Annotated in this window: 85 protein-coding genes and 1 tRNA gene (1 of these 86 running past the window's edge); 31 read left to right on the top strand and 55 right to left on the bottom strand. The window is 39.9% G+C overall.

The window, feature by feature from the left end:
* Window positions 1–747: 747 nt before the first annotated feature.
* Window positions 748–1,617 (bottom strand): AraC family transcriptional regulator, encoded by an 870-nt coding sequence (locus LY11_RS06485; protein WP_111632904.1) that lies wholly within the window; start codon window positions 1,615–1,617, stop codon window positions 748–750.
* Between the two features lie 85 nt (window positions 1,618–1,702).
* Here LY11_RS06485 and LY11_RS06480 point away from each other — a divergent pair, with 85 nt between their 5' ends.
* A complete protein-coding gene (locus tag LY11_RS06480; RefSeq protein WP_111632903.1) occupies window positions 1,703–3,139 on the top strand; it encodes an MFS transporter in 1,437 nt (478 codons plus the stop codon).
* Between the two features lie 3 nt (window positions 3,140–3,142).
* A complete protein-coding gene (locus tag LY11_RS06475; RefSeq protein WP_111632902.1) occupies window positions 3,143–3,532 on the top strand; it encodes a hypothetical protein in 390 nt (129 codons plus the stop codon).
* Window positions 3,533–3,542: 10 nt separating this feature from the next.
* Here the strand turns inward: LY11_RS06475 and LY11_RS06470 are convergent, their stop codons facing one another.
* The 4 genes from LY11_RS06470 to LY11_RS06455 all read right to left on the bottom strand — a co-directional run bounded on the left by LY11_RS06470 (window position 3,543) and on the right by LY11_RS06455 (window position 13,252).
* Window positions 3,543–5,852, bottom strand: a complete 2,310-nt coding sequence (locus LY11_RS06470; protein ID WP_111632901.1) for a Tex family protein — start codon at window positions 5,850–5,852, stop codon at window positions 3,543–3,545.
* A gap of 145 nt (window positions 5,853–5,997) precedes the next feature.
* Window positions 5,998–6,984, bottom strand: a complete 987-nt coding sequence (locus LY11_RS06465) for a pyruvate dehydrogenase complex E1 component subunit beta (RefSeq protein WP_111632900.1) — start codon at window positions 6,982–6,984, stop codon at window positions 5,998–6,000.
* Between the two features lie 105 nt (window positions 6,985–7,089).
* A complete protein-coding gene (locus LY11_RS06460) occupies window positions 7,090–9,999 on the bottom strand; it encodes a PD-(D/E)XK nuclease family protein (RefSeq protein WP_111632899.1) in 2,910 nt (969 codons plus the stop codon).
* 16 nt (window positions 10,000–10,015) lie between these two features.
* Window positions 10,016–13,252, bottom strand: coding sequence for a UvrD-helicase domain-containing protein (locus LY11_RS06455; RefSeq protein WP_111632898.1), 3,237 nt, complete (start codon window positions 13,250–13,252; stop codon window positions 10,016–10,018).
* 95 nt (window positions 13,253–13,347) lie between these two features.
* Here LY11_RS06455 and LY11_RS06450 point away from each other — a divergent pair, with 95 nt between their 5' ends.
* Entirely contained in the window at window positions 13,348–13,878 is a 531-nt protein-coding gene (locus LY11_RS06450; protein ID WP_111632897.1) for a thioredoxin family protein, read from the top strand.
* 1 nt (window position 13,879) lies between these two features.
* On the opposite strand, the gene LY11_RS06445 is transcribed toward LY11_RS06450, so the two are convergent.
* Window positions 13,880–14,320 carry an RrF2 family transcriptional regulator gene (locus LY11_RS06445; RefSeq protein ID WP_111632896.1) on the bottom strand — a complete coding sequence of 147 codons (441 nt, stop codon included), beginning with the start codon at window positions 14,318–14,320 and terminating at the stop codon, window positions 13,880–13,882.
* Between the two features lie 211 nt (window positions 14,321–14,531).
* Here LY11_RS06445 and hmpA point away from each other — a divergent pair, with 211 nt between their 5' ends.
* Entirely contained in the window at window positions 14,532–15,746 is a 1,215-nt protein-coding gene (hmpA, locus tag LY11_RS06440) for an NO-inducible flavohemoprotein (protein ID WP_245952627.1), read from the top strand.
* A 68-nt stretch (window positions 15,747–15,814) separates the two neighbouring features.
* On the opposite strand, the gene LY11_RS06435 is transcribed toward hmpA, so the two are convergent.
* Window positions 15,815–17,518 (bottom strand): glycoside hydrolase family 3 protein, encoded by a 1,704-nt coding sequence (locus LY11_RS06435; protein ID WP_111632895.1) that lies wholly within the window; start codon window positions 17,516–17,518, stop codon window positions 15,815–15,817.
* Window positions 17,519–17,842: 324 nt separating this feature from the next.
* On the opposite strand from LY11_RS06435, the gene LY11_RS06430 reads away from it, so the two are divergent.
* Window positions 17,843–18,454, top strand: coding sequence for a porin family protein (locus tag LY11_RS06430; RefSeq protein WP_111632894.1), 612 nt, complete (start codon window positions 17,843–17,845; stop codon window positions 18,452–18,454).
* A gap of 59 nt (window positions 18,455–18,513) precedes the next feature.
* Here LY11_RS06430 and LY11_RS06425 read toward each other — a convergent pair whose 3' ends face one another.
* From LY11_RS06425 to LY11_RS06400, 6 genes are all read right to left on the bottom strand, one after another.
* On the bottom strand, window positions 18,514–19,824 hold the full coding sequence (locus LY11_RS06425) for a carbohydrate porin (RefSeq protein WP_111632893.1): 1,311 nt from the start codon (window positions 19,822–19,824) through the stop codon (window positions 18,514–18,516).
* Window positions 19,825–19,946: 122 nt separating this feature from the next.
* The gene (locus tag LY11_RS06420; protein WP_111632892.1) at window positions 19,947–20,534 is read right to left on the bottom strand and encodes a LutC/YkgG family protein; all 588 of its coding nucleotides are present in this window, start codon (window positions 20,532–20,534) and stop codon (window positions 19,947–19,949) included.
* 2 nt (window positions 20,535–20,536) lie between these two features.
* The gene (locus LY11_RS06415; protein ID WP_111632891.1) at window positions 20,537–21,910 is read right to left on the bottom strand and encodes a lactate utilization protein B; all 1,374 of its coding nucleotides are present in this window, start codon (window positions 21,908–21,910) and stop codon (window positions 20,537–20,539) included.
* A gap of 9 nt (window positions 21,911–21,919) precedes the next feature.
* Window positions 21,920–22,657 (bottom strand): (Fe-S)-binding protein, encoded by a 738-nt coding sequence (locus LY11_RS06410; RefSeq protein WP_111632890.1) that lies wholly within the window; start codon window positions 22,655–22,657, stop codon window positions 21,920–21,922.
* 192 nt (window positions 22,658–22,849) lie between these two features.
* Window positions 22,850–23,434: a TMEM175 family protein gene (locus LY11_RS06405; RefSeq protein WP_111632889.1), complete on the bottom strand. Its 585-nt coding sequence runs from the start codon at window positions 23,432–23,434 to the stop codon at window positions 22,850–22,852.
* A gap of 68 nt (window positions 23,435–23,502) precedes the next feature.
* A complete protein-coding gene (locus LY11_RS06400) occupies window positions 23,503–24,462 on the bottom strand; it encodes a quinone oxidoreductase family protein (RefSeq protein WP_111632888.1) in 960 nt (319 codons plus the stop codon).
* 156 nt (window positions 24,463–24,618) lie between these two features.
* Here LY11_RS06400 and LY11_RS06395 point away from each other — a divergent pair, with 156 nt between their 5' ends.
* The 5 genes from LY11_RS06395 to LY11_RS06375 are packed head-to-tail and all read left to right on the top strand — an operon-like array spanning window position 24,619 to window position 29,718.
* Entirely contained in the window at window positions 24,619–25,368 is a 750-nt protein-coding gene (locus LY11_RS06395) for a LytR/AlgR family response regulator transcription factor (protein ID WP_111632887.1), read from the top strand.
* Window positions 25,369–25,378: 10 nt separating this feature from the next.
* The gene (locus LY11_RS06390; protein ID WP_111632886.1) at window positions 25,379–26,464 is read left to right on the top strand and encodes a histidine kinase; all 1,086 of its coding nucleotides are present in this window, start codon (window positions 25,379–25,381) and stop codon (window positions 26,462–26,464) included.
* A 3-nt stretch (window positions 26,465–26,467) separates the two neighbouring features.
* Complete coding sequence (locus LY11_RS06385) at window positions 26,468–27,547, top strand: sensor histidine kinase (protein ID WP_111632885.1); 1,080 nt, start codon at window positions 26,468–26,470, stop codon at window positions 27,545–27,547.
* Between the two features lie 17 nt (window positions 27,548–27,564).
* Window positions 27,565–28,644, top strand: a complete 1,080-nt coding sequence (locus LY11_RS06380; protein ID WP_111632884.1) for a sensor histidine kinase — start codon at window positions 27,565–27,567, stop codon at window positions 28,642–28,644.
* Window positions 28,645–28,647: 3 nt separating this feature from the next.
* Window positions 28,648–29,718 (top strand): sensor histidine kinase, encoded by a 1,071-nt coding sequence (locus LY11_RS06375; RefSeq protein WP_111632883.1) that lies wholly within the window; start codon window positions 28,648–28,650, stop codon window positions 29,716–29,718.
* A gap of 126 nt (window positions 29,719–29,844) precedes the next feature.
* Here the strand turns inward: LY11_RS06375 and LY11_RS06370 are convergent.
* From LY11_RS06370 to LY11_RS06360, 3 genes are all read right to left on the bottom strand, one after another.
* A tRNA-Ser gene (locus tag LY11_RS06370) sits at window positions 29,845–29,932 on the bottom strand.
* Window positions 29,933–29,999: 67 nt separating this feature from the next.
* Window positions 30,000–31,430 (bottom strand): pyruvate kinase, encoded by a 1,431-nt coding sequence (gene pyk / locus LY11_RS06365; protein ID WP_111632882.1) that lies wholly within the window; start codon window positions 31,428–31,430, stop codon window positions 30,000–30,002.
* Window positions 31,431–31,568: 138 nt separating this feature from the next.
* The gene (locus LY11_RS06360) at window positions 31,569–31,988 is read right to left on the bottom strand and encodes an IPExxxVDY family protein (protein ID WP_068404929.1); all 420 of its coding nucleotides are present in this window, start codon (window positions 31,986–31,988) and stop codon (window positions 31,569–31,571) included.
* 165 nt (window positions 31,989–32,153) lie between these two features.
* Here LY11_RS06360 and LY11_RS06355 point away from each other — a divergent pair, with 165 nt between their 5' ends.
* The 3 genes from LY11_RS06355 to rnc are packed head-to-tail and all read left to right on the top strand — an operon-like array spanning window position 32,154 to window position 34,434.
* Window positions 32,154–32,390, top strand: coding sequence for an acyl carrier protein (locus tag LY11_RS06355; RefSeq protein ID WP_008508386.1), 237 nt, complete (start codon window positions 32,154–32,156; stop codon window positions 32,388–32,390).
* 29 nt (window positions 32,391–32,419) lie between these two features.
* The gene (gene fabF, locus LY11_RS06350; protein WP_111632881.1) at window positions 32,420–33,673 is read left to right on the top strand and encodes a beta-ketoacyl-ACP synthase II; all 1,254 of its coding nucleotides are present in this window, start codon (window positions 32,420–32,422) and stop codon (window positions 33,671–33,673) included.
* Window positions 33,674–33,705: 32 nt separating this feature from the next.
* Window positions 33,706–34,434: a ribonuclease III gene (rnc, locus tag LY11_RS06345; RefSeq protein ID WP_211321500.1), complete on the top strand. Its 729-nt coding sequence runs from the start codon at window positions 33,706–33,708 to the stop codon at window positions 34,432–34,434.
* Window positions 34,435–34,446: 12 nt separating this feature from the next.
* Here rnc and LY11_RS06340 read toward each other — a convergent pair whose 3' ends face one another.
* Complete coding sequence (locus LY11_RS06340; protein WP_245952625.1) at window positions 34,447–35,181, bottom strand: hypothetical protein; 735 nt, start codon at window positions 35,179–35,181, stop codon at window positions 34,447–34,449.
* Window positions 35,182–35,344: 163 nt separating this feature from the next.
* On the opposite strand from LY11_RS06340, the gene LY11_RS06335 reads away from it, so the two are divergent.
* Genes LY11_RS06335 through nadD form a run of 3 tightly spaced genes read left to right on the top strand, consistent with a single transcriptional unit; the run spans window position 35,345 to window position 37,396 of the window.
* Entirely contained in the window at window positions 35,345–36,208 is an 864-nt protein-coding gene (locus tag LY11_RS06335; protein WP_111632879.1) for a YicC/YloC family endoribonuclease, read from the top strand.
* A 24-nt stretch (window positions 36,209–36,232) separates the two neighbouring features.
* Entirely contained in the window at window positions 36,233–36,802 is a 570-nt protein-coding gene (gmk, locus tag LY11_RS06330; protein WP_111632878.1) for a guanylate kinase, read from the top strand.
* An 18-nt stretch (window positions 36,803–36,820) separates the two neighbouring features.
* Window positions 36,821–37,396: a nicotinate (nicotinamide) nucleotide adenylyltransferase gene (nadD, locus tag LY11_RS06325; RefSeq protein ID WP_111632877.1), complete on the top strand. Its 576-nt coding sequence runs from the start codon at window positions 36,821–36,823 to the stop codon at window positions 37,394–37,396.
* 8 nt (window positions 37,397–37,404) lie between these two features.
* Here the strand turns inward: nadD and LY11_RS06320 are convergent, their stop codons facing one another.
* Window positions 37,405–38,112, bottom strand: coding sequence for an SAM-dependent methyltransferase (locus LY11_RS06320; protein WP_111632876.1), 708 nt, complete (start codon window positions 38,110–38,112; stop codon window positions 37,405–37,407).
* 361 nt (window positions 38,113–38,473) lie between these two features.
* On the opposite strand from LY11_RS06320, the gene LY11_RS26500 reads away from it, so the two are divergent.
* From LY11_RS26500 to LY11_RS26670, 3 genes are all read left to right on the top strand, one after another.
* Window positions 38,474–40,147, top strand: a complete 1,674-nt coding sequence (locus LY11_RS26500) for a DUF6600 domain-containing protein (RefSeq protein ID WP_146610805.1) — start codon at window positions 38,474–38,476, stop codon at window positions 40,145–40,147.
* Window positions 40,148–40,242: 95 nt separating this feature from the next.
* Window positions 40,243–41,823, top strand: a complete 1,581-nt coding sequence (locus LY11_RS06310; RefSeq protein WP_111632875.1) for a peptide chain release factor 3 — start codon at window positions 40,243–40,245, stop codon at window positions 41,821–41,823.
* Window positions 41,824–42,046: 223 nt separating this feature from the next.
* Window positions 42,047–42,214: a hypothetical protein gene (locus LY11_RS26670; RefSeq protein WP_170132640.1), complete on the top strand. Its 168-nt coding sequence runs from the start codon at window positions 42,047–42,049 to the stop codon at window positions 42,212–42,214.
* A gap of 66 nt (window positions 42,215–42,280) precedes the next feature.
* Here LY11_RS26670 and LY11_RS06305 read toward each other — a convergent pair whose 3' ends face one another.
* The 12 genes from LY11_RS06305 to LY11_RS06250 all read right to left on the bottom strand — a co-directional run bounded on the left by LY11_RS06305 (window position 42,281) and on the right by LY11_RS06250 (window position 54,571).
* The gene (locus LY11_RS06305) at window positions 42,281–43,534 is read right to left on the bottom strand and encodes a pyridoxal phosphate-dependent aminotransferase (RefSeq protein ID WP_111632874.1); all 1,254 of its coding nucleotides are present in this window, start codon (window positions 43,532–43,534) and stop codon (window positions 42,281–42,283) included.
* 26 nt (window positions 43,535–43,560) lie between these two features.
* Window positions 43,561–44,892: an argininosuccinate lyase gene (gene argH, locus LY11_RS06300; RefSeq protein WP_111632873.1), complete on the bottom strand. Its 1,332-nt coding sequence runs from the start codon at window positions 44,890–44,892 to the stop codon at window positions 43,561–43,563.
* 41 nt (window positions 44,893–44,933) lie between these two features.
* Window positions 44,934–46,001 (bottom strand): M20 family metallo-hydrolase, encoded by a 1,068-nt coding sequence (locus tag LY11_RS06295; protein WP_111632872.1) that lies wholly within the window; start codon window positions 45,999–46,001, stop codon window positions 44,934–44,936.
* 3 nt (window positions 46,002–46,004) lie between these two features.
* On the bottom strand, window positions 46,005–46,823 hold the full coding sequence (proC, locus tag LY11_RS06290; RefSeq protein ID WP_111632871.1) for a pyrroline-5-carboxylate reductase: 819 nt from the start codon (window positions 46,821–46,823) through the stop codon (window positions 46,005–46,007).
* A 1-nt stretch (window position 46,824) separates the two neighbouring features.
* Window positions 46,825–47,613 carry an acetylglutamate kinase gene (gene argB, locus LY11_RS06285; RefSeq protein WP_111632870.1) on the bottom strand — a complete coding sequence of 263 codons (789 nt, stop codon included), beginning with the start codon at window positions 47,611–47,613 and terminating at the stop codon, window positions 46,825–46,827.
* Between the two features lie 3 nt (window positions 47,614–47,616).
* Complete coding sequence (locus LY11_RS06280) at window positions 47,617–48,576, bottom strand: alpha/beta fold hydrolase (RefSeq protein ID WP_111632869.1); 960 nt, start codon at window positions 48,574–48,576, stop codon at window positions 47,617–47,619.
* A gap of 69 nt (window positions 48,577–48,645) precedes the next feature.
* Window positions 48,646–49,611, bottom strand: coding sequence for a Rossmann-fold NAD(P)-binding domain-containing protein (locus LY11_RS06275; RefSeq protein WP_111632868.1), 966 nt, complete (start codon window positions 49,609–49,611; stop codon window positions 48,646–48,648).
* Window positions 49,608–50,741, bottom strand: coding sequence for an aspartate aminotransferase family protein (locus LY11_RS06270; RefSeq protein ID WP_111632867.1), 1,134 nt, complete (start codon window positions 50,739–50,741; stop codon window positions 49,608–49,610). Before LY11_RS06270 ends, LY11_RS06275 begins: the two co-directional genes overlap by 4 nt.
* 93 nt (window positions 50,742–50,834) lie before the next feature.
* The gene (argC, locus tag LY11_RS06265) at window positions 50,835–51,806 is read right to left on the bottom strand and encodes an N-acetyl-gamma-glutamyl-phosphate reductase (protein ID WP_111632866.1); all 972 of its coding nucleotides are present in this window, start codon (window positions 51,804–51,806) and stop codon (window positions 50,835–50,837) included.
* Window positions 51,796–52,989, bottom strand: a complete 1,194-nt coding sequence (gene argG / locus LY11_RS06260) for an argininosuccinate synthase (protein WP_111632865.1) — start codon at window positions 52,987–52,989, stop codon at window positions 51,796–51,798. The genes argC and argG overlap by 11 nt, the downstream gene beginning before the upstream one ends.
* Before the next feature lie 82 nt (window positions 52,990–53,071).
* Window positions 53,072–53,779 (bottom strand): GNAT family N-acetyltransferase, encoded by a 708-nt coding sequence (locus LY11_RS06255; protein WP_111632864.1) that lies wholly within the window; start codon window positions 53,777–53,779, stop codon window positions 53,072–53,074.
* A gap of 357 nt (window positions 53,780–54,136) precedes the next feature.
* On the bottom strand, window positions 54,137–54,571 hold the full coding sequence (locus LY11_RS06250; RefSeq protein WP_111632863.1) for a hypothetical protein: 435 nt from the start codon (window positions 54,569–54,571) through the stop codon (window positions 54,137–54,139).
* Window positions 54,572–54,732: 161 nt separating this feature from the next.
* Between LY11_RS06250 and LY11_RS06245 the strand changes: the two genes are divergently transcribed.
* The 4 genes from LY11_RS06245 (at window position 54,733) to LY11_RS06230 (ending at window position 58,186) form a co-directional block, all read left to right on the top strand.
* Complete coding sequence (locus LY11_RS06245) at window positions 54,733–55,887, top strand: M28 family metallopeptidase (RefSeq protein ID WP_111632862.1); 1,155 nt, start codon at window positions 54,733–54,735, stop codon at window positions 55,885–55,887.
* A gap of 118 nt (window positions 55,888–56,005) precedes the next feature.
* The gene (gene namA, locus LY11_RS06240; protein ID WP_111632861.1) at window positions 56,006–57,082 is read left to right on the top strand and encodes an NADPH dehydrogenase NamA; all 1,077 of its coding nucleotides are present in this window, start codon (window positions 56,006–56,008) and stop codon (window positions 57,080–57,082) included.
* Between the two features lie 102 nt (window positions 57,083–57,184).
* Window positions 57,185–57,490, top strand: coding sequence for a YbaB/EbfC family nucleoid-associated protein (locus LY11_RS06235; RefSeq protein WP_111632860.1), 306 nt, complete (start codon window positions 57,185–57,187; stop codon window positions 57,488–57,490).
* Between the two features lie 18 nt (window positions 57,491–57,508).
* The gene (locus LY11_RS06230) at window positions 57,509–58,186 is read left to right on the top strand and encodes a metal-dependent hydrolase (protein WP_111632859.1); all 678 of its coding nucleotides are present in this window, start codon (window positions 57,509–57,511) and stop codon (window positions 58,184–58,186) included.
* A gap of 97 nt (window positions 58,187–58,283) precedes the next feature.
* On the opposite strand, the gene polA is transcribed toward LY11_RS06230, so the two are convergent.
* The 6 genes from polA to trmB all read right to left on the bottom strand — a co-directional run bounded on the left by polA (window position 58,284) and on the right by trmB (window position 63,836).
* On the bottom strand, window positions 58,284–61,097 hold the full coding sequence (gene polA, locus LY11_RS06225) for a DNA polymerase I (RefSeq protein ID WP_111632858.1): 2,814 nt from the start codon (window positions 61,095–61,097) through the stop codon (window positions 58,284–58,286).
* A gap of 108 nt (window positions 61,098–61,205) precedes the next feature.
* Entirely contained in the window at window positions 61,206–61,901 is a 696-nt protein-coding gene (locus LY11_RS06220) for a CPBP family glutamic-type intramembrane protease (RefSeq protein ID WP_111632857.1), read from the bottom strand.
* Complete coding sequence (locus LY11_RS06215; protein ID WP_111632856.1) at window positions 61,902–62,465, bottom strand: DNA-3-methyladenine glycosylase I; 564 nt, start codon at window positions 62,463–62,465, stop codon at window positions 61,902–61,904. It abuts the gene before it with no gap.
* Window positions 62,466–62,471: 6 nt separating this feature from the next.
* Window positions 62,472–62,813 (bottom strand): carboxymuconolactone decarboxylase family protein, encoded by a 342-nt coding sequence (locus LY11_RS06210; RefSeq protein ID WP_041882030.1) that lies wholly within the window; start codon window positions 62,811–62,813, stop codon window positions 62,472–62,474.
* 46 nt (window positions 62,814–62,859) lie between these two features.
* The gene (locus LY11_RS06205; protein ID WP_111632855.1) at window positions 62,860–63,186 is read right to left on the bottom strand and encodes an MGMT family protein; all 327 of its coding nucleotides are present in this window, start codon (window positions 63,184–63,186) and stop codon (window positions 62,860–62,862) included.
* Window positions 63,186–63,836 (bottom strand): tRNA (guanosine(46)-N7)-methyltransferase TrmB, encoded by a 651-nt coding sequence (gene trmB / locus LY11_RS06200; protein WP_111632854.1) that lies wholly within the window; start codon window positions 63,834–63,836, stop codon window positions 63,186–63,188. Before trmB ends, LY11_RS06205 begins: the two co-directional genes overlap by 1 nt.
* Window positions 63,837–63,954: 118 nt before the next feature.
* Between trmB and fcl the strand changes: the two genes are divergently transcribed.
* Complete coding sequence (gene fcl, locus LY11_RS06195; RefSeq protein ID WP_111632853.1) at window positions 63,955–64,884, top strand: GDP-L-fucose synthase; 930 nt, start codon at window positions 63,955–63,957, stop codon at window positions 64,882–64,884.
* A gap of 67 nt (window positions 64,885–64,951) precedes the next feature.
* Window positions 64,952–65,884: a hydrogen peroxide-inducible genes activator gene (locus LY11_RS06190; protein ID WP_111632852.1), complete on the top strand. Its 933-nt coding sequence runs from the start codon at window positions 64,952–64,954 to the stop codon at window positions 65,882–65,884.
* Window positions 65,885–65,935: 51 nt separating this feature from the next.
* Here the strand turns inward: LY11_RS06190 and LY11_RS06185 are convergent, their stop codons facing one another.
* The 4 genes from LY11_RS06185 to LY11_RS06170 all read right to left on the bottom strand — a co-directional run bounded on the left by LY11_RS06185 (window position 65,936) and on the right by LY11_RS06170 (window position 69,038).
* Entirely contained in the window at window positions 65,936–67,399 is a 1,464-nt protein-coding gene (locus tag LY11_RS06185; RefSeq protein WP_111632851.1) for a serine hydrolase domain-containing protein, read from the bottom strand.
* 138 nt (window positions 67,400–67,537) lie between these two features.
* On the bottom strand, window positions 67,538–68,143 hold the full coding sequence (locus tag LY11_RS06180; RefSeq protein WP_068404867.1) for a superoxide dismutase: 606 nt from the start codon (window positions 68,141–68,143) through the stop codon (window positions 67,538–67,540).
* Between the two features lie 80 nt (window positions 68,144–68,223).
* A complete protein-coding gene (locus LY11_RS06175; RefSeq protein ID WP_111632850.1) occupies window positions 68,224–68,697 on the bottom strand; it encodes a nucleoside deaminase in 474 nt (157 codons plus the stop codon).
* A 5-nt stretch (window positions 68,698–68,702) separates the two neighbouring features.
* Window positions 68,703–69,038, bottom strand: coding sequence for a tRNA-binding protein (locus LY11_RS06170; RefSeq protein ID WP_111632849.1), 336 nt, complete (start codon window positions 69,036–69,038; stop codon window positions 68,703–68,705).
* A gap of 90 nt (window positions 69,039–69,128) precedes the next feature.
* Here LY11_RS06170 and LY11_RS06165 point away from each other — a divergent pair, with 90 nt between their 5' ends.
* Both LY11_RS06165 and LY11_RS06160 read left to right on the top strand, forming a co-directional pair.
* Window positions 69,129–70,316: a class I SAM-dependent rRNA methyltransferase gene (locus LY11_RS06165; protein ID WP_111632848.1), complete on the top strand. Its 1,188-nt coding sequence runs from the start codon at window positions 69,129–69,131 to the stop codon at window positions 70,314–70,316.
* A gap of 83 nt (window positions 70,317–70,399) precedes the next feature.
* Window positions 70,400–71,311, top strand: coding sequence for a bestrophin family protein (locus LY11_RS06160; RefSeq protein ID WP_111632847.1), 912 nt, complete (start codon window positions 70,400–70,402; stop codon window positions 71,309–71,311).
* Window positions 71,312–71,314: 3 nt separating this feature from the next.
* On the opposite strand, the gene LY11_RS06155 is transcribed toward LY11_RS06160, so the two are convergent.
* From LY11_RS06155 to LY11_RS06135, 5 genes are all read right to left on the bottom strand, one after another.
* The gene (locus LY11_RS06155) at window positions 71,315–72,370 is read right to left on the bottom strand and encodes a nucleoid-associated protein (RefSeq protein WP_111632846.1); all 1,056 of its coding nucleotides are present in this window, start codon (window positions 72,368–72,370) and stop codon (window positions 71,315–71,317) included.
* Window positions 72,371–72,414: 44 nt separating this feature from the next.
* Complete coding sequence (locus LY11_RS06150; protein WP_068404853.1) at window positions 72,415–73,197, bottom strand: TerC family protein; 783 nt, start codon at window positions 73,195–73,197, stop codon at window positions 72,415–72,417.
* An 82-nt stretch (window positions 73,198–73,279) separates the two neighbouring features.
* Complete coding sequence (locus LY11_RS06145) at window positions 73,280–74,569, bottom strand: DUF4097 family beta strand repeat-containing protein (RefSeq protein ID WP_211321499.1); 1,290 nt, start codon at window positions 74,567–74,569, stop codon at window positions 73,280–73,282.
* Window positions 74,566–75,108: a hypothetical protein gene (locus LY11_RS06140; protein ID WP_111632845.1), complete on the bottom strand. Its 543-nt coding sequence runs from the start codon at window positions 75,106–75,108 to the stop codon at window positions 74,566–74,568. Before LY11_RS06140 ends, LY11_RS06145 begins: the two co-directional genes overlap by 4 nt.
* A complete protein-coding gene (locus LY11_RS06135) occupies window positions 75,098–75,655 on the bottom strand; it encodes an RNA polymerase sigma factor (protein WP_111632844.1) in 558 nt (185 codons plus the stop codon). The genes LY11_RS06140 and LY11_RS06135 overlap by 11 nt, the downstream gene beginning before the upstream one ends.
* A gap of 148 nt (window positions 75,656–75,803) precedes the next feature.
* Here LY11_RS06135 and aspS point away from each other — a divergent pair, with 148 nt between their 5' ends.
* Window positions 75,804–77,549: an aspartate--tRNA ligase gene (gene aspS / locus LY11_RS06130; RefSeq protein WP_111632843.1), complete on the top strand. Its 1,746-nt coding sequence runs from the start codon at window positions 75,804–75,806 to the stop codon at window positions 77,547–77,549.
* A 76-nt stretch (window positions 77,550–77,625) separates the two neighbouring features.
* On the opposite strand, the gene LY11_RS06125 is transcribed toward aspS, so the two are convergent.
* Window positions 77,626–78,699, bottom strand: coding sequence for a serine hydrolase domain-containing protein (locus LY11_RS06125; RefSeq protein ID WP_111632842.1), 1,074 nt, complete (start codon window positions 78,697–78,699; stop codon window positions 77,626–77,628).
* Between the two features lie 62 nt (window positions 78,700–78,761).
* Between LY11_RS06125 and LY11_RS06120 the strand changes: the two genes are divergently transcribed.
* A complete protein-coding gene (locus LY11_RS06120) occupies window positions 78,762–79,805 on the top strand; it encodes a serine hydrolase domain-containing protein (protein ID WP_111632841.1) in 1,044 nt (347 codons plus the stop codon).
* Window positions 79,806–79,822: 17 nt separating this feature from the next.
* Here the strand turns inward: LY11_RS06120 and LY11_RS06115 are convergent, their stop codons facing one another.
* The 8 genes from LY11_RS06115 to LY11_RS06085 all read right to left on the bottom strand — a co-directional run bounded on the left by LY11_RS06115 (window position 79,823) and on the right by LY11_RS06085 (window position 84,957).
* Window positions 79,823–80,350: a TlpA family protein disulfide reductase gene (locus LY11_RS06115; RefSeq protein WP_111632840.1), complete on the bottom strand. Its 528-nt coding sequence runs from the start codon at window positions 80,348–80,350 to the stop codon at window positions 79,823–79,825.
* A 63-nt stretch (window positions 80,351–80,413) separates the two neighbouring features.
* Window positions 80,414–80,575, bottom strand: a complete 162-nt coding sequence (locus LY11_RS26665; protein ID WP_170132639.1) for a hypothetical protein — start codon at window positions 80,573–80,575, stop codon at window positions 80,414–80,416.
* Between the two features lie 239 nt (window positions 80,576–80,814).
* Window positions 80,815–81,255, bottom strand: coding sequence for a hypothetical protein (locus tag LY11_RS06110; RefSeq protein ID WP_111632839.1), 441 nt, complete (start codon window positions 81,253–81,255; stop codon window positions 80,815–80,817).
* Window positions 81,239–81,619 carry a phage holin family protein gene (locus LY11_RS06105; RefSeq protein WP_111632838.1) on the bottom strand — a complete coding sequence of 127 codons (381 nt, stop codon included), beginning with the start codon at window positions 81,617–81,619 and terminating at the stop codon, window positions 81,239–81,241. Before LY11_RS06105 ends, LY11_RS06110 begins: the two co-directional genes overlap by 17 nt.
* Before the next feature lie 76 nt (window positions 81,620–81,695).
* Complete coding sequence (locus LY11_RS06100; protein ID WP_068404836.1) at window positions 81,696–81,962, bottom strand: YtxH domain-containing protein; 267 nt, start codon at window positions 81,960–81,962, stop codon at window positions 81,696–81,698.
* A gap of 216 nt (window positions 81,963–82,178) precedes the next feature.
* Complete coding sequence (locus LY11_RS06095; RefSeq protein ID WP_068404834.1) at window positions 82,179–83,585, bottom strand: sigma-54-dependent transcriptional regulator; 1,407 nt, start codon at window positions 83,583–83,585, stop codon at window positions 82,179–82,181.
* 167 nt (window positions 83,586–83,752) lie between these two features.
* The gene (locus LY11_RS06090; protein ID WP_111632837.1) at window positions 83,753–84,535 is read right to left on the bottom strand and encodes an enoyl-CoA hydratase/isomerase family protein; all 783 of its coding nucleotides are present in this window, start codon (window positions 84,533–84,535) and stop codon (window positions 83,753–83,755) included.
* A 2-nt stretch (window positions 84,536–84,537) separates the two neighbouring features.
* Window positions 84,538–84,957: a cobalamin B12-binding domain-containing protein gene (locus LY11_RS06085; protein WP_111632836.1), complete on the bottom strand. Its 420-nt coding sequence runs from the start codon at window positions 84,955–84,957 to the stop codon at window positions 84,538–84,540.
* A 79-nt stretch (window positions 84,958–85,036) separates the two neighbouring features.
* Between LY11_RS06085 and LY11_RS06080 the strand changes: the two genes are divergently transcribed.
* The gene (locus LY11_RS06080; protein WP_111632835.1) at window positions 85,037–86,698 is read left to right on the top strand and encodes a glutamine--tRNA ligase/YqeY domain fusion protein; all 1,662 of its coding nucleotides are present in this window, start codon (window positions 85,037–85,039) and stop codon (window positions 86,696–86,698) included.
* A 62-nt stretch (window positions 86,699–86,760) separates the two neighbouring features.
* On the opposite strand, the gene LY11_RS06075 is transcribed toward LY11_RS06080, so the two are convergent.
* The gene (locus LY11_RS06075; RefSeq protein ID WP_111632834.1) at window positions 86,761–87,591 is read right to left on the bottom strand and encodes an N-acetylmuramoyl-L-alanine amidase; all 831 of its coding nucleotides are present in this window, start codon (window positions 87,589–87,591) and stop codon (window positions 86,761–86,763) included.
* A gap of 116 nt (window positions 87,592–87,707) precedes the next feature.
* Between LY11_RS06075 and LY11_RS06070 the strand changes: the two genes are divergently transcribed.
* Window positions 87,708–88,602: the 5' portion of a dipeptidyl-peptidase 3 family protein gene (locus tag LY11_RS06070; protein ID WP_111632833.1), read on the top strand. Its footprint extends 797 nt past the window's final position; the window shows 895 of its 1,692 coding nt (coding positions 1–895); it begins with the start codon at window positions 87,708–87,710; the stop codon falls past the right edge of the window.

Raw genomic sequence — 88,602 nt, 5'->3', positions numbered from 1 at the left:
CAAGCCTGGCTTTAAAACACCACTATTATACTATATAACATCAGTAAAAACCCAAAACATGGCCTCGCCCTCAAGAACAGGTGTTGAGAAGGGGTTGAATAGTGCCTTGGAATGACCTTGGGATGAGGTTGGAATGAGGTTGGAATGACCTTGCAATGACCACAGTCATTCTAACCTCATTCCAAAGTCGTTTCAAGGTCGTTCTAATACACTACAGTGGCACTTCTCTTCTATAACTGTACTGGATTCGCTTGACCTGATCGGTTATTTCACTGATTTACTTTAATCAACCCATATCCCCCCCTGTCACCCCCGCTTCAGACTGCAGCAGAACCTAAGCAAAGACCCTGTTAAACAGCAATTTATACAGCCCACAAACAAGGACAAACAAGATCCGGTCCTTTTCAAAACACACCAAAACCCCTCTCAATATCTCCCTAACCTCCATTTAATAGCTTAATTCCTCTTTTTCTCCTTATACTATATATACATACGCTATAACTAAACCGCGATCTTTAAAATCCGTTATAACCACAATTACTTCCAAACCCTAACCCACCGCTAAAAAAGAAGAAAATTAATCCGAAGGAATGCCTCAGAATTGTGCTAAAATTGCAGGAAATGCCGATTGAAAAAGGAAAACAATTAGAAATACAGTACAAAATCCTTTATTAAAGGAAAATGCAACCGAACCTTACACGCTGTGCTGTGATCAGCAATCAGCAGGATTACAGAAAAATAGTGCTGCTAAATTTCAATAGCTTTATGTCTTCGCCTGTAAGCACCAGGTGTTAACCCTCTGTATTTCTTAAATATTCTGGATAAATGGCTCTCATCAGTAAAATTAAGCTCCTGGGCAATCTCTTTCAAGAGCATATTACTGTACACAAGACGTGTATCTATCAGCTTCAATTTATAATTAATCAAATATTCCTGAATGCTTTCCCCGGTACGCTTTTTAAAATACTCTCCCAAATAATTCACAGAAAGATGAAACTCATCCGCGATAACCTGCATTTTTAAACTTTCAGGTTCATAAATATGCTGCTGTAAATAAGCTATAATCTTCATTACCGCTGATTCACTGCCTCTCTCCAGCTTTTCATCAGACTCCGTCCGGATAATATTACGGGCAATTAAATTGATCAGAATAGAAACCGACTGACGAATAATTGCCAAAGAGCCAATTTCCTTTTGCTCATGTTCGCGTACAATGCCTTCCATTAACGCTAATCCAAACACTTCGTCCTGCTCATTTTTAAACAAACACCCTGCCTTAGCATGATAATTATGAAAGATATAACCGATTTTTTTCATCCAGTCGCAATAATCCAGCTGTCCGGCCTCAGCCTGAAGTTTAAAAAAAGAGACTTCTGAAAAACGGATATGTACAAAACGTGTCGGACTTTCTATGTTAAAAGCATGCGAATCTTCAGGAGCCAGAAAAAACAGCTTTCCACTTTGATACAAATAACTATTCCCATTTACAAGATGATTCCCCTTCCCCTGCTGAATATAGATCAGCTGAAAATAATTAAGCTGCTCCGTTCTGGTCATTCCGGATTCTCTTTCCAGAATAGAAATTTCAAAAAGCGCTCTTATATCTTGTGTAACCATCCTGCAAAGGTACAAGACAACCCTCTTAAAATACAATTCAACTCTTAACTACGCAGCCTTCCTTTGCAGGATAAAAAAATTACCCATGCAAAAAGCAGTTCAGGATACCTCATTAACTCAACAAACTTCCCCCTATACCCAAAGATGGCTCGCCTTATTTGTATTGCTCATGGGTGCATTTTTATCTCCGCTCGATTTTTTCATCGTCAATGTTGCCCTACCAGCTATTAAAGAAGCGCTCCATGCAACAGCAAGTCAATTACAATTTATCATTATAGCTTATGGAGCAACTTATGCCGTATTAGTAGTAACAGGGGGCAGACTCGGTGATATTTATGGAAGAAAGCGCATGTTTATAATCGGGATGCTTTTATTCACCAGTTCCTCTGCTATCTGCGGTTTTGCCCAAAATATCCAATTGTTAATTGGCGCAAGGATACTACAGGGATTAGCAGCTGCCCTGCTTGCCCCACAAGTTTTATCCTCCATCAGAATTATTTTTCCTGAAAATGAACAACCGAAAGCAATGGGTTTCTTTGGCGCAACTTTCGGTCTGGCTTCTATTGCTGGTCAGCTTTTAGGTGGTATACTCCTGGAAATTCACCCTTTTGGATTCACCTGGGAATCGGTTTTTATGCTCAATATCCCCATCGGATTACTAACTATCATCCTTGCTTTTTTCATTTTACCAGAAAACAAACCAGCAAAACAACCAAAACTTGATATTCCCGGGATATTTTTTCTTTCCCTTGCCTTGTTCTTAATCATCTATCCACTCATCAAAGGGAGAGAAGAAGGCTGGCCATTATGGATATTTTTATGTTTCGCAGCCGCAATTCCTGTATTAATTACATTTATTAAACTAGAAAAAAAGGCAGTCGCTAAAGGCAATGATCCTTTAATTGACCTGAATATGTTCCGCAACAAGCATTTCGTGACCGGAGCAATCATTATTTTCTTCTTTAACAGTACCGCAGCATTCTTTATGATCTATCCGTATTATTTACAAAATGGTCTTCATTGGAATGTTCTTTCTGCCGGATTAGCTGTACTGCCTTATGCAGCAGGATTTTTTATTGGCCCTTTAACCAGTGCAATGCTCACGAGAAAGCTAGGTTCATCGGTTGTATTACTCGCATTGGGACTATTATCAACAGGCTATACAATGGTGATTATAGCTACGATATGTTATCCTGCCCCCGGATTTTTACTCTATGCAGGCTTAATGATTGCCGGTATGGGACATGGCATTGTATTGCCGGCACTCGTCAGGATTACGCTTGCTCCTGTTACACCCGAGAAAGCCGGGATGGCAGCTGGCATAGTGAGTACTGCGATACAAATGGGCAGTGCAATTGGTGTCGCCGTTATCGGAACTATCTTTTTCTCCCTGTTCAATAAGGAATCCAGCACTCAATCTTTTAAAACAGCCTTCGCAATTGCGATAGGTTGTCTGCTCAGCATTTTCATCACCGCATTCTTTTTGACGATCAAACTTAACAAATTACCCGTAAAAAATTAAAATATGGATATTACACAATCAGCACAACAACAAGTTCACGATTTCAACCAGGCAATTACTTTATGGTTCACAGGAGAAACCCGCAGAGAAAATATAAATGAAGTACTGGGAAGGCTGCATCAGGACTTTATCATGGTAGCGCCAGACGGTTCTGTTAAAAAACAGGAGGACCTGGCCACCTGGTTACCCACAGTATTTGGCACCAAACCTGGATTTTCTGCTGTCGCAGATCAGTTCATCGTGAGCTATTCGGCAGACAATATGGCTATCATCGTATATCATGAAATGCAAAAAACCTCATCAGCAACAAATAACCGCAGATCTGGTGCCTTATTTATTGCTGATGAGGAGGGAAAAATAACATGGCGCCACTTACAGGAAACCTGGTTATAAAAACGCTATATTATTTAAATTTATTTTTCAAAGCTTCCAGCTTCGTTTGCAAATCACCTTCTGGTTGTGCCTTTGCTTGCTGAGGCTTTGGTCTGTTAGATTGAGGTCTGTTAGCCGGTTCAGCTCTGTTATTTTCAGGCTTTCTATGGGTAGCAGGCCGCTCCACTTTAGCACGTGCAGCAGGTTTAGGCGCATTTTCGCTTTTCATAGATAATGAAATACGTTTCCGTACCACGTCAATCTCTTTCACGGTCACTTCTACCTTCTGGCTAACTTTAACTACGTCATTCGGATTAGCCACAAATTTATCAGCTAACTGACTCGTATGTACTAAACCATCCTGATGTACACCTATATCCACAAAAGCACCGAAATTGGTAATGTTAGTTACGATACCCGACAACTTCATGCCCACCTTTAAATCATTGATTTCATTTACACCATCCGTGAAACTGAAGGCCTCAAAAGCTTCCCTGGGATCTCTTCCTGGCTTAGCCAATTCCTTCATGATGTCATTTAATGTAGGTAAACCCACATTTTCACTAATATATTGCGGCAATTTGATCTGTTTTTGAAGTTTTACATCTTTTAAAAGCTCATCTACAGAATGACCTAAATCTTTAGCCATCTGACTCACCAAAGCATAACGCTCCGGGTGGACACCACTTGCATCCAGTACCATAGCCGCATCCCTGATCCTTAAGAAACCTGCCGCCTGCTCATAGGCCTTATCTCCTAAACGCGGAACTTTCTTTAAACTCTCGCGGTTTTTGAACGCACCATGCTCATTTCTATAAGTCACAATGTTTTGAGCCAGCTGTGGCCCTAGTCCAGAAACGTAAGCTAAAACTTGCTTAGAAGCTGTGTTTAATTCTACACCTACTGCGTTGACACAGCTCATTACGGTATCATCCAGTGACTGCTGAAGCTTAGTCTGGTCTACATCATGCTGATACTGGCCAACTCCTATAGATTTAGGATCGATTTTAACCAGTTCCGCTAAAGGGTCCATTAATCTGCGGCCAATTGAAACAGCACCACGCACGGTAATATCCTGAGTTGGGAATTCTTCGCGGGCAACTTCTGATGCGGAATAAATAGAAGCACCATTTTCATTCACCATTACAATCAGAACACCTGGCAGGTTTAATCCTCTGATAAAAGTTTCAGTTTCTCTTCCTGCAGTACCATTTCCAATCGCAATAGCTTCTACTTCATGTTTAACACAAAGTTTTTGGATTGCATCCGCAGCATTTTTTATATTTCCTTGTCCGGTGTGCGGATAGATTGTTGTATTCTCTAATAATTTACCTTGTCTGTCCAGGCATACTACTTTGCAACCTGTACGGAAGCCCGGATCAATTGCCAATACATTTTTCTGACCCATTGGTGCAGCCAGTAATAATTGTCTCGCATTTTCAGCAAATACACGGATTGCTTCTTCATCAGCTTTTTGTTTAGCTAATAAACGAAGTTCTGTTTCCATAGCCGGGCCTAACAAACGTTTATAACAATCATGTAAAGCCAATTCTACTTGTTTAGCAGCAGCATTATCCCCTTGAATAACCTGTTTTTCTAAAATTGCAATCGCGCCATCCTCTTCAGGCATGGCTTCAACTTTTAAGATAGCTTCATTTTCTCCGCGTCTCATGGCTAAAACACGGTGAGAAGGTGCAGATTTTACAGACTCTTCCCACTCGAAATAATCCTTATATTTTATTCCCTCTTCTTCTTTCCCTTTAATCACGGAAGACTTCATGGTCGCTTTCTGCTGAAAATACTTCCGCATATCTGTACGGACTTCTGCGTTTTCATTGATCATTTCTGCAATAATATCCCTTGCACCTGCCAAAGCTTCCTCCGTATTCGCAACGCCAAGCTCTGTATTCAGATATTTAGCCGCTTCTTCGTCAGGATTTAATTTCCCCTGTTCAAAAATCAACAGAGCTAAAGGCTCCAAACCTTTACGTCTGGCTTCAGAAGCTCTTGTTTTCCTTTTTGGTTTGTAAGGCAGATAAATATCTTCAATCGTTGTGATATTTTCAGCCGCATTCAGCTGCGCTTCAAGCTCTGGTGTTAATTTACCCAGCGTAGTCAGTGCTTTCAGAATAGCTTCGCGTCTTTTGTCTAACTCACGTAGTTGCTGGAAACGGTCACGAACCGCAGCCACCTGTACCTCATCTAAGCTTCCGGTCACCTCTTTACGGTAACGGGAAATAAAAGGTACAGTCGCTCCTTCATCTAATAATTCAATAGTTGCAATAACCTGTTTTTCTGAGACTGCTAGTTCTGCAGCAATAATCTTTGAGTGATTATTCATGTTAAAATATTGGGTGATGTTTTAAGAAACAGCTTATCGGTAAGGCAGTTTCTGTGAATTTAAATTTCTTCCGGGTAAAGGTAAAAAACAAAAAATCCCGCATGGGGTTAGCCAGCGGGATTATATATCAACAGTTCTTAATAACTTATTTTGTTACGTACATTACTTCTTTCACTGCTTTAATTACACGTTCAGCGTTTGGTAAGCTGGCAGCGATTAAAGTTGGTGCATATGGTAATGGTACATCAGCACAAGTAATACGTAAAACTGGTGCATCTAAATGATCAAACGCATTTTTTTGTACGTTGAAAGCAATTTCAGAAGAAATTGAAGCCAATGGCCATGCTTCTTCTACAATTACCAGACGGTTTGTTTTCTTAACTGATTCAATGATTGCAGGATAATCGATAGGACGTACAGTACGTAAATCGATAACTTCAACACTGATTCCTTCTTTAGTTAATTCTTCTACAGCCGGATTAACAACACGTGTCAGCATTTTACCAAAAGTAACGATAGTTACATCAGTACCTTCTTTAACGATTCTTGCTTTTCCGATTGGCAGGTAATATTCCTCTTCAGGAACTTCACCTTTATCACCATACATCACCTCAGATTCCATGAAAATAACCGGATCCGGATCAATGATAGCTTGTTTTAATAAACCTTTAGCTTCGTAAGGAGTTGAAGGAATAACAACCTTCAAACCTGGACAGTTTGCATACCAGTTCTCAAAATTCTGAGAGTGTTGTGCACCTAACTGACCTGCATTACCTGTTGGGCCACGGAATACGATTGGAATAGAAAACTGACCACCGCTCATGGATAACATTTTTGCAGCTCCGTTTATAATCTGATCGATTGCAACCAGGGAGAAGTTGAATGTCATAAATTCTATGATTGGAATTAACCCATTCATTGCAGCACCAATACCGATACCGGTAAAACCAAGCTCAGCAATTGGCGTATCGATGATACGTTTGTCACCAAACTCATCAAGCATTCCCTGACTTACTTTGTATGCACCATTGTATTGCGCAACTTCTTCGCCCATTAAGAATACGTTTTCATTCTTACGCATTTCTTCGCTCAAAGCCTCACGCAAAGCTTCTCTAAATTGAATCTCTCTCATTGTATATTCAAATGTTAACTGCCGGCAAATATAACTATTGTAACGTAATAATAAAGTTTGTTTTAATTACATTACAAAGCGATTATTATTAGCGCTATTGTTGCCCTACTTGCCGCAAAGGGACAAATAAGGACAATATGTACAATTATCGGCTAGTGTAGTATGTATAAAAGGGATTTCCGGATTAAATAATTCCTCCAGTTTCTCCCGTAGCAGACGGCTAAAATCTTTTTTCAAGTCCACTAAATATTCGGCTTGCAGCTGTAATTTTTTACCTCTTCCTTCAGAAAAGCTAAACAATGTCCCTTCTTTTCTCATCTTGCGGATCAGGTATAAGTTAGGTTCCATGTCCGTTATCCCTCTGGACTGTTCATATACATAGGTGTAAAAAAGAGTTTGGATCAATGCCTTATTCTGCTTGTCAGTTTCCGCATCAAAAATCTCTTCCAGCGAACTATATTGAAGTTCATCACGCCCGGTTTTATAATCGACAACCCGTGTTACTCCATTTTTCTGATCCACCCTATCAATAATCCCATGTAAGGTAACCTGCCTTTCTACACCTGCAACATTGATTTTGAAATAGATCTCATCCTTACTCTCTAACCCTATGATAGAAAACGGAGCTTCTTTTTCATCATGGTCAAGAATTACATTCGCATATTCGGTCACAATTGCCAGCACTACCTGTTGCATTCCATTGGCTGAGAGTACCTGTTTTTCATCATCATACATCACTTTCACAAAGGCCAGCTCGGTTAAGCGGGGCAGATTTTTGCGATGGGCAACAATCCGCTCTTTAGTGATATAAGGAGTTTCTGCTTTCAATTCTTCGTAGAATTTTTCCAGCACAAAGTGAAGCATGGAGCCGATGTAGTTCGCTTCCAGGTTCTCAGATAGTTCTTTCGGCTCTTCTATTTTAGCGATATACTTATAAAAAAACTGCACCGGACAGTTCATATATGTGGTAATTGCTGTGGCAGAAATCCTTACCGAAGGGTCTTGCTGATCCAGGTAAAGGGTTAAACGGTTCAAAACGTCACCTTCTTTTTTAATCTGAACGGTGACCGGATGTTCTGTCGCTACGGATTGCGACTGGTCATAATAGGTAAAGCTATACCCGCTTTCAAACTCCAGCTGACGTAAAAACCTGCTCGGTTCTCCTGTTGTATTGTCATCTGCCTGCCCATTGTAAACCAGGCTTATCTTTCTTGAACGTTGCAGCAGCCTGTAAAACATATACGCCGAGATCGCATCCTGATTCTCAATAACCGGAAGCCCGTAAGCTCTTCTGATACTGTCAGGAATAAAACTTGGCGACGCACTTACCTGTGGCAAAATACCTTCATTTACGCCTAATATATAAACATGGTCAAAATCCAGGCTCCTGCTTTCCAGTAAACCCATCACCTGTACACCTTCTAAAGGTTCTCCGCTTAAAGGAACCGCAATTCCCTGTACTGCTTTTTGAATCAGTGACAAAACAAATGGCAGAGGTAAACGGGCAGCAAATTCTGCCAGGGTATCATGCAGACGGTTCAGCTCTTTGATCGTTGCAATAAATAAATCTACCTCGGTTTGTTTTAACGTCTTTTCTTCTACCTGCTGTGTTAAAACAGCTTTAAAAACCTCCTGAAGATTGACAATAGCCGAAGCCGCCGTATTTCTTTTGGTAAAAAATAGCTGGGCCAATTCTCCGGAACGCTGCAATAAAGGAATATCAACTTCAATTAACTGTTTGGCTAAAATTTCAAGTTGTAATGTATTTCTTATTTCTTGTGAAATACCGATCAGGGGATGTGATAAAAATGCCTCCACCTCTCTATGGTTGACGGTATCTTTTTTCCCACCTGCCAGCTGAGATTGTACAGAAAGCCATATATCTGCCAGTCCAAAGATGGAAGTCGCTAACAGTGGGTAACCCATCGTTACATTCAGGTCTACTGCAGTACGCTTCCCTTCTGCATCATAGTGCGTAGGTATAGTTTGTAAAACAGGCAATAATAAACTCTCATCCGCAAGGATTAAAGCTATTTTTCCTGCATTATCCGCAGCGTCCAGAATTGGGTAGTCTTCTTCCAGTTCCTGTTGCAAGATCTTTGCCTGTGCAGTCTGGCCTTGTGTTTTATAGACTTTAACTTCTTTCTGCACTGATCTGATCAGCGGCCTGCTTTGTCCAAGCGCATTGGGCAAGCCTAGTCTTTGAATATTTTTACGAAGGAATAATCCAGCTTCCTGCGTATCATCCTCCATGTAATAAGTATCGGTATCGAAATAAAAGAGCGCTTTCTCAGTCTCATTCCAGCGTTTAAAAATTACTGCTTCGGCATTGCTTAAGGCATTAAACCCGGCAAAGACTAACTTTCCTTTAGCAAAATCATCAATAAAACCTGGTTTATCTGCTGTACCATTCGCGAGTTTCCGGTAAACATGTGCCATCGAAGTCAGCCCTTTTGAAGCCAGCGCCTCATGAAAGCCCCGGTATAGTTTAGGCATCCTGCGCCACATCCGGATAAACTGCTCCTGGTGATTTTTCTGCTTTCCTGTAGAAAATGAAGTCCAGAATTGCTCCAGAAATTGCTGCTGCTCTAAGGTGAGGTGCTGAAAGTCTTTTTCAATGACCGCGATGTCTTCCAGTTCTTCAAATAACTGATCTGCATTTACCAGGTCATTGTCTATCTGGGCAAAATCACTTAATATAATTCTTGCAATAGGATAAAATACGTCAGGATTGATCTCCTTCGCGCCCTCTGCTTTTAGCAATTCATTGTATTGCTGATGCAATGTGAAGAACTGTGTAAAGCCATCAGCGATCAGTAAATCTGTTGATCGGGCAAAAAATTCCTGTATGGTATAAAACGACGGACTCCAGAAAGGTTTACCAATCGTATCCGCCAGATGATGCTGCAAATAGGGTACAGGTCGTTTATTGTTAAAGATCACAGCAGAATTGTGCAGCGTATTCCCTAACCTGTCCACTAAATCTTCTGCAACTTCTTTTAAAAATGCTTTCATGTTTTTAAACTGGCTGTTATACTAAAATCAATTCGCCAATCGTGGCATAAAATAAATAGGCACTTACTTTCGGATAACCCATTTCCTGTAAAAGATCACGGTAGCCATGTACTTGTTTGACGTGGTTACGGCTTTGTTTTTTAGTGAATTTATAGTCAATCACGATTACCTCTGTTTCTGTAAACAAGACCTTATCCGGACGGTAACTTTTACCCGTAATATCAATAATACTCTTTTCACTGACACTTTGTTTACTGTTCAGCAATAGATTTTGAAGCGCTTCATGTTCTAAAACAATCATGGCCTGCTTTCTGAAATCTGCGACTTCCTTTTCTTTAAAGAAGCCTTCTGTGAGCATCTGTGCCAAAACCTCATCTATATCATTGATAGCGGCTGCGCGGGCCAGTACTTCATGTAAAATACTTCCCTCCCTGCCTGCACTATCATTTAATAACATATCAATTTCTTTCTTTCTCAGGTCACTGTTAAAAACTTCGCTGAGCCTTCCTGACAATGGATATTCTTTCAGATCAATAATTTCGGGTCCCGGGTGTGCGGATGAATTTCCTGATACTTTTTTAACAACCTTTTCTTCTAAAAGGAATTGTCCTTCGGGGGTAACCTGATCTTCAAAGATCCGGATTAACAAGTCTCCGATCGTACTGATACTCTCAGATTTTTTGCCCAGACAACTCACGTATAAATATTCTTTGGTGCGCGTTGTGGCTACATAAAGCATATTTAAAGCATCCATATTGTTATATAGCAATTCTTCGTAGTAGGGAATGGCAACAGCCGATGCCCCTAAGGCTGAAGTATATTTGAGCGGGATACTTTGGAGCTGATGGTACGGGGTATTTGCAGCGGGCACCCAAAAGATACTATTGATCTTTCCATTGATGTCCCAATTACAAAAAGGGATCATCACTACTTTAAAGGCAAGACCTTTAGATTTATGGATCGTAATCACTTGTACAGCATCTGTGCTTTCTGAAGAAGGCAGGGTTTTTCTGCTCCCCTCTTCTTCCCAGTATTTCAAAAATGAGGTAATCCCTTTTTCTCCCTGGCGGCCAACGTTTCCTGCCAAATCTCTCAAAGCAAACAGATAAGGTAGATGATTTGCATATGCCGCTTCATTTAAGCCGTAAGCGGAGATCAGTTTTTCGAGTAATTCTGGTAGTGGTTGTTGCATCCAGCTGCGCCAGTGCATACATAAATCAGCGGGTAATACTCCGGTTAATTCTTCCAGCTGCTTGCTTTTCAGGTTAAATAAGGAAGCAGGGTCAAGGGTACGTTGTTGTAGCTGTGCATATAAACTGATACAATTTGCTTTATATAAGGCAGTATTGGAGGACATGCCTGCCATCACCATCAAAGTATCAATTAATATTTTCACTGCGGTATTGTTCTCAATGAGTAGTGCTTCTCCGGAAATTACATTGATGTTGTTCTCCATCAATATATCTACTACAGCAATCGCTTCTGAATTGGAGCGTACCAGTACGCAGGCATCACCCGCCTGGTAGCGCTTTTCTTCGATTAAAAGACGTTTAAGCGTTTCAACCATTTTACGAAGTGCTGCTGTCTTAAAGGTTGTTTTATTTAATGGGGCATCATTTTCATCTGTTTTTAAAACATTAAAATCAATAGTGCCTCCGTCTGCTGTTCTTGGGGTAAGTTTTTGTTCCGCTTCTGCATAAACATCGGTAATAATATGACTAAAGCCTTTGTCTTCCCACCATTCCTGAAGGTTCAGATTAGCCGCCTGTGCTTCTACTGTACTGTTGATGTTTTGCTGCATCAGTATGGGCAGTGCCTTAAACAGGATATTATTAAATTCAATGATGTTTTTGGTACTCCTGTAATTCTCTTCCAAACTGGAATCCGTTACATAAGTGCTGCCAATGTCTTTTTTAGCCTGCTGGTGAAGAATATTCCAGTCACCATTCCGCCATCTGTAAATGGATTGTTTCACGTCCCCCACTATCAAATGATCAATGAGTGCCCCGTTGGCTTCTGCCATTGCATTTTTTAACAGCGGCCTGAAATTCCCCCATTGATTGGCTGAGGTATCCTGAAACTCATCAAATAAGAAGTGACGGTAACGGCTGCCTGTTTTTTCCCAGATAAATGCAGGGTTGTCATCGTCATCACCGGTAATTCCTTTCAGCAGGTTTTGTGCATCACTGATGAGTAAACTTTCGCTTTCTTCCCGGTAGGTTTTCAACAGAATGGCCATTTCCTGCATCAGACGCAGATAATATAAATTTTTATTGAAAGCCTGTGCTAAGATATATTCAGGCAGTCCATTGGTATAAGCCTGATATAAATCGCGGATCACCGGATTCAGTATATCATATAATGAAATATCGCTTCCTGGTTTAAACCATTCTTCAGGTTCATCAATGAGTTTGCCTAAACTTTCTACTTTATCAAAGTCTTCATCTGCAATTTTCTTCAGGTTGTTTAGCGGAGATCTGGACTTCCCTTTTAACAAATCGGGGCTAACTCCTGAAGCTTCAAAAATGCTGAGGGCTTTTATAGAGAGCTGCTGAATGGTTTCTTCAAACAGCGTGATCTGTTTTTTAGTTGCTTTATGGTAATCTCCAAACAGCACATTCATATCTGTATGCTGCACCAGTTCCTGGATGGCATTGTCAAATGGCTGATAGCGTTCTTTAAATATTTCTCCGGCCAGATCTGTCAATTCAGTCCTGTAGTTCCAGCTGATATTATTGCCGATCCGGTCTAAGGCAAGGTCAATAATCCATTGCAGCAATTCGGGGTTGACATCCAGTTGTTCATCGAGTTTATCCGCCAGTTCGTTCTTGACCTTATCAAAGTTCATTTCCAGTTTATAACCGGAGTCAAGTCCTAGTTCAAAGGCAAAACCGCGGATCACCTTTTGTACGAAACCGTCAATTGTACTCACCGAAAAACGGCTGTAATCGTGAAGTATTTTCTTATAAATCCGGGCTGATTTCTCCTGTAAAGTGGCTGCATCTAAATCCGGATGTGCCTGCAAAACCAGGGTTCTGTAGTCTTCAACCTCCTGATCGCCGGTCGCAAAGCCTTTTAACACTTCCATGATACGGGTTTTCATCTCTTCGGTAGCCTTATTGGTAAAGGTCACTGCGAGAATCTCCCTGTATTTGGTTTCCCCAGATAGTAAGAGTGTTAGGTAGTGTGCCGTAAGGCTGAATGTTTTACCTGAGCCTGCCGAAGCTTGTAATATTTTAAGTGGTTGAGGCATGTGGTGAAGTTAGGACAAATTGTATACATTTAGAAAAGTTTAAAATTGGACTGCTGATTTTAAACTTCCTTTAAAATTATTAAAAACAACCAGACATGAAGAAACTATCACTGATTCTGTTAGCCACACTGGCAATTTCAACTGCAACATTTGCACAGACTACCAAAACTAAAGCACCAAAAGAAGAAGTAAAAATATATAATCCAGCAGCTGATGCCAAAGCTGATATTACTGCGGCGGTTGCCAGGGCTAAAGCAGCCAAAAAACATGTATTTATACAAGTTGGCGGAAACTGGTGTTCGTGGTGTATCGCTTTTCATCATTTAGTGGATAACACGCCTGCTTTGAAAACTTACCTGAACGATCATTATGAGACTGTACTGGTAAATTATAGTAAAGAGAATAAAAATGAAGCCATCATGGCTAGTTTGGGTTATCCCGGACGTTTCGGTTACCCGGTGTTTGTGATCCTTGATGGGGATGGAGAAATATTACATATCCAGAATTCTGGTTACCTGGAAGAAGGTAAAGGGCATAGTGTTAAAAAAGTAACTGAATTTCTTCAGGGATGGACTTACGAAGCATTAGATCCTGCAACCTATGCCAAAAAAGACGCTGCGCAGTAATTTATTTCTTTAGGGAGAGCATTCCATTCATGAGCTCAGCATTGAACTCTCCTATTTTTGTTTCATGCAGCATCAGGTGAATCTTGTTCCGAATATCCTTAAACTCATTATGCAGTGGACAAGGGTTGATTTCGGAACATTGTTTTAATCCCAGGCCGCAACCGTAAAAAATATCGTTTCCATCTACAGCGGCGACAATATCACTCAAGGGCCTCTCTAAAGAAGCACTATCAAGGTAAAACCCTCCATTCGGACCTTTTGTAGATTGCACAATCCCTCTGCGGCTTAAATCCTGTAAGATTTTTGCCAGGAAAGGTTCTGGTGAATCTATCCCCAATGCAATTTCTTTAATGCCTACCCTGCCGCTCTGCCCGGCTGTTCTGTGCGCAATGAAGAAGACTGATCTGATTGCATACTCACAAGTTTTTGAAAATATTCCCATCTCTGATTATAAAACAAAGATAGCAATAAATTAACCATAGAATGCGTGTAGTATTTCTTTTAAGAATCTCATCTTAAGCGTTAAAATAATAAAAGACATTTTAGTCTTTTATTATTTATTTACTATATTTGACCCATCAAACCATACCAGCATGCCTTAAAGAATGCAAAGCTGCACTATAATAAAGGATAAAAAGGTATTAATATATTTTATGATGACTGACGAACAAAAAAAACTGATCACAGCAACAGTACCAATTCTAAAAGAAAACGGCGTTTTATTGACCACACATTTCTACAAACGAATGTTTACGCATAATCCAGAGTTGAAAAATATTTTTAACATGGGAAATCAGCAAAGCGGGAAACAACAAACCGCATTGGCTATGGCTGTACTTGCTTATGCGGAAAATATAGCCAATCCTATGGTACTGCTGCCTGTAGTAGACCGCATTGGACATAAACATACCAGTTTAGATATTCGTCCTGAACATTATATGATTGTGGGTAACCACCTGATCGAGTCTATCAAAGAAGTTTTAGGTGATGCGGCCACACCTGAAATTATAGAGGCCTGGGGAATTGCTTATCTGCAATTAGCTAACCTGATGTCTGGTCATGAGGCTAAACTCTATGAACAGCAAACATTAAAAACGAATGGGTGGACAGGCTGGAGGCCATTTATATTGGGCAAGAAGGAAGCAGAGTCGGCAGAAATCACTTCTTTTTATCTATACCCAAGTGACGGCGGAAAAGTAACACCTCACCTCCCTGGTCAATATTTAAGTATCCGTACTTTTCTTAAATCCCTGAATTTAAACCAGGCCCGCCAATATAGCATTTCAAGTGCACCTAATGATGATTACTACCGTATTTCAGTAAAAAGAGAAAAAGGCCCGGATCTGGATGCTAACGGCTTAATCAGTAATTATCTTCACGATTCGGTAAATGAGGGAGACATTTTAGACCTGACCTCTCCTGCCGGTAATTTTGTACTCACAGAAAATCCAACGGCTCCGATTGTGCTGATCAGCGGAGGTGTGGGCCTGACACCGCTAATGAGTATGTTGCAAAGCCTGGTAGAACAAGATCACGAAAATCCGATTACATGGTTACATGGTTGCAGGAACAAATCCGTTCATGCTTTTAAAAATCATCTTGATCACATTACGGCCACAAAAAGCAATGTGAAACAGCATACGTTCTACAATATAGTGACTCCAGAAGATAAAGCGGATGGCATATTAGAAGGTTACCTGGATATTAACAGTATCCCGGAATTACACAATGACCCGGATACCAGTTATTTCATCTGCGGTCCATCGGCTTTTATCACCAAACAATATCAGGACCTTCAGGCAAAGGGCGTTGATAAGAAATTAATCTTTTTTGAAGAATTCGGACCTCAATTGCTGCAGATGAACTAAGCAGCTAAAAAACAGGGCATAAAAAAGGAGGCAATAAATTGCCTCCTTTTTTATTTCAGTTGCTGAACTTATAATCCAGCGTTAAACCTGAAGAAATTGTTGACTGTAACCGGCAGTTTTCCTGTAGCTACTTTTACATTTCCTATAACTTCAGCTGCAGCTTTCTGCATATAATCTTCTTTCTGATAGCCTACAACTAAAGATTTAGCATTTTCTATGCCCGGCAAACTGGCCAGGTTATACGGATTAGCAAATAATGCGAACACCGTATTCTTAGTGGCCATATCTCTGATCAGCATCTTTAAATCACCGCTCAGCTCCATGCCATTCCCCGGACGTAACCTGGTATCATGAATTCCAATAATCACCTGGTCAAAACCGGCCAATTGTTTCATCACCCCGGCAACTGCATTTGCATTTGCCGCTTTATCTAAATTAAAGAACATACAATTGGTATAAAATTTACCCAGCTCCCGTTGAAATACTGTTATATCAGGCGTACCCATACTTACAATAGCCGTTCTCTTGACCAGGCTCAACGATTTTATGCCCCCATCACCATTTAAAATAGTCATGGACGCATCAGCTAATTGCTGTAACAAAGTCAGGCTCTCTGCTCTGTTAACTTCAGTGGCAACGTTATGTGTATTTATGGTATCTCTTTGATAAACTCCTGACCAGTATTTAGCAATTAAGATCTTGCGAACACTTTCGTCAATCCTTTCCATACTGATCCTTCCGTCCCTCACTGCCTGACGCACCAGTTTAACTGCTCTTTTACTATTCTCAGAAAGTTCCAGAATATCATTTCCTGCAATAACTCCCATTACATCGGCTTCACCGTCTTTAAAATTCTTCACTACCCCTTTCATTTCCATGGCATCGGTAACAATCAATCCGCGGAAACCCAGTTCTCCTTTTAAAAGATCGGTAACAATAGGTTTTGATAAGGTGGAAGGTAGGTTGGGTGTTTTATCCAGCGAAGGGATATTCATATGTGCAATCATTACGCCCGCAGCACCTTCGCGGATCAGCTCTTTGAAAGGGTATATTTCCAGACTATCCAAACGGGCTTTCGTAAAATTAAGCTGAGGAAGGTCATAGTGTGAATCTACATCTGTATCTCCGTGTCCTGGAAAGTGTTTGAGCGTGACTAATAAACCACCGTCCTGCATTCCTTTGAGGTAAGCACCAGCTTTCACTGCTACATTATATTTGTTTTCACCAAAAGAACGGTAATTGATAATTGGATTTTTAGGATTGTTATTAATATCTACATCAGGCGAGAGATTCATTTGCATCCCTATTCTTTTATAATCTTTAGCAACTTCCAGCCCCATTTTATAAATCAGCTCTTTATCTTGTATAGCGCCGAGTGCCATTTGATAAGGATAAGAGATCGTACTATCCAGACGCATGCCCAATCCCCATTCTCCGTCAGAAGCAATTAATAAGGGGGTACGCGCCAGTGCCTGGTATTTATTAGTTAAGATAGCTTGTCTGCCGGGGCCGCCCTGAAAGAAAACCAATCCACCAATACGCTCTTTTTTGATCACGAGTCCGACAGAATCTTCAAAGGCTTGTCCTTTATTGGTATGCGCTCTCACAAAAAATAATTGCGCAATCTTATGACGTTTTTTTAATTTATGCAGCACAGAATCTACCCAATGGTTCGGGTCATCCAAACTCTGGATATAAGATTTCTTTTGTGCCTGAGCAGAAAAGATAAATAATAGCAGCACGATCAGTACGGGGAACTTTTTGTGAATCATGAATAATTGATATGGTTAATGAAACAAAGTTAATTAAAACCATCAAATCAATGTATCAGATTTGATACACAAGGAACGGTTTCAGTGCTGAAAGTCAATTTAAAAAACAGGAAACAAGCTACTGTATATCAATACTTAAGGGCAGTGTCAATTTTTTATATTCCTGAGATCTCTTAAACTGGCACATTTATTTCTATGCACACCGCGTTAATCACAAAATTAATAGATATAGAATATGAAACCATCATGATTTTTCAAATCACACAACGAAATGGAAATAAAATCATGATAGCTCCATAACCATTAAAAAATAAATACATACTCATGAAAAAGATCTTTATTTTGGCTATTGGCCTTTTTGTAGCTACAGCAGCAAGTGCACAGGATAGGATTAAATTTGGTGTTAAAGCCGGATTAAATCTATCAGACATTATCAAAGGCGATGGCAACAACAACTTCGACACCAAAGTAAAAACAGGTTTTAATGCAGGGGTAACTGTAGAAATCCCATTAATTGCGGGACTTGCTTTCACACCGGAAGTTTTGTATTCGCAAAAGGGTTACAAGTTAACTTCTTCACTTGGAGAGTTCAGACAAACAACAAGCTTTATTGATGTGCCTATTCTGGCTAGTTTCAGACTGGGAAGCAGTTTTAATATTGTTGCTGGTCCACAGGTTTCCTTCTTATTGTCTACTAAAAACAAGTTTGACAATGGCTTCGGAACTGTAGAACAAACCAATGTAGAGAATGATTCAGACAGGTTTAAGAAAAGTCTGGTTGGTGGTTTAATCGGTTTCAGATATGATGTCAATGATAAATTTGATATTCATGGACGTTACGCACTGGATTTCCAGAAAAACAATGAAAATGGGACTTCTTCTACACCAGAATTCAGGAATCAGGTATTCTCTGTTGGTGTAGGTATCAAATTTTAATATATCCATACCTATGGAAAATCAGCCCTGTCTTCTTTAATCAGAAGCAGGGCTTTTTGTTAAAATTCTACGTGCGCTCTTAAAGAGAAAACATGAACTGGCCCCCGGTCTTTATTATAGGCAGGGTGCAGGATAAACTGGTAATCGGGAGAAAGGAAGAATTTCTTCTGATAAACGTTCACCTTATAATAAGTTTCAGCAATCATTTCAGGGGCATAGTTTAATTTACCATCACCAATAATGAATCCATAACCTCCGTGAGCAAGATAATCTCTATGGTCTTTGGAAATTCCGTTACCTACAAAGGCAAGGCCGATTTCCGCGTCTTTTTGATTCCAGCTATCTCCTTTTAAAATCGCGCCCAAACTTACTGACCTGTCAATTTCTGTAAAAGCCCAGGTTTCAGTTTTTCCGTCATTATAGCTTGTTTTAGCAAAAACGCCTAGATTTGGATTGATGTTCTGTTCTATATTGATCCCAAATCCATATTTATTTCTTCCATAAGTGCGTGTTTCTGTAATATCAGGTGCGAGCGGGTCCTGTGCAACTGCTAACCGGTAATCTCCCATCTTTGCGGCATTGTCATAGCCTAGTACACGCAGCGTTCCTTTTTGTCCGCTAATCTGGTAGCGCTTTTCATATTCAAGCGTAAAAGCATGTGCTTTACCTATTTTTCCATCCCATATTGATCCATTAGCAGTAGTGGTAACCATTGTGGTTGCTAAACGTAATGCCCAGGTTGGCTGGCCGAGTTCGAATACAACCCCAAATACATAACCTCTTGTATTGGCCGGATAGTCCCATGCCCCGTTCGCCATTAGTGACCAGTTCATAAACTGCGATCTCGCATCATGGCTAAAAGCATTGTTATCAAAGAAGTCACTTAATCCAAATTTACCTGCGGTGATAGAGAAGTATTTCTTTTTGCGGTAACCGGCCAGCTGATTTGCATCATCGGCAATGGTATCGGTTTCTTTTCCCCAGCCAAAGGTTTGGACAAGGTAAGCTCTGGCAATATAAATAGCTGGTTCAGGAGAGCCAATTCTAAAGGTTTCCCCATTCGGAAATCCCGCCACTCCTACGGCCTGACTAAATCCTTTTCCACCAGACATTTCCGGATTGAAATAAGCTTCAGCTCCTTTCCATAACCTGGCCCCGCCAAATAAGGTCGTGGTCAAAGAAGTCGCTGTTTCATGAGCGGTAGAAAGACTGTTTGTACCGGAATATGGTGCACTAAATCCAGGTTTAGTCTGCGTAATTACAGTTTGCTGGAAATGGAAGTTGAATCTTTTTTTAAACAGGCTATCTGTTTGTGCGAAAGTTGGTGCCGCCAGTAAGATGGCTATACCCAGTATTATTATCTTCTTCATAGGATGAGCGCAAAGATATTAGAATACAATATTACTGAGATTAAAACCAGATTAAAGAAATTCTTTTTTAACAGGTTAACTGAAAGCTTGTTCCAGCCACTGAAAAATAAATTTACAAGCTGCTAAGCATAGATAAATATGGTCATACTTCTTGGGCCATGGGCTCCTAATATCAGGGATTGTTCTATGTCTGCGGTCTTGGATGGCCCTGCGATAAAAGTTCCGAAGTCATATTCAGCTTCTCCGATTTTCTGATAGGCGGTGTGCATATCGGGAACTATTGCCGAAAGAGGAACGACCATGACGATGTGCTGGGTTATAAAAGGTAAAACTCTGATCCCCATCTGGTCTTCTGTAAGCCAGAGTGCGGAGTTTTCTGCAACCCCGAGATTTGATTTAAAGATGGCTACATCCACATCTTCATAACTATGCGGATCTGAATCGAATTCAAAGGCAGGGATTCCGGCAGACACTAATTCTTTTATGGTAGAAACTATTCGTTTTTCGCCTGAAAACCGCGCCGTAATTAAAGGGTGTATGGCAGCAAATTCATCCACTAAATGTACTGTACTCCCTATTCCTTCGGCCATCGCCTTAAATTTAGCCTGCAGTTCAAGAATTTCTACACGCTCCAAAGGCATGGCGGCCGGAAGAGGAACTAATTCGGGTTGATTTTGTCTTAATGCGGCTAATATTTTATCTCTGCTCATCGCTATTTAACATTCTTTTTATACCATTCCCCGAATGATTCTTTTGGAACTTCAGGCATATCTCTTTGCTTGTACCAGGGGTTAAAGTGGTTATTCACTGCAAAGGGGATATATTTTAAAACCCATCGCCCTGCTTTCCCTGCTGTGCGGTAAACTCCGGGAGAAGAGAGTGTATAGTTCATGATTTTCATGCTCATCTTTTTAGCGGAAGTCGCATAACCTTCCTGAACGATAACCTGCCGCCATTTATAAAGTTGCTGATGTATGTCAATTTTAACCGGGCAAACATTGGTGCAGGAACCACATAAAGTAGAGGCAAAGGGTAAGTCGGCATATTTCTCCCGGTCCAGGTTAGGTGCCAGGATTGCACCAATAGGCCCCGAAATTGCATTGTGATAGCTGTGCCCGCCACTTCTTCTGTAAACCGGACAGGTATTCATGCAAGCGCCGCAACGGATACATTTTAAAGAGGCTCTGAAGTCCTCTCTTCCCATTTGAATGGTACGGCCGTTGTCAACCAGTACAAGGTGCATTTCCTGTCCTGCCCGTGGCTTTTTAAAATGACTGGAATAAGTGGTGATAGGCTGTCCGGTAGCACTTCTGGCGAGTAAGCGCAGAAATACACCTAAATGTTTACGTTTTGGGATAATTTTCTCAATCCCCATACAGGCAATATGAACGTCAGCGAGATGAGCACCCATATCCGCATTTCCTTCGTTAGTACAAACTACAAATTCACCGGTTTCTGCAATTGCAAAATTGACTCCTGTCAGTGCTGCTTTTCTGGTTAGAAAGGTTTCTCTTAAATGTACTCTTGCTGCTTCTGTAAGTATTTGCGGATCTGAGGTTCCGGCGGCTACGCCAAGATACTGATGGAATAAATCTCCAATTTCTTCTTTCTTTTTATGGATACAGGGTAAAACGATATGACTTGGCGGTTCTTTAGCGAGCTGAACAATGCGCTCTCCCAGATCAGAATCAATTACTTCCAATCCTTGTTTTTCTAAATATTCATTTAAATGGCATTCTTCGGTAAGCATGGATTTACTTTTCACCAGTTGCCGGATACCGTGTTTTTGCAGAATCTGATGTACGATCTGGTTATGTTCTTGTGCATCTGCTGCCCAATGTACAATAATGCCATTGGCCTTTGCTTTCTCTTCAAAGCTAACCAGGTATCCGGCAAGGTTAGACAAGGCATTGCTCTTAATCTGCGAGGCTTTTTCTCTCAGTACTTCCCATTCAGGAATACTGTTAGCCGATTTATCTCTTTTCTGCCTGATCCACCACAGGGTTTCATCGTGCCAGTTTACACGCTCTTCATCTTTATTAAATACTGCTGATAATTCAGGATGGGTTTTCGTTGGTGCACTCATAAGCTAATTCTATCCTGCATTTAATATTTCTGCAATATGCAGCACCTTCACTTTGCTATTTTCTCTTTTTAAAATTCCTTCCATGTGCATCAGACAGGACATATCGGCACCAGTAATATATTCTGCACCGTTCACCAGGTGATCTTTCACCCTGTCTTTCCCCATCTTTACGGATACGGCTTCTTCGACGACACAAAAAGTTCCGCCAAATCCACAGCATTCGTCTTCTCTTTTCAAATCGATGAGCTCCAGTCCTTCTACCTGCGCTAAAAGTTGCTGGGGTTTAGAAAAATAGGGTGCAACCAGTTCACTCATTTGTGTCAGCAATAGTCCTCTTTGGCCATGACAGCTTTGATGCAGGCCTACTTTATGGGGGAATTTTGCTTTGAGGTTTTTCACCTGAAGTATATCTACCAGGAATTCTACCAGTTCATAGACTTTAGTCCGTACTGCTGCTGCTTTTTCTTCAGACTTTTCCGTATGCAGGTGTTCTTTAACGTGTAAGACACAGCTTCCTGAGGGGGATACGATATAATCAAATTCCGCAAAATTGTCTACAAACAGCTGGTTACAATCCTGGGTCAGATGTTCAAATCCTGAATTGGCCATCGGTTGTCCGCAACAGGTTTGCCCGGTCGGATAGGTCACGTCTAAGCCTAGCTTTTTAAGCAGCTGATAGGTTGCAATACCCGCATTGGGATAAAACTGATCTACGTAACAGGGAATAAAAAGGCCTACTCTTTTCATAAAGCGAAATCATTGGAGCTTTGTAAATTTCATTTTCACTGGAAGCACAAGCTACGAAAATACGCTTAACGTACTGAGCTTCTATCTCTGATTTTGGCAAAACATACAGCTTTATTGCTATATCAAAAATAATAAACAAGTATACACCTTCCTGCCGGATTAACTGTACCGTACCATCTTGGTCTTCCCTGTTTACTGGTCTTGCGCCATACTTTTTTCAATGCGGGAGTCGGGTATGAACCAGATAATTGCAACCAATACATACAGGGAAAAACTGATCCATGGGTTAATCCACGACAAGGCGATAGCAGTCAGATATAATCCGACCGAAATCATCCCTTTAGATCCCCTCCCTATCGCTTTACTAAGGTTTGAATTCTCCCCTTCGTGGTTAATCAGGGAGTTTGACAAAATAGAATAGGCAAAGGCATTCATCACCAGCACAAATCCATAACATATGATGGGCCATTGGCTGAAATGGTTTTCACCCATCCAGGCAGTCACAAAAGGAATCAGCGACAGCCAGAATAATAAGTGCAGGTTAGCCCATAATATACGTCCGTTCACCGATTTTGCTGCCTGAAGCATATGGTGGTGGTTATTCCAGTAAATCCCTACGTAAACAAAACTCAGGATATAACTCATAAACACTGGTATGAGCGGAACTAATGCTTTGAGATCCTGTCCACCGTGGGGCACTTTCAGTTCCAGTACCATAATCGTAATAATGATGGCGATTACACCATCACTAAAAGCTTCCATTCTTCCTTTGTGCATTGTTATTTGATTAGTTTTTCAGTATAGATACTGATCTAATCTACACACATTGTTCCAATTTCCGGCGTTTATGGAATAAGGATTATTTTTCCTGTACTTTTCCTGCTTTCCAGGAAGTCGTGTGCGGCTTTCCCGTCTGCTAATTTAAAAGAAGCAGGTTCTGCTATCATAATTTGTTTTGTACTGATCCATTCAAACAGCTGCCCTGATCTTTTTACCCGCTCTTCTCTGGAAGTCAGGTAACTCCACAGATCTCCGCCAGTAAGTGTTTTAGAACCGTCCATCAGCATTCTTGGATCTACAAAAGCAGGATCTCCGCCGCTCATCCCGAAAAACACAACCTGACCGCAGTCTTTAGTTACGTTAAAGCTATCCTGAAGGGTACTTCCTACACTGTCATAAACAACATCTACGCCGCCGGCAGCAAATACAATTACTTGCTTTTTCCAGTTATCACTGTACAGGTAAACCTGGTCAGCACCATTTTGCAGGGCGATGGCTGCTTTTTCTTCTGAAGAAGTTAAACCAATGACCGTACCGCCCAGCAGTTTGGTGATTTGTGTCAGCAATTGCCCGACCCCGCCTGCAACAGCATGGATCAAAACAATGTCCCCGGCTTTTGTCTGATGACTATCGGTAGCCAGATATTGTGCGGTTAGCCCCTGTAATAAAACAGCGGCAGCAGTTTCAAAACTAATAGCTTCGGGGATTGGCAGGGCGTGGCTTACTGGTACTGCTACATATTCTGCGTTCGCAAAGGGTACATCAGCAAATGCAACCCTGTCCCCTACTTTAAATTCAGCATGATTATTCGCATCAGCCACTATACCAGCGCCTTCATAACCGGCAATATAGGGTGGCTCTCCGCTCAGGTGATAGTTTCCTTTCCTTCGGTAAATGTCTGCGAAGTTCAGGCCAATAGCTTTCATTTCGAGTAATAGCTCCCCGGCTTTCAGAACTGGTTTGGGTACTTCTATATATTCCAGTACTTCCGAACCGCCAAAGCTGGAAAATGTTAATGCTTTCATGTATTTACTGTTTAAATAATAACTAAATGTATGACAATGTCCGGAATAATCTCCTGTTGCACCTGATCGTGACATTTTAATGTAGAATTAACAATAATGTATCGTAATTTAGTTTTTTAATGGTTTACGAAAACCACAATTACTAATACCTGTTTTATGCTGCTGAACTGTGTTATTATAGAGGACGAAAATCATGCTATTGAATTGCTGACTGATCACATTCAAAACATGCCCAATCTCCATTTACTTAAAGTTTATTCTCAACCGATCACTGCGCTGGCAGAAATAACAGAGGAGGACCATATAGACATCCTTTTTATGGATATAAATATGCCAGGTATATCGGGAATGGACCTGGCTAAGATACTTCGTCCAAAGGCGCGCTTCCTGATTTTTACTACTGCGTATCATCAATATGCGGTAGAAGCATTCGAGCTGGAGGCGGATCAATATATTATTAAGCCGATCACCTTCCCAAAATTCACAGTAGCCATAGAGAAGATCATCCGGAAAATTGGTAAAGTCCCTGTTCAGCCTGTTGCCAAGTCAGAGATATTTATCAAAACCGGGGTAATGAATAAGATTATCAAGGTTAGCCCTGAAGAGGTAGTTTATCTCGAAGCAAGGGATAACTATATCATTGTTCATACGGATAAGGATAGTATTATCACCTATCTAACGTTAAAAGAGGCTCTTCAGACTTTAAATCAGCTCAATAACCTGGTACAGGTGCAGAAATCATTTGTGATCGCAAGAAATAAGATAGAAATGATAGAGGGCAACCTGATCATTATGGCTAAGGGGGTTCAAATTCCGATAGGAAACACTTATAAAAAATCGTTTTTTGATTATGTGAAGAATAATACGGTAGTATCTGCAAGGATAAAACCCACCAGACCGCAATAAGCTTCTTTAAATGGCAGTTTTTCATCCGGTGGTGGTCTTCTTTAATAAGTACAAATATCATTTTCTGTTCTGGAGCATTTACATTGCTTATGAAATGATTATGGTATGGCAGGGCGGCTTTATTCTTTATTCCTATAAAGAATATGTTTTTGCCTATATCATCAGTCTGTTATTGTTCTATTTTCATGCAAACGTATTACTGAAATACACATTAAATTCCAACATTAAGCTGCTCAGGTATAGTTTACCACTATTGATTCTGCTTGAATTTTTTGCTTATTGTATCATTAAGCTGCTTATAGAAATTCATATCTACAAGCAAATTGGTGTTCAAAATCCTGCGCTGGATATTCATGACGGAATATATTATTACAGGAGGGTGTGGCGATTTTTTCTTTTTATAGCGATCGCTACTGGTTACTATTTCCTACAACAGCATCAAGAGCAAAGGCAGCGGGTAGAAAGGATGAAACAGGAAGAGCTTAAAAAAATCTTGTGGGAAAAAGAAATTAAGAATGAACTTACGCTAACACAAAATGCAATTCTCAGGGCACAAATTAATCCGCATTTTTTAATTAATACTTTGAGCTATTTATACAATGAAACCTGGAAAATAGAGCCGGAGGCCGCGGAAAATATATTGTCACTGTCAGAGATCATGCAATATGCGCTAAATAAAGATGTATCCTCTCCCTACGTGAAACTGGAAAACGAAATTAAATTAATCAAGAACTTTCTTAGTTTATACCAGGTAAGGCAACTTTATAAGATGCAATTAAAGTTAGTTTATACCAGTGAGGTGTTATCTGTCCTTTTTATTCCGCTGATTATGATGGCACTTACTGAAACCATTCTACAAAATAGCCAGCTGGATGATCCCTTAAAGCCTGCAGAAATCAGGATAGTACATGCGTATTCAATTTTATCTATTGAAACCACGAGTTTTGAAGGTCCAGAGAAACGGGGCGATCGTGATGAAACTATATTCACAAATATTAATAACCGGTTACTCCTCGCTTATGGAGAAAAAGCATCTTTCAATTACCACCTGGATTCATCGAACTATTTTCATACTGCTATAAGGGTACAATTTTAAAGTATGAAAGATCACCTCAAAATTTTCTTTAATCAATACAAGTATCACTTCCTGGTCTGGAGTATTTATTGTGCTTTTGAAGTTGTACTGGATATGGTAGGTACTGGTTCCTCCTTTAGGGCTGGTTTTTTGCTTTTATATGCCGCACTTAATATTTTTTTATTTTATTTCCATACAGAGGTAATATTAAAAAATACTTTAGAAGGTAAAAAGAGACTTCATTCAATCGGCATAGCATTTTTAATACTGATAGAATTAGCAGCAGCAACCTATATAATATTTAATTTACTAGTCTTTGTCCAGAAATATATTTCACACACTGCTTTAAATAGTTATTCCCCCAAGTGGAAAGGTATGATTCCAATACTGTATAAAGTCATTTATTTTACGGGCTACAGTACCTTTTATTATTTTATGACACGCGCTCAGAAGCAGAGACAGCTGGCAGAGGAAATGGAACAGCAAGAGCTTAAAAAACTGATTCAGGAAAAAGAGATAAGGAACGAACTGGTACTCACACAAAATACCTTTCTGAGAGCACAGATCAATCTGGATTTTCTAATCAGCACTTTAGATCATCTTTATCACAAAACATGTGTCTCTGCTCCAAAGGCGGCAGAAAGTATCCTTTCTTTAACAGACATTATGCAATATGCTTTAAGTAAGGAGGCTTCAGACGGATTGGTGAAATTAGAAAAGGAAATCAACCTGATAGAGAATTTCCTTCTTTTACACCAGGCAAGACAAGTACACCAGGCACAGTTAAGTTTTTCTTATTCCCGGGAGTGTCTGCCCGCAGAATTTATTCCTTTGATCCTAATGACCCTGACTGAGAATATGTTAAAACATGGTAAGCTGGATGATCCGGACAACCCTGCTGAAATTAAAATAACTTATGAAAATTCAATCCTGCACATCCAAACGATGAATAAGGAAGCTGTTAACAGCAATATTCCCAGTCACGGCATTGGCTTAAAGAATATCAGAGAACGCCTTTCACTGGCTTATGGTGAAATGGCTACTTTCGATTATCACCTCGACTCCAAAGGATATTTTCATACCGCGATCATGGTTCAAATTTAATTCCTTAACCCATTCAAATGAAAGATATACTTTTTGTCTTCTTTAATAAATACAAGTATCATTTTTTGGTCTGGAGCATTTATATAGCCTACCAGACATTGATAGTAGCTAATGCTTTAGGCAAATTCTATCCTGTCAAACAGTATATTGTAATTAATTTTTTTTATATCCTTCTTTTCTATTTTCATGCACATGTACTGCTGAAATACACACTCAACTCTTCCAGAAAATTTCTTAAATATAGCCTGGTAATATTAACTGTAATCGAAATTACATGTTACATCATAGTTGGAGCCGTTGCAACAAAATATCTGCAGATCTATGCTGGTCCGCCACAATCAATGGACCAGCTCGTTACCAAGCCTTATATACTCGGCAGAATCTGGATGGCAGTTTATTATATAGGGACCAGCACCGGATATTATTTTTTAATACACAACCGGCAACAAAAACAGCTGGTAGAGAAAATGAAACAGCAGGAGCTTAAAACAATTTTATTAGAAAAAGAAATTAAGAATGAACTCGTAATGACTCAAAACGCATTTTTAAGAGCTCAGATTAATCCGCATTTTTTAATTAACACCTTAAGCTTCTTATACAATGAAACCCGTAAACTGGCTCCAAAAGCCGCTGAAAGCATATTATCTTTATCTGATATTATACAATATGCTTTAAGTAAAGAAGTGGACCCCGGGTTTGTGGAACTGGAAAAAGAGATCAGACTTGTGGAGAACTTCCTTAGTTTATACCAGGCGAGAGAACCTTTGAAAAGACAATTAAAGCTATCTTACAATGAAGAAGCTTTAGCTGTTCCTTTTATTCCTATGATATTGATGTCTCTAACCGAAAGTATAATTAAATATGGTCAGCTTGATGACGCATTAAGGCCTGCAAAGATCAGGATAACTTATGCAGATTCTGTGTTATCAATTGAAACCTCTAATATCAGCTCGATAAAGTCTCCCGATACTGGCCATACAAAGGTTCTGGAAAATATTAGCAGCAGGCTAATCGCTATTTACGGCGAAAAGGCAGTATTCAGTATCCATCTTGACACACAAAGTTATTTCCATACTTACACTAAAGTGCAATTATAAGCTATGAATGACCGCCTGTTAAGTTTTCTGAATAAGTACAAATATCATTTTTTAGTCTGGAGCATTTATACTGTTTATGAACTGGCTGTGGTAATGATGCTTACAGGAAAAGGCACAACATTAGATATTTTTATTTTCTACAATACTTTGAATATTTCCTTGTTTTATGCCCATTTAAGTATATTAAAATATACATTGGACGATCGGGACAATATTTATAAATTACGGTTGCTATTTTTAATCTTGCTGGAATTAGCACTCTACATAGGGATAAAAATAGGTTGTGAACTCTTGTTTTACAATGATTTTCAGGATTATGCGAGCTGGCTTAAACTTTCCGATAAGCTGATCAAGAGTTTATACAGATCTATATATTTTATAGGATATGGTACTGGATATTATTTTTTAACGCGCAGCTGGCGACAGACACAGTTATTAGAAGAAATGGAACAGCAGCATTTCAAAAACCTGATACAACAGAAAGAAATCAAGAACGAATTGGTGTTAACACAAAATGCTTTCCTAAAGTCCCAGATCAGCCCGGAATTCCTGATTGATACTTTAGCGTATTTACATGAGGAGACACAGGAAACGGCACCAAAGGCAGCAGAAAATATTGTGTCATTATCCGCTATTATGCAGTATGCTTTAAGTGAGGAAGCGTTAGCTGGCTTTGTAAAACTTGAAAAAGAAATTGAACTGATAGAGAATTACCTCTTTTTACATCAGGCAAGACAGGTGAATCAAGCACAGCTGAAGTTATCTTATTCTCCAGAAGCACTTTCTACTCCGTTTATTCCCCTGGTCCTGATGACCCTGACAGAGAATATTTTAAAACATGGTCTGTTAAATGACCCGGATAATCCTGCAGAAATTAAAATAACCTGCAGCAATTCAATCCTGCGTATTGAAACAGCTAATCAGAAATCCAATAACAACAGTTCCCCAAGTCATGGTATTGGCTTAAAAAACATCAAAGACCGCCTCTCTATGACTTATGGCGGAACTGCCTCCTTTGCTTATTATCTTGATGCCAAAAGATATTTTCATACGGCTATTGAAGTACGTTTATAAATCATTGATTCACACCTGTAAATGATCAAAACGACAAGTGAATCCCCCCGGAGGGTGGCTGTGAAGCCGAAACAAAAAAACGCTTTAAGCATTAGCTTAAAGCGTTTTTGTAATTTTATAATCTCGCGGAGAGAGAGGGATTCGAACCCTCGATACCCTTTTGAGGTATACACACTTTCCAGGCGTGCTCCTTCAACCACTCGGACACCTCTCCAATTCGGGGAGTGCAAAAGTAGTATTTTTTTTGATTGTTAAACCTGAGCCTGCCTGATTTTTATAAATTAATCGATAACAGTAACTTTTACCATATTCGTTTTGCCTTTGCTTTCCATAGGAATTGCAGCAGTATTGATTAAAGTATCTCCTTTTTTGACCAGTTTCATTTTAACCAACAGACTGTTTACATCTAAAATAGTCTCATCAGTACTCTCAAACTTATCATAAAAGAAAGCCTGAACACCCCATACTAAACTTAAAGTATTTAGCAATTGTCTGTTATTCGTGAAAATATAAGTCAATGCTTTTGGTCTGTGTGCAGATATTTCGAAAGCAGTATAACCGCTCACTGTCATAGAAACGATACCTACAGCATTCGTGCGGCTTGCTAAAATACAAGCAGAATCACAAATTGCATCACTTAAGAAAGTTTCAGAATCAGCTTTTAAAGCTTTCTCTACGTGGAACGGATAGTTATTTGTTTCGATGTTCTGAATGATTTTCTGCATCGTTTCAATAACAATCAGTGGAAACTCTCCTACTGAAGTTTCTCCGCTCAGCATCACTGCGTCAGCACCATCCAATACAGAGTTTGCAACGTCATTCACCTCAGCACGTGTTGGTCTTGGTGTAGTAATCATACTTTCCAGCATCTGGGTAGCAATAATTACAGGTTTAGAAGCAGCAATACATTTCTGAACGATCATTTTTTGCAACAAAGGAACTTCTTCCATTGGCATTTCAACACCAAGGTCACCACGGGCAACCATGATACCGTCAGAAACTGCGATAATTTCATCGATGTTATCAATCGCTTCAGGTTTTTCAATTTTAGCAATTACTCTTGCACTTTTACCTCTTTGTTTGATAATATCTTTTAATTCGATGATGTCTGCAGCGTTACGAACAAACGAAAGACCGATCCAGTCCACGTCATTTTCTAATACAAACTCCAGGTTTTTACGATCTTCTACAGTTAAAGAAGGGATAGAAACTTTAGTGTTTGGTAAGTTTACACCTTTTCTCGAGGTTAAAATACCACCGTGAACAACTTCACAAACAACCTCATCTTCATAATTCGTTTCAATCACACGCATTTGCAGTTTTCCATCATCTAAAAGGATGATTTCACCTGGTTTTACATCTTTAGGAAAGCTGGTATAAGTAATATAAATACGTTCTTCGTTACCTATACATTCTTTAGTTGTGATGATTGTACGACTTCCATTAACTAAGTGTATACCACCATCTTTAACGATTCCGATTCTAATTTTAGGGCCTTGTAAATCAGCTAAAATACCAACATTATAGTTGTGTTTTTTATTGATTGCACGGATCGTATCCAGGACTTCCTGGTGATCAGCTTGTGAACCGTGTGAAAAGTTAAGTCTGCAAACGTCTAGTCCTGCATTAAACATGCTTAATAAAACGTCTGGTTTTGCTGAGGCCGGACCTAGCGTGGCTACAATTTTTGTTCTGGAATGAAAGGGTTTCATTTGAGTTATTTTATTTGTTACGACTAACAAAAGAAGGTTTTAGCTATAAAAACCACTGTTAGCCTGGTTGATTCTGTTATTTAACTAAATAATGTTAGATTCAAATATAGTGTATTTAATACACCTTACATATAAAATTTATATTACCAAATTCTCATTTGATTTTAATTTGAGCGGATCAATCTGCGCAGCTACCTGAATATCAGGTAGTTTATTAAGACCTGAAATAATATAATCCAGATCTTCTTTATCAATATATCCCTGAATAATCATAAAATAATCAACTTTATTCATTTCAGGAATCAAGAACCCCTCACTACTGCGGTTACTGAGGATAAAAAAATCATTATCACCCTGTTCCACATAAAAATTATACTTCGAAAATGCTAAAGGAGGCTCGTCTACGTTAAAAAACACCTCATGATCTTCGACTTTTTCAAAATTTAAATTGAGTCTTGTATTGATCTTATGACACAGTACATAATCCTTTAAGGACGCTGTGATTGCGATTAAGACAAAATCCAGGTCCAGAGAAAGTTTTAAATAGGTTTTGTTCAAAGCAGCTTAGTAAGATATATTTTAGGATACGAAATTATAAAACTAATTTTGCTTTATCATTTGAAATAAAAACATTAAAATTGACAGAGAAATAAAAACATTTGAAATGTGTCAGAATTTATTTTTCTTTGCACTGAATTATTTAACCCATTAAATTATAACATTATGTCTGATATTGCTTCAAGAGTTAAGGCTATTATCGTTGAAAAATTAGGTGTGGATGAGAGCGAGGTTACCCCAGAAGCTTCTTTCACTAATGACCTAGGTGCAGATTCTTTGGATACTGTAGAACTTATCATGGAATTCGAAAAAGAATTCAATGTAGCGATTCCTGATGATCAAGCTGAGACTATCGGTACAGTTGGTCAAGCAATTGCTTATCTAGAGAAAAACGTAAAGTAGAACATACGGCCTCCGTATAATCCGTATAAATGGAATTAAAAAGAGTAGTAGTTACAGGTTTAGGTGCACTCACTCCAATTGGCAATACTATCCCAGAATTCTGGGATAATTTGTTAAAAGGGGTGAGTGGCGCTGCGCCGATTACAAGTTTTGATACAGAAAAATTCAAAACAAAATTTGCCTGCGAGCTGAAAAACTTCAATCCTGAAGACTTTTTAGAAAAGAAAGAAGCTCGTAAATTAGATCCTTTTGTGCAATACGCGATAGCATCAACAGACGAAGCGGTAAAAGATGCGGGATTTGATTTCTCGCAAATGGATACCAATCGTATTGGCGTTATCTGGGGTACTGGTATTGGTGGTATCAAGACGTTTCTGGAAGAAATGAGAAACTATTTTGCGGGCGATGGAACTCCCCGTATTAATCCGTTCTTCATTCCAAAGATGATTATTGATATTGTCCCTGGCCATATCTCCATAAAATATGGCTTACGTGGTCCTAACTTTGCTACCGTATCTGCCTGTGCTTCTTCAACTAATGCAATGATCGATGCTTTCAATTACATACGCCTGAATATGGCTGATGTGATTATCAGCGGTGGGTCTGAAGCTATTATTAATGAAGCTGGGATTGGCGGTTTCAATGCAATGCACGCGCTTTCTACCAGAAATGACGACCCGTCAACTGCTTCCAGACCGTTTGATAAAGACAGGGATGGATTTGTAGCAGGAGAAGGTGCCGGAACCATTATCCTGGAAGAACTGGAGCATGCAAAAGCACGTGGCGCTAAAATCTATGCTGAATTAGTTGGTGGTGGAATGAGTGCAGATGCAAATCATATTACAGCTCCGCATCCTCAGGGATTAGGTGCTAAAATGGTGATGACCAATGCACTAAGAGACGCAGGGTTGACAACTGGAGACATTGATTATATCAATGTTCACGGAACATCGACCTCGCTGGGAGACATCAGTGAGACAAGCGCAATTGTTAATTTATTTGGTGAAGACGCGTATAAACTGAATATCAGTTCAACGAAATCAATGACTGGTCACCTTTTAGGTGCTGCTGGTGCTGTTGAGGCCATTGCTGCTATTCTTGCTGTACAAAACGACATCGTACCTCCAACAATTAATCACTTCACCGACGATCCTGATTTTGATCCTAAATTGAACTTTACTTTTCACAAACCGCAAAAACGATTAGTACGTGCTGCATTAAGCAATACTTTTGGTTTCGGTGGTCATAATGCGTCAGTAATTTTCAAAAAATACAAAGAGTAAAACGTCACGAAATATCGATTTTAATAAAATTAATGCCCCTATTTGACCTATATAAACTGTACTTATCGCCTGATAAAGAGTTTATAAAAAAGCTGAAAAATATGTTAGGCTTTGTGCCTGGAAATACCGTTTTGTATAAAATGGCATTCAGGCACAGGTCTGTGGCTAAAGTATTGAAAAATGGAAGTCGGAGCAGTAATGAACGCCTGGAATTCCTGGGTGATGCCATCCTCGGCGCTGTTATTGCAGAATTACTCTTCAAAAGTTACCCTTACAAAGAAGAAGGTTTTCTTACGGAAATGCGTTCTAAGATAGTCAACAGGGTTAATTTGAATCAGCTTGCCCGCAAAATGGGCTTTGATCAGCTTATTGTATTCGATCAGAAAATGGTCAATATGCAGACTAAACACCACTCTATGCTGGGTGATGCTTTTGAAGCATTAATAGGTGCCGTTTATCTGGACAAAGGATATAATTTTACCAAAGAATTGTTACTTAAACGTATTGTCAAGCCTTATATCGACGTTCATACGCTCGAACTGACAGAAACCAACTTCAAAAGTAAACTGATTGAATGGTGTCAGCGTCATGCAAAAGATATTACCTTTGAAATGATGGAAAACAGTGAAGGCGACAGCGCTAAACTTTTCACTATACAAGCAGTAATTGATGGTGAAAGCTTTGGTATCGGAAGAGATTACAACAAGAAAAATGCGGAGAAACAAGCTGCAGAAAAAGCTTGTGAGGCATTGTCTTTATAATAACAAGCTTATTTATTTCTTTTTAACGGTATCTGTATACTTCTTGTAGGTATCCCTGATATACTTAACTGCATCATATTCCGTCCAGTTTTTTGCTTTCTGATAATCAGGACGATAGTTTAACATAAAGTCTTCCAGCTCTTTACCACTCAATTCAGTATTCTTTTTAATCAGGGATTCATTGAAATACCCGTCAATCTGAGTCTGCTGCATTTCCCTGTTATAATAATTCCCAAATCGTTTGGCATTTTTAGGTGTACGCCCGAATAATTCATACAAAGCAGTTATCGGAGCAAAAATATAAGAGAGTAAAGGTGGTTTTCCGGCGTAAAAAGAACCTTTGTCCCGATAGTCTTGTTTAAGCTCATCCAGTTCTGCTTTTTTAGACTTACCTCTGATATTTACTTCATGTAAACTTGTCCCTGCCCCATTATCCAGGTAAACAATCAGATCTTTGTTAGATAAAACAATCATTTCCTTATCTGAAAAATCCTGTTTATAGATAACCAGCGTATCCCCCAGGTTCGCTTTCACCTGGAAAAGGCCCAGGTCATTACTGCTAACAGTGAACTTTGTCCGCAGGTTTGTCACCTGTGCCATTGCAATACGTGTAGTGGTCCCCTTTGTCATAACCACGCCATTTAACTGAAAATCCTGTTGCGCGAAAGCAACAGTTACGGTAGCGAGCGTAAACGTGAAAACCATTAAACTTTTCTGGATTGTACGGATCATTGTTCTGTGGTGCATGCAGTAAATTTAACTATTGTTTGCCAATCTGCCATAGCATAAATTGCCATATGACTTTATAAATGCTATTTCACACGTTAAAAAATTCATATCTTCAGGAGTGCCTGTTTAAAATAGGCTCTCATTTTAACAATAAATTATATCTTTGCACATGATAAAATCAATGACAGGTTATGGCCTGGCCTCTACAGATCAGGAAAATACAAAGTTTTCCGTAGAGATAAAATCCCTGAACAGTAAGTTTTTAGAGCTTAATCTAAAACTCCCAAGGGCATATGCAGATAAAGAACTTTTACTGCGTAATGTTTGCAGCAAGGATATTGAACGCGGAAAAGTAAATGTTTCTATCAATATTGAACGCAGTGAAGAAAACCTTAAAGGTGCAACGATCAATGCGGCTTTACTGAGCAAATATTACAAACAATTAGAAGCAATTAACATTGATTTAGGTGCAAATTCAAATAACCTTCTTCAGGCTGTATTAAATTTTCCAGACGTAATCAGCTATACTGAAGAAGTGGTTAATGAAGGTGAATGGGATATTTTACAAAAAACATTTAACACAGCTTTAGCTAGTTTCAACCAGTTCAGAGAAACTGAAGGTGCTGCATTAAAACAGGATCTGGAACTTAGAATTACAAATATACTCGGCTTTTTCTCTCAGATTGAAGTTTTAGCTCCTTTGAGAATCCCTCATATCAGGGCAAAACTGAACCAATTATTAGAAGAGGTATCAGGAAAGGTTAACGTTGATCAAAACCGTTTAGAGCAGGAATTAATCTATTATATAGACAAACTTGACATTACGGAAGAAAAAATTCGTCTTAAAAGCCACTGTGACTATTTTACTGAGACTTTAAAAAGTAAAGATGCCAATGGTAAAAAACTTGGTTTTATCTCTCAGGAAATAGGCAGAGAGATCAATACCATGGGTGCAAAAGCAAATGATGCACAGATACAGCAATTAGTTGTAGGTATGAAAGAAGAATTAGAAAAAATTAAAGAACAATTGTTAAACGTAATTTAATACGTCGGCAAGATTTACACACCAATGATACAAGGCAAACTCATTATATTTTCCGCTCCCTCGGGCGCAGGAAAAACAACAATCGTTAAACATTTACTGGAGAAGTTTCCATCACTAAGCTTTTCTATATCAGCAACAACCAGGGAATTACGTGGTGATGAAAAACATGAAAATGATTATTATTTCATTTCTAAGGAATCGTTCTTACATAAAGTTGCGCACCAGGAATTCGTAGAATTCGAAGAAGTTTATAATGGAACTTTCTATGGTACTTTACGTTCAGAAATCGAAAGAATCTGGAATGAAGGCAAACATGTGATCTTTGACATTGACGTAGAAGGCGGTTTGCGTTTAAAGCGTAAATACGAAGATGACGCATTAGCGATCTTTGTTCAGCCACCGTCTCTGGAGGTCTTAAAAGAGCGTTTAAGCGGTCGTGGTACTGATAGTGAATCAAAACTTCAGGAGCGCTTTATTAAAGCGGAGAAAGAGCTGCAATACGCAGATAAGTTTGATGTAATCCTTAAAAACTTCGATCTGGATACTGCCTGTGCAGAAGCAGAAAAATTAGTTACTGATTTTCTTAATCAATAAGAAGCTGAAATCAAAAGAATGGCGAAAACAGGTTTATTTTTTGGTTCTTTCAACCCTATTCATGCAGGGCATCTGATTATAGCCAGTTATATGGCTAATTTCACCGATCTGGATGAGGTGTGGCTGGTCGTTTCTCCACAGAATCCACTGAAAAATAAAAAGGGGCTTGGTAATATGTATGACAGACTTGAAATGGCCCGGTTAGCAATTGAACCGGCAGAACAGCTCAAGGTAAGCGATATTGAATTTAACCTGCCCCAGCCTTCTTATACGATTGATACCCTTGCCTATCTTCAGGAAAGACATCCTGCTAAAGAATTTGTGCTGATTATGGGGGCCGACAACCTGGCTTCTTTGAAAAAATGGAAGAATTATGAAGTTCTGCTGAAGAACTATGCTATTTATGTGTATCCCAGACCGGGATCGGACGTGACTGAATGGATTAACCATCCTTCGATTACATTGACAGAAACACCTCAGATGGAGATTTCATCGACCTTTATCAGACAAGCTTTAAATGACAATAAAAATATTCAGTTCCTTGTCCCTGAAAATGTAATCGCATTTATGGACAGTAAAAATATGTATCGTTAAACAGCTGTTTAACGGTAGATTAAGAATATAGTCGGTTTCTTATGAAGATCTATCTTCTCCTGCCGCCATTGACCAATGCTTTGTGTTCTGATATACTCATCTTCTCCTGTAATATTACTCGCTACACATAACAACGTATTTGCTGCTGTATTTTTTATAATATCCTCATATAAGTGATTGTTTCTGAAAGGAGTCTCAATGAATAACTGAGTTTGTTTATTCTTTTCAGCCAGCTGCTCGAGTTCTTTAATCTTTTTTACTCTTTCCACTTTGTCAATAGGTAAATATCCGTGGAAAGTGAAACTTTGTCCGTTAAATCCTGAAGACATCAGCGCTAATAACAAAGAGTTAGGGCCTACCAGAGGTACGACTTTAATTCCACGTTTATGTGCTTCAGACACGATTTCAGCACCCGGATCAGCTACTCCGGGACAACCTGCTTCACTCATCAGACCTACATCTTTTCCAGTCATTAATTCTTTAAAATAAGGAACCATAGAGTCATTCCTCTTATGTTTACCATAATCATGAATGGTTAAATCGCTCTGTGGAATTTTTAAGCCTGCCTCTTTCAGAGACTTCCTGGCAGTTTTTTCATTCTCTACAATATAAGTATCAATAGCATTGATCGTATCAATCAGATATGGAGTGAATGACTTTGCAGAGGCATTTTCTGCCAATGGAACAGGAATCAGGAATAATACACCTTTTTTCATTTCGTATTTATTTATTATCTTTTGGTATAGTTTATGTAGTACTGTAATGAATTCCGTTTACACCGTTTTAGCGGCTATAAGGGCTTTAATGAACAGTATTAATTTATTTAAATTTTAGCATTTACTCCTGCAGATTGCATTAGCTTGGAGTTACAAAGGAAAAGAATAAATATTTGGAAAGAGAAAATAAGAATCTAAATATTTAAGTTTAGCCATTTACAGCTTATAAATCCCGTGTCTCCCGTATGTAATTTTTACCAGTATAACCTCCTTGATCCTTAAGTTTGTACATAAAACGTTAAACCATTGTATATTTTTTTACTCATAGATATAAGTTAGGTTATATTATAAATACACACAAATGAAAAACATGATCAAATTTCCAGCTGCATTACTGGGGCTTATGCTCTTGTTCGGCTGCACAGCACAGCAATCAATGGCTCAGGAGGGATACGATGATATCTCACTGCAGTCGTTTTATGATGAATTATCTCCTTATGGAACCTGGATACAGGACCCTCAATATGGAAATGTATGGCGACCTGATGTAAATCAGGATGACTTCAGACCTTATTACAGCGATGGCCGCTGGGCAATGACTGAATATGGAAATACCTGGGTATCGGATTACGACTGGGGATGGGCTCCGTTTCACTATGGCCGTTGGGTAAACAACAGGTTCAATCAGTGGGTTTGGATTCCGGATACTGTTTGGGGCCCTGCATGGGTTAGCTGGAGAAGCGGTGCGGGATATTATGGATGGGCTCCTTTAGGCCCTGGCATCAATATTAACATCAATATTGGTGGTGGCGGATATAATACACCTAATAATTGGTGGAATTTTATTCCTCAGCGCAGTATCTACAGCAACAACTATCCACGTTATTCAAGCAGAAACATAACTATCATTAATCGTACTACGATTATCAACAATACTTATGGTCGCGGGGACAGAAATACTTATTATACAGGTCCAAGGGCTGATGATATAAGAAGAGCAACGAACAGGGATGTAAGGGTTTACAATATTTCCCGTTCAGAAAGACCTGGAAGAACAAGTATTTCAAATAATAATATCAATATATACAATCCAAGGTCAAGAACTGGTGGAACTTCAAGAGTTGACAATGGCACTACAAGGCCGGGAACAACTGACCGTTCAGGAAGAAGTGATGCAAACGGTTCAAGAACAGGGGCTGTTGATCGTTCAGGAAGAGGAGATATTAATACTTCAAGATCAGGAAATACCAGCACCACTAGGCCGGATGTAAATAATCCAAGAACCGGAAGTACTGACCGTTCAGGAAGAGGCGATATCAACACTTCAAGAACAGGAAATACCGCTCCATCAAGAACAGATGCAGGTGTACCTGTAAGTGGAAATACTGATCGTTCAGGCCGTGGGGATAACAACAGTTCAAGGGCAGGAAATACATCCAGAACAGCAAATCCAGATCAGCAACGTCAGCAACGTGATGCCGCGCAGCAACAGCAACGTGATGGTCAGGTGCGTCAGCAGCAACAGCAGCAGCAAGAACAACAACGTCAGCAACAGCAACGTGATGGTCAGGCGCGTCAGCAGCAACAACAGCAGCAGGAACAACAACGCCAGCAACAGCAACGTGATGGCCAGGCGCGTCAGCAGCAACAGCAGCAGCAACAACAACAGCAGCAGGAACAACAACGTCAGCAACAGCAACGTGATGGCCAGGCGCGCCAGCAACAAGAGCAGCAGCGTCAGCAACAACAGCAACAACAGCAACAACAGCAACAACAACGCCAGCAGCAGGATCAACAACGTCAGCAGCAACAGCAACAACAGCAACAACAACGTCAGCAGGATCAACAACGTCAGCAGCAACAGCAACAGCAGCAGCAACAGCAGCAGCAACGCCAGCAGCAGCAGCAACAGCAGCAGCAACGCCAGCAGCAGGATCAACAACGTCAACAGCAACAGCAGCAACGTTCACAAGAGCAAAGAAGCGGTGGTGATGCTACTCAAAGAGGTGAAACTTCCAGATCAGGAAGAAATTAATCACGATAAAATAAGAACCGGCTATAATGGCCGGTTTTTATTTTATATATTATAATTATCTTTGCAGCCTCATCAAGCAATATGCTTAACCCTTTATGATTCACCCCGAAATAGAAAAACGAAAAACATTCGCCATTATCAGTCACCCGGATGCCGGAAAAACAACATTAACTGAAAAGTTTCTGCTGTTTGGAGGAGCAATTAATACCGCTGGTGCCGTAAAGCGTAACAAAGCCAATCAAAGCAGTACTTCAGATTTTATGGAGATTGAGAAACAACGTGGAATATCCGTTGCGACCTCAGTAATGGGTTTTGAATACAAAGATAAACGCATCAATATTCTGGATACACCAGGTCACAAAGATTTCGCGGAAGATACCTACAGAACTTTATCTGCAGTAGATAGCGTAATCCTTGTTGTAGACTGTGTAAAAGGTGTTGAGGAACAAACAGAAAAGCTGATGGCCGTATGCCGGATGCGGAACACTCCCGTAATTATCTTTATCAATAAGATGGACCGCGAGGGTAAAGATGCCTTTGATCTGCTGGATGAAATCGAGAACAAACTGAATATCAGTTTATGCCCGTTATCATGGCCAATCGGACAAGGACATACGTTTAAAGGTGTATACAGTATTTACAATAAACACCTGAACCTGTTTGAACCTGATAAAACAAAAATTGCTGATCCGGTTATAGAGGTCAGCGATCTGAATGATCCGAACCTGAATAATTTCCTTAAACCAAAGGAACTTGGAGAATTAAAAAACGATCTTGAACTTGTAGAAGGCGTTTACGGTACCTTAGACCAAAGTATGTATACAGAAGGCCTGCTTGCCCCTGTGTTTTTTGGAAGTGCTATCAATAACTTCGGTATTAAAGAATTGTTAGACACCTTCATTAATATCGCACCAAGCCCGAGAAGCAGAGAAGCCGAACAAAGAGAAGTGCTGGTAGAAGAGAAAAACTTCTCCGGTTTCGTATTTAAAATACATGCCAATCTTGACCCTAAACACCGTGACCGTATTGCTTTCTTAAGGATATGTTCCGGTAAGTTTGAACGGAACAAATTCTATTTCCATACCCGTCAGGGGAAAAAACTTAAGTTTTCCAACCCAATGGACTTTATGGCCAATGAGAAAAGTATTGTAGAAGAAGCATGGCCAGGTGATGTTGTCGGATTATATGACAGCGGAAACTTTAAAATCGGAGATACATTGACTGAAGGAGAGCAATTGCAATTTAAAGGCATTCCTAGCTTCTCTCCTGAAATATTTAAGGAAGTAGAAAACAAAGACCCGCTTCGCACCAAACAGCTTGAAAAAGGCATACAACAGCTCACTGAAGAAGGTGTTGCCCAGCTATTCACGCAACAACCAGGAAACAGGAAAATTATTGGTGCTGTTGGGGAATTACAATTTGAAGTAATTGCATTCAGACTGGAACATGAATATGGCGCGAAAGCACACTTCCGTATGTTGAGCTACAGCAGGTCAAACTGGGTAACTTCTACAGATAAGAAGAAACTGGAAGAATTTGTAAAGCGTAAAGGTCAGCACATCGGACAAGATAAAGACGGAAACCCTGTTTTTCTTGCAGACAATGACTTTATGATCAATATGACTAAAAGAGATTATCCGGATATTGAATTCCATAAGACTTCTGAATTCAAATAAACAAAAATAAACCAGAAAGGGCTGTAGCGGAAAAACCGTTACAGCCCTTTTTTATATCCTGGCTTCGACGAACTGGCATTTTTATCCTACCAATGCCAAAAAAAGCGAAAAACGGCCTCTATTCCATAATTAAACCGTTCGTCTACGATAATATACACTTGGTATAAAACATTTTAGCAGGTTTTTTTAATTCATTCTATTTGTTTCAACAAAACGAAATATTATGAAATCTCTATTCAACATATCACCATTTATCCTTTTATTAGCTCCTGTATTTGTGATGATGATACTCACTTTCACCATCAGTGCTGATCAGACTTCAGAAGTTGTTGTAAAAAATACAGTCGCAACCAGCCCGTTAGCTAAAGCCAGCGTGCCCATTGCCAAATAAAAAAGGGTATCCTGAATCCGCAAAACATTGCAAACCAGAATACCCCTTGTAAATAAGTATAGAATACTATTTCAACTTGCTTAACGCAGCTTTAACACGTGGGATCATTTCCTGAATATCAGTCAGTGAACAAGCACCAACCGAAGCACGGAACCATGATTTAGTTTCGTCTGTACCAAAACAAGAGAATGGCACCAACGCAACCTGAGCTTCTTTAATCAGGTAAGAATTCACATCAGTACTATCTTTTAGTAAATCGCCATCTGCAGTAGTTTTACCAATATAGTCGATTTTCAATGTCAGATAAATTGCTCCCATAGGTGCAATCGCGTCTACTGCAAAACCTTCTTCTTTTAAGCTGGTAAAACCTTCATACAAAGCATTAAGACTATCCTGAATCTGAGTTTTAAATTCACCTAAAAACTGATCAACCTGTCCTTTATCAGCAAAATATTTACCAACCGCTACCTGTTCAGCTTTAGGTGCCCAGGCACCGATATGCGTCAATAAAGCTTTCATTTTACCGATCACTTTATCCGGCCCGAAAGCCCAGCCTACGCGTACACCAGTACTTGCAAGACATTTAGAGATCCCATCAATATAAATTGTGTAATCTTTTAACTCGGGACGCAAACTAACCGGGTTGATATGCTCTTTACCAAAAGTCAATAAAGAGTAGATCTGATCGTACATGATATACAATGGTTTTTCTCCCTCTGCTCTTGATTTATTTTCTGCAATTACAAGATCACAGATTTCTTCCAGCTGCTCTTTCGTAAACATTGTACCCGTTGGGTTCAATGGAGAACATAAAGCCAATAAGGTAGCGCCTTTAAGGTATGGTTTTAACAGTTCAGCAGTAGGCATAAAATTGCTTTCCGCAGTGGTTTCCACAGCAATTCCTTCCGCAGAAGAAAGGTGACAGTAATGGTTGTTATTCCATGATGGAGCAGGATAAATAACTTTATCCCCCGGATCAATCAAGGCAAGATAAGTTGCATAAATCAAAGGGCGGGAACCGCCAGAAACCAATATTTCATTTGTTTTAAAGTCAAGATCATACCTGTCCTTTAATACGTCTACAATCGTTTCGCGTAAAGCTAAAATACCATCAGCAGGTGGATAGTTGGTTTGATTATGATTATAAGCATCAACAATTTCAGCCTTAAGCCCTGCAGGTATAGGAAAAATTGAAGGATCAAAATCACCGATAGTTAAATTTGCAATTTTAGCACCTTTGCTCTTCAGTTCATTGACCTCATTACCAATTTTAATGATTTCTGATCCAATAAGTGAGTTTGCTAATACCGATACATTCATGTTTTATAATTTATTAATGGTTAGAATTAAGCTAGCAAACTTTGAATAGCTAACTTGGTTTTTTCAAAATTAAACTGGTCGAGAATAGTTTCCATCATCGTTTCAATTTCCGGATTACACAGATTTCCTATGCTCCCTTCATGCGTATGATTTACCTGAACTCCTGGCACAAAGGTACCATTTTCAATCGTCTCTCCCACTATCTGATAAGCTTCTCTAAAAGGAACACCCTTTAAAGCCAAATCATTAACCACCTCTACACTAAACAAATAAGCGTATTTCTTATCTGCCAATATATCATCCTTCAGCGTGATATGCTGTAACATATATGTTGTCATTTCCAGACATTCGTTTAAAGAAACGATCGAAGGAAAAAGGTTCTCTTTCAATAATTGCAAGTCCCGATGATAGCCTGAAGGCAAATTAGTTGTCATCATAGCAATCTCATTCGGTAAGGCCTGAATCTTATTGCATCTGGAACGGATCAGCTCAAATACATCCGGATTCTTTTTATGCGGCATAATGCTTGAACCGGTAGTCAGTTCATCAGGAAACTTGATAAAACCAAAGTTCTGGTTGATAAACAAACATACATCCATTGCCATTTTGGCCAGCGTAGCTGCTACAGAAGACATCGCCTGGGCCAGTATCCTTTCCGTTTTCCCTCTGCCCATCTGCGCATAAACCACGTTATAATTGAGGTTCTCAAAACCTAAAAGATTGGTGGTCATTGTTCTGTTCAACGGAAAAGAAGAGCCATAACCCGCAGCAGAACCTAAAGGATTCTTATTACAGATCTTCCAGGCTGCCAGCATCATTTCCATATCATCCACCAAGCTTTCTGCATAAGCGCCAAACCAAAGTCCAAAAGAAGAAGGCATTGCAATCTGCAAATGTGTATAACCGGGCAGTAGCTTATCTTTATGTATATTGCTTAAGGTAATTAACTGCTGAAACAAGACTGCAGAATTACTCACCATTTCTTCAATTCTATCTCTGAAAAACAATTTCAGATCTACTAAAACCTGGTCATTACGTGATCTTCCGCTATGAATCTTTTTACCCGCTTCACCGATACGCTGCGTCAGTAACCATTCAACTTGTGAATGTACATCCTCTACTGTATCTTCAATTTTAAACTCTCCAGCTTCAATTTCAGCGTAAATATTCTTCAGCTCCTTTTGTATTTCAGCAAGCTCAGCAGCAGTCAGTAAACCGATACTTTCCAGCATTTCTACATGCGCCAGAGAACCCAGTACGTCAAAAGCCGCCATTTGTAAATCCAGCTCCCTGTCCTGTCCTACAGTAAAACTCTCAATACTTTTATTTACTTCTATATTTTTTTGCCAGATCTTCATTGTCTATTATAAATTATAAAACGCTCTCTAAAGAGCAAATGTTATTTCCCGTTGATAACCGGTTTAAGCATATCAATGTATAATTGTATTCCCTCAGCAATCTCCCTAACGAATACATATTCATCCGCCATATGGGAACGTGCTGAATCACCAGGCCCTACCTTTACAGAAGGAATACTTAATAAAGCCTGATCTGATGTTGTTGGCGAACCATAAGTCGTTCTGCCCAATGCAATACCAGACTGCACAAGCGGATGCCCTTTATCAATTGAGGAAGGTTTTAACCGGACAGAACGTGCCTTGACATCGCAATCCACATTGGTACGGATAATTCTCAATACTTCTTCATTGCTGTAAGCATCAGTAACCCGCACATCCACAGTGAACGTACAAGTTGCAGGCACTACATTGTGCTGAGAACCCGCATTGATGATCGTTACCGACATTTTCAAAGGCCCGAATACTTCAGATACTTTTGCAAAACGGTAGTTTCTGAACCATTCAATATCTTTCAATGCTTTATAAATTGCATTGTCACCTTCTTCTCTCGCCGCATGACCAGCTTTTCCGGTCACCGTACAATCCAGGACTAATAATCCTCTTTCAGCGATAGCAAGCTGCATTTCTGTAGGCTCACCAACAATAGCAAATTCCAGTTCCCCAAGCTCAGGAATGATACATTCCAGTCCGTCATTTCCTGATATTTCTTCTTCGGCAGTTGTCGCTAAACAGATATTATAAGCCAGATCTTCCTGCGCATAGAAATACAGAAAAGTAGCAATCAGGGAAACCAGGCAGCCGCCTGCATCATTACTTCCCAGTCCATACAACTTTCCATCTTCTATTTTCGGCGCATAAGGATCTCTCGTATAACCTGAGTTTGGCTTTACCGTATCATGGTGCGAATTTAAAAGTACAGTAGGCTTACCCGCATCGAAATGCTGATTGTAAGCCCAGATATTATTCAGCTTACGGTGTATTTTAACTCCTCGTTCCTGCAAAAATTGCCCGATCAGATCAGCAGTTTTATCCTCTTCCTTACTGAAAGATTGAATACTGATCAGATTCTTCAACAATTCCAAACTATCTTTTTGCAGCGTCTCTATCATAATTTATTCTTTTGTATATAATGCCCCGGCTTTTATAGCCGAAAGCTTAATGCCTTTAATCAGGGATGAACTGAACCCATTGTGCTCCATTTCATTCAAGCCAGCAATAGTACATCCCTTTGGCGAAGTTACTTTATCAATTTCCTGCTCTGGATGCGATTGCATCTGCAAAAGTAAATCCGCGGCTCCCTTTGCAGTCTGGACAGCCATTTTCAGCGCCTCATCTGCATGGAAACCAATTTCCACACCACCTTGCGAAGCGGCACGGATACCTCTTAAAAAGAAAGCGATACCACAAGCGCACAAAGCAGTTGCAGCAGTCATCAGGTCTTCATTAATTTTAACTACAGCACCAACCGTTTCAAACATTTTGGTTACTTCGGTAATATTTTCTGCCGAAGCACGGTCTGCAGCTACACAGGTCATAGACTGCCCAATAGCGATAGCTGTATTGGGCATGGCACGAATAACTTCTAATTGCTCTCCCAGTTTCTCACGGATTGCCGCACAGCTTACTCCTGAAGCCACAGAAATCACCAGATGACGCTTAATATCAATCGTACCAGAAATCTCTTCCATCAGCTGATTCAGTTGCTGTGGTAAAACAGCCAGAACAATCACATCCGAAGCTGCTACAGCCGCAGCATTGTCAGCACTGATCTGATAACCAAGGTTCGCAAACCCTGTTAAATGACTTAAAGTCCTCCTGGTTAAAGTGATTGCACCAGCCGGCACATAATTCGCTTTAACTAATCCTTTAGCCAGTGAAATTCCAATATTACCACTGCCCAGTATCGCTATCTTGCCTTTAAACTGTCCCATATTAATCTATTAATCGGGTTCCAAAACCCTGTGTATCAATCTGCGGTAACTCATCTGCTTTGCCAATATAGACTGCCTTAACCCCTTGTCTGATGGCTTCAAATGCGTTATGTAATTTAGGGATCATCCCTCCTGAAACTACCCCTTCGGTCTGCAAACGTTCAAAATCTTCTCTTTTGATCTCTGTTACCAGCGAAGTTTCATCCTCTACATCACGTAAAACACCCTTTTTCTCAAAACAGTAAACCAGGCGTGTTTCATAAACCGAAGACATTGCAACAGCAACCGCCGAAGCGATAGTATCTGCATTGGTATTCAGTAACTGGCTATCTCCATCATGCGTAATCGCACATAAAACAGGGATCAGTTTACTTTTGAGCAAACTATCCAATGTCGTTACAGAGACAGAATTTTCATCCAGATCACCTACAAAACCAAAGTCTATCTCTTTAACCGGGCGCTTTACCGCCTTAATCACATTGCCATCTGCCCCGCTTAATCCAATCGCATTACATCCTCTGGCCTGTAACTGCGCAACCATATTTTTATTAATCAGCCCTGCGTAAACCATAGTGACTACGCGCAGGGTTTCAATATCTGTAATTCTTCTGCCATCAACCAGTTTAGGCTCAATTCCCAGGGAGGTCCCTAATTCTGTGGCAATCTTACCGCCTCCATGGATCAGGATTTTATCTCCTGGCAAAGCTGTAAAATCAACAAGAAACTGGTGCAGCTTCTCCGAGTTATCAATTACATTTCCACCTATTTTTATAACCGTTAACTGCTTCATACTTTATTTCTTAAGGAACTCATTGATGATAGGAAATTCTTTTTCTGGTTCTTCTACCTGTGGATTATGACCAGATTTTTCAAACATTACAAACTGCGCCTGCGGACAGTATTCTTTATACTTTACCATCATCCACGGTGTAGCTACTCTGTCGAACCGGCCGCCAATCACTAATATCGGCATCTTTAAATCCTTCAACTGTTTTCTGAAGTCAAAAGTTCCTATATCACTTCCCACATAAAAATCACCGTCCCTGCCTACCATTTGATAGTATAGTTTGGTATTCATGCTATTTGGATAAGGTTTTCTGCCCCTGGCAACGAACTGACCAGGATTATAAGCATATAAAAATCCATAAGGAACTTTCCCGTAAATCTCCTGATGCGCAGCATCACTTGAAACAGCCCCCTGCTCTCTGATTTTCATCAGATCAGCCCATACTTCCGGATAATTTGTTTTGATCTCGTGGTTAGAATTGTCATCATTTTCCTGCCACATCACATAACTGTGAAAAGTATTGGCCAGGATCAGGTGACTTACATTATCTGGATACTTAATGGCGTACCCCTGGGCAACTAATCCTCCGTAAGAATGCCCTAAAAGGGATACCTTTTTAAGTTTTAATGCCTTTCTTAAACCTTCTATATCTTCAATATCTCTTTGCAGGCTATAGTCTGAAACCACTTTTGCAGTGTCTGATTTTCCTCTCCCAAACCCGTCAAAATAAATCAGCTGATGATTTGCATCCGCTAAAGGATCAAAACTTCTTAAGCCAGGATGTGCACCACCAGGGCCCCCAGCAATAAAAATGACCGGATCACCCTGCCCAACCGTAACTACCCATAATTTAGCTCCATTGACAGTAACAAATTTACCATCAGTCCAGCTATCTACAGTTTTTTGCTGCGCAAAAGAGAGTGCGGAAAAGCAAAGTGCACATAATAAAAGATTGAGCCTTTTCATAAGATTTCTTAGGTTTTTAACGGTTATTAAGCCAATAGAGGCCTGATTTTATGAATTAAATCAGGCTCCCTAAGATAGCTTTTGTAACAGACCTTTCAAAACTGCCTGTGCTGCCCATAAGCGATTTCCCGCCTCATGGACAACTAATGAATTTGGCCCGTCCAATACCTCAGATGAAAGTTCCAGATCCCTTCTAACAGGTAAACAGTGCATTACCTTCGCATCATTTGTACCTTTTAGAAGTTCATTGTTCAGCATCCACCCTTCCGGATAAGGAAGTATTTTACCGTATTCTTTGTAACTAGACCAGTTTTTTACATAAATATAATCTGCATCCGCTAATGCTTCCTGCAAATTATGCGTAATGTGAGCACCAGGTGTGAAATCTTCAGAAAGTTCATATCCTTCAGGCTGAACAATTGTAAAATCAAGCATATCTTCCTGCTGCGCTTTACACATCCATTCTGCGAAAGAGTTAGGAACCGCTTGTGGCAAAGCCTTGATATGCGGTGCCCAGGCCAAAACTACTTTAGGTTTAGCCGCGCCTTTCCAGGTTTCTTTAATAGTTACCAGATCCGCCAGACTTTGTAAAGGATGACGGGTAGCGCTTTCTAAACTCACTACAGGAACACTGCAATATTTGATAAACTTGTTAAAGAAATCTTCGTTGTAATCTTCTTCCCTGTTTACCAGTTTTGGAAAAGAACGTAAGCCCAGAATATCGCAATACTGTCCCATTACCGCAGCTGCTTCGCGAATATGCTCTACAGTAGTTCCGTTCATGACCACTCCGTCTTCAGTTTCCAGTGCCCACCCTTCTTTATCCATATTCATCACCATTACACTCATTCCTAAGTTAATGGCGGCTTTCTGGGTACTTAAGCGGGTACGCAAACTTGGATTCAGAAAAACAAGTCCAAGCGTCTTGTTTTTCCCCAACTGCTGGTCTGCATAAGGATTGCTCTTTAAAGCAAGTGCATCCTTTACTAATTGGCCGATGTCTTCAACATCGTTGACTGAAGTGAACTGGTTCATCCTTTTATAGCAATTTTAAAGTTTTCTAAAAATTGATCTGCTTGTGCCCTGGTCAAATTCAATGCAGGCAATAACCTGATTACATTTGGCTTAGCCTCCCCCGTGAAGATAAACTGCTTGAACAGCAAGTTCTTTTTAACTTGTGAAAGTTCTTCAGGCAGCTCAATACCGATCATTAAACCGCGTCCTCTTACTTCACGGATTTCTTCGATCTTTTGAAGTTCAGTAATTAAATAATCCCCAATTTTTGCTGCATTTTCCATCAGCTGGTCTTCTTCCATGACTTCCAAAACTGCTAATGCAGCTGCACAAGCCAAATGGTTCCCGCCAAAAGTAGTGCCCAGCATGGAATGCCATGCTGTAAACTTAGGCGCAATAGAAATTCCTGCTACAGGAAATCCATTTCCCATTCCTTTTGCCATGGTATATACATCGGCATTTACACCAGCATAATCATGAGAATAAAATAAACCTGTTCTGCCATAACCACATTGAACACTGTCAGCGATATAAACGGCATTGTATTGGTCACATAATGTGCGGATCAATTGCAGGAAGCTTACAGAAGCTTCTTTAATTCCGCCAACACCTTGTATACCTTCAATAATCACCGAGCTGATTTCTTCTCCATAAGCTGCAAAAGCCTGTTTCAAAGCTTCTTCATCATTGAAAGGAAGAAAAACGATATTGTCCGTACTGTTTACTGGTGCAATAATTTTAGGATTGTCTGTTGCTGAAACAGCTAAGGAAGTACGGCCGTGAAAAGCTCCTTTAAAAGCGATCACTTTTTTTCTTCCATTATAGAAAGAAGCCAGTTTCAAAGCATTTTCATTTGCTTCAGCACCAGAATTACAAAGAAATAACTGATAATCAGTCTTTCCTGAAACTTTACCCAGTTTCTCCGCAAGTTCCACCTGCAAAGGTATTTTCACTGAATTAGAGTAAAATCCCACTTTGTTCAACTGGTCTGTTAAACGTTTTACATAGTGAGGGTGCGTATGACCGATAGAAATTACGGCATGTCCGCCGTAAAGATCAAGGTATTCCTGCCCATTGGCATCCCATACGGCAAGCCCAGAGGCTTTAACAATTTCTATATCATTTAAAGGGTATACATCGAATAAGTTCATCTTTTTTAAAGCTTTTTATCCCAGGCTTTCACCTCAGGAGATTCATAAAATAATTTGATTGCAATGCCTGTTTAAACAGGCGGGTTTGTTGATTTAAAAAGCAGCTGCCTTAAGTTTCAGCCCTTGCCGTTCGTCTAATCCAAACATCAAATTCATATTCTGTACCGCCTGTCCGCTCGCTCCTTTTAACAGATTATCGATCATACTGATTATTAATAATTTATTGCCATGTTTTTCTACATGTACCAATCCCTTATTCGTATTCACGACCTGTTTAAGATCAATATTCTTTGGACTGACATGTGTAAAAGGATGTCCGCTATAATAGTCTTCATAAAGCTTTTGTGCCTGTTCAGCCGTTAAATCGCTTTCCAAATACACCGCAGCAAGAATACCTCTGGTAAAATCTCCGCGTTGCGGGATAAAGTTCAGCTCCTGGTTAAAATCACCATCCAGCTGTAAAAGGCTTTCTCCGATTTCATTCAGATGCTGATGTTCAAAAGCCTTATAAACAGACAGATTATTGTTACGCCAGCTAAAATGAGAAGTTGCCGCAAGGCTTTGTCCTGCACCTGTTGACCCCGTTGTTGCATTGATATGAACTTCACTTTTCAATAATCCTTTTGCTGCCAGTGGCAATAGGGCCAGCTGAATACAAGTTGCAAAACAACCCGGATTTGCAATAAAGTTCGCGGTTTTGATACGATCTCTGTTTAATTCAGGTAAACCGTAAACCCAGTCCTGCCCCGCAGCTTCAGCTAATCTGAAATCCTGGCTCAGATCTATTATTTTAATACCGGCTGCAATAGGGTTTGCAGCCAGGAATTTCTTTGCATCGCCATGGCCCACGCATAAAAAAAGCACGTCTATGGCAGAAGAAAGTTCATCCGTAAAACGCAGGTCAGTATCTCCTAAAAGATCAGTATGAACGTCTGAGATCAGATTTCCACCATTACTGTTGCTGTGTACAAATACGATTTCTACGCCATCATGATTAATCAGCAGGCGCAGCATTTCACCACCGGTATACCCGGCACCGCCAACTATACCTGCTTTAATCTTCATTTCCGTTCACTTTATGCCAGATCATTACCTGGTTGCCAAATATTTTAGAGAACCCTTTAACATCTTCACCACTCCACGCATTGTTCATTTCTCCGTAGCTGCCGAATTTATTGCTCATCAGGTCATGCGCAGACTCGATACCGATAATCTGGAATCTGTAAGGCAATAGCTCTACAAATACTTTTCCGCTCACTGTATGTTGTGTATCCGCAAGAAAAGCTTCGATATTACGCATAATCGGATCGTGGAACTGACCTTCATGCAGCCAGTTTCCATAAAAAGAAGCTAATTGCTCTTTCCATGACAACTGCCACTTCGTTAAAGTATGTTTTTCTAAAGTATGGTGTGCTTTAATAATAACCATCGGGGCAGCTGCTTCAAAACCTACACGGCCTTTAATTCCAATGATTGTATCTCCCACATGAATATCACGACCAATACCATATGGTTGTGCAATTGCCTGTAATTTCTGGATTGCTTTTACTGGTTCTAATTGCTCACCGTCTAAGGCAACCAATTCCCCTTTTTCAAAAGTAAGTTCGATTTTACGGCTTTTCGTTTCAGAAACCTGTGTTGGCCATGCTTCTTCTGGTAAAGTCTCGTTAGAAGTTAAAGTTTCTTTTCCTCCTACCGATGTACCCCATAAACCTTTGTTGATAGAATATCTTGCTTTTTCAGCACTATACTCCACTCCATGTTTACTTAAATATTCTATTTCCGCTTCGCGGGATAATTTCAAATCTCTGATCGGTGTGATGATCTCTACGTTAGGAATGATAATATTAAAAATCATATCAAAACGTACCTGATCGTTACCAGCACCGGTACTTCCGTGTGCTACATAATCAGCACCTATTTTTTTAACATAATTTGCTATTGCAGTAGCCTGGCTTACGCGCTCAGCACTTACAGAAAGCGGATAGGTTGCATTTTTCAATACATTACCAAATACCAGGTACTTAATACAGCCATCGTAATAATTTGCAGTCTCGTCAACTACAGCATGAGAGGCCACCCCTAAAGCGTAAGCTCTTTTTTCGATTTCCTGTAATTCTTCATCAGAAAAACCACCTGTATTAACAATAACCGAATGAACTTCCAGTCCACGGTCCTGTGCCAGGTGAATACAGCAAAATGAAGTATCTAAACCTCCGCTAAAAGCTAAAACTACTTTCTTTTTCATGAGCAATGTGTGTTTTTGTGGTTGGGAGACTTTCCTGCGTTTCTTTTTAGCCTGTTAGCTTCCATAACCGTTTTAGTTGTTATTATTTAAAAAATAGGACTGATTGGTATAAGAATGATTTTAAGCTCCCTTTGTCATCCGAAGATTTTGGCTTAAGCACTAATCTTTGTTTAATGCGCATAAAACGCTCGTATAATTTAGGTTTACGCTCCAGCTCTTCGGCAAATTTCTTTGCTACATCATGTTTCTGCGTCGCAGGATCATAAAGCATTGCTGTACACATACAGTTTTTACGGTCTTTGCTTTTCAGAATCTCAAAGTTCACGCAGCTCTGGCATCCTTTCCAGAATTCTTCATCTTGTGAAAGCTCTGAATAGGTGACAGGTTCATAACCCAGGTCAGAGTTAATTTTCATCACAGCAAGACCAGTTGTTAAACCGAAGATCTTGGCTTTAGGATATTTCTGACGGGATAATTCGAAGATTTTGTATTTAATGGTATGCGCAAGTCCCATTTTTCTATACTTAGGACTGACTACTAAACCCGAATTGGCCACAAATTGCCCATGGCTCCATGTTTCAATATAACAGAACCCAGCCCAGGAGCCGTCTTTATGGAAAGCAATAACTGACTTACCTTCAGTCATCTTTCCTGCAACATATTCAGGCGAGCGTTTAGCGATACCTGTACCTCGTGCCTTAGCAGATTCAGCCATTTCTTCACAGATTTCTTCTGCAAAAACACGATGTTCAGGAAGTGCAACCTGCACTATAAAATCGTTTATATTCATTAATAGTTAACGAAAAAAAGATAAAATATTCTTATTAATTGGTTCTGAGGAGCTATAAAATTCTCAGGATTGAGTTAGAATTAACTCAAATACGGGGTGTATAATTTTGCCGGCTGGTTGTTACATAAATGACAGGCTCCAGACGTTCAATATATAAACTTCTCGCAGCAATGTTCTTTGCTGTTACGATTGAAAGTTTATGTATTATCTGTTTGATCATTTTCTGTATAATTCCCGCTTTAAAATATTAATAGTGTAAAGGTTTAAATAAATTTCGAGTTGTGCAACAGGTTTTTTATTTTTTTACATTTAATCAACTCCTTGGACCTCATGAGGTCACCGCTCAAAAATACGGGACTAATATGTTTTTTGGAATATGAATTTCGGTGCGCTATAATCAATCGGCTCACCCCTTTTGAAATAACTTATTCCCAGGTAGCTTTCCAATGTACCTGTACCCAAAATCAGCCTTCCGTCTTTCTTTAATAAAGCTATCGGTCCTCTCAGCCATTTTTCAAGACCGTAATGCTGAAAATGATAATCTCCGATTAAAGTATCGCCTTTGATAGCTCCCTTTACGTCTCCGGAATCTTTAAAACTGCCATGATAGTTTATTTCATACTGCCCTATGAATTGCGTTCCTGTAACCGTCAGTTTCAGAATAGCCGTATCGGCTCCCTTAATCGCCAGATAAGAGGTACGGACTACCTTTTTCTCTCTGCTGTCGCAGCCCTGTATCACGAACAGGATTACAAACATTGCAAATACAAACAGCGATTTGGTAACTTTCATTATTCCGGTCTTGAACAACATTTACAAATTTATCCCCTAAGTTAATCAACAAAATCACAACCACAATCCCGTAAATCTATTTTAAAATCAGATTGTACCTCTAAAATGCAAGATATTTATTTATTTGTACGTTTATCCTGATAAGCTAATATCCCTTTTTTATGAAAAGACTCCTTTTCTTTCTCTTGTTACCTCTTGTATTTACCTCCATAACCTCTGCACAGGATTTACGCGCAGCCAGAAAAACAATTAATAAAATGGCCGCTCCCGATTTCTGGGGAAGAGGTTATACCAAAGAGGGAATGGCAAAGGCGGCGGTTTACCTTTGTGATGAATTTAAAAAGGCAGGCCTGAAACCTATGGAAGGAAATGACTACAGACAGAATTTTTCTTACCCCGTGAATACTTTTCCCGGAAAAATGGAAGTTGCAGTAAATGGGAAAAAGCTGGTCCCGGGCAAAGACTTCATTATTGAACCTGCAAGCCAGGGTCTGCATGGCAACATGAAACTTGAACAAAAGGACAGCATTTTTATGAACCGCGCACAGCGGATGTTTGTCATTCTCAAAGATAAGCTGACCTGGAGTGTTGCACAAAAGGCGAATGACTATACCGTTCTTGAAATCAACAAAAAAGCACTCACGAGCAAACCAGACTCTATTGACGTAGACATCGACAACGAAGTTATTCCTGAATTTATAACCAGCAATATCTGTGGCGTGGTCAAAGGGACCAAACACCCGGATTCTGTGCTCATGCTGACAGCTCATTATGATCATTTAGGCGGTATGGGAGCACATACTTTTTTTCCGGGAGCCAATGACAATGCGAGCGGAATAGCACTATTATTGAATTTAGCGAAGTATTATGCTAAAAACCCCGCCCCCTATACCATTGCTTTCGTTTGTTTTGCTGGCGAAGAACCCGGACTTAAAGGTTCTTCTTATTTTACTACCTTCCCTCCCCTTCCACTAACCAGTATCAGGTTCCTGATCAATGTAGATATGGTTGGAACCGGAGAAAAGGGAATTACTGTAGTCAATGCAACTATTCTTCCAAAAGAATTCGCCTTGCTGAATAAAATTAACGATCAGCATCAGTATCTCAGCAAAATTACCCCCCGGAATAAAGCCGCTAACAGCGATCATTATTTCTTTACCGAAAAAGGTGTTCCAGCCTTTTTTATTTACACCCAGGGTGGAGTAAGTGCCTACCACGATGTGGATGATATACCTGAGACATTACCCCTAACCGAATTTGCTGACTTATTTAAGCTATTTGTAAAATTTAATGCTGCATTGATGAAATCCTCCTAGCGATATACCGCTAACGCTATGTTCATTATCGATTTTCTGTCATATCTTTAATTGTGTCAATTTCCAAACTAACAAATTGACATTGTGATCGTTTATTTGCTAATAAATACATACATCGATGTCAATTTTACTATCTCCATTAACTATTAAAAACATCACCCTTAAAAACAGGATTGTTGTTTCACCAATGTGCCAGTATTCCGCAGAAGATGGTTACGCTAACGATTGGCATTTAGTTCACTTAGGCAGTCGTGCAGTTGGCGGAGCCGCTTTGATTATTCAGGAAGCTACAGCAGTTTCTCCTATCGGAAGAATTTCACCAGGAGATTTAGGCATCTGGTCTGACGGACATGTCCCTGTGCTGAAACGCATTACGTCTTTTATTCATCAACAAGGTTCTATAGCAGGTATTCAGCTGGCTCATGCTGGCAGAAAGGCAAGTTTTGATGTCCCATGGAATGGTGGCAAACAAATCCTGGAGAAAGCCGGAGGCTGGAAGACTGTTGCTCCAAGTGCCATCCCTTTTAATGAAAATGATGTACCTCCGGCAGCTTTAACTATCGATGATATTGAAAAGATAAAAGCTGATTTTAAGTCGGCCACCTTAAGAAGTATAGAGGCTGGTTATCAAGTGATAGAAATTCATGCAGCCCATGGCTATCTTTTTCATCAGTTTTTCTCTCCTTTGAGCAATACACGTACCGATGAATATGGCGGAAGCTTTGAAAACAGAATACGTCTTTTAATAGAAGTGGTAGCTATAGTACGTGAAGTATGGACTACCGAAAAACCTTTATTTGTACGTATTTCTGCTACTGACTGGGCGGAGAAAGGCTGGTCACCAGAAGATTCAATTCAATTGTCTGCGCTGCTTAAAACAAAGGACGTGGACCTGATTGACTGCTCATCTGGCGGAAATATTCACTACCAGGAAATTCCTCTTTTTCCAGGATACCAAGTACAGTTCTCTGATGCTATCCGAAAAGAAACAGGCATTTTAACTGGTGCAGTTGGTCTGATTACGGGAGCAAAACAAGCAGAAGAGATTCTTCAGGAAGGGAAAGCTGACCTGATTCTGTTAGCCAGAGAACTTTTAAGAGATCCTTATTTCCCGTTGCATGCCGCTTTTGAATTGGATGATGAAATCAAATGGGTGGATCAGTATGTGCGCGCTAAACCAAGAAAAAAGAGCTAAATAGGTACTTGCACCCCTGTTTCAAAAAACAGATGCTTCCATTTTTAAGCTGTTTCTAAACCAATTTGTTTTAATTTTGTTCTTTCATAAAACAAGATAATTATGTTCGATAAATTAATGGCTGCTCAGCAAAAGGCTGAAGAAATAAAAAAACGTTTAGATACTGTTTACGTTCAGGCGGAAGTTGAAAGTGGTGCGATCAAAGTAACTTCAACAGCAAATAAAACAATTACAGCGATAGAAATCGATGAAGAATTCTTTAAACAAGCTGATAAAGAAGAAGTAGAGGAGCTACTTTTAACTGCAATTAATAAAGTGCTGCAACAGGCAGAAACTGTTAATGCAACCGAAATGCAAGCTGCTACCCAGGATATGCTTGGAGGCTTAGGCGGCATGTTCGGCCAATAATATTAAACATACATAAAGATGAAATACACCTATTACGGACAATCTTGCTTCCTTTTAGAAGCTGATGGAAAGAAATTTCTATTTGATCCATTTATTACGCACAATGCACTTGCTTCAGCTGTTGATATTTCAAAAATTGAGGCAGATTATATTTTGGTAAGTCATGGACATGGTGACCATGTAGCCGATCTTGTTCTTTTAGGGAAACAAACAGGTGCGGTAATCATTGCGATGCCTGAAGTTGCTGCATGGGCAGAAAAACAAGGCCTGACTAATATTCACCAGATGAATTATGGTCCTGCTAAATTTGATTTCGGAAAATTACGTATGGTCTGGGCTACACATTCAAGTTCAATGCCTGATGGAAGTTATGGCGGGAACCCTGCTGGCTTCGTATTGGAAACCGGGGGAAAAACGATCTATTATGCAGGTGATACTTCATTGAATTATGACATGAAGATTCTTGCTGAGTTGTATAGTTTAGATTATGCAATTCTGCCAATTGGAGGTAACTACACTATGGATGCGGATGACGCTATAGTTGCCACCAAATATATTAATTGCAGCAAGGTGATTGGTGTTCATTATAACACATTCCCTGCAATTGAGATTGATTCGAAGGATGCAGTTGCAAAATTTGAAAGAGAAGGCAAAGTATTATTGTTACCGGAAATAGGGGAAACAATTCAACTTTAAGACAAGTTATTGAAAGAAACCTCAGTAGCTATTCATAAAAAAACCGGTATCCTGTTTTACAAGATGCCGGTTTTTTTATGGCTATAAAATCAGCTTTTTAATGCGCTTCTAACCAGGTATTCCCTTCGCCGATTTCAATCTCAATAGGCACGGTTGTTTTGATGGCAGTCTTCATCCGGTGGCTGATAATCTTTTTCATCGCATCAACCTCCGACTTCAGCACATCAAATACAAGCTCATCATGTACCTGCATGGTCATTTTTGACTGTAACTTCTGATCCTTAATATCCTGATGAATATGAATCATAGCAATCTTGATCATATCTGCAGCAGACCCTTGTATCGGTGCGTTAATCGCATTTCGTTCTGCAAAACCACGCACCGTCTGATTAGCCGAATTAATATCTCTTAAATACCTTCTTCTGCCCATCATCGTTTCTACAAAGCCATTTTCACGGGCAAAGTTCATTGTATCGGTCATGTATCTTTTGATACCCGGGTACTGCGCAAAATACTGCTCGATCATTTCTGCAGCCTCTTTTCTCGGTATACCAAGATTTTGAGATAAACCAAAAGCAGACTGGCCGTAAATAATACCAAAGTTAACAGCCTTCGCATTACGGCGCTGCGTAGAATCTACTTCCTCAATCGTAATTCCGTAAACCTTAGCCGCAGTTGCCGTGTGAATATCAATTCCCTTATTAAAAGCATCCAGCATATTTTCTTCTTTACTGATGTCTGCAATGATACGGAGCTCTATCTGCGAATAATCTGCAGAAAGCAACACATGATCCGCGTCTCTTGGAATAAATGCCTTACGTACCTCCCTGCCGCGTTCTGTGCGGATAGGAATATTCTGAAGATTCGGATTATTTGAACTTAATCTTCCTGTAGCTGCCACTGCCTGGTTGTAACTTGTATGGACACGGCCCGTTTTTGGATTAACCAGCAAAGGAAGCGCGTCTACATAAGTTGATTTTAACTTTTGCAGCTGACGGAAATCGAGAATATCTTTTACAATATCACTTTTATGTGCCAGGCCTGATAAAACATCTTCCCCGGTTTGATACTGACCTGTTTTTGTCTTTTTTGCCTTAGGATCAAGCTTCAGTTTATCAAAAAGAACTTCCCCTAATTGTTTTGGGGAAGCCAGGTTGAATACTACCCCTGCTTTATCATAAACGTTCTGCTCAAACCTGCGAATATCAACTTCCAGGTCTTTAGAATAGCTGATCAAAGTATCCATATCAATTCTAACCCCTTCTTTTTCCATATCCGCAAGGACATAAACCAGTGGATTTTCGATATTGGTGATCAGCTCTTCTGCATTCAGGTCTTTCAATATGGGCCTGAACACATTGGCAAGCTGTAAAGTAACATCAGCATCTTCTGCCGCGTAATCTACCACACTTTCTACCGCGACATCCCGCATCGTCCCCTGGTTCTTTCCTTTGGGGCCAATCAATGTCGTAATGGAAATTGGCGTGTACCCTAAATAGTTTTCTGAAAGCACGTCCATGTTGTGACGCGTATCAGGATCTATCAGGTAATGTGCCAGCATAGTATCAAATAATTTCCCTTTAATGTCTACACCATACCATTTAAGCACTAAAATATCATATTTAATGTTTTGGCCGATCTTGCCTATTTTCTCATTTTCCAGTACAACTCTGAATTCATCAACCACCGCTTGCGCTGATGCCTGATCTTCCGAAACAGGAATATACCATGCTTTTCCTACCTCAATACAGAAAGAAAGACCAACCAGTTCTGCTCTGTTCGCATCTATTCCGGTTGTTTCCGTATCAAATGAGATACTTTCCTGCTGAAGCAGTAAATCAATTAACACTTTTCTTTTCTCTGCGGTATCTACCAGCTGATAATCAGGTTTAGTATCGGCAATTGTTTTTCCAACTGGTGGCTGCTCGAATAAATTAGGCAATTGTTCAAATGGTTTGGGTTTGCTGACCGGCTGATCTACAGCGTTGCCGAATAAATCCGTTTGCTGTGACCCGCTTGCCTTTGCATCACCTATACTGAAGCCATCCCCAAATACTCTTTTGCCCAGCGTACGAAACTCTAATTCTGCAAAAAGGGGCTCTAATAATTCTCTGCTTGGCTCTTCCAATAGTAAAGATTGCTCATCAAATTCAACAGGAACATTCAGGATGATTGTCGCTAATTTTTTAGAGATCATACCCTGATCAGCAAATGCAATCACGTTTTCGCGCTGCTTACCTTTCAGCTGTTCTGCATTGGCAATAATGTTCTCCATAGAGCCATATTGTTTGATCAGCAGCTTCGCAGTTTTCTCCCCTATTCCAGGAATCCCAGGAATGTTATCAACTGCATCCCCCCATAAACCAAGAATATCAATAACCTGTAATACGTTTTCTATTTCCCACTTCGCAAGTACTTCAGGAACACCGATAATTTCCATATCATTGCCCATTCTTGCGGGTTTGTAGATAAAGATATTATCAGAAACCAATTGTGCGAAATCTTTATCAGGAGTCATACAAAAAACGGTAAATCCTGCCTTTTCGGCTTCTTTAGCCAGTGTCCCTATAATATCATCTGCTTCAAAACCATCCTTGGTAATTACCGGGATGTTAAAGCCTTCAATCAATTTAAAGATATAAGGTAAAGCAGCCGATAAATCTTCTGGCATACTTTCCCGGTGCGCCTTATAGGCTACAAAATCAGTGTGTCTTTCGGTAGGTGCTTCTGTATCAAAAACTACCGCGATGTGACTTGGTTTTTCCTTTTTCAGGACTTCCATTAAAGTATTGGCAAAGCCCATTACTGCGGAGGTGTTGATACCGGTAGAAGTAAATCTAGGGCTTTTACTTAAAGCAAAATGCGCTCTGTAGATCAACGCCATACCGTCAAGCAGGAAAAGTTTTTTCATTATATAAGTGTTTATTTTTTATCAATATTGAACCCGGCCAGCTAACCAGACAGGTAATCTGTCCAAAGTTAACATCTGAAGATGAGCTAACCTAATTTGCGATTATTTTTAGTATTTTGATATAAATAAAAGTACAGGGAAGAAATTATACATCGCATGAACTGCCATCGAATATTTAAGCCCGTAATTCATCCGGGTATACCCTAAAACAAGCCCCACAGCTAGCTGAGGTAAAGTGTACAGTATTCCTAATGGCAACAAGCTAATTCCTTTTTCATAATTACTGAGGTGTATCAGGGAGAAACAGATCGCAGTCAGGTGAAAATGCCATGGAAGGATACGTTCCCAGAATTCAAACTTTAAAGTGAGGCTCCGGGCAAGATTATACCGGTAGATCACGTATAAAATGATAAAAATAAAAGGGCTGACCACATAGGCCCAGTCTGTTTGAATGATAACACTTAACAATACGCCGCACATCAATGCTATAAAAGCAAGACTGCCTGTAAAACGCCTCAGCTGAGCTCTGAAAAAAAGTTCTTCCGTTAGTGGTGCCCAGATTACAGCCATAACAAAGAGCATGAGCTTTGACATCTTTTTATGGTCAATTACAGATGGCCCCGGATCAGGGATCAGCTTCAGTCCTATTAACAAGCTCAATAAAATTCCGCAGCCAACGCCCGCAATGATACAGATCAGTGCAAGTTTCAGTAATAAACTAAACGGCTTATCCACCTTTTCAGGAATGCTAACCAGGCGGGGACGTTTAAGGTATTCTGCTAAATCATAAACCAGCTCCAGCATTTAGCGTGCAATACAGCCCTCAATGTGATCATTAACCATTCCTGTAGCCTGCATATGGGCATAACATATCGTCGTTCCGAAAAACTTGAAACCCCGTTTTTTCATATCACTACTAATGGCATCAGATATTGCTGTTTTTGCAGGAACCTCGCCAAGAGATTTGAAATGATTAACTACAGGCTGCTGATCCGGAAGAAATCCCCGGATATAGTTGGAAAAAGAGCCAAACTCTTTTTGTATAGTTATAAAAAGCTGTGCATTTTTAATGGCAGAATTGACCTTGAGCTTATTTCTGATAATCCCCGTATCATTCATTAAACGCGCAGCATCTTCCTCAGTAAAAGCAGCAACCTTTTGCACATCAAAATCCGCAAATGCTGCACGATAGCTTTCACGTCTGCGCAGAATCGTAATCCAGCTCAAACCAGCCTGTGCGCCTTCCAGAATCAGGAATTCAAATAAAACTTTGTCATCATGAACAGGTTTACCCCATTCTTCATCATGGTATCTGATATACAAGGGGTCGGTTCCACACCAACCACATCTTTTAGGTGCTGCGCTCATGCCAGATTACATGCTTAATTCATCCCAATACTCTACCGCGCGGCGGTAATGCGGGATAACGATAGAACCACCAACCAGGTTAGCGATCATAAATACTTCATTAATTTCCGCATCATTCACACCTGCATCAAAACATTTTTCTAAATGATATTTGATACAATCATCACAGCGTAAAACCATAGAAGCGACCAGCCCCATCATTTCTTTACTTTTCACATCCAGTGCCCCAGCAGCATAAGTTGTGGTATCCAGTGCAAAGAAACGCTTGATGTTTGTATTCGCAGTTTCCATGATCCTATCGTTCATTTTAGAACGATAGTCATTAAATTCTTCTACTAATTTACCCATATCATATTTAAATAGCTGGTTACAGCATTTGTATTGTTCTAACTGTTTATAGTTCTAATGCAGGGTCCCAAAAATGGATTTTAAAGTCTTTTACTTTATCCTGCTCTATTACCAGTCCTTCGTTCTCTAATAGCTCCTGCATCAGTTCCGGGGTTGGAAAATGAAATTTTCCGGTCAGCAAACCTTTATGGTTCACGACCCGGTGAGCAGGTACAGGAGGCAAAGCATCATGGGCATGGTTCATCGCATAACCTACCAGGCGGGAAGATTTACCCGCCCCAAGGGCTTTCGCAATTGCGCCGTAAGAGGTTACTCTCCCTTTAGGGATTAACCGCACTACTTCATAAACCTGCTCATAAAATGATTGTTCCATTAGTCTAGAGAAAATTGAATGTAATTTATGTTTTTATCTTGTTTTAAATAAATTCTTTCATAATGTGTTTTAATCTTTAAAACTTCATCATAAAATTCTGAAGTATATAAATGATCTGTCTTTTTATAACATGGCAAATTTAACTCTGCCACCTTTTCAACCGTATAAGCATACAAGCCGTCATTGTCGGTCTTTAAATTAATCTTACCACCTGGTTTTAAAAAGCCTTTATACTTGTCCAGGAAACCCGGAAAAGTTAATCTTTTCTTTTCTCTGCTGTCTTGTGGCTGAGGATCAGGAAAAGTAATCCAGATTTCATCTACTTCATTTTCACCAAAGTAAGCTGCAATATCTTCAATTTGTATCCTTAAAAACGCCAGGTTATTGATATTCTCATCTACTCCGGTCCTTGCACCTCTCCAGATGCGGTTCCCTTTTAAATCTATGCCTATAAAATTCTTCTCCGGGAAAAACTTAGCCATATTTACTGAATATTCCCCTTTACCACAAGCCAGTTCCAGAACTATCGGATTGTCGTTTTTAAAATGCTGCGCTGCCCATTTGCCTTGAAGCACCATTCCTTCCTCCATCTGATACACATTCGGGAAGGTATCAATTTCAGCAAATTTCCTTAACTTATCTTTACCCACTATTATTATTTTTTCTGCAAAAATACAATTTAATCTTTTCAGCGTCTCTTTAATTTTAGATGCGTGATTATCCTCGTCCCTAATTCGTAATTTTGCAGAAATATTACCTCAGAACAAATTGGAAAAGAGCGCAAAAATTTATATCGCAGGCCATCGTGGGATGGTAGGATCAGCTATTCACCGTAAATTGCTGAGTGAAGGTTATACAAACCTGGTTACCCGGACTTCTTCGGAGTTAGACCTGCGCAATCAGCAGGCTGTGACAGACTTTTTTGTCGCAGAGAAACCAGACTATGTATTCCTTGCAGCTGCAAAAGTAGGCGGGATCATTGCAAATAACACTTACAGAGCTGATTTTCTTTATGAAAATCTGGCTATCCAGAATAATGTAATTCACCAGGCTTATGAAACAGGCGTTAAAAAATTAATGTTCCTGGGTTCAAGCTGTATTTATCCGAAATTAGCCCCGCAGCCCTTAAAAGAAGAATATCTTTTAACAGGTTTGCTGGAAGAGACTAACGAACCCTACGCGATTGCTAAAATAGCAGGTATCAAATTATGTGATGCTTACCGCGCTCAGTATAATTGTAATTTCATTTCTGTCATGCCAACCAATTTATACGGCTATAATGACAACTACCATCCTCAGAACTCTCATGTACTGCCTGCTTTAATCCGCAAGTTTCATGAGGCCAAAGTTAACGGGACACCAGAAGTTGTGATCTGGGGATCAGGTTCACCGATGCGTGAATTCTTATTTGCAGATGATCTGGCCAATGCGTGTTATTTCTTAATGCAAAATTACAATGAGCCGCACCTGATTAACATCGGTACCGGGGAAGACTTAACCATCAAAGACCTGGCACTGCTGGTTAAAAAAGTAACCGGCTTTGAAGGTGCACTTACTTTTGACAGCACTAAACCAGACGGCACTCCCCGCAAATTAATGGATGTATCGAAATTGCATAGCCTTGGATGGAAACATCAGGTTGAACTGGAGGAAGGAATTCACCTCGCTTATCAGGATTTTATGGCGAAACATATTTAGTCAATTTTAGCAAGCGTCCATATAGCTAAAGTTTATACCTTTGTAAAAGAAAATAAACTTTAGCTATATGACCTTAGTTCAACTAGAATATATTGTAGCCGTAGATACCTACAGAAGCTTTGTTGGCGCAGCCGAAAAGTGCTTTGTTACCCAGCCAACGCTCAGTATGCAGGTACAAAAGCTGGAAGAAATGTTGAATGTTAAAATATTTGACAGAAGTAAACAACCAGTTATCCCTACGGAAATCGGCTCTCAGATTATTGAGCAGGCCCGCCTTGTCCTTCAGGAAAGTCAAAAAATCAAAGAAATCATCAGCAGTCAGCAACAGGATATTGTGGGCGAACTTAAAGTAGGCATTATCCCTACTGTAGCCCCCTATCTATTGCCACAGGTCATTGCTTCCATGATGGAAAAATATCCAGACTTAAAACTATTGATCTGGGAATATACCACCGAAGATATTATCCACCACCTTAAAACAGGTGTACTGGATTGTGGAATATTAGCCACTCCGCTTGGTGACAATTCCATCACAGAAATTCCGATGTATTACGAGAATTTCGTTACTTATATCAGTAAAAACAGCAAGCTCTTCAAGAAGAAAAACATTGACGCAAATGATCTGGAAGATGAAAACATCTGGCTGCTGAATGAAGGTCACTGTATGCGTTCACAGGTTTTGAATATATGCAGGTCTACCAAAGACAACCGTTTACAGGGCTTAACTTATAATACCGGAAGTGTTGAGACACTGATCCGTATGGTAGATATGAATAATGGGGCCACTTTATTGCCAGAGCTGGCTTTAACAGAATTAACCGCTAAACAACTCAGCAAAGTAAGGACCTTTAAGTCTCCTGAGCCTGTTCGGGAAATTAGCCTGGTAACGCACAAGAACTACATTAAGAAAAGGATGCTGAATGCGCTTAAAGAAGAGATTTTGGCCGTTATCCCAAAGGCGATGAAGCAGAAAAAGAAAAAGGATGTTGTAGGAATTTAGTGAGGCTCCGCCCGTCTGTTGGTTATTGACCTCCAGCCGGGCAAAACAATTTTAATTACCTGATTTGAGTTCTTTGAGCGCTTTTAATGCCGTTTCAATTTTGGGGTTTAGCGCAAGACATTTCTCATAGTTAACGATTGCCAATTTTTTATCCCCCAATTTCAAGTATAATTCACCCAGACTGTCATATACATTTGCAGACCGGGGAAATTGCAAGGCATTTAACTCAAAAACTTTAAGCGCATCATCCTCCATGTGCTCACGAAGCAAACTATACCCAAGAGAATTCAGTGCTGCTTCTGCATTCGTAAAATCATAAGTATCCCTATGTTTATTCAGCTCCTTATAAAGTTGCGCTGAATTAGCTTTAGTTCTTTCCAATGCTCTTCTTATGGCATAGGCTACCTTAGTTTTCTGTTTTTTCAGGGGAATTCCTCCCAATAAACTAGTTAACAACTGATCCGTTAATACAGCAGCTATCCGTGTATTTTTCTCATTCGCCAACACGGCGACACCAATCTTTTTATCTGGCGAATAGCGGATTACGGCTATCCCCATCCCACCAGGATGTCCCATGGTTGGTAAGCCTCCATAAGGCTGAATCTCTGAAGCGATACTATAGCCCTCATGGGTAACAGAGTCTTGTATAAAGATCCTGCTCTTAGCAAAAACTTCTTTTTCAATCAGCTTCAGCGGAACTATTTTACCGCTATTGAGTGCCAGAAAAAGACTGGCCATATCACTCGCTGTGGTATTATAGCCAGCGCCAGTGCTTTGTACAAGGGGGTAAAAGAATTTTGCAGGTAAGATCCCCCCACCTGTCACTTCATAACTGACAGGTAAATCAGCAGGGTTACTAATTTGTTCCAGATGACGGGTATGTTTCATTCCCGCTGGGTCAAACACACTTTGCTGTACAATATCCTGCCAGGATTTACCCATTTTCTCAGAGATAATCATCGCTACCATGGCAAAAGTAGTTTGCTGATAACGCCAGTCTGTTCCGGGCTGAAAATCCAGTGGCATATCTTTAATCAGGTCAAAATATTTGCGGGAAGTCAGCTTTCTCTGCTGCTCTTCGTTCATTTGATCAAAAGGAGTTTTTTCTGTTGAAGGAATACCCGAAGTCAGGTTCAGCAACCGCCATAAAGGAATGTCCTGCCAGTCTGATCTTACCTCCGGAATATAAGTTTTCAAAGGTAAATCAAGGTCAACTATGCCATTTTGTACTGCTTTAAGAACGCTCAGGTTAGTAAAAAACTTAGTAGCCGAAGCGAGCATCCCAGGTGTGTTCTGATCAAAAGGAGTATCCTTCTCTATATTCGATAAGCCATACCCTTTACAAAGGATCACCTGATCTCCTTTCACAATCGCAACAGAAAGTCCCGGGACCTTATAAACTTCCAGCAGCTCCGGAACCAGCCGGTCAGTTTCTTTAACCAGCTCTTTGTCTATGGATTGCCCTGCGCTTAAAAGCGGAAGGATAAGAAGGAATACGGGGATTAAAGACTTCATAAATCAGTGGCTGTTATTCAGTATATCGTTTACTAAAATAACAATTAGTTTCCAGGAAACACCGGCAGATTTACATTTAAATTAAAAAAGGGCATAACCTAAGTCATGCCCTTTTTTAATTTAAGATTTCTTTAAAGCTTATGCTTTTTTGAAACGCTCAGCAACTGCATCCCAGTTTACTACATTCCAGAATGCAGCGATATAATCAGGACGTTTGTTTTGATATTTTAAGTAGTAAGCATGTTCCCAAACATCCATTCCTAAGATTGGAGTACCTTTAACTTCAGCAACATCCATTAATGGATTATCCTGGTTAGGTGTAGAAGAAACAACTAATTTACGGTCAGCACCAACGCTTAACCAAGCCCATCCAGAACCAAAACGTGTAGCACCTGCTTCAGCGAATTTAGTTTTGAAATCAGCGAAAGAACCGAAAGCAGCTTTGATAGCTTCAGCTAATTCACCTGTTGGCTCACCACCTTTATTGTGTCCCATAACTTCCCAGAATAAAGAGTGGTTAAAGTGACCACCGCCATTGTTTCTTACTGCTGCAGGAAACTTAGAAATGTTTTTAACGATTTCTTCCAAACTTTGAGAAGCCTCAGGTTTGCCTTCTAAAGCTTTATTTAAATTAGTAACATAAGCCTGGTGATGTTTATCATGGTGAATTTCCATGGTAGTTTTATCGATATGCGGTTCTAATGCATCTGTTGCGTAAGGTAACGCAGGTAATTCAAAAGCCATATTATTGTATATTTAAGTTTAAAAATTAATGGTCCACAAAGATAACATTCAAGGTGCAGTATTGTTCAGTAATTTGTCATTTACCCTCGTTTGTTCTCAAAGAAACGCTTCATCAGCTGTGCACATTCCAGTGCCAGTACTCCTTTTTGCGTCACCGTTTTTGGATGCAGCAAATTAGCATTTTTACTTGTAAATCCACGCTTCTCTTCTGAAGCCCCGTAGACGATCCTGCTAATTTGTGTCCAGTAAGCTGCACCAGCACACATCACACAAGGCTCCACAGTTACATATAGCGTGCAATCCTTCAGATACTTACCACCCAGTGTTAAACTTGCCGCCGTAAACGCCTGCATTTCCGCATGCGCAGTGACATCATTTAATTGTTCGGTAAGATTATGTCCGCGTCCAACAATCCGGCCCTTGCAAACCACTATCGCCCCGATGGGAATTTCCTCCTGATCAAAAGCTATTTGTGCTTCCTGCAAAGCAAGACGCATATAATGTTCATCTTCTTGTGGCAGATCCTTTTCTTCAGAAAAATTATAATAACTCATTTATTTTAACACAATTTACTGCCATTGGGTACTTTTCCCAGCAGCGTTGTCAATACAATACTCCCATCCTCATCTGCAAAACCAGTAACCAGAAATTCTGACATAAACTTGCCAATCTGCTTTTTAGGAAAGTTCACCACGCCCACAATCTGTTTGCCGACCAGCTCTTCTTTGGTATAGTGAGCGGTAATCTGTGCACTGCTCATTTTCTGCCCATACTCGCCAAAATCCACCTTAACTTTATAAGCCGGTTTCCGGGCTTCAGGGAAATCCAGGACTTCTAAAATTGTGCCTGCTCTTAATTCGACCTTCTCAAAATCATTCCAGTCAATAGGTTCCATATTCGCTCTCGTATTTGTACACCGATAAAATTACGAATCTTCAGCTTATAATGCCCTATGTTCACTATTGCTTTTTGTTACCTTTGTAACATGATTGATGTTGTACTTAAAAAAGGCAAAGAAAAAGCCGTCCACCAAAAACACCCCTGGGTATTTTCAGGAGCTATAGATAAAGTTAAAGGTAATCCATTGAATGGAGAGGTTATCAAGGTTCTTGCAGCCGACCAGTCCTTCTTAGCTTATGGCTATTATAACGGCCAGTCACGCGTAGCAGTGCGTTTATTGGAATGGGAAGAAGACAACATTATTGATAAAGCCTGGTATGAAGTGAGATTGAAAGATGCAATTGCTTCCCGCGCACATTTACTGAGCGATCAGCAAACAAATACCTGCCGTTTAGTATTTAGTGAAGCCGATTACCTGCCCGGACTAATCGTTGATAAATATGCTGACTACCTTTCTTTACAAATCCTGAGCGCAGGAATGGAGAATGTTAAAGCAGAACTGATTGAGATCTTAATTGCGGAACTAAACCCGATCGGGATCTTTGATAAAAGTGATGCCAATGCACGTACCCACGAAAACCTGGAAGTTTCGCAAGGCTTACTTTGGGGAGAAACCCCGCCAGAATTTATCGAGGTTAAAGAAAATGGCGTTCGCTATCATATCAATATTGCAGACGGTCAGAAATCTGGTTTTTACTGCGATCAGCGTGATAACCGTGAAATCCTTGCCGCCTATACCAAAGACAAAGAAGTACTGGATTGCTTCTGCTACAGTGGCGGATTCACTTTAAATAGCTTAAAACACGGCGCTAAACATGTAACCAGTGTGGACAGTTCGGCCCTGGCTATGGAAACCTTAAAACATAACCTTGGTTTAAACGGCTTCATGGAACATCAGCAAACCAGCGTACAGTCTGACGTGAATAAACAACTCCGCGTTTTTAAAGAAGATGGAAGATTATTTGATGTGATCGTTCTTGATCCGCCAAAATATGCACCTTCAAGGTCTGCTTTAGACAGAGCTGCACGTGCTTACAAAGACTTAAACAGACTGGGCATGTTATTGCTTAAAAAAGGTGGTATTCTGGCTACTTACTCTTGTTCAGGAGCTGTTGATCTGGAAACTTTCAAACAGATTATTGCCTGGGCAGCCTTAGATGCAGGCAGAGAAGTACAGATCATCAAACAATTCCATCAGCCCGAAGATCACCCGGTAAGAATTTCTTTTCCAGAAGGAGAATATCTTAAGGGTTTATTATTGAGGGTATTGTAATAGAAAAAAAGCATTTTATTCATAGGGGTTAGCAAACAAATTTGCGTTTTGTTTGTACATTACACAAAACGCAAATTTCCCTAATGCTAATAGTACACAACATCCGGTTAAGCCGTATTCTCAGAAATACCTGGCAAGTAGACCTTATCATGATCTTTTCCTGCACAGGGGCGTATCTGACCAGAGCGTTCCTGATTAAACATAACTTTGAGATCCCAGCTATCATTCCTACCGTTTTAGGTACCGCGATAGCTTTTTTTATTGGATTTAATAATAACCAGGCTTACGACCGATGGTGGGAAGCCCGCAAAATATGGGGTTCTTTAGTCAATGACTCCAGGTCATGGGCCAGAAGTGTGATTACCTATATCTCCCAGAATGAAACCAGCGACCAGGAATTTAAAGGATTAAAAGATAGAATGGTCCGCCGCCATATTGGGTTTTTATATGCCCTTAAAGCCAAACTCAGGGACGCGGTGGATGAAAATTATCAGCAATACCTGGATGAGGCTGATCTGCAGGAAATCAATCTCCATAGTAACGTGCACAATGCTATTCTAACCTTGCAATCCAGAGATTTACAACAGCTCAGTAAAGATGGAATGATTGATGGTTTCCGTTTCATGGAGCTGAACAAGCTCCTGGTTAATTTCTCCGATCATATGGGAAGAGCTGAACGGATTAAAAACACGGTTTTCCCGACAACTTATAATTATTTCACCAAAGTCTTTATCTGGTTATTTGTGGTGTCACTGACCTTAGTAGTGAGTCATGAAGCAGGGGTATGGGCTATCTTTATTGGCTGGCTGGTTGGTTTTGTCTTTGTATCTACACAGATCAATGGAATGAGCCTGATCGATCCTTTTGAGAATAACTCTTCCTCAGTACCTTTAAACCAGATTACAAGAACAATAGAGATCAACTTACTGGAAATGATTGGCGCAGAAAAAATTCCCGCGCCAGTTAAGCCTATCAATGATGAATATATCTTGTAAATCTTATTCTTCTTCTTTAAAATAAACCTTGTAGTAGTTCATGGATTTATCGTCATCGAAACCTTTCTCGATGAGTTCTTTATTTCCATGAATATAGATATGGAAGTTTTTATCCAGTTTAAGGACGCTTTTAAAGGCTTTGGCCTGCTTTTTAACCGCAGCACCTGAGATATCAAAACTATCAGCAATAGGGGTTTCAAATTCTTCCTCGTAACTCTTTTTATAGTTTTTGAAAGACTCGATCCCTTCCTTACTTCCGATAACTTCATTAGAAAACTCATCCATATCAAAGCTTTCCTTCTCTTTGAAATACTTCATAGAGCGGTTCAGCAGGTCTATTTTGTCTGCTTTGGTAATATCGTACTCCTGGTCAAGTTTCTCGGTGACAAAGCTTTTATAAACGCCCAGTACGTTCTTGGTTTGATTGTAGTTATCATTTCTAACCTTAAGCTTTAAAAACTCATCTTTCCAGTAAACTGCTTCATTGCTCTTATTCGTCTGGTCGATGACCGCAACCTTGTACCCCTGTTCTTTCTCGGTATTAAAAATAATGCAGCCCTTATCCAGTTTATTGATATTGATTGCATCTTCTTCATAACTCAGTGCAAAACCCGCCTGCTCAGGAGAAACTTTCAGGTAAGTCTCTTTAGTTTCCGATTTAAAAATACCAATCGCGTCATGCAGTTCTCCTTCTATCTGTACATTCTCAAAATAAGCTACATATAGCTCACCAGCCTTAATTTTAGGATGATTAGAGGTATCATAAAGATATTTAGCCAGCTGCTCACTGTGCTTATGAAAAAGCGCTCCATTTTCAAATACCTGTTCAATGAAATGATAAACTTCATTCAGATTCAAATCATCGTTCGGATGAAAAAAACGAAAGATCTCATTGACCTTTTCATAAGGACTTAAAAAATACTGGAGCAGCACGTTCTTCAAATGCTCATCCTGAATTTGCATGGAGGCTTCAGATAAGACATAAAACTCATCTTGTGCTTTATTGCCAATTCTATGTATAGAAAGCTCTGACAGAGAGGCTTCAGGAAAATAAATCATATACGCTGTAATTTTTAGCTTGGTTAACGGGTCGCAAAAATACTTTATTTTTCTTCTTTCGCGGTATTTCTCAGCTCCACAGGTTTCGTAGATTTCTTCTTCATTCTCAGGTTCAGCATTTCTACCAATACCGAGAAAGCCATCGCAAAATAGATATATCCTTTAGGAATATGCTGATCAAGCCCCTCTGCCAATAAAGAAACACCGATTAATAACAGGAATGAAAGTGCCAGCATTTTCACCGTAGGATGGTTATTCACAAAATCACTGATAGCATTTGCAGAAACCATCATAATAATTACGGCTATAATTACCGCAGCAATCATAATTTCAACGTGATCTGCCATCCCGATCGCTGTAATTACAGAATCCAATGAGAAAACAATATCCAGCACCAGGATCTGGGCAATTACACCCGCAAAAGAATGTACTTTAACTTTTCCTTCTTCCTCTTCTTCCCCCTCTAATTTCAGGTGAATTTCATGCGTACTTTTATAGATTAAGAACATCCCTCCCAGAATCAGGATCAGATCACGCCCTGAAATAGCCAGTTTCTCCAGCCATTCTTTATTGTCCAGGCTAATCCATTCTCCAACGTTAAATAACGTGGCTGTCAGGCTCATTACCCAGCTTAATGACAAAAGCAATAATACACGGGTAATCATAGCTAACCCTAACCCCAATTGTCTGCCTTTTTTTTGCTGATGTGCAGGCAATTTTCCTGAAAGGATGGATATGAACACAATATTGTCAATCCCCAGTACGATTTCCAAAATTGTCAGGGTTAACAGTGAGATCCAGGCTTCGGGTGTACTAAAGAATTCCATATCGTATAAGGTTTTGCTGTAAAGCTAAAAAAAAAGCTTGTTGAATTAATCAACAAGCTTCACACCAATTAGTTTATTTTCATTACCTGAAAGTAACCGATCCATAATCCGATTTTATCCGGACCGCGACCCTGCCGCCACTCCCGATTTTGCCGGTATAGTTTTTTGTATTATCATCATCCTGTGACCCTGCCTGGCGCACAGCTACCCGTTCTCCGGATTTAAATCCGCTATAGCTGGTTTGCACGTTATAATCCCCATTAAAGCCCTCAGCGAATTTTAATTTTGTATCTACATAATCAGCATCAATATTTAAGTTTCTGCATCCTGCACCTACTTCAACTATATCAAAATTATTATAGCTCATCTTAAAAAAACCATCGCCTCTTAAAGCACCAATTTCTACATTCGCATACTGTGATTTGAGATCAAGTCTCCCTACAGTTCCTATTTTAATATTATTGTATTGCTGTTTGATGATTGCATTTCCTTTGATATTATCAACCCTGACATTCGCATATTGTATATCCAGATCCAGATTATTGACATTGGTAATACTGATTCCAGAACCGTATTGCTGTTTGATGAACGCATCCCCTCTGATCGTATTGATACGAACGGTTACATATTGCGCATTCAGATCCAGTGTTCCGGCAGCCCCGATCGTCAGGCCTGACCCGTATTGCTGTTTAATAACAGCTTTATTAATATCCGTAATCGTTGTTTTGCCATATTGAACAGAAACATAGTTATTTACACTGGATAGTTTTCCGGCGATGAAATCTCCATACTGCACTTTGGCATAAAGCGGCCCGGCGAAATCGTCCATATTGACATTACCAAATTCCTGTGTCAGGGTCAGCGAGTTTGTGGCAGGCAAATAAACGACATAATTCACCTTTACTTCTCTTCTGCGGCCGCGGCCAGACCATCTGCTTCCGCTACCGATACTGGTTTTACAAGTGACCTGATCTCCATCCTTCTCAGCAGAAATATCGACCTGATCAATTAGCCGCTGCGCTTCCTTTTCATCATTGCTGAATGCCTTGATGGAAACGTCTATTTTAACTTCCTTTTTGTCCCATACTTTAATGACCATCCCTCCATACTGATTGTGAAGGTTTATTTTGTCGGACGGGCTTAAAGAGAAGCTCTTGCTGAAGTTCTTTGAGCGCATCGGATCGTCTCCGTTCTGCGTGTCTGTATTGCGCTGAACGACGCGCCTGGCAGTAGATGAACTGCTGGAATGTGACGAACTACCAGTGTTTGCTACATAAACAGGCTCACTGCTAACTTTAGTTTCTGTTTCAGTCTGTGCACTGGCCATACTGAAAGAACATAGCAGAGCGCCTGCAAGGATCAGATTTTTCATATACTATTCTCCTTTTTATATTGACTGACCTCATTGATAATTGACAATTGCTGATTTAACAGCTGAATCTGGATTTCCAGGTTCCTGACCATTGCTTTGACCACCATCTGCTGATTCGGGCTTCCGGCCATTCCCTTGTTTAATCCTTCATAAGTTTTATTCAAGACCTCGAAATCTGCTTTAAACTTGCGGTAGAGTTCAGGATTTGTCTTTGCAAAAGCCTGTAAACTATCTTGTTTCTGCTCAATTATGCTCACAAACTTAACCTGCTTCTGTGCATAAACCGGGTTTACATCCTCCACGCTAATCTTTCCTCTTTTTCCCGGACTCACGTACAGGAAAGTTATGCCCAGCACGACAAGCAGTGATGCAGCTATACCAGCCCATAACTGAATATTAAAAACCCTCTTATGTTTTTTTTTCTGCCGTTCTTTTTTATCCAGTTCAGCTTCAATTTTATCCCAGAGTCCTGCTGAAGGTCTGTCGGTATCGAACCCCCGCTTATTTTCTCTGATAAAATCCTCTAATTTAGTACTCATCTCTTGCTCCTTTCTTTTCTAATATATTTCTCAATTTGGTTTTTGCTCTCATTAATTGTGACCGCGAAGTAACTTCCGAGATCTTCAGGATATGGGAGATCTCTTCATGGTCATAGCCTTCAAATAAATAAAGGGTTAAGACCACTCTATACCCATCTGCCAGTCCTTTTATTGCCGCTTTCACCTCTTCTACTCTCCACTGCAAATCTTCCTGATCTGCTGATTCCTCTGCTGCAATTTCTACGCCATCAAGGTTGGTGAACTCCACTCTTCTTTTGCGCAGACAGTTAATCGACTTATTCACGATGATCTGCTTTAGCCAGAGGCCAAAAGTAGTATCCCCTCTGAAATCGCCAATCCGCAGAAAGGCATCTAAGAATGCTTCCTGCACAACATCTTCAGCTTCAGCCTCATGGTTGACTATCCGCAGCGCAGCGCTGTACATAGCTCTTTCATACAATTTGTATAACTCAAATTGTGCGGCCCGGCTACCTTTCCGGCAAGCGTTAACCAGGTCTATATTTTTGTCTATGTATACTGCTTCCAATGTTCTTCGTATTCGTTATAAATGACATCATGATTTATCAAACGTTGCATCTTAATGAAAAAACTTTTGAATATACTTCGTTAAATCAATAACCCTTTGTAATATATGGCTCAAAATGAATATTTTTGCGGCTTAATCCGATGAAAAAATGTTAAGAACAACAACTTGCGGAGCCCTGACGATTGAGAATCTAGGCGAAAGCGTAATTCTGTGCGGTTGGGTACAGAAATCCAGAGACTTGGGAGGAATGACTTTTATTGATATACGTGATCGTTACGGTATCACCCAATTGGTTTTTAATATGGATGATAACACTCAGCTCTGTGAAAAAGCCCGCAGTTTAGGTCGCGAATTTGTGATCAAGGCCAGCGGACTTGTTGTTGAGCGTTCCAATAAAAACCTTAAAATGCCAACAGGAGAAGTGGAAATAAAAATCACTGACCTTGAAATTTTGAATGCTTCTAAGATTCCACCATTCTTAATTGATGATGAAACCGACGGCGGCGATGATTTACGTATGAAATATCGTTACCTGGATCTGAGAAGGAATCCGGTAAGAAATAATATGGTGCTGCGTCATAGAATGGCTCAGTCTGTAAGAAAATATCTGGATGCCTTAGACTTTATCGAGGTAGAAACTCCTGTCTTGATTAAATCAACACCTGAAGGCGCAAGGGACTTTGTAGTACCCAGCCGGATGAATGCTGGTGAATTCTATGCTTTACCACAATCTCCTCAAACCTTTAAGCAATTGCTGATGGTTTCTGGTTTCGACAGATATTTCCAGATCGTAAAATGTTTCAGAGACGAAGATTTACGTGCAGACAGACAACCTGAATTTACGCAGATCGACTGTGAAATGTCATTTATTGAGCAGGAAGATATTCTGAATACTTTCGAAGGACTGATTCGTACCTTATTTAAAGAGGTTAAAAACTTTGAATTACCAGAGGTTCCAAGAATGCAATATGCAGATGCTATGCGCTGGTATGGTTCTGATAAACCTGATACACGTTTCGAAATGCGCTTTGTGGAATTAAACGAAGTAGTTAAAGGGAAAAACTTCCCGGTTTTCGACAATGCTGAATTAGTGATCGGGATCAATGCAACTGGCTGTGCACATTATACGCGTAAACAGCTGGATGAGCTGACTGACTTCATTAAACGTCCTCAGATCGGTGCTACAGGCCTGATTTATGCAAGACATGGTGAAGATGGTTCCATCAAATCTTCTGTTGATAAATTCTATAGCGAAGAGGACCTGAAAGGATGGGCTGAGGCGCTTCAGACTAAACCTGGCGACTTAATGCTGTTAATGGCTGGAACTAAAGATAAAGTACGTAAACAATTAAGTGAACTACGTCTTGAAATCGGTTCCAGACTAGGCTTACGTGATAAAAATGTGTTCAGTGCTTTATGGGTACTTGATTTCCCTCTTCTGGAATGGGATGAAGAATCTGAGCGTTACCATGCGATGCACCACCCTTTTACGTCTCCTAAACCAGAAGACATCGCTATGCTGGATACCAACCCTGGCGAAGTAAGAGCAAATGCCTATGATATGGTTGTTAACGGTACTGAAATCGGCGGTGGATCTATTCGTATCCATGACCGTACTTTACAGGCTTTAATGTTCAAACATTTAGGCTTTACGGCTGAAGAAGCACAAAAACAATTCGGCTTCCTGATGGATGCTTTTGAATTCGGAGCGCCTCCACACGGCGGTATTGCTTTCGGTTTCGACAGGCTTTGTTCCATCTTCGCTGGTTTAGATAGTATCCGTGACGTGATCGCTTTCCCTAAAAACAATTCAGGAAGAGACGTGATGATTGATAGTCCTTCGACAATTGATGAGAAACAATTGAAAGAGCTAAAAATAAAGACCAGTTTATAAGGAAACGTTCAGGATCTGTTTCTGCTTTCCAATCACAAAAGCCTTTCAGTTTGCACTGAAAGGCTTTTGTGATTTATCATTTACCAGAGAAACCCGGCACAATATATTTGGCCAGGATCTCAAAAGCCTGCTTCCCCTTAAAAGATTGATAATTCCCTTGTGTAAACACTACCGTTAAATCTAAATCCTTCAGGATAAAGATGAACTGCCCTCCATTTCCTGAAGCGAAAAGTAAATCCTGCTGTATATCTTTTGTTTTGAGCACTTCACGGTACCAGTAAAATCCATAGAAGGTGGGCTGAGGGATAAGCAACGAACTTCTGCTGGATTTCGCATTGGAGAAATCTGGAATAGGAATATCACAAAGTGCAGACTGACTGATCCATCGCTTAGAAATAAGCTGTTTCCCTTTCCAAACCCCGTTATCCTTGACCAGTCGCCCCAATTTAACCATATCCGAAGGATGAATATAAAACGACCCGCCAGTCATTCCATGTCCGGCAGGATCAACCGTCCACCTATAATCAATAATGCCCATCGGCTTAAATAAATACTGTTCCGCAAACTTCATAATCGTCATTCCTGAGGCTTTGCTGATCACGCCACTTAAAATCATGGGATCAATGGAGGTATAAGACCATACTTCACCGGGCTTATATTTCATGGGCAGACCCAGGGAAAACTTGACCCAATCCTTACTCAGACTCATTTCCTCCTCGCAATCCTTAGTATCATTAAACTCTTCACAATCAAAGCCCGACTTCATTTCAAGCAAATTCCTAAGTGTCATTTCCTTTTTAAGCTTATCCTTTCCAAAGTCCGGATACTGCGGAAAAAACTCATAAACCTTTTGATTTACATCTTTAATCAGCCCACGATCAATTGCGATCCCTACCAGCAAACTTGTGATGGACTTAAACGATGACCTGGAATCATGGAGAGAATCCGGGTTAAAACCATTAAAAAAATGCTCATAAACGGGCTTATCTCCCTTAAAAACTGAAATACTATGAACCTTTGGATATTGGCCCTGCTCAATAGCACTGGTCATTTGAGCTAAAAGAGAATCATCCTTGATTTTAACAGACTGTGCAACAGCACTCAGGCTAAATCCGAAAAATAAAATATAACGAATAACAAATCTCCTCATTCCTCTAAGTTATATAATATTACCTTTATCTTAAATCAATTTCATTTCTAATCTTCTTACGCATGTCCTTTCCAAAACTGAGTCATTTTTTCCTGCTGGCGTTAACCCTTCAGACTATTTTCTTTGCCGGACAAGCACAATCCCTGGAAAAGGCCTTTCCACGCCTCGATTCCTTATTAAAAGTAAAAAACAACAAACCATTCAACGGTATCATGCTCATCGCCAGTGATGGAAAAATAGTATACGAACATCAGGAAGGATCTCCAATACCCGGAAAAAAAACTCCTTTTAATGAAAATGACCAATTTGTTATCGGGTCAGTCAGCAAACAAATCACTGCCGTACTGGTTTTAAGAGAACTCGACAAGCATAACCTGAACCTTCAGGACCCTATCAAAAAATACCTGCCCGAATTAACTATGCCCTGGGCAGACACCGTGACTATTCACCAGCTACTTACTCATACCCATGGAATTACCGCAGTGGACGAGCCCCTGGCCTATCCTGCAGGCTCAAAATTTAACTATTCAGCGATCGGTTATCAATTACTAGGAAAAATTGTAGCTAGAACCTCCGGAAAACCCTTCTCAGAACTGTCAAATGAACTATTTCTGCTTTGCGAAATGAAAAACACCTTTGACCCCAACCTGAAAAAACATCAAAGGCTAGTCAACGGTTATATCGAAAAAGAAGACAAGAGGCTACATCTCGAAAAATCCCCTCTGGATGAATTTGTTCCAGCAGCGACCCTGATCTCCACCGCCAGAGACTTAGTGCTCTGGAACACCGCTCTGCACACCGGAAAACTACTTTCAGCAGTAACCTATCAATTGATGATCACTCCCTACTCTACCAGACAACATGTTTTTTTAGGAAAAACCGATTACGGCTACGGTCCTACTATTACGGCCAGCGACAACCTTCTTCAAATAGGTCAGACAGGCTACATTCCCGGTTTCGTTTCCATGGATTATTATTTCCCGCAAACCAAAACCAGCATTATTATGCTTGAAAACACCGCATGGGACTTAAACGACCTTTCAAAAACCTTTAGCTATCACTTACAAACCCTAAAGATCCTGAAAGAAACCCTTCTCCAGAAATAGCCCTTAACTTATACCCTTTATTTTGTTTGTGCCTTCTTAAGATGCGTTCCAATTAACTCCACCAATGCTGCAAACTCCTTAGGATCATACCCAATAGACTGATAAATAATCATTCCGCGCTCATCAACCAGTATATTCCTTGGAATAGACTGTAGCGCAAACTTCTTGAATATCCCCCGATCAGCATCAGGCAGAATCGGGAACGTAAACCCCTTCCTCGCTTTAAAAGGGATCAATTTGTCCCAGCCCTGTTCCCGTCCAAAAACAAAAAAAGCGAACCCCGCATTGTCCTTATACTTCTCCCAAATCCTTTTCTGAACCTCCGGAAGCTCCTCATTACAAGGCGGGCACCACGTAGCAAAAAGATTAATCAGAATTAACTTCCCCTTATAATCACTAATAGAAACCGTTTGCCCCTTTTGAATCTCAAAATTAAAAACAGGAACAGCGTCCCCAATCTTAGTTAAAGTGCCCTCATCCTGCTGCGCAAAAGAAACGAACGGCAACAAAGCGAACAAAACGATAAAATATTTTAGCTTTCTCATCAGGGTATATACTTATACACAATAATACCAAAATAAAACTATTTCCCTACCTCTTTATACCCTCTATTTCTCTCCCGTCAGCAAAGCGAAACCGGTATCATAGCGTTCTTGTTGACCAGGATGTGAGTCTACCTTTTCCTTTAAATACGTGAACTCACTATTGGACTTGATCTGTAAAGGATATGGATTCATAGAGAACCACCTGCGAAGCCAATGTTTTTCCAACTATTCTATCTATTTATTTCTCCTTAACCTTTCGCCAAACTATCCTGCCTATCTATTCCTTCCCCTTATCAAGCCACCCTGGTTCACCTCCCAACCCTTCTTCCAAAACCGCATTACATAAAAATCTGGTTTCTAAAAAAAATAAGGCTGTATGGTTTACGAACATTGGCCATCCCTTCAGATGGGCGTAGTTCGTAAACCATACAGCCTTATTTTTTTTAGCCGTACGATGACTTTATTTAAAAGGACTCACTATCCGGAGGAATCCCATAATCCACAAAACCCGCACCTTTTTCCTTTTTCTTTTTCCCCGTAAACAAACCCTTTACCGTATTAAAGATCGCAGAAATATGTTCCGCATCCAGCGTTTTGCCAACCTTACTCGTCGCCAGCCCCACCAATGCCCTTGTAATAAATCCAGACCCCTTAAACAGCGTCCCATTCATTAAAATAGGCAATGCCATAGACATTAACCTGCTACTTATATTCAGTTTATCATCCACCTTTAAAAATGCAGATGGTGTAGCATATTTCTTAATCAGGTTACCAAAAGTAAACTGCTTAAAATAAACCTTAACATCATCCTTTATCATTTCCTCCTGCATCTTATAATCAACTTTCAGACTAATCATTCTGACGTTCAGATCCTGCAGGTTATTAATTTCATACTTTTTGCTCATCTTCCTCGTCCTCCTGTAGTTTTTTAAAATATTTCCTGATCGTGAAGTTGACAATAGCCTTCTCAATGAATTTCTCTTTAGTTACGTACACTATAATCGCTAAAAATAAGTAAAGCAGTGAAACGCAGCCAAAACCAGCAGTATAACTGGCAAAAAGTGTAGATAAGAACAGCGCAAGTGTAACCGTCCCCAAAATAAAGGCCAGCACAAAGCAAACACCCACAATAGCATTAGTAATCAGGTCAGCAAATACTTTAGCAGACCTTTTAATTAACCCCAGCCGTGCGTATTCTATCCGGGTATCCAAATAGGTCTTCGCCTGTGAAAACAGCTCCTCAATATTCTTTTCTTTCTTCTCCTCCATTGGTAATTAGACTTTAGCTTGTTCTGATCATAAAAGTGCAGAACTACATATAATAACTCATTATTAAGAATATTGTTTAAGCGTGTTCCGCATCATCTACAAATTCTTCTTCAGCTTCATGCAGTTTACTCTTTACAGAACTTACTACTTTATCTTTTAAGCCAGTCAAATGATCAATTTCATCTGCTGCTCTCTCTTTTATTGCATCGCCAAGGTCTTTTAACGACTGATTTAAACGATCACGGGTTTCACTTCCTTTTTCGGGCGCAAACAACAATCCCAATGCTGCACCTGCAGCCAAACCCGTTAATAATCCAATTAATACTTTTGAGTTATCGTTCATGACTTTAATTTTTATGTTTAATAATTGATTTTGTATCGATGTAATTGATAATAAGGTGATATTATTTGTTATAACTCCGCAGCCCCGGAAATTGTTTTAATCTTTCTGAGAATTTAACAGAACAAAATTCCTGAAGGGCCGGGTACAAAAGATCTACCCGAGGAAACAATGCACAACACCGTCCTTCACTAAGTTAACACGAAAAAATTCAGTTGACTAGGTATCCAGATTGATGGCCTTCATCTTATTATAAAGGGTTTTTCTATCTATATTTAAGATCTTGGCAGCTTTTGTTTTATTAAAATTCACCTCACGAAGCACTTTCAGTATTGCTTCATATTCCGCTTCTGAAGCTGCATTTTTTAAGTCCCTGGACTTTTCATGGTTCCTGTGAATCGTATTTTCAATAGCTGTGACCTTCGCATCTGTAGAAATTTCAAGTGGCAATGCCTTAAGCTGGATTTCATCAGATTCGGTAAGTAATGTTGCCCTGCGAACCACATTCTTTAGCTCCCTTACATTTCCCGGCCAGTTATAGCTTAGGAAACACTCTTCCACATCCTTAGAAAAGCCCAGTACATTTCTGCCCAGCTCCTCATTGGCGAAATCAAGAAAGGTTTTTGCAAAGATCATAATATCTTTTCCCCTCATGCTCAATGGCGGAAGGTTGATGGCGAATTCATTAAAACGGTGGTATAAATCTTCTCTGAAACGTCCTCTTTGAATCGCTGTAGCCAGATTTTCATTCGTTGCCACAATAATACGGACATCAAGATCAATTTCTTTGGTACTACCAATACGCTTAATCTTTCTTTCCTGAACTGTTCTTAAAAGCGCAGCCTGCAGATCATAAGATAAGTTTCCTACTTCATCCAGAAAAAGAGTTCCGCCATTTGCCATTTCGAAGTGCCCTATTTTTGTATTTAATGCACCCGTGAAAGATCCTTTCTCGTGTCCAAAGAACTCACTTCCTGCCAGTTCTTTCGTTAAAGAACCACAATCCATAGCCACAAAAGGGTTATCTCTTCTTGGACTGTTCAGGTGAATAGCTTTCGCTACAGACTCTTTACCAGTACCACTTTCGCCAGTCAGGATTACACTATAAGACGTTGGCGCAACCAATTGGATTTGTTTAAGCAATTCTTTTGAAGCCTGACTCTGCCCGGCTACAAAATTTTCCACCTGGTTATAAACAGGCTTTGATGTTTTTGCCTTTTGTACCTCAGATCTCACTCCTTCGGCCGTCGTATCATTCAGTGCTATCTGTGTATCGATAGCCTTATTTATAGTATTTAAGATTTCATCCGGATATAAAGGCTTGGTAATATAGTCGTAAGCCCCTAATTTAATCAGTTCAACAGCAAGTTTGATATCCGAATAGCCAGTAATTATAATCACACCCGTCTGCGGATAATTCTCTTTAATTTTAATGAGCATTTCCTTTCCATCCGTATCTTCCAGCCTGTAGTCACATAAAACAAGGTCATACTGGTCTTTACTCAGATAGTCTTGTGCAGAAACGCCACTGGTCGCAGTATTCACACTAAACCCATTTCTGGTTAAGAATTTTGACAGTAATAAACCTATATTAATTTCATCATCTACTATTAGTATCCTTTTCATATCTGGCAACAAATTCTAAACTTATTCGATGATAAATATAAAGAAATATTTTATATGGGAAATATTTTCTACACTTATATATTCATATTCCCCTTAATCGCATACTTATCCCCGGAAATGCTCCATTTTGACTTTCCTCAAAATTTAAACCATTTACAACGAGTTAGTTAGCGCCCTTTGAATTCTGCACGTCTTTTTTCCAGAAAGGCACCGACACCTTCTTTAAAGTCTTGTGTACCAAAACATTTACCAAACTCCTCAATTTCAACTCCAAAACCGTTTACTTCCTCATTTACAGCGGCATTCACAGCTCTTATTGCCGCAGCAATAGCAAGCGGTGCACGTTGTTTAATTTTATTAAGGATCTCTTCGGCCTTGCCAATCAACTCTGACTGAGGCACTACATGATTAACCAGCCCTATTTTCTCTGCTCTGTCGGCAGTAATCATGTCGGCCGTGGTAATTAGCTCTGCAGCTCTCCCTTTTCCTACTAACCTGGTTAATCTTTGTGTTCCGCCATAACCAGGGATCAAACCTAAAGTAACTTCAGGCAGCCCCATTTTAGCCGTATCAGCAGCTACACGGATATGGCAGGCCATAGCCAGCTCTAATCCTCCGCCTAAAGCGAATCCATTAATTGCAGCTACAAAAGGTTTCGTACTATTTTCTATGGCATCAAAAACATTGACTTGTCCGCTTCTGGCTAAATCTTCGCCCTGTTCTCTGTTATAAGCTGAGAATTCTGAAATATCAGCTCCTGCAACAAATGCTTTTTCACCAGCACCGGTCAGAAGTACTCCTCTTACCTCTTCTGTTTTTGCGGCAAAAGCAATAACATCGGCCAATTCAGCCAGTGTCTCTTTATTCAGCGCATTCAATTTAGATTCCCTGTTTATTGTGATGTAAAGGATATTCGCTTTAACTTCTGATCGTATATTTTGATAGGTCATATTTAAAAGTTTCTGTTTTCGTTAGCCCAGCCTCGGATATAATCAACAATAGTGACCATGGTTGTACCCGGTGCAAATAATTCTCCTACTCCGATTTCTTTGAGTTTCTCCATATCTGACTCAGGAATGATGCCGCCGCCTGTTAATAATACATTAGTCAGCTTCTTTTGTTTCATGAACTCGACAATTTTAGGAAAAACTGTCATATGTGCTCCTGATAAGATGGAAACACCGATCGCGTCCACGTCTTCCTGCAATGCAGTGTTGACCACCATTTCCGGAGTTTGCCGTAAACCAGTATAAATCACTTCCATACCTGCATCACGTAAGGAGGTGGCGATCACTTTCGCTCCTCGGTCATGACCATCAAGGCCAACTTTGGCCACTAAAATCCGAATTGGCCTATTTAATGTTTTGCTCATAAATTATACCGATAATCCATCGTAAATGTAAGTAAATTAGCTCTTTTATATTAACTTTGAATATAAATTTACAGTTTTTATGAGTGAGGAAAGATCATTGAACTTTATTGAAGAGATCATTGAAAACGATTTAAATAGTGGAAAGTACAAAACTTTAGTTACACGTTTTCCACCTGAACCTAATGGATATTTACATATTGGTCATGCAAAGGCAATCTGCCTGAATTTTGGATTAACCCAGAAATACGGTGGTTATACCAACCTGAGATTTGATGATACAAATCCTGTGACCGAAAAAACCGAATACGTAGACAGCCAGCAGGCAGACATCAGGTGGTTAGGTTTTGAATGGAAACATGAATTATATACTTCAGATTATTTTGATAAGCTATATGATTTTGCCGTTAAGCTGATAGAAAATGGTCTTGCTTATGTAGACCATGGTACTGCTGAAGAAATCGCTGCCCTTAAAGGCACGCCAACAGAACCAGGTACTGACAGCCCATACCGCAGCCGTAGTGTAGAAGAAAATCTGGCCTTGTTCAGCAGCATGAAAGCTGGAGAACTGGAAGACGGAGCTTGTATTTTGCGTGCTAAAATCGATATGTCAAGCCCTAACATGCTGATGCGTGATCCGATTATTTACCGTATCAAACATGCAGAACATCACCGTACAGGCAACAAATGGTGTATTTATCCAATGTACGACTTTGCCCATGGCCAGAGTGACAGTATTGAGGAAATTACACATTCTATCTGTACGCTTGAATATGTTTCTCACCGTGAGTTATACGACTGGTTTATTGCACAACTGGGTATCTTCCCTTCACACCAGTACGAGTTTGCCCGTTTAAACCTTACGTATACCGTAATGAGTAAACGTAAACTGTTACAATTGGTAAATGAAGGTGTAGTAACCGGATGGGATGATCCGCGCATGCCTACGATCAGTGGCCTTCGAAGAAGAGGTTATACACCAGAAAGTATCCGTGAGTTCTGTGAAAGAATCGGAATCGCGAAAAGAGAAAACCTGATTGAACTCAGCTTATTGGAATTCTGTGTCCGTGAGCATTTAAATAAAACAGCGAACCGCGTAATGGCAGTTCTTGATCCGATTAAATTAGTGATTACCAATTACCCTGAAGGTAAAGAAGAAATCCTGATTGGCGAGAACAATCCTGAAGCAGAAGATAAAGGCGGCTTAAGAGAAATTCCTTTCAGCAATGAACTTTGGATCGAAAGAGAAGATTTCATGGAAGAGCCTGCAAAAAAATGGTTCAGACTTGCTCCTGGTGCAATGGTAAGATTGAAGAACGCTTATATTGTAAAATGTGAAGACTTCAAAAAGGATGCAGACGGAAACGTTACTGAAATCCACTGTACTTATATTCCTGAGTCTAAAAGCGGCGAGGACACCAGCGAAATCCATGTGAAAGGAACTATTCACTGGGTGAGTACGAAACATGCTAAAACTGCTGAAATCAGAGTTTATGACCGTTTATTTTCGGTAGAATCTCCTGATAGCGAGGAAGGCGATTTCAAAGATTACCTGCACCCTGACAGCGTAAAAGTTATCAAGGAAGCTTATATAGAGCCTTACCTGGCTGGTGCTGACCTGGAGTCAAGGTATCAGTTTATCCGTAAAGGATATTATTGCCTGGATAAAGATTCAACAGCCGACCACCTGGTCTTCAATCAAACTGTTGGTTTGAAAGATGCCTGGGCAAAAGCAAAAAAATAAATTCATTAAAACCCCCCTGGCCTTTATCAGGTTCAGGGGGGGTTCTATGTCCAAAAAGACCGTTAGTATTTTTGATACAAGTTGTATAAGATCATTTTATCACCGTCTGTCAATACCGGGGTAATATCTACCTGTACAAAGTGGCGTTTAAAAGCCACAATTGCTGCTGGCAGGTTACTGACATCATAACCAATAATACGCAGGGCAATAGCCGTATCAAACTCTGCAGGAGGAATTTGCAGCACAGGATCATACCAAAGACCAAAACCTCTGTCGGCAAGCTGCTTCCATGGAAATTTATTAGGGTCAATTTTACGTTTTGGTGCAATATCAGAATGCCCGATAATATTTGAAGCAGGAATGTTATACTTTTTCTTTAGCGAGGTTAACAGTGCAATCAGACTATTCATTTGTGCCTCAGAATATGGTTCATTACCATTGTTATCCAGCTCAATACCTAAAGAACAAGAGTTCAGATCGTACTCATTCCCCCACTTCGCAACACCGGCATGGTTAGCACGCAGGTAATCGTTGACCATCTGGACTACTTTTCCGTCTCTTCCAACAATATAATGTGCACTGGTTTGTGTTTCTTTTTTGGTAAAAGCTCTGATTGTTCCTTCGGTTGAAGTCATCGCCGTATGGTGGATAATAATAAAATTAGGCTTGCGGATACCAAAATTCACAGAACCTACAAAAGACTGCTGGTCAGCCGGCAATGTCTCAATATTTTGATTCACCGGGGGCATTGCCGTCAGTATATCACCGAATCCCTTAGCCTGGGTTTTATAGATCTTATTCGTCGCTGCATATTTGTTTGTTGAACAGGCCGCAAGGAAAAACAGGGGGATACTTAACAGTAAAATATTTTTACTTAAAGGGATTTGTCTCATCATAGGTAATTATAAACGGTGAAATTACTAATATTTACATAAATGCGTTAGAATACACTAATCTTTATGCCCGGCTTATTATTTTTCCTAATTTAGTTGCGTTATAAAAAATTACCATGAACAAAACTACCAAAGCAGCCTTATTTTTAGCAGGATGCTCGATCATTGCAGGCATAGGGTCCTGTACGAATACATCGGGGACCAAAACAGCTACAACTACTACAACAGAGAAACCAACTACAGTCAAAGACAGTTTACAGGAATATGTACACAACAGGCTGGATATTTATGAAACCGTTAAATTAACGACTAATCTAAATGCACTGAGCGCGAATGAGCGCAAAATACTTCCTTTGTTGATTCAGGCTGCTCAGATTATGGATGAATTGTTCTGGAAACAGGCTTATCCGCAGCGTGATAGTTTGATGGCTGGACTGAAAGACGAAAAAACTAAAGAGTTTATTAAAATAAATTACGGCCCATGGGACAGGCTGAATGGTGATAAACCATTTATTGCAGGCATTGGGACGAAACCAGAAGGTGCTTCTTTTTATCCTGCAGGGATGACTAAAGCAGAATTGGAAAAATCTACGTTGAAAGATAAATTCAACGCTTATTCAGTAATTCAAAGGGATTCAACCGGAAAATTAATCAGCGTTCCTTACCATGTTTTATTCGCATCAGAGCTTCAAAGAGCTTCGAGCTTATTGAAACAAGCAGCATTAATGACTGAGGATGCAGGTTTCAAAAAATACCTGAACTTAAGAGCAGATGCTCTGATCAACGATAATTTTAATGCAAGTGATTATGCGTGGTTAGATATGAAAACCAATATTCTGGACATCATTATCGGCCCTATTGAGAATTACGAAGACAAAATGTTCAATGCCCGTACTTCTTACGAAGCTTATGTTTTAGTGAAAGATAAGGTATGGAGCAAACGCCTGGCAAAATATGTAAGTATGTTGCCGGAGTTACAAAAAGGATTGCCAGTAGCTGAAAAATACAAAA

It is taken from the genome of Pedobacter cryoconitis, from assembly GCF_003259615.1.
GTDB classification, from domain to species: Bacteria; Bacteroidota; Bacteroidia; order Sphingobacteriales; family Sphingobacteriaceae; genus Pedobacter; species Pedobacter cryoconitis.
This window is presented reverse-complemented; position numbering and strand designations above follow the sequence as displayed.

Coding starts and splice junctions, on each gene's coding strand:
- LY11_RS06485 (WP_111632904.1), bottom strand. CDS start 1,617: ATGGTTACACAAGATATAAGAGCGCTTTTTGAAATTTCTATTCTGGAA.
- LY11_RS06480 (WP_111632903.1), top strand. CDS start 1,703: ATGCAAAAAGCAGTTCAGGATACCTCATTAACTCAACAAACTTCCCCC.
- LY11_RS06475 (WP_111632902.1), top strand. CDS start 3,143: ATGGATATTACACAATCAGCACAACAACAAGTTCACGATTTCAACCAG.
- LY11_RS06470 (WP_111632901.1), bottom strand. CDS start 5,852: ATGAATAATCACTCAAAGATTATTGCTGCAGAACTAGCAGTCTCAGAA.
- LY11_RS06465 (WP_111632900.1), bottom strand. CDS start 6,984: ATGAGAGAGATTCAATTTAGAGAAGCTTTGCGTGAGGCTTTGAGCGAA.
- LY11_RS06460 (WP_111632899.1), bottom strand. CDS start 9,999: ATGAAAGCATTTTTAAAAGAAGTTGCAGAAGATTTAGTGGACAGGTTA.
- LY11_RS06455 (WP_111632898.1), bottom strand. CDS start 13,252: ATGCCTCAACCACTTAAAATATTACAAGCTTCGGCAGGCTCAGGTAAA.
- LY11_RS06450 (WP_111632897.1), top strand. CDS start 13,348: ATGAAGAAACTATCACTGATTCTGTTAGCCACACTGGCAATTTCAACT.
- LY11_RS06445 (WP_111632896.1), bottom strand. CDS start 14,320: ATGGGAATATTTTCAAAAACTTGTGAGTATGCAATCAGATCAGTCTTC.
- hmpA (WP_245952627.1), top strand. CDS start 14,532: ATGATGACTGACGAACAAAAAAAACTGATCACAGCAACAGTACCAATT.
- LY11_RS06435 (WP_111632895.1), bottom strand. CDS start 17,518: ATGATTCACAAAAAGTTCCCCGTACTGATCGTGCTGCTATTATTTATC.
- LY11_RS06430 (WP_111632894.1), top strand. CDS start 17,843: ATGAAAAAGATCTTTATTTTGGCTATTGGCCTTTTTGTAGCTACAGCA.
- LY11_RS06425 (WP_111632893.1), bottom strand. CDS start 19,824: ATGAAGAAGATAATAATACTGGGTATAGCCATCTTACTGGCGGCACCA.
- LY11_RS06420 (WP_111632892.1), bottom strand. CDS start 20,534: ATGAGCAGAGATAAAATATTAGCCGCATTAAGACAAAATCAACCCGAA.
- LY11_RS06415 (WP_111632891.1), bottom strand. CDS start 21,910: ATGAGTGCACCAACGAAAACCCATCCTGAATTATCAGCAGTATTTAAT.
- LY11_RS06410 (WP_111632890.1), bottom strand. CDS start 22,657: ATGAAAAGAGTAGGCCTTTTTATTCCCTGTTACGTAGATCAGTTTTAT.
- LY11_RS06405 (WP_111632889.1), bottom strand. CDS start 23,434: ATGCACAAAGGAAGAATGGAAGCTTTTAGTGATGGTGTAATCGCCATC.
- LY11_RS06400 (WP_111632888.1), bottom strand. CDS start 24,462: ATGAAAGCATTAACATTTTCCAGCTTTGGCGGTTCGGAAGTACTGGAA.
- LY11_RS06395 (WP_111632887.1), top strand. CDS start 24,619: ATGCTGCTGAACTGTGTTATTATAGAGGACGAAAATCATGCTATTGAA.
- LY11_RS06390 (WP_111632886.1), top strand. CDS start 25,379: ATGGCAGTTTTTCATCCGGTGGTGGTCTTCTTTAATAAGTACAAATAT.
- LY11_RS06385 (WP_111632885.1), top strand. CDS start 26,468: ATGAAAGATCACCTCAAAATTTTCTTTAATCAATACAAGTATCACTTC.
- LY11_RS06380 (WP_111632884.1), top strand. CDS start 27,565: ATGAAAGATATACTTTTTGTCTTCTTTAATAAATACAAGTATCATTTT.
- LY11_RS06375 (WP_111632883.1), top strand. CDS start 28,648: ATGAATGACCGCCTGTTAAGTTTTCTGAATAAGTACAAATATCATTTT.
- pyk (WP_111632882.1), bottom strand. CDS start 31,430: ATGAAACCCTTTCATTCCAGAACAAAAATTGTAGCCACGCTAGGTCCG.
- LY11_RS06355 (WP_008508386.1), top strand. CDS start 32,154: ATGTCTGATATTGCTTCAAGAGTTAAGGCTATTATCGTTGAAAAATTA.
- fabF (WP_111632881.1), top strand. CDS start 32,420: ATGGAATTAAAAAGAGTAGTAGTTACAGGTTTAGGTGCACTCACTCCA.
- rnc (WP_211321500.1), top strand. CDS start 33,706: ATGCCCCTATTTGACCTATATAAACTGTACTTATCGCCTGATAAAGAG.
- LY11_RS06340 (WP_245952625.1), bottom strand. CDS start 35,181: ATGCACCACAGAACAATGATCCGTACAATCCAGAAAAGTTTAATGGTT.
- LY11_RS06335 (WP_111632879.1), top strand. CDS start 35,345: ATGACAGGTTATGGCCTGGCCTCTACAGATCAGGAAAATACAAAGTTT.
- gmk (WP_111632878.1), top strand. CDS start 36,233: ATGATACAAGGCAAACTCATTATATTTTCCGCTCCCTCGGGCGCAGGA.
- nadD (WP_111632877.1), top strand. CDS start 36,821: ATGGCGAAAACAGGTTTATTTTTTGGTTCTTTCAACCCTATTCATGCA.
- LY11_RS06320 (WP_111632876.1), bottom strand. CDS start 38,112: ATGAAAAAAGGTGTATTATTCCTGATTCCTGTTCCATTGGCAGAAAAT.
- LY11_RS26500 (WP_146610805.1), top strand. CDS start 38,474: ATGAAAAACATGATCAAATTTCCAGCTGCATTACTGGGGCTTATGCTC.
- LY11_RS06310 (WP_111632875.1), top strand. CDS start 40,243: ATGATTCACCCCGAAATAGAAAAACGAAAAACATTCGCCATTATCAGT.
- LY11_RS26670 (WP_170132640.1), top strand. CDS start 42,047: ATGAAATCTCTATTCAACATATCACCATTTATCCTTTTATTAGCTCCT.
- LY11_RS06305 (WP_111632874.1), bottom strand. CDS start 43,534: ATGAATGTATCGGTATTAGCAAACTCACTTATTGGATCAGAAATCATT.
- argH (WP_111632873.1), bottom strand. CDS start 44,892: ATGAAGATCTGGCAAAAAAATATAGAAGTAAATAAAAGTATTGAGAGT.
- LY11_RS06295 (WP_111632872.1), bottom strand. CDS start 46,001: ATGATAGAGACGCTGCAAAAAGATAGTTTGGAATTGTTGAAGAATCTG.
- proC (WP_111632871.1), bottom strand. CDS start 46,823: ATGGGACAGTTTAAAGGCAAGATAGCGATACTGGGCAGTGGTAATATT.
- argB (WP_111632870.1), bottom strand. CDS start 47,613: ATGAAGCAGTTAACGGTTATAAAAATAGGTGGAAATGTAATTGATAAC.
- LY11_RS06280 (WP_111632869.1), bottom strand. CDS start 48,576: ATGAAAAGGCTCAATCTTTTATTATGTGCACTTTGCTTTTCCGCACTC.
- LY11_RS06275 (WP_111632868.1), bottom strand. CDS start 49,611: ATGAACCAGTTCACTTCAGTCAACGATGTTGAAGACATCGGCCAATTA.
- LY11_RS06270 (WP_111632867.1), bottom strand. CDS start 50,741: ATGAACTTATTCGATGTATACCCTTTAAATGATATAGAAATTGTTAAA.
- argC (WP_111632866.1), bottom strand. CDS start 51,806: ATGAAGATTAAAGCAGGTATAGTTGGCGGTGCCGGGTATACCGGTGGT.
- argG (WP_111632865.1), bottom strand. CDS start 52,989: ATGAAAAAGAAAGTAGTTTTAGCTTTTAGCGGAGGTTTAGATACTTCA.
- LY11_RS06255 (WP_111632864.1), bottom strand. CDS start 53,779: ATGAATATAAACGATTTTATAGTGCAGGTTGCACTTCCTGAACATCGT.
- LY11_RS06250 (WP_111632863.1), bottom strand. CDS start 54,571: ATGAAAGTTACCAAATCGCTGTTTGTATTTGCAATGTTTGTAATCCTG.
- LY11_RS06245 (WP_111632862.1), top strand. CDS start 54,733: ATGAAAAGACTCCTTTTCTTTCTCTTGTTACCTCTTGTATTTACCTCC.
- namA (WP_111632861.1), top strand. CDS start 56,006: ATGTCAATTTTACTATCTCCATTAACTATTAAAAACATCACCCTTAAA.
- LY11_RS06235 (WP_111632860.1), top strand. CDS start 57,185: ATGTTCGATAAATTAATGGCTGCTCAGCAAAAGGCTGAAGAAATAAAA.
- LY11_RS06230 (WP_111632859.1), top strand. CDS start 57,509: ATGAAATACACCTATTACGGACAATCTTGCTTCCTTTTAGAAGCTGAT.
- polA (WP_111632858.1), bottom strand. CDS start 61,097: ATGAAAAAACTTTTCCTGCTTGACGGTATGGCGTTGATCTACAGAGCG.
- LY11_RS06220 (WP_111632857.1), bottom strand. CDS start 61,901: ATGCTGGAGCTGGTTTATGATTTAGCAGAATACCTTAAACGTCCCCGC.
- LY11_RS06215 (WP_111632856.1), bottom strand. CDS start 62,465: ATGAGCGCAGCACCTAAAAGATGTGGTTGGTGTGGAACCGACCCCTTG.
- LY11_RS06210 (WP_041882030.1), bottom strand. CDS start 62,813: ATGGGTAAATTAGTAGAAGAATTTAATGACTATCGTTCTAAAATGAAC.
- LY11_RS06205 (WP_111632855.1), bottom strand. CDS start 63,186: ATGGAACAATCATTTTATGAGCAGGTTTATGAAGTAGTGCGGTTAATC.
- LY11_RS06190 (WP_111632852.1), top strand. CDS start 64,952: ATGACCTTAGTTCAACTAGAATATATTGTAGCCGTAGATACCTACAGA.
- LY11_RS06185 (WP_111632851.1), bottom strand. CDS start 67,399: ATGAAGTCTTTAATCCCCGTATTCCTTCTTATCCTTCCGCTTTTAAGC.
- LY11_RS06180 (WP_068404867.1), bottom strand. CDS start 68,143: ATGGCTTTTGAATTACCTGCGTTACCTTACGCAACAGATGCATTAGAA.
- LY11_RS06175 (WP_111632850.1), bottom strand. CDS start 68,697: ATGAGTTATTATAATTTTTCTGAAGAAAAGGATCTGCCACAAGAAGAT.
- LY11_RS06170 (WP_111632849.1), bottom strand. CDS start 69,038: ATGGAACCTATTGACTGGAATGATTTTGAGAAGGTCGAATTAAGAGCA.
- LY11_RS06165 (WP_111632848.1), top strand. CDS start 69,129: ATGATTGATGTTGTACTTAAAAAAGGCAAAGAAAAAGCCGTCCACCAA.
- LY11_RS06160 (WP_111632847.1), top strand. CDS start 70,400: ATGCTAATAGTACACAACATCCGGTTAAGCCGTATTCTCAGAAATACC.
- LY11_RS06155 (WP_111632846.1), bottom strand. CDS start 72,370: ATGATTTATTTTCCTGAAGCCTCTCTGTCAGAGCTTTCTATACATAGA.
- LY11_RS06150 (WP_068404853.1), bottom strand. CDS start 73,197: ATGGAATTCTTTAGTACACCCGAAGCCTGGATCTCACTGTTAACCCTG.
- LY11_RS06145 (WP_211321499.1), bottom strand. CDS start 74,569: ATGAAAAATCTGATCCTTGCAGGCGCTCTGCTATGTTCTTTCAGTATG.
- LY11_RS06140 (WP_111632845.1), bottom strand. CDS start 75,108: ATGAGTACTAAATTAGAGGATTTTATCAGAGAAAATAAGCGGGGGTTC.
- aspS (WP_111632843.1), top strand. CDS start 75,804: ATGTTAAGAACAACAACTTGCGGAGCCCTGACGATTGAGAATCTAGGC.
- LY11_RS06125 (WP_111632842.1), bottom strand. CDS start 78,699: ATGAGGAGATTTGTTATTCGTTATATTTTATTTTTCGGATTTAGCCTG.
- LY11_RS06120 (WP_111632841.1), top strand. CDS start 78,762: ATGTCCTTTCCAAAACTGAGTCATTTTTTCCTGCTGGCGTTAACCCTT.
- LY11_RS06115 (WP_111632840.1), bottom strand. CDS start 80,350: ATGAGAAAGCTAAAATATTTTATCGTTTTGTTCGCTTTGTTGCCGTTC.
- LY11_RS06110 (WP_111632839.1), bottom strand. CDS start 81,255: ATGAGCAAAAAGTATGAAATTAATAACCTGCAGGATCTGAACGTCAGA.
- LY11_RS06105 (WP_111632838.1), bottom strand. CDS start 81,619: ATGGAGGAGAAGAAAGAAAAGAATATTGAGGAGCTGTTTTCACAGGCG.
- LY11_RS06100 (WP_068404836.1), bottom strand. CDS start 81,962: ATGAACGATAACTCAAAAGTATTAATTGGATTATTAACGGGTTTGGCT.
- LY11_RS06095 (WP_068404834.1), bottom strand. CDS start 83,585: ATGAAAAGGATACTAATAGTAGATGATGAAATTAATATAGGTTTATTA.
- LY11_RS06090 (WP_111632837.1), bottom strand. CDS start 84,535: ATGACCTATCAAAATATACGATCAGAAGTTAAAGCGAATATCCTTTAC.
- LY11_RS06085 (WP_111632836.1), bottom strand. CDS start 84,957: ATGAGCAAAACATTAAATAGGCCAATTCGGATTTTAGTGGCCAAAGTT.
- LY11_RS06080 (WP_111632835.1), top strand. CDS start 85,037: ATGAGTGAGGAAAGATCATTGAACTTTATTGAAGAGATCATTGAAAAC.
- LY11_RS06075 (WP_111632834.1), bottom strand. CDS start 87,591: ATGAGACAAATCCCTTTAAGTAAAAATATTTTACTGTTAAGTATCCCC.